Source organism: Flavobacterium anhuiense, from assembly GCF_900101855.1.
Classification (GTDB): Bacteria; Bacteroidota; Bacteroidia; order Flavobacteriales; family Flavobacteriaceae; genus Flavobacterium; species Flavobacterium anhuiense.
Window position 1 is genome coordinate 306,702 of the sequence record NZ_FMVC01000007.1, and the last position, 103,415, is coordinate 410,116.

A 103,415-nucleotide genomic window follows, 5' to 3' on the forward strand; every position below is an offset into this window, starting at 1 on the left:
GCTAAAATCAAAGCACCTTTCTTATTTAATCACAGTACTGGAAACTGGCCAAAACATGACGAAATTGACGAACCAATAATTTACGCCGATTATTATTTTCTGGAAGCACTTCTTAGAAGAAAGTAACAAAGGGACAAAGTTACAAAGGTGCAAAGGTTCTCTGCCTTTAAACCTAAAAAAGCCTTATTATGAATAAATTACACTTTAATACATTTTCAATTTTTGCACTTTTTGTTTTGTTTCAGATTTGTCTGAGCAGTTTTGCTCAGACAAAGATGAACATTAACGACAATTGGCTTTATTTAGAAAATGATACTCAAAAATTAAACGAAGCGCAAAAAGCTTCCAACTGGACTTCTTTAAATTTACCGCATACTTGGAATGCCGAAGATGCAACCGACTTAAATCCAGGTTACCGACGCGATGCAAGCTGGTATCAAAAAAAATTAAATATTCCGCAAATCGATAAAAACAGAGTTTACTCTTTATACTTTGAAGGCTCGAATGTAACCACAAAAGTATATGTCAACGGAAAAGAAGCGGGATCGCATATTGGCGGTTATATTGGTTTTTCTATTGATATTACGAATTTCATAAAAGAAGGAAACAACGATATTTTTGCTCGTGTGGATAATAGTTATGATATCGAAATTATTCCGTCTCAAAAAAGCGATTTCTTCATTTATGGAGGAATCACGCGCGACGTCTGGCTAGTTTCGAAATACAAAAATCATATCGAAAATATAAAAATTACAACTCCTGAAGTTTCTGCTAAAAAAGCTTCTCTACAAGTTGTTTCTTCTTTTGTAAATCCTGACAATTCAAAGGACTTATCTTTAACTGTAACGCTTAAAAATCCGAAAGGGAAAAAAGTAGCGAGCAAAACCGTTTTGGTTACAGATAGAACTTCAACAATCACTTTTGAAAACATCAAAAACCCCGAACTTTGGGATACTGAAAAACCAAATCTATACAGACTTTCTGCTGTTTTATCAGAAAAAAATCAGATTAAAGACAGTATTTCAGAAAAAGTTGGCTTCAGATGGTTTGAATTTAAAGATCATGGCCCTTTTTATTTGAATGGAAAACGTTTATTGATTCGCGGAACGCATCGACATGAGGAACAAGCTGGTGTTGGAGCCGCTATGAGCAACGAACAGCACTGGGCAGATATGAAATCGATCAAAGAAATGGGAGCCAATTTTGTTCGTTTAGCACATTATCCTCAAGATCCGGAAGTTTATAGAGCCTGTGACGAACTTGGACTTTTGGTGTGGGATGAATTGCCGTGGTGTCGCGGCGGAATTGGAAATGACGTTTGGAAAACCAATACCAAAAATATGCTGGCAGAAATTATCAATCAAAATTACAATCATCCAAGTATTATTATCTGGTCTTTAGGCAATGAAATCAATTGGCTTCCTGATTTTCCTGATGGCGATAACGATAAGAAAACGAATGAATTTTTAACGGAATTAAACGACATCGCCCATAAAATGGATCCAACCCGCAAAACCGCTATCAGAAAATATTACGAGGGCTCGCATATTGTAGATGTATTCTCTCCTTCTATCTGGTCTGGATGGTATTCTGGAAGCTATAAAAGCTACCAAAAAGCGATTGATGTTTATAAGAAAGAATACAAACATTTTATTCATGCTGAATATGGCGGAGATAGTCATGTTGGACGTCATAGCGAAAACCCAATTACAGGTGAAAATGTAATAAAAGCCGAAGGTTGGGAAGAAGCGATTGTTCAGACCAAAGTAGCTAACATTGCACAAATTGGCGATTGGAGCGAAAACTATATCGTTGATTTATTTGACTGGCATTTGCATATATCCGAGAATGACCCAACGTTTGTGGGAAATATTCAATGGGCATTTAAGGATTTTGCAACGCCTTTGAGACCAGAAGACGATATTCCGTACATGAACCAAAAAGGATTGACAGACCGAAACGGAATTCCGAAAGATGCGTATTATGTTTTTAAAAGCTATTGGGCGACAGCACCGTTTGCTTATATTGAATCACACACTTGGACTGAGCGCCAAGGTCCTGAAAACACACCGAGAACGATTAGCGTTTTCAGTAACTGCGAGAAAGTGACTTTTTTCCATAACGGGAAATCATTAGGAGAAAAACAAAAGAATCTTTCTCTGTATCCTGCGAATGGATTAACTTGGGATGTCAATTTTACGAAAGGAGAAAATATTTTAGTTGCCGTCGGAAAAACAAAAGAAGGAAAAACGGTTTCTGATACATTGAAAGTGAATTATCGTTTCAATAAAAATGATACGGCGATTTCGCTGCAATTATCATCAGAAAAACTAAAAAACGGCAATTATTTAGTTACCGCCATTGCAGTTGACAATAATAATTTACGCTGTCTGGATTATGAAGCGAGTGTTTATTTTCAATGTTTAAAAGGCGGAAAAACGCTAAAAAATCAAGGAACACCAACTGGAAGCGAATCGATAAGAATGGCAAACGGAAAGGCTTCTATCGAAGTAATTCCCGATGGTTCCGGTAATCCGATTGAAATGACGGCATTAAATCAGAGCTTTAAAGGAGAATACTTGAAGATTCCAATTAATTAACTTAACCGCGAAGAGCGCAAAGGAAAAGTTCGCAAGGCACGCAAAGCCTTGCGAACTTTGCGAAAACTTAGCGTCTGCGGTTAAAATATATTTCAGATTACAACAAAAATAATTTTACAAAATGAAAAAAATTCTAACACTATTATTCCTGACATCGTTCGCAATTGGACAATCGCAAGGTTTAATTTCTAACGTATCAAACCGAAACACTACTTCTTTAAACGGAGTTTGGAATTATATTATCGATCCTTATCAAACTGGTTTTTATAGCTTTCACTTGGATCAATACGACAAAAGTGAAAAACCGGCAAAAGGTGCTTTTTTTTCTAACTATCACGCTCAAAACAAACAGGAATTGGTAGAATATGACTTTGATAAATCCCCTACAATCAATATTCCTGGTGATTGGAATTCGCAGGTTGCGGAACTGAAATATTATGAAGGAAATGTTTGGTTCAAAAAGTCTTTTGATTACAATTTAACAGCTAATAAACATCTGTTTTTATATTTAGGTGCTATCAATTATAAAGCCGATGTTTATTTAAACGGAAAAAAACTTGGCACACATGAAGGCGGTTTCACTCCGTTTAATTATGAAGTAACTTCGATTGTAAAACCTACTGGAAATTATTTAGTAATTAAAGTTGATAATACACGTCATAAAGAAGATGTTCCAACCGTAAACACCGATTGGTGGAATTATGGCGGCATCACGCGCGATGTGAATTTAATTGAAGAAGAATCATCATTTGTGGAAGATTATACTATTCAGCTGAAAAAAGGCAATGCAAATATTATTTCAGGTTTTATTAAAATCAATAATTTAGATGCTTCGAAAAATAATATTTCGATTTCTATTCCTGAATTAAAAATCAATTTCAAAGGAAAAGCGGCTAGCAACGGAATTTTAAACTTTGAAATTCCTGCCAAAAAAATCTCGTATTGGTCGCCAGAAAATCCGAAATTATATAATGTTACTGTTGGCTTTAATGGAAAAAAATTAAACGATCAGATTGGTTTTAGAACCATCGAAACCAAAGAAGATAAAATTCTGCTAAACGGAAAAGAGATCTTTTTACGCGGAATTTCTATTCATGAAGAAAATGGAAAAGGCGGGCGTGCTAATTCTGTAGAAGATGCTTTACGTTTATTAAACTGGGCCAAAGAATTAGGCTGTAATTATGTTCGTCTGGCACATTATCCGCATAACGAAAATATTATTCGCGAAGCAGATAAAATGGGAATAATGGTTTGGGAGGAAATTCCTGTTTACTGGACAGTAGAATTTAAAAATGACAACACCTACAAAAACGCCGAAGATCAATTAACTGCTTCTATTACAAGAGATAAAAATAGAGCTAGTATTATTATTTGGTCAATGGCAAATGAAACTCCAATTTCTGATGCGAGAAATACTTTCATTAGAAATTTAGCATCGCACACCAGATCATTAGACAATACAAGATTAATTAGTGCTGCTTTATTAACCAAAAAAGAAACTATTGATGATCCTATTGGAGAAGTTTTAGATGTTGTGGCTTTCAATCAATATTTGGGCTGGTATGGCGGAAATTTGGAAGATGCTGAGAAAATAACCTGGAAATCTAAATACAATAAACCGATTGTTGTTTCTGAATTTGGTGGCGATGCAAAAGCCGGTTTCCACGGAGAGAAAAACGAGCGCTGGACAGAAGAATATCAGGAATATTTATACATTCAGAATTTAAAAATGATTGAAAAAATTCCACACTTGAGCGGAACAAGCCCTTGGATTTTAGTTGATTTTAGATCTCCAAAAAGATTGCTTCCAGGAATTCAGGATGGTTACAATCGCAAAGGTTTAATTTCAAATGATGGCGAAAAGAAAAAGGCTTTCTACATTATGCAGGATTGGTATGCTAAGAAGAAAAAAGAATATCAGAATTAATGCGTCATTACCAATTCATTAACAAAAAACAGGCGTCAAATTATATGATTTTTCTTCATTATTAATTTACTTTGTAGTTAATCTAAAAATTGTAAACCATGAAAAAATTCTATTTACTAGCAGTTACTTTGTTTGCTGCTTTTACAGTTCAAGCTCAAGACATAGTAAAATTTGCTCCGCTTGATGCAAGTCCGGTTGATATTTCGTATTTCCCAAACAAAGCGGTTAAATTCAAAAAAACAGATAATCCAAACCCAGTTATCAAAGTTCTTTATGCAAGACCTTCTGTAAAAGGAAGAACTATTTTTGGTGATGTGGTTAAGTTTGGAGAAGTTTGGAGAGTTGGCGCTAATGAAAACACAGAAATCAAATTCTACAAAGATGTAACAATCGGTGGTAAAAAAGTTCCTGCAGGATACTACAGCTTATTTGCTATTCCAGAAAAAGACAAATGGACTATCATTATCAACAAAGAACTAGATTTATGGGGCGGTTATGCTTACGACGAAAGCAAAGATGTTGTAAGAGTTTCAGTTCCTGTTAAACCAGTTTCTGATGTTATCGAAGCTTTGTCTATTGCATTTACAACTCAAGGTAATGTAGCAAATCTTGTTATTGGTTGGGATAAAACAACTGTTGAATTGCCAATTACGGTTAAATAAGTTTTAATGAGATATGCCACGAAGGCACAAAGTCGCAAAGTTTTTTTTAAGCTTTGCGATTTTTTTTTTGCAGCTCAAAAAAAGGATTTTCTGGTATGATGAGTTATTTTTATGCCACGAATTACACGAATTTCCACAAATTTAAATCATCAATTGGAAGAAAAAATTAGTGCAAATCCGTGTAATTCGTGGTTATAAAAAAATCATTTTGAATCCTCTTTAATCAGTGGTTAAAAATTTAAGAAACAGTTTCTATAATTTTATCCAATGTAATTGGTAAATCCCTAACACGTTTTCCCGTTGCATTAAAAACGGCATTTGCAATTGCAGGCGCCATTCCGACTAAGGCTGTTTCACCCAGACCTTTTGTTCCCATTGGATTACTGATTGGGTCTTTTTTATTCACGAAGAAAACTTCCTGTTTTTCTATATCCGCATTTACAGGAACATGATAATCAGCAAAATTGTTATTGATCGGACGCCCAAAACGATGATCGATTTCTAGTGCTTCCATCAATCCCATTCCGATTCCTCCTACTGCCCCGCCAAACATTTGCCCTGCAGATGTTTTCTGGTTGATTACTGTTCCAATATCAGCGCAAGAAACCACGTGAGCCAATCTTATTTTACCCAAATTCGGATTCACTAATACTTTCACAAAATGAACTGAAAACGAATAAATTGAATATTTCTTCGCTTCTTCAGCAGCTTTAGAAAGATTTTCTACTTCAAAATCTTCTAATTTATTGCTGCTTAAAAGTGCAGCTAACGTAACCGACTTCGACTTGTCTTTTTTAGAAGAAATCGTACCATTTTCAAAAGTTAAATCCGTAATAGCGATTCCTTTCAAAGCGGGACTTTTACTTCCCAATTCAATTATTTTATTCAATAATAAATTACAAGCGTCATGAACTGCAGAACCAACAGATGAAGTCGTTGCCGAACCGCCTTGAGTAGGCCCTTTCGGCAATCCGCTTTTCCCCATTTCAATGATTACATTTTCAGCTGGCAAACCTATTACTTCAGCTCCAATCGCCGTCATCATAGTTGCGGTTCCAGGTCCCATATCGTTTACACTGCATTGCAAAACCAAATCGCCATTGGCTAAGAATTTTGCTTTTACCGAAGTTGGGCTTCTGTAACAGCCGAAAGTTCCCGTTCCCATCCCGTAACCTACTAACCAATTTCCTTCTTTAACAGCACCTGGTTCGTTTTTACGGTTTTTCCAGCCAATTTTTTCCATTCCCGCTTCGTAGCATTCCAAAAGGTATTTACTGCTCCACGGTTTATTTTGTTCCTGATCTTTTTCGGCATAATTACGTTTTCTGAATTCAATCGGATCTAAGTTTAATTTATAAGCCAATTCGTCCATGGCACATTCTAAGGCAAAAGACCCTGTTGCTTCACCTGGACCACGCATCCAGATTGGCGTACAAGTATCAAGAGGCACAATTCTATAGCGTGTTGAAACGTTCGGACAATCATAAATAAATCTCGACATATTTACCGTTCCTTCCATGAAATCTTCATAACTCGAAGTCATCGCTACAGCTTCATGTGTTAAACCTGTCAATTTTCCATCTTTGGTTGCACCAAGGCCCATTTTCTGAATGGTGTAAGGTCTGAAACCAACATTGGTAAACATCTGTTCACGATGCAAAACTAATTTTACAGGACGATTTAATTTTTTCGCGCCAATTAAAGCTGCGATTTCGTAAGGCCAAGTGTGCAATCCCATTCCGAATGCACCTCCAAGATATTCAGCATGAACCTCGACATTTTCGGCGGGAACATCAAAAACGCCTGCTACACTTCTGCGCGTTCCCTCTACACCTTGACTTTTTGTATATAAAATTGGTTTGTTTCCGTCCCATTTGGCAATGATATTGGCCAATTCCATCGGGTTATGCACCTCGGTTGGAATTGTATATTCTGTTTCCAGAATTACCTCAGCATTTTTATAGCCGTCATGTTCACCGCGATGGTAGTCATTTCCTTTATCTGTTTCAACTTTCTTTTCTTTTTCTGCTGCTTTTTTAAGTTCTGTCGAATGTTCTTCTTTAAAATACTCAGCTTTAATTAGACTTGCCGCATATTGCATACGTTCAAAAGTATCTGCAATCACCAAAGCAATTGGCTGATCGTAATACAAAATCGAATCGTCTTTGAAAATCTGCAGCGGCTGACCAAAATTATGTTTGTCTTTGGCTTTCTGATAACCTGCAGGTTTATCTACATTCAAATGTGTGATAACCGCCAAAACTCCTGGCGCCCATTCTGCTTTTTTGGTGTCAATGGTTTTGATTCTTCCTTTTGCAATAGTACTTCCCACTAGGCAGGCATAAACCACACCAGATGTTTTATATTCAGCCGAATAAGTTGCAGAACCCGTTACTTTAGCAAATCCGTCAACTCTATTAATATTACTTGTCTTACTCATAATTTAATTATTTTGATGCTGCTATTGTAAGTGCTTCTGCTACTGCATTCTCTCCAAGCGTTAGTTTAAAATTATTATCGCCGTATCCTTTTGCTCCTTTCATAGACAAATGGCCAGCTTGTTTAAATAGATCTTCAGAAACTGTTTTTCCTTTCAGGAATTTTTCTGTTTCAGTTAATCTCCAAGGTTTATGTGCCACACCGCCCATAGCTAGTCTAACATCATTTATGGTGTTATTTTTTATGTCTAAAGCTACTGCAACAGAAACCAATGCAAAAGCATAACTTGTTCTGTCTCGAACTTTTAGATAATGTACATTTTTAGTAAAATTATTATCTGGAATTTCAATAGAAGTAATTAATTCTCTGTTGTCCAGCGTATTGTCTTTTTCTGGTGTATTTCCTGGAAGTCTATGAAAATCGGTAAAATTAATTTCTCGTTTTCCTTTTGGACCTTCCACCAAAACTGTTGCATCAAGCGCAGCCAAAGCCACACACATATCGCTTGGATGCACAGCAATACAACTTTCTGAAGCGCCAAAAACAGCATGCATTCGGTTAAAACCGCCAATGGCACCGCATCCGCTTTTTGGTGTTCTTTTGTTGCATGGCATATCCGTATTGTAATAATAAGAGCAACGTGTTTTTTGCAGCATATTCCCTCCCACTGTTGCCATGTGTCTAATTTGTTGAGAAGCTCCAGCAGCTAAAGCTAATGCAAGTAAAGGATGTTTTTCTTTTATCGAAGCATCTTCAGCCACTTGACTATTTTTTGCCAATGCACCAATCGAAACTTTTCCCTTCAAAAATTCGATTTTCTTTAAATCTAATCCGTTGATGTCCACTAATTTGTCTGGAGCTACAATATTCTTCTTCATTAAATCGACAAGATTTGTACCGCCCGCAATAAACATAGAAGAATCATCTTTGGCTTTTCCTGTAACTGCTGTCGAAGAAGAAAGCGCTTTAATTATCTGAAAATTTTTCATATCTCCTTTCCTCCTTCCTTCACTTCCGTTATAGCATCAACAATATTGTGGTAAGCGCCACATCTACAGATGTTCCCGCTCATGTATTCTCTAATTTCTTCTCTGCTATTGGCATGACCTTCTTTTATACAGGCAATTCCCGACATAATCTGACCAGGAGTACAATAGCCGCACTGAAAACCATCGTGTTTGATAAAAGCTTCCTGCATCGGATGTAGTTTTTTGCCTTTCGAAATTCCTTCAATTGTAGTTACTTGTGCATTTTGCTGCATCGTGGCCAAAGAAAGGCATGACAAAATTCGAGTTCCGTTTACGTGGACTGTACACGCACCACATTGTCCGTGATCACAGCCTTTTTTAGTTCCTGTAAGCTGTAATTGTTCGCGAAGTAAATCAAGCAGCGTAGTCCTCGGCTCTATGTTCAAGTTGTGTTTAGTGCCATTTACTTCAATAGAAAGCGGTACTGTTTCTAGATATTCCGCTATTTTTTCATCCCATTTCTTATCTGAAGCCATTACCAATGAGGGCGGCGTCAGGGCAAGAGCGGTAAAAAGTCCTGATTTCTTTATAAAGTCACGACGAGAATTAGCATCTTCCGACGTTACTTTATTCTGATTTGATTTTTTAGAAGCCATGCAATCTATTTGTTAAATTAGCAAATTCACTTTTGTCATTCTAACAAATTTAATCAACTTAAATCACAAAAAGTTATGAAATTCAAACATTCTCCTTATTTAGAATAATTACAATTTCGTTATTTTTTTTACCGCAGAGGCGCAATGTTTTCGCAAAGTTCGCAAAGTTATTTTTCTCTCGCAGATTTGGCAGATAATGCAGATTTTGAATACGATGGAAAGATTTGCCCAGATTCTTTATATAGAAATAAATAAAAATCTGTTTAGATCTGCAAAATCTGCGAGAAACAAAAAATTATACCCATTAAAACTGTGCGACCTTTGCGAAATTCCTTAGCGTACTTTGCGGTTAATTTCCCACCTATATTAACTCTTAAATTGTATTTTTACTGAAATAAGCTCAAATTATGTCACAGCAAAAAATCATTTACCTGGATAATAATGCCACAACCCGCGTTGATGAACGCGTTTTGGATGCGATGCTTCCCTATTTTACGGATTATTATGCCAATTCAACCAGTACACATTTGGCTGGATTAACAGTAAAAGAAGCTGTTGAAAATGCTGCTTGGCAAACAGCCGATTTGATAAATGCTAATGCTGATGAAATCGTTTTTACATCTGGAGCTACAGAAAGCATCAATCTTGCTATAAAAGGACTCGCAGATCAAGGCAAAAAGCATATTGTAACCATTCAGACCGAACACAAAGCCGTTCTTGAAACTTGCCACTTTATGGAAAGCATTGGTTTTGAAGTCACTTATCTTCCAACCGTTGCTGATGGACTTTTAGATATTCAACTTTTAGAAGAAATAATTAAAGATAAAACACTGGTTTTCATCGGAATGTTTTCTAATAATGAAACTGGCGTCATACAAAATATCAGCGCGATTTCTAAAACACTGAAAGCCAGAAATGTACTTTTTATGTGTGATGCAACTCAAGCTGCTGGTAAAATTCCGATTGATGTAAAAACTTTGGGAATCGATCTTTTAGCATTTTCAGCTCATAAATTTTATGGCCCAAAAGGAGTCGGCGCTTTGTATATTTCGGCGAAAGCCAAAGTAAAATTGAAACCTCAAACTCTTGGAGGCGGACAACAGAGAAAATTACGAAGCGGAACGCTAAATGTTCCTGGCATTATCGGTTTGGGGAAAGCTGCAGAAATTGCTTTGAAAGAGCAACAAGAAGATCAAAAACGAATTGAAGGCTTAAGAAATAAACTTGAAAGAGGATTATTGCAATTTGAAGGCTCTTTCGTTAACGGAAATACAGAAAACCGAATTTATAATACTTCAAACATTTGTTTTCCTGGCGTAAATTCAGAACAGCTGATTTTGGCCTTAGGAAATATTTCGGTTTCAAATGGAGCATCATGTTCTGCTGTTACTTCCGAACCTTCACATGTTTTAAAAGCAATGGGATTATCTGATGAAGAAGCTTTGAGTTCTATTCGTTTTAGTTTGGGGAGATTTACTACTTCTGAGGAAATTGATGTGGCTATTGAGCAGGTTTTGGAATTGGCTGGAAAGTTAAGTGGCTGATAATTTTTCACCGCAAAGGCGCAAAGTTCGCAAATTTTTTTTCTTTTTTAATCTCGCGAGGTCACAGAGACTCAAAGTTTTTTTGTCATCCTGACGAAGGAAGGGTGGCAAACTTTATCTGCATAATCTGCATAAAAAACTTTGTCCCTCTGTCACTTTGAACCTTTGTCAATTATCAAAAGAAATCAACTGAGTATAATCTTCCTCCGTATCAATATCAATATTTCCTTTTTCAAAAGGAACTGAAACGACATCATCAGTATATTTTTTAATGAGTTTTTTGGCTCCTTCTTTTCCTTTCAATTCAAGAAGTTCCTCAAAGTATTTTTGATGAAATAAAGCTGGCGTTCCTAAAGTTTCTGCATAAGCTGAAGCTGCAATTCCTTTTCCAGTTTTCTTAGATACGCTGATTAAATTCTCGAAAATTGAACTCGTTAGAAAAGGCTGGTCACAGACTGATATAATACATTGTTCGCAATCGGGATTTAGAAATAATAATTCCGTAATTCCTTTGACAATTGAAGAAGACATTCCTTTTTCCCATTCAGAATTGAATGAAAGTTTTATTTCAGGCAAATTAATCCCTTTTTCAATTATATCATGATTTGCACCTGTCACCACTATTAAAAAAGAATTCTGAATCTTTAAAGCTTCTAAAATCGTGTTTTTCAGAAGAGTTGATTCTTTATGCTTTAGTAACTGTTTGGGTCTGCCTAATCTAGACGAATTTCCAGCTGCAAGAATGATAATGCCACTTTTCTGATGATTTTTATTTTCCATAATGAATTTCATTATGAATTTTGCCTGGTTTATATTTCAACGATGTCCCAACACGCTCAGAGGCAATGGCTTTAATTTCAGAAACAATCGAAAGGGCGATTTCCTCTGAGGTTTCAGCTCCGATATCCAAACCTATGGGACTGTGAATTCGGCTTAACTGTTCTTCATTTACCGTAATTCCTTCAATTAAAAGATCATCCAGCATTCGGCTGAATTTAGATTTTGGACCTAGAATGCCAATGTAATGGCAATTGGTTTCTAATAATAATTTTAAAACTGCCAGATCATATTTGTAATTGTGGGTCATCAAAAGAAAATAAGTCTGATCATCAATGGTTATATTCTCCAGAAATTGCTCAGGTTTTACAACCGAAATCTCACTGGCTTTAGGAAACCGTTTTGCAGTCGCATGCGTTGCACGTCCTTCAGCAATATGAGTTCTCCATCCTAAAACAGCAGCCATTTTTACCAGTGGCTGGATATCGTTTCCTGCTCCGGCAATAACCAATGAAATAGATGGTTTTATGTATTCGATTAAAGCTTCTCTCCCGTTTTCTTCTTGAAGTTTTTTAACAACTGTAGTTTTATTTTCCAGTGCTTCTTTTACGTCTGAAATCAGACTTAAAGCTTCATTATCAAGAGTTAAAACTGGACTGTCTTTTCTGAAAAACAAAGTTGTCCCTATCTGAGAAGCATTTCTCTTTAAAGAAAAAACTGTCACTATTACTGCTTCTTTTCTTTCCAATTCGAGTTGCTGCAAAAGCTGAATCGGATTGTTTTCGACCTCCTCATCAATGTATTCAAAAAGAATATGAACAATTCCGTTGCATCCAAGCTGTAAACCAACTTCGGCATCATCCTCGTTACTAGTATTATAAGTAACAAGTTTATTTTGCTTTTGATTTATAGAAAGAAGAGCTTTTCGCAATGCATCTCCTTCTAAACATCCACCGCTTATTGCGCCGGTCAGCATGCCATCTTCGGTCACCAACATACGTGCTCCTGGCTGCCTGTATGACGAACCTTCGACTTTTACTACGGTTGCCAAAGCTGTTTTCTTTTCTTCTGCCTTAGCTTGTGAATATGCTTTAAGAATTTCGCTGATTTCTTTCATAGTTTAAAAATAAAAAAAATTACAAATACAACACACAGCAAGAGAGATTTATCTTGATACTATTACTTTACAAAAATTGTCTCTTTACACGAATACTATTATTTGTTTAAATCGGAAAAAGTCTTCTTAATTTAATTCCATAAATCAATTTATTATGATTATCGTAATGATTTTTTCAAATTGACGTATGATTTATATTACTAAGTTTTGTATTTTTATCAATAGCAAAATTTATATACCTAACTTTAAAAGTAAACTACATGGGAAAATTTGTAATCACTACTAGAGCCAACGGAGAGTTCCAATTCAATTTAAAAGCTGGTAACGGTCAGACTATTTTAACGAGTGAAGGATACTCGACAAAAGCAGCTTGCAATAATGGTATCGAATCTGTAAAAAACAATGCAGCAGACGATAACCGTTATGACAGAAAAGAATCTAGCAGCGGAAAACCATATTTCAATTTAAAAGCTGGAAATGGCCAAATTATTGGTGCAAGCGAAATGTATGAGAGCGTAGCAGCAAGAGAAAACGGAATTGAGTCTGTTAAAAAAAATGCTCCTGATGCAACTATAGACGATCAAACGGCGTAATTCAAACTTTTATAAAAATAAAAAAGCTGTTTCTATTCATTTAGAAACAGCTTTTTTTTATTTTTAAATAGATATCACTTTTTCAAAGCATCAACTCCACCATGAGTTGGAACAACTTGTTTGATCGTTCCATCTGCATTAAACTCTAGTTTATCAATGCAGACTTCACGATGAAAGCCTCCAGCATCTCCCATTTTGATTCCTGTTGGATATGAGAATCTATGATACGTAATATACCATTCATCTTTGTTAGGAATTTGTAAAACCGAATTGTGTCCCGTAGCATAAATTCCTTCTTCTGGTTTTCCTTGAATTACAATATTGCTTTTAGGAATTTCAATTGGTCCGGTTGGTGAATTTGAAATCCCGTATCTTACTTTGTAATTTGGACTTCTGGTGTCATCTTCGCTCCAAAAGAAATAATATTTTCCGTTTCTATAAATCACATAGGTTCCTTCACGGAAAGTACTGTCAACAGTAATTACATTTGTTGTTCCTTTTTTTATTGAAACCATATCCGGATTTAGCTCTGCAACGCCCATATACATATTTCCCCAATACAAATAACTTTTACCCGTTTTGGGATCTGTAAAAACATCAGGATCAATTTCCTGACCGTCTTTTATTCCTTCTGGTCTTGCAGCTACAATTGCTTTTCCGCTGTCTTTAAAAGGTCCTGTGGGATTATCAGAAACCGCAACTCCAACTTTTTGTGCTGCAGTAAAATAGTAAAAATACTTATATTTTCCTTTTATCTTTTTTTCTACGATACATGGTGCCCAAGCATTTCTGTTTGCCCAAGCCACGTCTTTTTTAAGATCTAAAATTACTCCTTCATCTTTCCAATCCACTAAATTATCTGACGAAAAAGTTTTGAAATAATAACCTGACCAGCCGGCAAATCCGTCGCTTGTTGGATAGATGTAATATTTTTTTGTTTTGTTTGAATATAAAATTTCAGGATCGGCATAATACCCTTCCAAAACTGGATTATGATTTACTTTTGGAAGTTTTGCTGGCATTCCCCATTTGTCTGTAATTCGCTTTAATTCAGAACGGGTTATTGGAAGAATTGTTCCATGACGCGGATTAAAATCCATTGAAATGTCATTGTCAATTACGCTGAAATTTTCTAAATCTTTCGTTTTTGTAAATTGATATCTTCCTTTAGTGTAAACGTCGTACATCAAAATATACTCGTCTGAATTGTTTAATTTGAAAACACTCGAACCTTCTACTCCATCTTTTGTCTGCTGCAAATAATGGTCATTTTCAATCCAGTTTCCAGAAGTCAAATCTTTTGTAACTGCCACCTTGATTCCAGGCGTATTAGTTTCTGTTTTGTAAAAAAGATGATATTCTCCATTTTTTTCAATTATGTCCCCGTCAATACAAGCATTTCCTGACTTTGGAACGAATAACAATTTAGGAGCGCTTTCTAAAGCCGTGAAATCTTTATTCGTGTAAGCGTAATAAATTTTATCCGGTCCTCCTGCATGCTGCATGCTAAAGTAAATCATGTATTTACCCGCTTTTGTATCGTAAATAGTTTGTGGCGCCCAAACACGTTTTAGGTTTTCGTTTCCTGGAAATGTAGTTTGAATATTGACAATACTACTTTTCCAGTTTACTAAATCGGTACTTTTTAATAAAACCATTGCACGATTGCTGTCCCAACCTTTTGAAGAAGTCATATCAGTCAAAACCATATAAAAAGTCTTGCCATCTTCGCCACGCAATATATGCGGATCACGAACTCCTCCTGTCGAGCTTATTTTCTTACTGTCTATAACAGGTTTGTTGTTATTAAGGGCATAATAATGATATCCATCAGTACTTACGGCATAATTAACGGCTTCTTCTTCTATTTTATTCCCAATAAAATAAACGAATAAATAAGCTGTTAGATCTTTTTCGGCAATGACGGGCGGAATTCCTTTTGCTATATTTTGGGCTTGTAAAGGATCAAAAAGGCTTAATAATGATATAAGGCAAAAAAATATTCTCTTCATTTATTTTTTACTTTTTAATTGATATAACACTGAAGCGTGAGGTCTTAAATCGGCTCCAATTTCTTTCGAATTTAATTTAGATTTTTCTCCTGTCCACATATTTAAAACTTCCGCAGTACCTGAAATTCCGAGATCTGAAAGATTTACGGATACTTTCTGCGAATCTTTATCTGAAATATTAAATAAAGCTAAATAAACACTCCCATCTTTTGCATTTTTTGAAGTGACTGCAATCTTTCCATCTTTCTGAAAAAGCTGTTTTACTGCAGTACTTTCGTTATGCATTTTTACTACTTCTTTATTCGTTAATAACGATAAGGTGAAAGCATCATTGCTTGGTAAATCTCCGCCAAAAAACAATGGTGATTTGAAGATATTGAAAAATGTAATTAAAGTATATTGTTCGTCTTTTGTTAAACGAGTCATTCTGTCGTTGCCACGTTCTCCTCTAATCGAAATACGCCCTAACGGAATCATATCGCAATCTGGCCATGCTCCCGGTGCGATGTACGGATACCATTTTTGAGCAACATCCATTAAATGTGTGATATGCGGCCAAGTATCCCAAACATCATCTACCATACGCCACATATTGGCATGTGCAGATACGTGTGGCGCTGCTGAAATTGGTGTTTCTCCTGGAGATGTGCTTAAAACAATTTTACGCCCACATTTATCAATAGCGTTTCTAATTAAATTAATTTCTCCTTCATGATACGGTCTTGATAAATCATCAATTTTAATAAAATCTACTCCCCATTGTGCGTACAATTCGAAAATAGAATTATAATATTCCTGTGCTCCTGGTTTATCCGCTACAACTGTATAGTTATCTCTCAGCCATTCGCATTGTAATGCTGTTGAATAAATCTGATCTGCTGTGATTCCGTTTGCTCCTTTAATTGGCATTTTTTCTTCAACAGCTTTTTTCGGAATGCCACGCATAATATGGATTCCGAATTTTAATCCTTTTTTATGGATATAATCGGCTAGTGGTTTAAAACCTTGTCCGTCTTTTGCTGAAGGAAATCGGTTAACAGCTGGAAGATATCTCCCGTATTGATCGATTACATAACGAGGATCTGTTTGATTGTAACCGCCTGCTTTATCATTTTCGACAAACCAACGAATGTCTACAACGACATATTCCCATCCAAATTTCTTGAGCTCTTTTGCCATATAATCGGCATTGGCTTTGACTTCGTGTTCTTCAACCGTTGGTCCGTAACAATCCCAGCTATTCCAACCCATGGGCGGAGTCTGAGCCCATTGTTTAAATTCTTCTTTTTGAAATGTGTTTTGAGCGTTAGTTGCGGCTGATAGAAAAAAGGCTCCTATAGCCATTGTAAGTGAGTTTGTAATTTTCATCTGTGTTTTTATGTGTGGTTTTTACACTTTAAATATAATGAAATTTTATTGTTACAGACAAAAACTAGACCTGACAGGTTTTAAAAACCTGCCAGGTCTTTTCTTGCTTTGTTATTTCACATTTACAGTAACCTCAACAGGTTTTAGCCACTGGCTTGTAAATTTTACTTTTATTGGCGCTGTCGAATCTCCATTTGCCTGAATATATGCTGCAATATGTCCGTGGAAAACACGCTGTACATTATCTGTGTAATCGGTCATATCGCTGTTGTTTCCTGCTTCCAAACCTAATAAAGTCGCTGCTCCATTGATGGTGCAAGTCACTTCGTTGTCTGAAAGCATTACTGGAAGTCCGTTTTGGTCTTTTACCTGAACCATAATTTTAGCAACGCCTTTATTTTTACTAATGGTGATATCATTATCGGCAATAGTTAACTCAAATGGCTGTTGAGTAGAAGTAATGGCATAACGGCTTACTTCCTTATCGCTTTTATCTAACCCAACTGCTTCTAATTTTCCTGAAGCAAACGGAATATCCCAATAGATTATTCCCGTTTTTTCATCGTAGGGTTTCGTTTCTCCCACTACTTTCCCGTTCAATTCCAGACGTGCTTTTGCTGCATTGGTATAACAAACCACACGGATTTTTTGACCGTTTTCGTAATTCCAGATTGCCCATGCGTCTTTAGAAACATCTTTTTCATTTACTAATGGATAAGTTCCCAAATACGCCATCGGCTTATCTGACCATAATGACTGGCGGAAATAGCCTCTTGGTTTGATAATTCCAGCAAAATCAACTAAACCTGAGTAAAATCCTCGTGAAGGCCATCTTCCTGATTCTCCCAAATAATCGATTCCTGTCCAAAGGAACTGGCCGAAAATATGTTTGTTGTTTTTTACTGCGAGCCAAGGTTCCATATCATGTACATTTTCACTTCCAAAAATCACTCGCTTTGGATATTTTTCGTGATCTGACTGATATTTGCTTTCTGTGTAATTATAGCCTGTAATGTCTAAAGCGCCTGGATATTCTGTTTCGTTAGACATGGCAACTCCAGCTAAACCTGCCGTTGTCGGGCGAGATTTGTCGTATTTCTTTACCGCAGCCACCAAACGTTTTGCAATTGCTCCAAGTCGCATGGCATCTGGAGCGTCTTTTTTATAGCCTCCGTAAGCAGCCTGTCCAAATCCGTTTTTTCCCTGATCTAAAACTGGGTGAGAATACGGATCGTTTGGATAATCCACTTCATTGCCAATGCTCCATCCAAAAACGGAAAGATGGTTTCTGTCACGGCGTACAAAATCTTCTAAATCTTTTTCTGCCCAATCAGCAAAAATATCAAACGAGCCTTCAAATCCAGGTGTTCCATAATTCCATCCTTCTAGCCATTTGCGTTTTGGAAACTCCCATTCGTCATAAGCTTCGTTTAAAACCAATAATCCCAATTCATCGCAAAGTTCATAGAAGTCTGGCGCTTGCGGGTTATGGCTAGTACGGATTGCGTTTACTCCAATTTCTTTCAGGGTTTTTAATCTAGTTACCCAAACTTCTCTTGGAACTGCAGATCCTAAAACTCCCGCATCATGGTGCAAGCAAACGCCTTTCATTTTCATCCATTTTCCGTTAAGGGCAAAACCATTATTTGGATCGAATGTAAAACTTCTAAAACCTGTTTGAGTTACCGCTTTGTCTATTTCTTTACCGTCTTGTAAAACGGTTGTTTTTAACTGATATAAATTTGGATTGTCTAAATCCCATAATTGTGGATTCTTAACGTTGATTTTGGCTGAAACTTTTCCGTTTTGATTTGCTGCCACTTCAACTTTAGAAGTTGTTTTTCCAACCGATTTTCCATCTTTTGAAAACAGTTCGTTTACAACAGTCAATGTAGATTTAGAAGCAGAACCATTTTCTACATCAACCTCAACGTTCAATGTTCCAGCACCTTTTTTCACTTCTGGATAAGCATATACACCCCATTGTGCAATGTGAACTGGGTTTGCATAAACCAACCAAACATTTCTGTAAATTCCTGAACCAGTGTACCATCTTGAATCGGCACTTTGACTATGGTCAACACGTACTGAAATGGTGTTTTCTCCTCCAAATTTCACAAAAGGTGTAGCATCATAAGCGAATGAAATATAGCCGTTTGGACGTTTTCCTAATGATTTTCCATTGATAAAAACTTCGCTTCTGTTGTAAACTCCCTCAAAATACAAATACACTTTTTCTCCCGCTTTGCTTTGCGGAATATTGATTGATTTTCTGTACCAGCCAATCCCTCCCGGAAGATAACCTGTACAGCTTGCCAGAGTTGGACTCAGCTGGCCTTTTACGCTCCAATCGTGCGGTACATTTACACTCTGCCATTTAGTATCATCAAAAACAACATTTTTTGCATCTGGAGTTTCTTGAAGATTGAATTTCCAGTTGTCATTTATTTTTTTAGAATCTCCAAATGATATCTGGCAAAATGCCGATACACACGAAAAGAGAAGGACGGGAATTAGAGTTTTCTTAGTTAACATGTTTTTAGTTATTTTTTGTTTCAGGTTTCAAGTTTCAAGTTAGGTTTGAACGTGAAACCTGAAACTTGAAACAATTTTTTAATATTGCAATTCTCCCACAAATGTCACTACTGACCTTGCAGGAATTTCTAAATTTCCATTTTTTTGGACTTCGGCTCTTTTTAAATTTGATGCGTCAGAAGTTACATAAGGTGTGAACTCATTGTTTTTTAAAGTTCCTTTTGATAAATCGAATTTGTATTTCTGAGCTTCTTTGCCACAGTTTACAGCAACAACAATCAGTTTTTTGTTTAGAATGTCTTTGTAAGCGGTCAGCATTACATCGTTTGCTTTATCCAATTCATTTTGGTTTGGAACATCAACTCGCTGCATTCCCGGACGTACAAAAAGCGAATAATTGCCTAAAGCCCAAAGCAGTTTTGAATCGTGAAATTCTCCATCATTTCTCACATAATCTGGGGCCGTTCCTCCGTTACTTTTTCCATCATCCAGATAAATTAAGCCGTCTTTGTAATCAACTCTTGTAATAGAAGTCCACCATTGCCATGATGCGGCATTAGCAACGGCAATATCATTATGAATTAAACGGGCTACAAACAAAGCAGTCTGCATTCCTAAATCTCTTCCGCCGCCAGAACCTCCCGGAATTTCAGCTTCTCCCGGATTTTCTAAAATGCAATATTCCGACTGCCAGTATTTTAATCCTGGTTTTTGTTTTACTTCTGCGGCAATCAATTTTCGACTTAAAACTTGTCTTTCAATTGGCCAAGTAGTAAAATAACTATGCCCGAGAATTACATTTTTTACGTTTGAAAATTTTGTCACATTGGTCTTAGTGTTTCCGAAGAAATAATCGATCTGATTGTCACGATTTTCGGCATTTACATTTTCATATAAATAATCGATTTGCGCTGCTTCTGCAATTACGATTTCGGTGTTCAGTTTTTTAGCTTTCAGTTTCTCTGAAAGTGATTTGGTCAAATCATATATTTCCTGATTGGTCGCTGGTGTTCCCTCTTGACTGTTGGTATCCCCATTTTTTGGCATCCATTCCCATTGCGGTTCGTTTATCGGACTTACATAATCGAATTTGATTCCTTCTTTTTTCTCCAATCCCTGAATACTTTGAACTAAGAAATCAGCAAATTTTGGAATTGCACCATCTTTTAGATTCAGTTTATTCTTTTGAGAAGCAAAAGACAATCCGTTGTTCGTCATATGCACTGGCGGACTATTGGTAAAAATCAGGAATTTTTCTACTCCGCGTTTTTTGGCTGCCTGCAGAAACCATCTTTGGCCTTCCTGTTTTGAAAAATCGTAAGTTCCATCGGCATTCAAAAAGCATTCACTTCTTCTCCATTCGTCCGAAACTTTACTGTTTTCTCCTTGCTCTGCGCTTCCAGCGCCTAGATTAAATCTCCAAATCGAAAGTCCAATTCCTTTTGGATTTCCCTGTGCATCGATTTCTTTGCTAAACAATAAATCTGCAATGGCATTTTTTTTCTGTTCTGGCCAGTTTTTACCCACAAACTGTGTTCTCCAAGCATCAGAACCTCCAAAACCGTCCATGGTTTGTACTACATTATCTGTGCTGATGGTAACGGTTCGCTGTGCAAAAGACAGCGAACTAATTACCAATAAAAGCGAGAGATATATTTTCCTCATTTATATTTTTGTTTTTTAACCGCAAAGACGCCGAGTCATCGCAAGGTTCGCTAAGCTTATTTTTAGCTTTGCTCCCGATAGCTATCGGATTACGTTTTTTGTTTGTGTCTTTGCGGTTAATTTTTTATTCTTATTTATACGTTCCTACGTAGGTTACTATAGATCTAGCTGGAATTTCAAAACCAGCAACATCAACCGCTGTTCCTTTTTTCAAACTCAATGTTTCAGAAGTAATGTAAGGCGTTAATTTATTATCGGTTACAGCTCCGCCTGAAAGATTTAATTTGTAGGCTTTCGCCGATTTGCTCATGTTAACAGCAACGATTACCAATTTTTTATTTGTCGCATCTTTATAAGCCGTAACCATAACATCATTCAAAGCAGTTGAATTGTCAACACTAGGAATTTGAACTCTTACCATTCCTGGTTTAACGAAGAACGAAAAGTTTCCTAAAGCCCAAAGCGTTTTAGAATCTCTGATGTATCCGTCATTTTTACAGTAATCGGCATTTCCAGCTCCGTTGCTTGCTCCATCATCTACGTGAATTAATCCATCTTTATAATCACCACGACTTACTGCCGTCCACCACTGCCAAGATGTGACACCTCCAACAGCAATGTCTGTGCTGATGATGCGTGCTGTCCAAAGCGCCAATGACATTCCTAAATCTCTACCTGCGCCTGATCCACCCGGAAGTTCAGCTGTTCCTGGGCTTTCTAATACACAATATTCAGATGACCAAAGACTAACTCCACCAACCGATTGAATTCTCGCAGCTGCTGACTGTCTGGAAGAAATCATTTCTTGCAACGGCCAAGCCTGCCAATAGCTATGTCCAGAAATTGTCTTTTTTACATTGCTTAAACCTCCAATATTTTTAGAAGAATTAGCGGCAAAAAAATAATCGATCTGATTGGATCTGCTTTCTTTTCCTGAAACAGTTTTGTATAAAGATTCATAAGACCCGGCTTCTCCCACTACAATTTTTGCATCTAAGCCTTTTGATTGTAATTTTGGCGAAAGGACATTTACAAAACTATAAATATTAGCATTGGTTGCTGGAGAACCTTCTTGTCCAGAACCATCCCATTCATATTGCGGTTCGTTAAACGGACTCACATAATCAATAGTCAAACCATGTTCTGTTTTTAACTTTTCTAAGGATGTTGCCCAGAAATCAGCCAAATCTGGCATTTTACCTTCTTTTAAATTGTAAAATTCTTTGATCGTCGCATGGGCTTTTCCATTTTGAGTCAAATAAACAGGTGCGCTGTTGGCAAAAGCTAAAAGTTTTTCTACACCACGTTCTTTCGCGGCTTTCATAAACCAAACCTGACCTGCTTGTTTTGACATATTGTACGAAACTCCATCAGCAGTAAAGCATTCCGTTCTTCTCCATTCGTCTGTAATATCACTTGCGTCACCTTGTTCTGCGCTTCCTGTCCCAAGATTGAAACGCCACAAAGACAATCCAATTCCTTTTGGATTTCCGTCAGCATCCATACCTTGGCTGAATAATAAATCGGCTATTTTATTTCTTTTATCAGTAGGCCAATTTTTTCCAATAAAATTACATTGCCAAGCATCCGAAGCTCCAAAACTTTCCATGGTTTGAAGATTCATGTCTAAACTCACATTTAATTCCGCAACAGCATTTTCTGAACCTGAATTTTCAGATTTTTCAGCATCACAGCTTACAAAAAGGAAACTTGCGAAAAGTAAGCCTGCAAACAGCAGACTCACTTTATTTTGATTATTAAACTTCATGTTAGTATCCAGGATTTTGTTTAATGACATTACCACTTAAATCGATTTCTACTTGCGGAATTGGCCACAATAAGTGTTTAGAAGGATCAAAATTGATTCCTTTGTCTTGCGGTTCTCTCAAGTTAGTTGTTTCATATGGATCTGTAGAACTTAAATTATATTTCACAAAAGTTCCGTTTGGTCCCATTAAAGATTCTATAACCGGTCTTCCTGTTGTTGGGTCTTTTTCGCGGCGGATATCAAATAAACGCAATCCTTCAAAAGCCAATTCTAAACGGCGTTCTTTGTAGATTTGTCTCAATAAAGTTGGTCCCGAAATTCCTGTTTTTGGATCCAATTTCACACGTGCTCTAATGATGTTGATATCTGCTAAAGCATCACCACCTAAATGATAATTTGCTTCTGCTCTTGTCAAATACATTTCCGCCAAACGAATTAATGGAATGTTTAGCGGTAAGTGTCCGTCTTTTTTATCTAAAGAACGACGAGTTGCAATCGGAATATAATATTTACGGCAAATACGTCCTGATTTATTATCGTTTAAGCTAAACTTATGTGTTGGGTTTAAAACTTCATCTCCATAAGCTGCTTCTCCCCATTTTGTGATAGTACTTCTACGACGAATCACATCATTTTCAGAAAGATAAGCATTTTCTAAGTCACTTGTTGGCATACACCATCCCCATCCGTCTAAAACATCAGCAGCATCATTACTTGGAAAATTCTTCTTGTCTTCTCCTCTTGCTCCAGATAAAGTTGGCAATGCCGCGCCTAAATCTCTGTTTTGAATAGAAGAAGACTGCGCTTCTAAAATAGATTCTACTCCGTTATGATTGTTTACATTCCAAATATTTAAGAAATCTGCCTCTAACTGAAAAGGTCCTTCTGTGATAACTTTGTTCGAATAGGTTTTTGCCTCAGCCCATTTTTCTTGAAATAAAGAAACACGTGCCAATAAAGCATAAGCCGCCCATTTGTTTATTCTGCCGTCTCTATTTACAGGAGCACTTTCTAATTTAGCCGCCGCATCTTTAAGATCAGTTTCAATTTGCGCATATACTTCTGCAGCAGAACTTCTCTGTAAAGTTAAATCTCCTGTTCCTAATGATTTTGTATATAAAGGAACACCTCCAAAGAGATTTACCAATTCGTAGTAGCAATATGCACGCACAAATAAAGATTCTCCCATATATTGGTTTTTCTGGGCATCTGTAATTGGCGATTGAACCATTCTTTCTAAACCAATGTTTGCAGATTGAATGGTATAATAATGGGCTGTATAAATACTATTCATATCTCCCATATTATCTGGAGTAATAATGTATTGCGAACATGGTCTATGGGCTCCGCTGTCTTGTCCTGTATTTCCCATCCAAGCGTCATCTGTAGACATTTCGTTGGTCACTCTTGGAGCTGTTAGTGTCCACCAATCTTTGGCCAGCAGCAATCGCTGTGTTAACTCATTAGCATAATTTTCGCATTCTTGCGCGGTTTGAAAATAATTTTCTAAAGTCTGTGTTCCTCTTTGTTCTTTTTCAATAAAATCGCTGCAAGAAACTGCTAATAGAGAAAAAGCTATTATTGATACTATTATTTTTTTCATGATCGTTTTGATTAAAATGCAACATTAAGTCCCATCAAGATTGTTGGCTGTACTGGATAATTCCATCCTCCAAAACCTGATCCTTTTACTCTATCTCCCTGATTAGGATCTCCTCCAGCAACCTCAGGATCAACTCCTGTATACTTTGTCCATGTCCATAAATTCTGGCCCGATAATGAAACTCTTAATTTATCCAATCCGAATTTGTTATAGAAAGAATATCCTACTTGTAAATTTTTCATACGCACATAAGAGCCATCTTCTACATAAAGAGAAGAGAATTTGGTAAAGTTTTCGTTGTTATCGTCTTTAGACAAACGAGGGATATAGTTTGAAGTCCCTTCGCCATGCCAAGCCATCTGCTCCAATCCACTTACTTTGTTAGTTAAACTTGCACCATTGTATAAATCCGATATGTTCTGGTTAACGATTTCATTTCCGATACTTGAATAGAAATTGGCCACTAAATCAAATCCTTTGTAAGCAAAATTTAAATTCAAACCAATGTTGTAATCAGCCCACGGAGAACCTATTTTTGTTCTGTCTTTTTCATCTATTTTTCCATCGCCGTTTAAATCTTTAAAGCGAACGTCTCCTACTTGTGCATACGGCTGTAATTTCGTTCCGTGCTCATCTGTATGCGAGTTTAATTCCGTTTGGTTTTGGAACAATCCATCTGCCACATATCCGTAGAAATACCCAGGAACGTCACCTTTAACAGTTAAGGTTCTGTTTCCTGATCCGTATAATCTTTCTCCATCAGAAGAAAGCGATACCATATCTACATTCACTGTTGTAAAAGTTACGTCTACCCCATAAGAGAAATCACCTTTTTTATCTTTATAAGAAACAAGCAAATCGATACCGCTGGACTGCATAGAACCAACATTGGTCCACATTCTTGAATAATCTGGAAATCCGCTATACGTTGGAAACTGTTTTAAGAACAGCATGTCATTGGTTTTCTTTTTATAATATTCCAAAGAGCCTGAAAGTTTGTTTTTCCAGAAACCGAAATCCAAACCAAAACTCATATCTTCTACCGTTTCCCATTTAATGTCTTTATTTGCCATTGAAGAAGGAAAAGAAGTATCAACAACCCCTCCGCCAATTACATAATATCCTTGCCCAATATTTGATTGATAAACCGCATCTGGCAAACCTTGATTTCCTACTTTACCCCATCCTGCTCTTAATCTTAAGTCGCTAACGAAATCTTTGGCAGATTCCATAAAGCCTTCGTTTAAAATTCTCCAGGAAACCGATGCAGAAGGGAAATTTGCCCATTTGTTATTGGTCATAAATTTTGAAGAGCCATCACGTCTAAATGTTCCAGTGAAATAATACTTTTCATCATAATTATAAGAAAAACGAGAGATATAAGACATTAAGGAACTTGACCAGCTGTTTCCTTTACTGTCTTTATTTTTGGTTGCCGCATTTAACTCTCTCATAGAATCTGAGTTGTTTGGCACCCCTTCTCCATATCCCCAAAGATCATTGCCGTTATACTCTTCCATGGTATTACCCACCATTAAAGAAGCATGGTGTTTTTCTGCAAATTTTCTAGAGTACGTAATCGTATTCTGCCAAGTCCAATCTACATTTGTAGTATTCCATTTTTCAACAGTATTAATTTCTTGTTTTTCGTGAGCTGCGTCAATTACAAAATCTGGAACGAATTTATTTCTCACTTTGTCTCCAACCTCAACAGATGCTTGTGTACGAATCACTAAACCTTTTATTGGCTCGTACTGTAAATATCCGTTTGTGTTTAAATTGTACTGATCGGTATAGTCGTCATATCTTTTTACAGCTGCAACCGGATTCCATACATAAGATGGAGATCTTGCATAAATGCTGTATTCATTTTCTGTTCCGTTCAACTGATCTACTGGTTTGTAAATTGGCGTAATGGGATCAATTTTATCGAAGTCAGCCCAGTTTCCAGGTGCTCCCCAAGTTTCATAACGCGGATTTAATGTAATTCCTGCTGACAGCTTTTTTGAGAATTTAAAATCGTTGGCAATTCTCATTGTTATTCTTTCCCATCCGCCTATACCGTAAATAGATTCCGAATTATAATAATTCAGACTTATTCCGTAAGTATGTTTGTCAGAGCCTCCTGAAATTCCTAAAGAAGCATTGGTAACGGGTGTTCCTTTTCTAATTCCTTCCTTCCACCAATCTGTCGTTTTTCCTCTGTATTGGGACGGATTTGGCAGATAATCAGCATAACCTGAATTATTGTTGGCCGTATTCATTATTCGGGCGTAAGTTTCTGCATCAGCCATATCGTATGGATTATTCATAATCTGCATACCAGAGCTTAAATCGAAAGTAAATCTGGTTTTGCCTTCTTTACCTTTTTTAGTGGTGATCAAAATAACTCCGTTAGACGCGCGAGAACCGTAAATAGCACTTGCAGAAGCATCTTTTAAAACTTCCATAGATTCTATTTCGTTGTTGCTTAAGAAATTGATGCTTGTTCCCATCGGAATTCCGTCTACTACATACAATGGATCTGTGTTTAAATTTAAAGTCGAAATACCACGAATTAAAACTCTTGGCTGCGCTCCTGGACCTCCTTGTCCCGTAACCTGCACTCCAGAAACTTTTCCTTGAAGCGATTCTGCTACGTTACCAACAGTCATAGTTTGCAATTCTTTTCCTTTTACAGAAGAAATCGAACTCGTAACGTCGCTCTTTTTTACGGCCGCATAACCTACTACCACTATCTCATCTAATGCCTGACTTGATTCCTGCATTACTACACTAATTTCTGTTTTATCTCCAACTGATACAAGCTGGGAAGTAAAACCTACAAACGAGAATTCGATTTGTGCATTTTTGTTTGGAACACTGATAGTATAATTTCCATCAAAATCAGTTGCTGCCGATGTCGAAGTTCCTTTTACTATTACATTTACTCCTGGAATCGGCACATTGGCTTTATCCTTAACAGTACCTTTTATTTTTATTTGTCCAAAAGATACAGCAGTACACAAAAGGGCAATAAAAAATCCTATATATTTAAATTTCATATCAAGCTGTTTTATTTGTTTAATGTTACAACTACGTTATAACCAACTATTTTTTTGTTATAAATACTCTTTCCAATTCGGTATCTAAGACTACTTTGTAAACACCTGGAGCGGCAGGATATTTGGCATTTCCATTTTCTCCTGGCGACATGGTTGCAATTCCATTTTTGATTAGTCTCCAAGAAGGATCCCACCATTGGCCTGTGAAAGTTGCTTCTATAGTTCCCGTTAAAGTGTATTCTCCAACCAATTGATATGGATTGGCAGGATTATTAGTTAAGTGTAAACTTTTTTGAGTCCAAGCATCCCAAGTATCCCAAGTTGCTCCTTGAATTCCGCCGCCGCAAACACTTACAAATGGTTTTCTTAACGCAGCATCATCATGCCATAAACCATTTGCAATATCTGCCCAAACTTTACTTGTTGGAGTATATTTCTCAGCAGTATATTTTAAAGTATTTGGATTTACTTTTATTTTATAATATCCTTTTGTTGGCAAAATAATTGGCGTTGAAGCAACATCATCTACTAATTCTCCAGAAGCATTTAAACCAAAGCAATGAGGGGCAAAATCAGATTCCTGACCTAAGAAATATACTTCTTTGTTGTCTTTATCGGCGTAATACTTGAATTCGAAATCCTGTCCGCTTTTTTCATGGAAATACATCGGAACTCCAACTGCATCTGTAGTCAGATTGGTCCCTTTTGGCTGATCGCATAAATAGATAGCTGGATATTCATTAGTAGCCACAATATTTACGTTTAGTGCTCCTGAATTTGGAATCGCAAATTTATCTTTAGCAGTAATTGTTAAAACATAATTAGCAGCAGTTACTGGCAATTTATATGTTTTGTTGAATGTATATGACTGCGGAGATCCTGACAACTGAATCATTTCATCGATTCCTAAAGCTTCACATTTTACTTGTACATAATCGATTCCTGAATCATCGTTTACTACAAAATTTACTGGCATTTCATTACTTGTAGACAACAAAATCACCGCCCCTTCTTTTGGCGTAACCATTGTTATGCTGGGAGCCGCAAACTCACCATCTAAACGCAGATTAATCTCTTCGTTGACAACATTGCCTGAAACGTCTGTAATAGCTAGTTTAATTTTGAAAGATTCCGACGTTCCTCGATCTGCAGGAATTTCAAAAAAATAACTTAAATCATACGATTTTAAAAGCGGATCTGTTCCAAAAGAAATTACTTTATCCAGAGATAATTCTGGAATCTGAATTTGTACGCTTTTTAATCCTAAATCGTCTGCAAGCGCAGCTTTAATTTCAAATTTTCTACTCGGAGCTCCATAGATCTCTTTTGTAGAAACTACCACCGTAGGATTATCAGAACTTGGAAATCCTGATTCATTATTTTGGCATCCTGTTACGAGAAGGCCAAAAAGAGCAAGAAAAAATAAAAATACATTTTTTTTCATTTCTTTAATTTTTGAGGTTAGGTTAGTTAGTTTTTTTTCTAAAAGTCAAAGTTTGTTTTTTAAATCTCGTAGGTTATTCGAGGTAATGCTTTTTTTATGTGAGGCGGTAAAAAAAGTAAACCGATTATTATGTGGTCATTTTCATATTATTTGAGTTTGGTTACATGGTTAGATATTTCTTTTTTATTTCCTTTTAAGTTTATAATAAGTGCCTTTTTTAAGTAACCCAGCAGCTTAAATTAACTGCTGGATTGATAAGTAATGAAAAACAACCACTACTGATCTTAAAGTTTAAAGAGTGCTCAGTTCTTTAAACAGATAACTAACTATCTTAATTAACACTTATGACTAACAGCAAAACCTATTTGTTGATTGCTATTACTGCAAAGAAATGTTTAAATAACACTTCTGATGAGGGGTAAATTGGAAAAAAAAGGAGGTCAAAATTGTAATTAACCATTATTTTGAATTAAATTTTAAAGAGTATTTAAAATCATGTGGGATTTTTTACAAAATATATAATTATTGAATAAAATGCAGTTTTTAAGCTAAAACGTTTGAGCTGGATAAAAAAATTCAAGCTTTCACTAAAAAAAACAGCTGATTCTGCAACAGTAAAAATGAATGTAGCACCTATTTAATGATATTCAAGTCAGAATTGAATGACGTTTTATACTTTTTGATATATTCTGAAGGAGTCATTCCAAAAAGTTTTACAAACTGTTGTCTAAAATATTTCGGATCTTCAAATCCAACCTCGGTACTCGCCTGAGTAATATTCATATCTTCAGTCAGCATCAGCATCGCTGCTCTTCTGATTCGCAAAGAACGAATAAAAGCATTTAAGGTTTGACCAGAAATAATTTTGATCTTAGTATAAAGCGTTCTGTGGCTCATTCCCATTTCAAGGGCAAAAGTTCGAATCGTGAAATCTTTTTTATGAATATTAGCTTCAACAATTTCTATGCATTTTTTTAATATCTCTTGATATTCAACAGGAACTTTCTGGGTATTTTCTTTTAATGTTATACTATCCAAGAAATAGGTTCGCAAGTTATGGCGATTTCGCAATAGAGAATCGACTCTTGCTGTGAGAATATCATCATCAAATGGTTTTGTGATATAGTCATCTGCGCCCTCATTAATTCCTTGCAAATGAGTTTCTGGATTTTTAGATGCTGTCAATAAAATAACGGGAATATGTGATAGAGCGTTATCTTCTTTAATTCTTCGGCACAGCTCTAAACCATCCATAGCTTCCATTGTAATATCGCTAATGACAAGATCTGGCATATGTTTTTTGGTCATTTTTAAACCTTCTTCGCCATTTTCAGCACTGTAGACTATATAATTATCAGCAAATAACTTAATAAGGTACGCTCTAATTTCTGCATTATCATCAATAATCAAAACGGTTCGCTTATCGCTTAACATAGTCTTCTTAAAATCACTGTCTGCTATTGAAGTCATTGCTGCAGGAATCGGCTCTTCGATTTCATCTGGAATCAATTCATCAAATAATTGGCTTCGCTGTGGTTTTTCATTGGTAATTTCTATATCCTCAAAATGACTGTTTCCTTTTAAAAATGCCAATTTAAATGTACTTCCCTTTCCTTTCTCACTGCTGCAGAGTACAGATCCTTTATGTTTGTCAACGAAATATTTAACAATATAAAGTCCAATGCCAAAACCAGTTCCAACTGAAACTTTCGAATTAATTTGTCTGAATTTTTCAAAAATAACATCAATATCTTTTTTATCAATTCCATCTCCGCTATCACTTATTTCAAGAAAAACTTCATCATCATTTTCAGTTACTGTCAAATTGATTTCGCCTCGAATTGGCGTGTATTTAAAAGCATTTGACATTAAATTAAACAGTGAAATTTCAATCTTTTCATAATCCCCAATAATGGTAATTTCGTGTTCTGGAATAATGAAATTATAACTAATCTGTTTTTCCTTTGCCTGATTGACGAAGCATTGATACACTTCATTCGAAAGATTATTTACATCTATTGGAGACAAACGCAAAGAATCGGCATCATTTTCTGCTTTTCTTAGTAAAAGTAATTGATCTACCAAACTTAAAAGTCTTCTGGCATTTCGATGAGCAATTGCCAAATCACTTCCAGAAGAGCCCTTTTCGACAATTTCTTTTTGAACTGCTTTTTTCAGCGGATTAATAATCAGCGAAAGCGGTGTTCTAAATTCATGCGAAATATAAGTAAACATAGACGACTGCTTTTCGGCAATCTCTTTTTCTTTCTTGCTTTCAAGCTCTGCGATTTTAACCTTATACTTTAATTTTTCTTTGTTTTTGTTATAATCCAAATATAAAAATAGTATTCCCCCAATTGCTAAAAGATATAAGGCATAAGCCCACCAAGTTCTATACCAAGGCGGTAAAACTGTTATAGAAACCAGACTTACTTCTTTATTCCATCCGCCTTGAAAATTGGTTGTCTTTACTTTAAAGGTGTATTTCCCCTCTGGAAGTCGCGAATAATTTGCTTTTCTGGTTTGGCCCACATAGTTCCACTGCTGATCCCAACCTTCCAAAAAATAGGCATAATTTATCTTATCTGCATTATTGTAGTCTAGCGCCACAAATTCTAATGACAAAGTGGTTTGATCGTATTCCAAGCTAACTTCTTTGATTTTATTAGAACTCACATCAACCTCAGCTTTACTTTCTTCAATAAGCTGATTATTGACGTAAAAATCTGTTAGCAAGACATTATTTTTTTGGATAAAGCCTTTTATTGTATGGGGATAAAAAACATTAAAACCGTTTATGCCTCCAAAAAGAAATTCCCCAGATGATAGTTTTATTCCAGCATTAAAACTAAACTGATTGCTTTGAAGTCCGTCATTTACAGAAAAATTACGGAATGTTTTAGTCTTTTTATCGTATCGGCAGATTCCATTATAAGTACTCATCCACAAGTTTCCTTCTTGATCTTCCAAAAGCCTTAGAATGGAATTTGAAGGCAGACCATCGTCTATTGTTAATCTTTTAAAAGTATTGGTCTTTCGGTCAAATAAAAGCAGACCTCCTTCTTGCGTTCCAACCCAAAGATTTTTATCCTTGTCTTCATGAATACATCTGATAGGATTTCCAATTACTTTTTTAGTGATTTTGCGAGTATTTTTGTCAATAGATAAAAGCGAAGTATAATTTCCTGCCCATAACTTTCCATCAGAAGTTTCGATCATGCATTGCAGGTTATCGATTCTTTTATCGAAAGGTTCAAAGACATCTTTTTTTCGATTTAAAAGATACAGTGTACCTTCATTTGTCGAACTTGCCCAAATATTTGCTTTTGAATCTTTAAAGACAAACCAGATATTTTTCTCAATTTGTTTGGTATAAGGATTATAGCAAGAATATTTTTTAACGTTATTCGTACTCTTGTTTATTTTATTGATTCCTCCAGCCCAAGTTGAAATCCAGATATCGTTAGTATTATCACGAACTATTCCTGTTATAAAAGGACTAGACAGCGAATTTCCATAATTTGTATAATTGTTGTTTTTTCTATCCCAATATTTTAAGCCTGCACCGTCTGTACCGACCCAAACATTCTTATTTTCATCTTCGCAAAAAGATAAAATAAAATTGTCTGCTGGATCTGTGGCATTATAACGAACACTTTTAAAATACTTTGGTGTATCACTCAGCATACTGATTCCTCCACGAAGTGAGCCAAACCATTTATTGCCTGATTGGTCTTCGTATAAACTCCAAACCGAATTGCTTTTGGCTAATTGTTCGTTATAAGAAAGAAGCTTTTTAGTATTCGGATTAATGTAGAAAATGCCACAACCATCTGTTGTAACCCAAATTTTTCCTTTTTTATCTACTAGAACATCTGTAACGCTGCATTTATTGGTGAAATAATTTTCTGAAACAGAACCTGTTTTGGTATTCATTAAAAACAAACCTTCGTCTGTTCCTAACAGAAGATTTCCATCAGAAGAAAGTTTAATGGCTTTTACTCCTATTGAAAGTGGAAAAACAATTTTTAAGTCTTTAGCCTTATAATTATAAGAGCAAATTCCAACATTACGAACATACACCCAACATCCTGATTTTTCTTTATTTTCCTGAATTGCAATAGCATCATAATTAGAAATGGTAATCTTATTTCCTAATGCGTTGAGCGGGATATGTTTTCCTGTGAAAGAACCATTTTCAAAAGCCAATAATCCTAATTTCTGCGAAGCAACCAAAACCAAATTATCTGACACGGAGCGCATCTGATGTATAATATCTTGTAGCACTTTGGGCTTATCATCCCACAGCGTATATTGAACCGTATGAAATGATGCTTTTGTTTTATCGTAAATACAAATTCCGCTAGTTCCTCCGACCCAGATATTATTTCTAGAGTCACCCTCTATATTATAAATGGTATTGAATAAAAGAGATTTTTTATCGTTGATTCGGTTTCTAAAAACTTTAAAATTATATCCGTCATATCGATTTAAACCGTCATAGGTTCCAAACCACATATAGCCTTCCTTATCCTGATAAATTGTGGTAATGGAATTGTTAGACAAACCGTCTGATATGTCAAGAAATTTGATGGGATAATCCTGCGAATATCCTACCAAAGAAAATCCAATTAACAGTAGAAGATGTAGAACTAAACGCTTCAAAATGTACATTATTATATTCGTGTAAAGAGTACAATTATAAGCTAATTTTAGGAAAATTTTAAAAAAAGAATGCAGAAATGGCAAACATTCCTGCATTCTATGTTTAGTCTTTTCTTTTTAATAAACTATTCCCTACTGAGCTTTATTTCTATGCGAATATTTTCACCTTGCAATAAGATGAAAAAACCTAATCCAATAAAAACACAATTAATCCTCTAGCACCGTGAGCGCCAAGAACGAGAGATTGCTCAATATCTGCTGTTTTTGACGGACCTGCAATAAAAGTTCCAAAACCATATTCCATGTTTCCAATTCTTTGATACGCTTGCTGCATTGTTGGCACAAGATCTTTTTTATGAACTATAATAGCCAAATATTGCGCAATGAAAGGAGCAACACGCTGTCCTAAAATATCATCAGTAACCCAAAGTCCGCTGTTTTCTGCTACTCCAAAATGTGCTTTTACAACCGTTAATTCAACATCCTGAAGTGAATGTGGATCTACTGTTTTCCAGTCTAAAGAAGCAATCTCTGAAAGTTCTGGAAGGGTTGTAATCAGCCTTTTCTCAAGATTATAATTGGATTTGATGTAATTGATGATTTCATTATAATCTGCAACTTCTACAGGATCACCTCCAATGCCTTTCAGAACCGTTTTATACGTTTCTAACACATCAAATTGTTCTGAACCTAAAACTGTAAGATCTGGCAGTTCTGAAACCAAATCGGGTTGATTCAGTTTTATTCTTTTTAAAATTTCACCTTTACTACTCATCTCCTTTTGCTTTAGATTCTCTCGAATTTTTCTTGAACCATTCTCTAAAAGATTCTTCTGGAACATCTGGCATTTCTCGCTGATCATACCATTTGTTCATTTTATTATTGACCATTCCTGGAATATTCTTCATTACAAATCGCCCTGATTTACCGGCAATATTAAAAACGGTCGGATTTGCCAAAACGGTCGCCATTGTTTTCATCGCAATGGTTTTGGCTTTTGGCGTATGCCCTTCTTTTACCAAAACCTGACGCCATTTGTACAATTGATCATGAATATCAATTTTTACTGGACAAACATTGGTACACGAACCGCAAAGCGTACTAGCAAAAGGCAGATCGGCATTTTTGCTCATATCTAAATTTGGCGCCAAAATAGAACCAATTGGTCCTGCAACTGCATTGTGATAACTGTGTCCGCCGCTTCGTCTATAAACGGGACAAGTGTTCATGCACGCACCACAACGAATGCATTTTAGCGAATTTCTAAAATCTTCTCTTCCTAATTGCGTGCTTCTTCCGTTATCCACAATTACGATATGCATTTCTTTTCCGTCTCTTGGCTTCTTGAAATGGCTTGAAAAAGTCGTAATTGGCTGTCCTGTTGCGCTTCTTGCCAATAATCTCAGAAAAACACCTAAATGCTCTCTTTTCGGAATTAGTTTTTCAAATCCCATGCAGGCAATATGAACATCTGCTAAATGCGCGCCCATGTCGGCATTTCCTTCATTGGTGCAAACCACAAATTCTCCTGTTTCTGCAACAGCAAAATTGACTCCTGTTAAAGCTACTTTTCTAGTCAAAAAAGTATTTCTCAAACTCTGGCGAGCTGATTCTGTCAAATATTGCGGATTGAAATTTCCTTTTTCTGTACCTAAATGTTCGTGAAAAGTCTCGCTTACATCTTCTTTCTTTAAGTGAATCGCAGGAAGTACAATATGACTTGGCGGTTCTTTACGAAGCTGTACAATATATTCTCCTAAATCTGAATCAATTACTTCTATTCCCTTTTCGGCTAAGTAATCATTTAAATGGCATTCTTCTGTAAGCATCGATTTGGATTTTACCATCTGCTTTACATCATGTTTCGCCAAGATCGAATGTACAATTTCGTTGTGTTCTTTTGCATCAGCAGCCCAATGCACAATTATTCCGTTTCGTTGGGCATTCGCTTCAAATTCGACTAAATAATCGTGAATATTAGAAAGCACATTAAATTTAATTTGAGAAGCCGTTTCACGAAGTAGTTCCCAATCTGCTATTTGGTGCGCTGATTTATCTCTTTTAGCACGCACAAACCAAAGCGTTTCATCGTGCCAATTGACACGCTCTACGTCTTTATTGAACTTTGCTGCGGCTTCGCTGTGCGGTATTGTTTTTTCTGATGACATCTTATAAAAGTTGTTTTTACCATTAAGATATTAAGTAAATTAAGCTAAACTTTATGAACTTAATTTCTTTATGATTAAAAGAAAATTAAGTTTTTTAAAATCTCTTAAATCTCTTATTTTTTACTAAGAAATATTTAACCAAGCTTTATGAACTTAATTTCTTAATGGTAGAAAAAATTAATTTTCGAGTGAATTTAATATTTCAGCAATGTGAATGGTTTTAATTCTGCTTTTCTGCCTTTTTAGAATTCCGTCCAAATGCATTAGGCAAGACATATCACCTCCTGTAATATAATCCACATCATGACTTTCGTGATCTTTAATACGATCTTGCCCCATTTTTACCGAAACGGCTTCTTCAGTCACACAGAAAGTTCCTCCAAAACCACAGCATTCATCTTTTCTGGTTAGAGCAACCAAATCAAGGTCTTTTATACTGTGTAGTAGTTGTTCTGGTTTAGAGAAAAATGGTGCGTTTAATTCAGACATTTGCGAAAGCTTTAATCCACGCTGACCGTGACAGCTTACGTGCATTCCTACTTTATAAGGAAATCTTCCGTCAATGTGATCGATTTTTAAAACGTCGGTAATAAATTCGGTAAGTTCGTAAACTGTATTTCGAATTGCTGTCGCTTTCTCTTCTTGTTTTTCGTCATGCAAATGGTCTTTCACATGCAAAACACAACTTCCAGAAGGACAGACGATGTAATCAAATCCAGAAAAATTGGCAATAAAATTGGCATCGCATCCTTTTGTCAAATGTGCGTAACCGCTATTTGCCATTGGCTGTCCGCAGCAGGTTTGTCCCATCGGAAATTCGACATCACAACCTAATTTTTGGAGTAATTCGTAGGTTGCAATTCCTACTTTTGGGTAAAATTGGTCGACATAACAAGGTATAAAAAGTCCAATTTTCATATTGTAGTATTTAGTGTGTTGTTCATTAGGCGTGTACTGTAAATGTAAAAAATACGTTTCTCAGCAAATTTACAACATACAGACCGTTTTAACCTAATGTTTATAGAATTTCAAGTCAATTAAATCGTTCTGAATTGGTTTTGGATTCCAGTTTTGATGAATGGATAATGCTGCTCCCAATGCACTTGCCTGTGCCATCGAAGCCGCATAAACCTCAACATCTGGAAAAGCTTCTGCCAATAAATTCATATAAATCGAATTTTTACTGAAACCCCCATCCACAAAAATCTTTTTTACCGGACTGTTATGAATTACCAAATTGGTAGAAAAAACTTGTTGTTCTACCAAATCCAGCATCAATTGATGATAGGCTGTTTCGTAATCTTTGTAATATGAAAGCTCTCTTTTTTGAAAAGGACATTCTTTTAGAATATCAAAATCGTATTTTTTAGGATAGATAATCTGATAATTAAGAGCTCTTAAATTGGCTACAATTTTCTTATCAAAATAAACTTCTTTGTATGTATCAACTGGAACATTAAAATGCTTTGCCAAACGTTTGGTCTGTACTTCATGTTCGTTTCCTGCAAACAAACGCGCCGCTTTTACTGGCTTGTTTGTGTATTGCATATAGCAAAGGCAATCGTTTTGCAATTCGTCAAAAGTTAACGGTTTAGTATTGAAAGGATTTAGAGAAATACTCCAAGTTCCTGTTGACAATAAAACGAAGGGTTCTGTAAAATTGATTGTGTACGGAATAATTGCAGATGAACTATCGTGAAGTCCAACGCCAATGGCAAGATTATCAGCATTCTTGATAACGTCTTTACCATAATGTATCGGCGGAATTTTATCTAAAATACCTTCTTCTTTCAGCCATTTATGATATTTCATTTTTTTGAAATTCCATAAATTGGTATGACAGCCAATACTTGTAATATCAGCGTATGCCTCATTCGTTAAAAGAAAACTTAAAAACTGCGGCAGATGCAGGCAGTATTTCACTTTTTCGAAGATTTCTGGCTTTTCTTCTTTTAATCGGTAAATCTGCATTCCCGAATTTAAACTGCCCAAAACTGGAGAAGCTGTTTTTACAGCAAACTTTTTTTCTCCTTTGTATTTTTTATAAAAATCAGATTTTAAATCCTCTGGATAATCTTTCAGATAATTATACAGAGGAGTTAAAACTTTTCCGTTTTTGTCTATATAAACAAAACTGGCTCCGTAAGTGCTGAAATTGATGGCTTTTAAAACATAATCTGTGAGCTCTTTTATTTCAGATAATCGATCTAAAATCCAGTTTTTCAGTACTTCGATATCTTCGCAAGGAAAACCATCTTCATCTGTGGTTTCATCAAGATTAACCGATTTCTCCCAGACAATTTTGTAATTTTCGTTAAATAAAAAAACCTTTTTGTTTGTTTTGCCAATATCAAAAATCGCAACTACATTCATTTTTTTTTAATTGTAAATTGTTAATTATCAATTGTCAATTGATAATTGATAATTATAAGCCCGTTGCTACTGTTTTTAAACCTCTTTCGTCAATTAGATTTTCCCTAACTTGAAGCGAACGATATAATGCTACTGGATTTAATGCTGCGCCAGAACGAAGACGAGCTTCAGCTACCAATGCGCGAACATCTGTACGGAAAGCATTCTGAAGAATTTCCTGCGCTTTTACCACGTCATTTTCTTCTTGAGCTTGTTCTAATGCTTTTCTATCAACAGAAAGTGCTTGTGCGTAAGCAATCATAATCGCTTCAACAGATTGCAATAAATCTTCTAATGGATCTTTGATATTGTGAGAAGCATCAATCATCCAGCCTAAATCTTTAGCATGATTCATTCCTCTTGCGTCCATTCCTTCTACCAATTCATTAAAAATCAAGAATAATTGATATGGTTTTAATGCGCCTGCTGTTAAATCGTCGTCTCCATATTTTGAATCATTAAAATGGAAACCTCCTAATTTGTTTTCCATCAATAATAAAGAAACAATCTGCTCGATATTGGCATTTGGTAAATGATGTCCTAAGTCTACCAAAGTCTGCGCTTTGTCTCCTAATTTTTTCACATACGAATAAGATTGTCCCCAATCTGCAACAGTTGTTGAATAAAAGTTAGGTTCAGCACATTTGTATTCTAAGAATAATTTCCAATTTGAAGGTAATGCATCGTAGATTTCCTCTAAACTTTCTAAGGTATTTTGATACGCTTTTCTAAAATTTAATTGTCCTGGAAAATTAGAACCGTCTGCCAGCCAAACTGTCAAAGACTCTGATCCTAATTCGATTCCGTGTTTAATTACTTCTATGTTGTGAGCAATTGCCTGTTTGCGGACTGCTTTATTCACGTTTTGTAAAGAACCGTATTTATAAGTATGCTCAGCGTTTGCTTGATCTTGAAATGTGTTCGAATTCATCGCATCAAATTTCAATCCGTGCTGTGCCGCTAATGTTTTTATTTCATTATAATTTGTTGGAATATCCCACGGAATGTGAAGTGAAATTGCGCCAGAGGCACTGTTAAGTTTATGAAGCAAACCAACATCTTCAATTTTCTCTTCTAATGAACGAGGCTCTCCACCACCAGCGAAACGTCCAAAACGTGTTCCTCCAGTTCCTAAGGCCCAAGATGGAATTGCAATTTGAAAATCGATTAATTTTTGAATAATCGCTTCTGTATCATTTATTTCTGATGCCGTAAAAATTAGCTTATTTTCGTGTTTTTTAATTAAATCCCCGTTATGAGAATCGATGTGGTTTGATGAGATTAACATAGTTATTTATCTTTTTATAGAGTTTACAATATATAAATTTTATACGTTTAGTATATTTTTTTAACACGTAGTGCCGAAATTTCGGACACGGATTTTACGGATTCGCCTTCTAAATCTTAGTGTATATTAAATATTTTTTGAACTTATAAATTTCACAGTAGCCAAACTCTGGTTGTACTTCACTTTTTTGTTAAGTTTTGTTTGTTAAAGCGAATTGTTATATGCTAAAAAAATCTAACGTTCGAAAGAATTCGAACGCTAGACCACAAAAAACCACTTTTGCTTAAACAAACTTATATAAAAACCTAAACAATCTTTATCTATAAAAGCCCATTGCAACGCCGCCGTCTACGTTTAAGGCGTTTCCTGTAGATTTATTTAGGAAACCTCCAACAAAAGCGAAACAAGCATTTGCGATATCATCAGGCAATATGATTTCATTTAATAACGTACGTTTTGCATAGTAAGCCGGAAGTTCTTCAACTGTAATTCCGTATGCTTTTGCACGACCTTCTGCCCATCCTCCAGACCAAATGTTTGAATCTGAAATTACAGCATCAGGATTTACTGTATTCACACGAATTTTGTCAGCTCCAAGTTCTGCAGCCATTAAACGTGTTAAGTGCGCTTGAGCCGCTTTTGCTGAACCATAACCAGGATTGTTCGGACCAGCCACAACAGCATTTTTAGAAACAATATTTACGATATCACCTCCAAAACCTTGCTTGCGCATTACTTCGATTCCGGCTTTAGAAACAATAAATTGTCCTTTAACCAAAATATCGTATAATCTATCCCACTCTTCAAGAGTATGTTCTGCGATAGATTTAGAAATGCTGATTCCAGCATTATTCACCACAATATCAACACCTCCAAAAGCTAAACAAGCTTCGTCCAATGCTTTTTCTGTGCTTACTTCGTCCGTAACATTCAATAAAGTGCTAGAAACTGCATCTTTTCCGAATGCTTTTACAAACTCTGCAGATGCACCTTGTAAACGCTCTTCATTGATATCGTTAATTACCACACAAGCTCCTTCTTGAGCAAATTTTTTCGCAATAGCTTTACCAATTCCGCCCGCAGAACCAGTTATAAGAGCTACTCTTCCAGACAATGCTTTTGGTTTTGGCATACGCTGTAATTTTGCTTCTTCCAATAACCAATATTCAATATCAAAAGCTTCTTGGTGTGGCAATGACGTATATTCTGAAACGGCTTCAGCGCCTTTCATTACGTTTACCGCATTGATATAATATTCAGATGCTAAACGCGCCATTGTTTTATCTTTAGCAAATGTAAACATACCCACTCCCGGATATAAAATAACCACTGGGTTTGGGTCACGCATTGCTGGTGAATTTGATTTTTTACATGCATTGTAATAGTCTTTGTACATCGCACGGTATGCTTCGAATGCTGGCTGTAATTTTGCTTTTACAGCTGCAACATCAGATAAATCTTCGTTTGGATCTAATTCTAAAACCAAAGGACTTATTTTAGTTCTCAAGAAGTGATCTGGACAAGAAGTTCCTAATGGAGCTAATTTTGAAAGATCATTAGAATTAATGAATTCTAAAACTCTTGCATCGTCTGTATAATGACCAATCATTTGGCGCTCTGATGAACAGAAACCTCTTAAAATCGGAGCTACTTTTGCTGCTTTCAATTTACGATCTGCCTCTGGAAGACTGTCAATTTTCTTTCCTCCAAAAACTGGACGCGTTTTTCCATAATTATCTTCTAAGTAAGAAGCACATTTCTCGATTACTTCCAGCGTATTGATATAACTATCAAACGCAGTATCTCCCCAAGTAAATAAACCATGAGAACCTAACATGATGCCGCGTAGTTTTTTACCTTTTTTTTCTGCTTCTTCTAAACAAGCTCTCAACTGAAGACCAAGATCAAATCCTGGGCGCTGCCAGCCTACCCAGCCAATTTCTCCGTTGAATAATTCTTCTGTGATTTTCTTTCCATCTTTTGCAGCAGCGATTGCAATTGCCGCGTCTGGATGTAAGTGATCAATATGTTTGAATGGAAGAAAACCATGTAAAGGCGTATCGATAGAAGGCGCTTTTGACGCTAAATCGAAAATACAGTGGTTGAATAATTCTACCATTTCATCTTCAAACTCAATACCTCTGTAAACATTTTCAAGATTACGAAGTCTGTCCAAATACAAAGCTGCACAACCTGATTTTGTCAACGTTCCAATGTCACCGCCAGAACCTTTAATCCACATTACTTCAGAAGATTCTCCAGTAAGAGGATCTTTGTCTGTAATTTTTACAGAAGTGTTTCCACCACCATAGTTGGTCAATCTTAAATCAGCCCCTAGCAAGTTAGAACGATAAATAAAAAGCGCTACTTCATCACCTGCTAATGCTGCTGCCTTAGCCTCATCCCAAAGGTAGCTTACATGCTTAAAATTCATATTATTAATTGTGTTTGTATTCGACATATAGTATTTTAAATTATTTCTTGTATTTATAATGAGTTACCAATTCCTACCAAAACGATTGCAAGCATAATAAGCCCAATTCCCCAGAAAAAAGTTCTTAATGTTTTTTTAGAAACTCCTTTCCATTCTTTCAAATAAAATCCCCAAAAATTTGCCGTTAAAATGATGGTTGCCATATGAAGAATCCATGAACTGGCACCATTTCCAAGTTTGCTTTCTCCCATTCCGTAAAAGAAAAACTGTAAAAACCACATGGTTCCAGCAAGAGCAGAAAACAAAACGTTTTTTGTTATTGGAGTAGATTTGTCGGTATAATTTTTAATTGATTTGTTTTTAAAATTCAAATAAAGACACCAGATAAAGTTGGTTGTAAGTCCTCCCCAAAGCAGCACAACATAAGTCACATTGTTTTGAAATAATGGATTTGCACCATTTATTACAGCATGTTCTGCCATTGATTTTCCTGCCTCAATTCCATAATTGAAGAATGAGCTTAAAATTCCTGAAATCACGGCTACAATAAGACCTTTTACTAAATTGAAGTCTTTGTCCTTATCTTCATGGCCAGTGGCAAAATCTTTCTCTTTCAGCATTCCTGCTTTTCCTGAGATTGCAATTCCAATCAGATACACTACAACTCCTATTAAAACCAGCTGTCCGCCAGAATTAGAAAGCATATGAGAGAATGATATTTTCCCTTCAGTCGGAACGATATCATAATAAATTGACGGAACTAAAGCTCCAAATGCAGAACAAAATCCTAAAGTAATGGAGTTTCCCAAAGACATTCCTAAGTAGCGAACGCCCAAACCATAAGTTAAACCGCCTATTCCCCAGATTAAACCCATTGTAAAAGTGAAAGTTTTTATTGATGGAGAAGCTGCTGCAATAATTTCAGTAAAATTTGGAATCGTTAAGTAAGCTGCAATTGGCGGAACAATCAGCCAAGAGAAAAATCCGCCCACAAGCCAATAGCTTTCCCAAGCCCAATCTTTCACCTTTTTAAAAGGCATATAAAAACTACCCGAAGAAAATCCTCCGATAGAATGAAAAATGATTCCTAATAATGATTCCATATTATTGTTTTTGGTTTAGGTTAGGTTTGTTAGTATTTGGTTTTGTAAAATAAGAGAATGTCAAAAAGAAAACTGTCCTGTACTATCCTTTACGGATTTCATATTTTTTGTTAAAACTAAAGATTATTAGAAATAAGGGCTTGCAATTATTGGGTAAATAAATTTAAAATGGCTATTTTAGCAATCGATTTCGTAATTATTAATTCTTCATTTGGGTTAAAATTCAGAAATCATAAAAAAAAGATTACAAGCCTTGTCAATTTCTCTTTTTCATTATGAAAATGATTCTGCTTAACAGATTCTTTTTATAGAAGAGATTTTTTTAAATTATTTAGAATTAAAAAAGAGTCACGTTGAAATACGAGACAGATTTCCTGAAAAATGAACATGATTAAACTTATTAAAATAGATGAAGATTCTCGAGTTCCTAAATACAAACAGATTGTTGACTCTATACTTCAAAACATCGCTAACGGAAATTTAAAAATCAATCAAAAAATTCCTTCTATAAATAGTTTCAGCGAAGAGTTTTATATGTCTCGTGATACTGTTGAGAAAGCTTATAACATTTTAAAAGAAAGAAAAATCATTTCTTCGATTAGAGGAAAAGGCTATTATATTACCCGAACAAAATTAGAATCTAAAGTCAATATTTTGTTTTTGACCAACAAATTGAGTTCTTACAAAATGAAAACCTATAGTTCATTTATTGATACTCTAGGAGCCAACGCTCATGTTGATCTTCAAATTTACCACTGCGACGAAACTTTATTTTTGAATATCTTAGATAAGTTTGAAGGAGCTTACGATTATTATGTAATTACAACGCACTTTAAGACAGACGAATTAAGGCATTTAAGTTTTACTGATGATGTGGTAAGCGCCATAAAAAAAATTCCGCAAGAAAAACTGGTTATTTTAGATAATATCAAATTAGGAACTGGAGATGACGTTATTAAGATTTATCAGGATTTTGAAAATGATATTTATAATGCCTTAAAAGAAGGTCTTTCTAAAATAACCAAATACAAACGTTTAATTCTCGTGTACCCTGACAAAGCCGTTTATCCTTATCCAAGACGAATTTTACACGGATTTAGAAAATTCTGTGTCGAGCACGAAATTAATTTTGAAATTCTAAGTGAGGTTTATGATGATATGATTCTTAAAAAAGGAGATTTATTTATCACCATTGAAGAGTCTGATCTAGTAAATTTAATGAAGCAGATTCGTGATGAAGAATTTGTTTTGGGAAAAGAGATTGGCGTCATTTCTTATAACGACACTCCGCTAAAAGAATTATTGGGTATAACCGTAATGTCTACCGATTTTAATATTATGGGAGAAACGGCGGCGAGAATGATTCTGAACAAAGAAAAAGCACAGGTAAAAGTTCCTTTTAATTTTATTGACAGGAATTCGATTTAAGATACTAAGATGTTAAGTTTTTTAATCTTAGAGTCTCAGAAACTTAGAGTCTCAGAACCTTAGCATCTTATTTTTTATCATACGGAATGTACTGATCCCATTCCCATGGCGTATAAGTGTCTTTTATTCCTGTTTCCAGTAAATATTTCATTATTTCACCTGTTTTATAGCTGTTAGACATAATCAGCATACCGATGCCTTTGTCTGAAAATACAATACTATAATTTTGGAACCCTGATCCCTGACCTTCTTTAAAGGCACCATATCCATAAGGTGATTTTACTATCCCCCAGCCTAGGCCATACGAAAGCTCTGTTTTATCATTCCAATTTCCGTCTTCTAACGCTCCTGGTCCAAACTGATTTTTGGAACGAATACGAATCTGCGGACTGAACATTTCTTTATATGACTTAGCGCTAAGTATTTTTTTGTTTAAAACAGCCGTTATAAACTTACTATAATCCTCAATCGTAGTTTCTAGCGTTCCCGCTCCTCTTGGCGCGTTGTCTTTGTCTTTTTCCTGGATCTTTCCATCATTATCATATCCATAGGCAAAATCTTTTTCGAATTTTTCTTGCCAGCGATAACTTGAATTAGTCATTCCCAACGGTTTGAATACTTTTTCTTGAGCCAAATCTTCTAAAGTTCTTCCGGTAATTTTTTCTAATACCACCTGAAGATAAGTAAGTCCTTCTCCCGAATAACTATAGCGGGTTCCAGGCTCAAACTTAATTTTCAGTTTTTCATCCGGCTCAAACCATCGCCAATTCGGCAATCCCGATGTATGGTCTAGACACATTCTGGCAGTAATCTTTTTATATTCGGGATACGATTTCAATTCCTTAAAATCTTCATGCCATACTTTAAAATCATAATCGTATATAGGTTTAGGAAGATAATCCTGAAGCGGTTTATCTAAACTTATTACCCCTTCGTCAACCAATTTCAAAACCAAAACAGCAAATACTGCTTTGCTCAAAGAAGCTCCATAAAGATTGGTCTGCAGTTCTAATTTCTTTTTAGCCTCGACGTTACCAAAACCAAAAGTTTTGGTGTATATAGGTTTTTTAGAATTAAAAACTGATATGGCTAATCCTTTTACGTCGGCTTTAGCCATAAGATTTTCAATTGTGGCTGTCAAACTATCCGACGAAATTGTGCTCCCATCGAGTCTTTTTATTGTGGAATTCTGTCCTTGAACAGAAATGATAGTCATAAAAGAAATAGTTAAAAAAAGATTTTTCATGATTTGGTTCAGTATTAAGAATTACTTCTGCTTTACATCAAACTCTATTGAACGGCATTTTTATGCAAAAGGGCTTGATAATAAGTCGAATAAAATGATTAGGAATTTTATGATTAGTTTAAATACCATTTTTTATTATATTTCAGTCCTATAATCCCACAAATATATTCGCCATAAAAGCATAAGACAATACTGATAAATAACCATTTTTATGAAAAACATAAAAGATGATTTAAGCAAACAGCTTTTAGAGCAAAAAAACTCGGGCACTTTGCCTATGCAGGATTTAAAAGCATTTCAGGAAATTGCACAGAAATTTGCTGATTTAGAAAACGGGATTGCTGTCCTAAGCGATTTGTATAATAACAAAAGTTATATTTATTCTGGAAAAATTTCCGAAGAACTTGGTATTTTTAAAAAAGATCAGGTACAGGAAATTGAGAGTATTTGGGAAGAAGAACTTTTTGGCAAACTAAATGCTGATGACGTATTGCAAAAATATCTTTTAGAACTTCATTTTTTTCAGTTTATAAAAACCATTCCTGTGGAGGAGCGAAAAGATTTTTGCGTAATCAGCAGATTAAGAATGAATGATAAAACGTCTGGGAAATCTTTGCAGCACAAAATGTTTTATTTTTCAAATGATTATGAAGATGTAGAATTAGCGCTTTGCCTTTATAATTTTGATTTTTCTTTAGCTTTACAATACGAAGGTGCGATTCTAAATACGGCGAATGGAAATATCGTAAAACAAAACGAAAAAGAGAATGAATTTTTTCTTTCTGCAAGAGAAAAAGAAATCCTTAAAATGCTTCAGGCAGGAAAGCAAAGCAAAGAAATAGCTGCTCTACTTTTTATTAGCATCAATACTGTGAGTCGCCATAGGCAAAATATTCTGGAAAAAATGAAAGTTAACAATACGGCAGAGGCATGCTCAATTGCTACGAAACTAAAGTGGATATGATTTTTTTAAGTCGCTAACTTGCTAAGGTTTTAAGATGCTAAGTTTTTTTTCCTTCCTTCATTATGAGTTATAAAAAAACCCCGCTTTATAGCGGGGTTTAGTTGTATTATTTTTTTGATTCTTCGATAGAAACTTTTCTAAACTCTTTTAAAAGTTTTTCAATTTCCAAAGTCGATTTACGTGCTCTTGGTCCAGCAGCTTTAATTCCTTTTTCAGTCAAAGATTCAGCTTCAGCTTTGAATGTTTCAATTTCGGCGTTGATTTTTACTAATAAATCTTTCATGCTTATATATTGTTAAATTAAGCCACAAAAATAAAAGTTTGTGTGATAGTTACAACAATTTTGCTGTTAAATTTAATGCAGTTTTTCATTCATTTTCTTTACAATAAATTGACTTCCTTTTTTTCTAAAATGCCAGCAAACACAACGCATTAACAATCAAATACTTACTCTAAAAGTGTTTTTATAACAACTGTTTTAGTACTCCGTAGAAAGTATAAAATTAAAAGTAACTTTATTCAAAAAGATGGCCTATACCTCTTCTATTTGTTAATTTTTGGAGCGTAAAAAATCCTCAAAAAAGGAAAATTTACTCAATAAGAGTTTTATTGAGGTACATATTCTTTAAAACAAATACGTCAATAATGCTTTTATTAATCTTAGTTTTTATAGATTCAGATTTTCAAAATCTAAAATTGCTTAATCACACTTTTACATCTTATCTGCAAGATCTAAAAATGTGTTTTTAAAATTAATACTTTTAGTAAACCAGTTATTATTTGAAAATACTTTATTTCAACATTTAGTTTTGCAGAAAGCTGTTTTTCTAAGAATTAATCAAAAAATGAAAAAGCAGGATAAAAACAACATTTTATCCCGCTTTGAAAGTACCATTTCTATTAAATGTACGAGTGAAAAAATATAAAAAATAAAATAAATTACATCAAAAAGTACATTGCCTTGTAATATTCCTGAAACTTTCGGTAAGAAACATTTGGCGGTAATAAACTTTTTTTAATTGTATTAGAATCCAATTTATTATCAAAAAAGGCCTTTAATTCCTTTAAAATTTCAGTTCTAGTTTTTGATTCATCAAACAAAATAAAATTATTTGTTCCTTCCAAAAACGATAAACTTCTATAGAACTGTAAATTAAATAAGCAAACTAAAACGTTGGATCCTCTTTTCTCCTGCGACAGAAAATTAAGCAATTCGTTATGATTATGTATTACAAAAACAATCCGATCAGATTCTGTGGTTACCGTTTTGTCAAAAAAAGAATTTTCCACAAAATCGAACTCTTCTTTAAACCTTCTTTTGAACATCCTTAAGAAAATCCCCTTGCTGTCAAATACTAAAACTTTTTCCTTCTGCATCTCTCCTATTTTTAAAAATATTACAAACTTACATCGGTAAAAAATTAGTAATAACCCTAATATGCCATAAAACTGACACTATAAGGTTAATTTTAAACTTTTATGATGTGTATGACATTCTGTTCAACAAAAGTCAACAGCTCTTCCATTTTTCTACAATCTTTTCTGGAAATAGAAATAATATAATTGTTTTGCTCTTTTATGTATAAAAACAAAAAGTTTTTAGTCAGAATTGCTTTTTCAATTGTCGCCCATTTATGCGTTAATCTTCCTAAAGGAAATCTAATGCAGAGCTTAGAATTAGTAAATACAAACTTATATCTGCTATTTAGATTCTTAAATCTCAATAATCGCTTTGCTATCTGAAAAGTAATTCCTGAAACGGCATCTACAAAGGAATTTTCGAAAACGACAAAAAAAACAATTATGCCCAGACTTCTTATCAACCAGAGAAAAAAGTCATCTTCGAAATTAATATTGATGAAATCAGAAAAAATGAGAAGTAGTAAAATCAATATTGATATAAAAATAACACGTTGCTTAAACAAATGCTCGAAATACATCTTGTTCAATTTCCTTATTTCAGAAAAATTTAGAGGAAACTCTAAAAAAAAGTTTGTGGTATTCATGATTTTGTCTCAGATTAGTCTGAACACAAAATTATCTTTAAGATTTTCTCTTGAGTAGACCTAAAAGTTTTTAAAATATCATAATAAGACTTTTTAATTTTTACTTTGTAAAACCACTTTTTGAAAGCAAACAAAAAGTACGATTTTTCTATATATAATTTTATTATCAATCAATGCTCCAATAAGACATAAAAACAACAAAATAAGACATAAAAAAGATATCTATTTATTTTGTTTTCAAATAGTTAACATTAATCAAGCTTTTATTTATTGGTTAAGATTATTTAATTATTTTTGAAATTAATTTAAAATTATTATAAATAATTTCTTACAATGCATTTACAGTCAACTGAGGAGAATTTAAGAGAAAAAATAAAAGAGCTTACTTGTCTATATGATATTTCTAAAACCATCTCTAAATCGAATTCAATAAATATTCAAACATTTTACGACATAATTGTAAGTACAAAAAATGCATGGCGTTATAGTACAGAATGTGTGGTCGAACTTCATATTAAAGATTATCATTTGTCGACATCTGAGATTATGGAACTATCCGTGTTTCAGTCCAGCACTATCATTGTAAATAAAACAAACTATGGCCATATTAAAGTGCATTATCCATCAAAAAAATATAATTTAAGTGATTTTAGTGATGATGAACAAAAGCTTCTTGATACTATTGCAATAGAAATAGGAAATTATGTTGACAAGTATCAAACCTTAGAAAGAAAAGCTGCATTGCGGCAAACTATAGAACGCATGGAGCGCCTTTCTTTATTAGGCGAAATGACTGCAGGAATAGCTCATGAACTGAATACGCCGTTGGGCAATATTCTAGGTTTTGCAGAACTGATAAAGGAACAAAATTCAGATCCTGAAATTGGTGCTGATATTTCTATAATTATCAATTCCGTTATTTACTCCCGCGAAATTGTCAAAAAACTAATGTTCTTTTCTTGTGAAATGCCACAAAAATTAGAATTGCAGGAGCTAAAACCAATCATCGTTTTTGCTCTTTCCTTCCTAAAATCCAATTTTCAGAAAAAATCAATCAGGCATGAATTAGTTTTCAAGAACGATAATATTATGGCGAAAGTAGATTCTGTTCAAATTACCCAAGTTCTCTTTAATCTTCTTATAAATGCCATTTATGCATCACCTGAAAAGAGCATTATTAAAATAATAGTTGATGATGATGATGCTAATTTGTATTTAAAAATTGAAGACAACGGAACAGGGGTTCCTGACTCCATAAAAGAAAAAATATTCGAACCTTTTTTTTCGACCAAACCTGTCAATTATGGATGCGGTCTTGGTTTGAGTGTAGTTCATGGCATCATTAAAAATCATAACGGAGAGATTACGCTCCAAAACAATTTTCCAAGCGGATCGATTTTTACCATTCGAATCCCCGTTATCGTTCCTGCCACATACTCCATGCCCGCGGGCAATGCCAGCGAAAATGTTGCTCCGTTCAATGGTGTTGCATTATTGTTTATAATGTCGACCTTGTAAGTGCCGGGGGCACCGCCCTGACTGAGACTTACAGGCTGATAGGATGAAGGGGCATTAATCTGCACCTGCGCAAACGCGCTTCCTCCCATCATAAACAACAATAACAACAAAACGAATGTAATTTTTGTTTTCATAAATCGTTTTTTTAATTAAAAAAAATACAACAACTCACACAGAATCAAATTGCTAAATAAATAAGTGCTCGTATTGTACCTTTTTTAACTGTTGGTTTTACATAAATTGATACTAGAAAATATTAGTGCAAAATTCCTGCTATTAAGAAGTTTATTTTGCCTGTAAAAGGTTTTAGAATAATAGATTAAGACATATTTGTTTCAAATTTGAAACGAAATGGTTTAAAAAACACGCTCAACACCATCTATTCCTATATAAATCAATGCATTACCCAAACAAAAGACTGGTCTGGACTATTTGAACCAGCAGAAAAAAAATAAAATATCACTATACAGGCGTAAAACAAAATATATTTAAAAGTCATTTATTTTGGATCTTACTCTTGTCAATTCAACATTATCGAGATAAAAAGATTTAGAAACTTGCTTCAGGCAGTTCTTCGAGCCGCTCTCAACTGCCAAAAAAATTAAAAAAATTAGCGTGTATTTTTACTTAAGGGCTTTTAGTAGAAATAAGTATTTATTCGCAAATGAAGAGTATAAACTTTCTAGGCTATTGTGTAAGTCTAAAGGCGCAGAGAGATTTTTTTATTAGTATAAAATTAATTTTTTTCCTTTACACATACCATTGATAAACAGTTGATTAGGTTTCATTTTATAATATGAAACCTTTTATTTTGCAACATGTTATAAAATATATAATAAAATACTTACCTATTTGATTTAAGGGTGCATTATGCTCTTAAAATTGCCATTTTTACAGTAAACATCTGTATAAATGATAATTGCATAAAAAAAGGAGAAAATAAGAAATTTTCTCCTTCTGCGTTATGGCTTGTAAAAAATGTAAAAAATCACCTGAGAATTTCACAACCAGATTATTATTTTACAGTTGCAAATATCTTCTAATCGGAATATCTAAATTGCTCTTAGAAGTTTTTATAATTGTATTTTAGGACAAAAGTTTTTTTTAGTTATGAATTATGAGTTGATAATTGATAATTGATAATTGATAATTGTTGATGGTTGATGGTTGATGGTTGATGGTTTATAGTTAATAGTTAATAGTTAATAGTTAATAGTTACTATTTGGTAGTTGGTAGTTGTTAATTTTTAATTTTTAATTGAAGGTTGGTTTTTGGATTGTTACTGCCTATTGCTTAACCATAAACTATCAACAATAAACTATCAACAATAAACTATCAACAATAAACTATCAACAATAAACTATCAACAATAAACTATCAACAATAAACTACCAACAATTAACCATAAACCATCAACCTAAAATTTGTTTCAAGTTATAATTTGCAACCAAAATGTAAAGGCACTGAGAGACTATTATCGCTAATTTAGTATGGATAACTTGATTCTAATTAAGTTTTCAGGTATTCTCAAAAAGTAAAATTCTTTTTACTGATCTCTGAACATATAATTTGATACATCCCTTAATCACTAAATCTAGTAGTATGAAAAATCTCTTTTATGTATTCCTTCTTGTTGCTGCTGTTTTTGTATCGTGCAAAAAGCAGGACAAAACAGCAGCTGCAGCTGCATCAGATTCGACAGCTGTTGCGGCAGATACTTCAAAGTTACCTGGCTTACCTGTTCCGAATACTATCATGTCAGAAGCTTATGTAAAAAATCTTACCACCACAGTGTATGGCTGGGCGTGGCCTCTTATTAATATTCATAATCGTGTAGAAGCGTTTAGAAGTCTTTCTGAGCCTATTTATGGCGAAGGCGTGCTGCCTCTTGCACCGCCGAATCACCTTTGCATGCTTACCGATTATGTACAGCCACAGGAAAGAGCTGTTGCCTGTCCAAATCAGAATGTGGTGTATGGTTTGGCTCCTTTAGACTTAGATCAAGGCCCTGTAGTGGTTCAGGTTCCTGATTTTGGGGACCGTTTTTGGGTGTATCAGGTATGTGACCAGCGTACAGACGGATTTGCGAGTTTAGGAAAAATGTACGGTACAAAGCCTGGATTTTATCTATTGGCATCAAAAGACTGGAAAGGGACAGTGCCCGATGGCATTACTGCTGTTTTTAGAAGCACTACTAGCCGAGGGATCGTGATTCCGCGTGTTTTTCAAACCGATGATCCAGCCGATAAAAAAGCGGTTCAGCCTTTGATTAACCAGATTGGTTTGTATCCGTTAAGCGAATATAACGGAAAGGCCAAAACAACAGAATGGGCAAAAACCAAATCGACTCCACCAGCCGCAAAGGGAGAAAAAGCGGAAACCCAATGGGTAAAACCTGAAGTCTTTTTTGAACAGCTGGCAGATATTCTAAAAGAGGTGCCGCCAATGAAAGGTGAAGAAGGTTTTTATGCGCAGATACATGCTCTGCTGGATGCTGTAAAAAAAGACCCTAAACTAAAAGCTGCTGGAACCAATGCCGCAATCGAGGCAGAGAAAAACTATGTTACGCCATTGTTTCAGTTTCAGAATGTTGGATATCCTATAAAATACAATTGGACCACACAGCGCAATGGAGCTCAGTTTGGCTATGATTATCTAACAAGACTTTCTTGTGCCAAAGCCAATATTTTTGTAAACAAACCCAACGAAACGCGCTATTTCTATCAGGATCGTGACGAGAACGGTGCACGACTAAATGGTTCTAACAAATATACGGTAACTTTCGCAAGCGGTGAGATTCCGCCCGTAAAAGGATTCTGGTCTCTAACTTTATATAATGAAGATCATTTTTTTGCTCCAAACAGTTTAAATCGCTATTCTTTGGGGACAAAAAATAAAAACTTAAAGAAAAATGCTGATGGCTCGTTAACGCTTTATGTACAAAGCACGCCGCCATCTGAGGATAAAATGAGCAACTGGCTTCCGGCTCCAAATGCGGTTTTCTCTCTGTATATAAGATGCTACTGGCCAGAAGATGTGGTTCTGAAAGATGGATGGAATCCACCTGCTGTGGTTAAAATTTAATTTTTTTACTTAATTCCGTTTTTTAGATTCTTTAACGAAGGGTCTTTCGAGAGCTTAATTTGGTTAATTACAATTTCAGCAATTTTATTGGCTCCTAATAATGAAAGGTGCGTATCATCAGCTTTATCTTTATCGTAAAAAGCATTTTCTCCCGCTTTGAAATGAAGATGAAGCTGTTTCGATTTTTCTGGGCCGTAAGATTGTTCCAATAGTTCGGTATAATATTCTAAATCTATAAAAGGCACATTATATTCCTGGGCAACCAATCGGGTTTCTAAAGGGTAATCGCCATGTGTTGGGACTAAAACACCTTTTTCGTTAAAGTTGCGTCTGCTAATTGAGGTTAATAATACTGGAATTGCGCCTTTTTCTCTGCTTTCTTTTACAAAACGAATCAAGTTGTATCTGTAAGCTGTATGCGGGTTTGTATAACGTGCAGAATCTTCTATTTTCTGGTCGTTGTGCCCGAATTCGATAAAGACATAATCTCCTTTTTTCAGCTTATTGTAAATAGAATCCCAGCGTTTTTCGTTGATGAAGCTTCTGGTGCTTCGTCCGTTTACGGCTTTGTTGATTACGGTTACGTTTTCCTTGAAAAAGGGCTGCAATACCTGCGCCCAGCCGTGTTCTGGATTTTTTTCTGGGTCTTTTTTATTGGCCATTGTGGAGTCGCCAATACAATACAGGGATGTTTTTTGTGCGAAACAAACTGTGGTGATGAGGAATGTTAGGATGATGTATTTTTTCATTTTTTTTGTTGTTTATTGCTACATTTTTTACTACACAGTTTTTTCTACCGTGAAGTTTTTTTCTAACGCAAAGTGCGCTAAGGATACGCAAAGTGCACAAAGGTTTAATAAAGAAGGCAAAGAAACAAAGCTTTGTGCCCTCTTTGGCAAAGCACATAATGAATAAAAAAACTTTGCGAACTTTGCGTTTTCTTTGTGTGCTTTGCGGTAAAAATCAACTGCAAAGTAAACGCACTGCGGTACGTCTCTACGTGAAAATCTTTGCACTAAAAACTTTGTCTCTTTGTTACTTTGTAACTTTGTCTCTAATTTTTCGAAACTGCTGTCGGCACTGTTGCTCTTTTGCCTATAAACACATCTGTCATCAAGACGTTTTCTGCATTTTCGTTTGACAGTGCATTTTTAGCTTCTTTTATTTCTATATTTTTTAATGCTATATTCTTTATTTTTTTGTCTGCAAATCCTTGAATTACGATTCCTGATTCTGATGCTTTGTTACAGGTGATATTTGAGAAATATACATTTGATATATCCGATTGATAGCCTTTTCCTTCTCCGTGATAGTTTGCTGTAATGTAAAGGCAGTCTTCTACTTGGTCTAATTGAATATTTCTAACAAATATATTTTTGATATATCCGCCACGATCTGCATTGGTTTTTAAATAAATGCCTCTTTTTAAATATCCCACTGTTTTGCAGTTTTCTACAAAAACATTCTGCACGCCAGCTGACATTTCGCTGCCGATTACGACGCCGTGCAGTCCTTTAAAATTGCAGTTTCTAATGACAATATTTTGGCTTGGCGTTGCTGTATTGGCTCTTCCTTCGTGGTCTCTTCCCGCTTTTATGGCAACATTATCGTCTCCGTTATCAAAAGTGACATTTTCGATTAAAACGTCTTTTGCGTATTCGGGATCGATTCCGTCGTTGTTATGATTTAAAGATTTATAGCTTATGCCGCGAATGGTTATGCTTTCTGATTTTAAAAGGTGCAGACACCAGAATGGCGAGTTTTCGATTCTGATATTTTCGACTAAAATGTTTTTGCAGTTTAAAAACTGAATCATCTGCGGTCTTAAAAAGTAGCCTTCTCCAAATTTTCTTTCGTTTAATGGAGTGTTGTTATGATTCATGTCACGGCTTCTTTTTTTGCCTTCGTTTTCTTTTGCCTTAAAGGTTTTCCATGTCTTTCCTCCTTCTCCATCAATAGTTCCTTCGCCAGAAATGGCAATATTGGTGCAGTTGTTAGCATAAATAAGCGGACTGTAATTGTACAGCATTGTGCCTTCCCAACTTGTTAAAACCATTGGCAGATAGTCTTCTGGATTGTCGCTGAATTTTATTTTGGCTCCTTTTTCCAGCTTAAGATTCAGATTGCTTACCAAATGAATCGGTCCGTTTATTTTATAGTTTCCTTTTGGAACAATAATAGTTCCGCCGTGGTTCTTTTTACACAATGCCATCGCTTTATCAAAAGCCTTTTTATTGTCTGAAACAGAATCTCCCTTTGCTCCTAATTTTAAGATATTGATTTGAAAAGAAGGAATTTCTGGAAGCTTTATGTTCTTTACAATAGAATCGACTTTTGCTGACGGAAAATCTGCGTTTTGTGCAAAACAGGTGCTAGTAATAAGTATTAAGAGAAGATATTTTAAATTCATTTTTTAAATATTATTTTTTTGTTTCACGCAGATTTTGCTGATTTTAGCAAATAGACGCAGATTTAATTCTAAATAATCTTTTTAATCTGCTTTGATCTTTTTTATCCCGATAGCCATCGGGAGCGTGAAAATTTTACTCTCGCAGATTTAGCAGATTATGCAGATTTATTTTTTCTTTTCTTATACCGCAAAGGTCGCTAAGTTTTTTTCTTTATTTACTTTGTCAAAGGACACAGAGTTTTGTCGATATGCTTTGTGTCCTTTGTCTTCTTTATCAAATCTTTGTGAACTTTGCGTATTCTTTGTGTACTTTGTGTTAAAATAAAATTTTGCAGTAAAAAATCGCGTCTCTACGTGAAAATCTTTGCGAACTTTGTCTCCTTTACAAAAACTTTGTGTTCTTTGCGTATTCTTTGTGTGCTTTGCGGTAAAATTAACCGCATAGTATTGCAGTTTGCGCTGTAAACTGAGACTGTGAATGACACTGTAAACTGAGACCGCGACTGAATACTAAAAATACCACGCTCCTGCCTTATCCTTAAGAATGTTCTCAATAGAATATTGCGCCGCTTCTTTTTTAGAAAGCTGATGTGACCATTTTACTCTTTTTGCTGGCTGAAAACCTTCGCCTGTGCAATTATATTCGGCATAAAAGGCATTTTTTTCTGCTTCGGGTTTAGACCAGTTTTCCCAGCCTTGTGGTTTAATTTGTGCGCCCATTTCGCAGTTTATAAAAACTGTTTTGGCATAAATGCGCCATGGTCTTCCTAAATAAACGTCTTTTGCTTCTGGATTTGCTGTGAGTTTACAATTCTTAAAAACGAATCCAAACGGCGTTCCTTCTGGAGTTGAAGCAGCTGTGATATACGAACTTTTGATGCTGTGAATGGTACAATTCTCAAACAAAACTGTTGCGCCTCCAAAAATAAAATCGGTTGTGCCTTCGATATAACAGTCTTTAAAATATTGTTTGGCCTCTTTTCCTGATAAGTATAAAGTGTCTTGATTACCTAAAAGATTACAGTTTGTTATTTTGGCGCGATTTGCCGTAACCGACAATGCTATAGCCTGTCCGCGTTCTCCCGAAGTATTTTTTATGGTTAGGTTTGATGCCGAAAAATCGTCGCCTTCAACCAAAAGCGTGTAGGTATAAAAGGTGCTGTTTCTTCCCAGTGCAATTTTCGAAAAATTATCATCAAAGGTAATGATGGTGTTTTCTTTGCTTTCGCCTTGCAAAATCACGTTGGTATTCCATTCTGGAATTCGGACTTTCTCGTTATAGGTTCCGTTTTTTACAAATATTGTCACTTTCTCATACGGAAAAGCAGGAGTTGCATAAACGGCATCCTGAATTTTGGTGTAATCGCCTGAACCGTCTTGTGCTACGGTAATATAGTTTACATTTTTCTTTTCGGAAACGCCTACTTTAGTGCCGTTTTTAACTGCCCATTCTGGAAATTTTTTCAATACTTCCTGCGGTGCGTCTGTATACCAAGAATAGCCATTTCTTCTTTCTGCTCCTATTTGATCCAATGATTTTTTCTTGATTCCGTCGCGGTCGCAAAAGAAAGGTTCATTGGTTTCCAGATCCATAAACCTTGCCCAAATGGGTTTGGCATTGGCTGTTGGAATCATTTTTTTATCTACAATTTTTCCAGCGTCATTTAGGACTCTTTTTTCTTCTAAATTGGTGATTTTAGTCTTTTCAAACCACTCCACAGCACTTTTTACAGCGGTTACCATTTCTCTTGAAGGCTTATCAATCGACATTAAAAGCAGGACTATTTTTGCCGATTCGTAACCGCTAAGCGAAGCCAATTCAAAAGCTCTAGCATTTGCGGGAGCCAATGTAACTTCGTCATGCTGAGCGCACCATGCGGTTAAAACTCCGTTTTGTTTGTATTGTGTTTTTAAGATGCAGTCGATTCCTTTATCAAATGCTTTTTTGCACTTTTCTACAACTTCTTTTGATGGTTTTATACTGTAATAATCCGATTCGTCTGCTACAGCTTTTATGACATTCATAATATTAACCATAGAATCGTCATTGTAGGTAATGTGCGTATAATAGCCTTTTTTTAATGGATAAAACTGTGGCCAGCCTCCATTTGCATATTGCGCTTCAAGCAAATAATTCAATCCTTTTAAGAAAGATTCTCGGTAGCGTTCGTCTTTTACCTGCGCATACATTCTAGACATAAAAAGCATTTCCTGACAAGTTGCTCCGTTGTCTGTTGTCGTTTCTACGGCCGTTTTTTTGAGTGCAATTAAATCCTTTTTCTGCTTTTCGGTCAGTTCATCCTGCATCTGAATATTCTTTGGCCAGCCTCCAATATCTCTTTGGTAGAGCAATACGTTTTCGGCTATTCTTTTTGCATCAGCTGTTGCAAACCAAGCGACATCACTCTTACGAATAATGTCAGGCCATCTTTTGTAGGTGGTTTGAGCATAAATTCCAATGCTTAAAAATAGAATAAGCATTAAAGCTGTTTTTTTTAATTGCATCATTTAATGTTTTTTAATGCTTTGTTGTAAGAAACTATTTTATCTTCTAAAAAGTGAAAAATTAGGCTTATTTTAAACACAATTGTAAGAAAAATCATTTAAACACATATTTTAGAAGCCTTTTTCTTACGAAATGTGTTTTGATATTGCTTTTTAATTTTCGTTCAGCAGAATCAAATTATGAAAGCCGTTTTTTTTGAAAAAAATTAAAAATTCCCCTTTTTCTTCCTTTTTTACACTTTTTTTATTTCGTGATTCGAAACCAATCTACTTCGACATTTCCAGAATCATTTTTTATTTCTTCACCTAAAGCAAAAAGTCCGACTTTGGCACCAATCCATTTTCCTTCTCTAGATTTGAAATCATTTCCGATAGACTGATAATTTTTATCGTCTAAGCTGTAAAAGAAACTGCACATTCCATCTTTCTTTATTTGAACTCTAAGGTAAATCGTATTGCTTTCTATTAAAATTGGTTTTGTTCCCGTTTCTGAAACCGTTTTATCAAAAGTTCCCGTTTTCTGATTCAAGTATAGTTTTCCATCAACATTTTTAAAACATAGAAAACTGTAATCTAATCCCATTACAATCAAACCTGTTGATTCGCCTTTCAGTCTAGAATTAAAAGTCAGTTTTGTTGTAGCGGTAAATTCTTCTGCTGGAAATTTTTGCAGCAATACATTTGGCGCATTAAAAATGTTTGAAGTTGTCGTGTTGCAAAACAAATTTAGATATCCTAAACTTGTCGGGAATCCAAAATTGGTTTGTTTATTGGCCTGCCATTGCCATTGCAGTCCCAGTTTAGGTTCATTAAATTCATCTGAAGTTGCCGGAACTTCTATAGGATATTTTTTGCCAACATTTGGCTTTCTGTAAGTTGTTACGGGTTCGCCAATTCCGTTTTTATCAAAATCTTCTCCCATAACCGGCCAGTCGTTTACCCATTTCATTGGCTGAAGATGAACTATACGTCCGTAAGCGCCTTTATCTTGAAAATGGAAAAACCAATCTTCTCCTGTCTGTGTCGTAACCCAAGCACCTTGATGCGGACCATTTATAGCGGTCGAACCTTGTTCTAGAACCTTCTTTTTTTCATAAGGTCCGAAAACATTTTTCGATCTTAAAACCGTCTGCCATCCTGTTGAAACGCCACCAGCGGGAGCAAAAATGTAATAATATCCATTTCGCTTGTAGAATTTTGGGCCTTCAATAGTTTCTTCGCCTTTATGTCCATCAATCACCATTACTTCGTCATTATTCACAACGGTTCCTTCTGGATTCATGGTGCAAACCACTAACAAACTTTTAATTTGCGCTCGGCTTCCTGCAAAGGCATGAGTCAGATATGCTTTTCCATCCGTATCCCAAAGCGGACTAGGATCAATCAATCCTTTTCCTTCTTTAACCAAAAGCGGTTCAGACCAAGGCCCTTCTGCTTTTTTGGCTTTTATCATATAGATTCCGAAATCGGGATCTGGGTAATAAATGTAAAATTCGTTTTTATGAAAAGTAATGCTTGGCGCCCAAACTCCGTTTCCGTGCTGTACGCTATCGTACGTTTCAAATGGCGGCTGTTTTACCAAAGCATGCCCAATAATTTTCCAGTTTACCAAGTCTTTTGAATGTAAAATTGGCAAGCCCGGAATACAGTTAAAAGATGAAGCTGTCATATAATAATCATCGCCTACGCGAACAACATCCGGATCTGAATAATCGGCATGAATAACAGGATTGGTGTAGGTTCCGTCTCCATTATCTGGCGTCCAGACTTGTGCTGTATTCTTTTGAAAAGGAATAATGCAGAAAAGGAATAAGATGATTTTGATGTTTTTCATTTTTAACTATACTTTTTTATTTAAAGCCGACAGGTTCTAAAAACCTGTCGGGTTCTAAATTTGCTTTTCTTTGAGGAGTTACTTTGCGATGCTTCGACTCCGCTCAGCAAGACAAGGCATTGCAATTGATAATTAACAATTGACAATTATCAATTATCAATTATCAATTATCATTTTCAATTATCAATTATCTGTTCAACTCAATAGCAGCCAAAATAAAAGGCCCTGTTGCTTTAGGATCGTTGTCTTTTTTTCTTTCGTTTACGTAATATTCGTAAGATCCGTCACGGTAAGGATTTCCTCCTAAACCTGCCACTTGACAGCAGTTGGTTAAAGTGATTCCGCCATCTTCGTCTACTTTTTTGATTAAAACTGTAGTTAATCCGTCAAAAGCTTTGTTGGCTGCTTTTTTAAATTTAGCTGGCAAATAGCCTTTGTTTACTCCTTTTGCATATGCATACGCAAACATAGCCGAACCAGAAGCTTCTAAATAATTATCTTTTTGACCGCCTTTGTCTGTAACCTGATACCACAAACCTGATTTGCTGTCTTGAAATTTAAGAATCGCTTCAGAAGCATTGTTTAAATATTTGATCAAGTCTTTTCTTTTTGGATGGTCTTTTGGCATATAATCTAAAACATCAACCAAAGCCATTACGTACCAGCCTAAAGATCTAGACCAAAAATTTGGAGAGTTTCCTGTTTCTTTATCTGCCCAAGGCATTTGCTTGCTTTCGTCCCAACCATGGTACAATAATCCAGTTTTTGGATCTGTAGCTTTAAGCTGAATTACTTCAAATTGTTTTGCGATATCATCAAAACTTTTTCCGTTTTCAAATTTAGCTGTGTATTCTGCGTAGAATGGCTCTCCCATGTATAAGCCATCTAACCACATTTGGTTTGGATAGATTTGTTTGTGCCAGAATCCGCCGCTTTGAGTTCTTGGCTGCTCTGCAAGCTGTTTGCGAATTAGCTGTAATGCTTTTAAGTATTTTTCATCTTTTGAAGTTTCATATACATCAAAAAGAAGGCGTCCCGGCAATACTAAATCAATATTGTATTTATCAAACTCATACGTAGTAATGCTTCCGTCTGTTTGCACAAACTGATCCACATAACTTCTTACGTAATTTTTGTATCTCGCATCAGGATTTTTTTTGTACAATTCTTCTATTGAATGCAGCACTAAAGCATGAACGTAATCCCACTTTGGCTTTTTAGCATCGTCAATCATATACGATTCTGGATGGCGTTTCATCAAGGTCAAAGCCATTTTATCAGACCATTTCGCATTTTTTCCAATTACGATATCTTTTGCAGGTTCCTGTGAGGTTACTTTACAACTCGTAATAGTCATAACACAGACCATCAGAGCCGACATGAAGTAATTGTGCTTTCTACTATTTTTCATTTCAACATATATTTAAATTCAACTATTTTTTTTAAAAACACATAGACACATAGTTTAGAATACTTAATAAAAGGTGTTTCACTTGCAATAAAAAACATAGTATGCTATGTGTAAGAAGCGAGCTTCTTTTGATACTCTTTTAAAATACAATAAATTCTATGTTTCTATGTGTTAGAATTATTCTCACGCAGATTCGGCAGATTGAGCAGATTTTTAAATCATTTTAATCTTCTATTCCGATAATATCGGGAGTGCCAAAAAACAATTTACATTTTGCCTTTTTTGTTCAGCACTTCCAATTGTTTATCTAAATATTGAGCAAATTCTTCTTTTGTTTTGATTCCGTTTACCTCTTGTTCCCAAGCTCCCAAAAGGTAAAAAGTCACCGCTTTTGTAGTTGGTTTAAAAACTAAAAGATAATCTAAGTCTGTATCTGCTATGTTTTCGATAGTACTAATTTCATAAAAAATTGCCATTCCTAACTTATCTGGAACCAAAGATTGTTCTCCGTAAGTTGCCAAATAGGCCCATTTTTTGTTTTTGCTTTCTTTCTTAAGCAATTCGGCTGTTTTTTGTTTTACGATTCCAGTACAGATTCCTTTGATTGCTTGTGATGCTTTAATCGTATGTTGCGTATACAATTGATCTGGTTTAATGGTCAATTCTGAAACAAAATCGATTTTATCTGAAGCTGTTTTCCATCCATAATAATTTACTTTTACTGTAGACTCCTTAGCTTTATTAGCCACTGTTGCAATGGTTGAATCAACTTCACGAAAGTGTAATTTTTCATTGTTTAAATAACGGTCGATAGAACCAATTCCGATTCCTTTTCCTGCTTTTAAAATGTCTGCTCCCCAATCGCTCATTTCATGGTACGAATCGAAACCGTCCTGCCCTACTTTTGGCAGAATATTTTCTGATGTCTTTTTTCCGAAGATATCAATAGCATTTCTCCAATCCAAATACAAACGGTATCCAATTCTGTTGTTTTCCCAGCCCGGTCCTTCATAACGAATGTCAAAAGAATGGTCAGTATGCTCTGGAGCCAACTTTAATCGGTCCACATTTTTAAACACCGTACCGCCTTTGTACTTTCTTCCTTCCCATTTTCCATCTGTTTTTGCAGATATTTCGGCATACGTTTTATTGGTTTTGATATCATATTTCTGCGCATTTATGGCTGTTAGACCTGCGAAAAATAAAACTGCTGTGGTGATTTTTGCTTTCATTTGTATTCTAAATTATTTAAAAAATTTATCTAAAAATCGTACGCTGTACGAGATTGTCTGTGTAAACCAAGGCTCATAAAACCAAAATGAATGTGGCGAATCTGGAATAGTCTGCACTTCATTATAGATTTTATATTGGTTCAAAATCTGAATCATGTCGTCTCTTCCTGCATGAAATCTCGGAATACTGCTGCAGATGTATAATACCGGCGGTGTATTTTTGTCCGTATGACTCAGTGCTGAAGCATTTTTCCAATTTTCAGGAATCTCATCTGATTTTCCTCCCAGCCAAAATGCTGCCATATCTCCTTCTGAAGATTCTGGATGTTTGAATGCCAAGACTCCATCTACATCAATTATGGCATGAACTTTTGAAGAAGAACGGCTTTTAAAATTTTTATCTTCAAAAAGCGGATTAGTATTTGTTGCACCAATCAAAGCTGCCATTTGCCCTCCCGAAGAACAGCCTAAAACCGCAATTTTGTTTGGATCTACATTAAATTTCGCCGCATTGTCTTTGATAAATTTTATCGCGTTCTTAACGTCAACAACTCCTGTTGGATATTTTGCTTCTAATGATAATCTGTATTCGATCGAAAAACAAGAATAGCCTTTTGCTGCAATTCCTTTTCCGATAAACTGCATTTGATTTTTATTTCCCGATCTCCATCCTCCGCCATGAATCATAATTACAGCAGGATTTTTTTTCTTTTTGGTATTAACAAAAGCATCTAAATGTAAAACGCGATCTTGTTCTTGATTGTAAACCAAATCAAATGTTTCTTTAACGTCTGGGTTTGCTTTTATTTCTGGAATTGTGATAAACGGATATTTCTTAATTAATTTAGCATAAGTGCTTTTAATGGTATACGACGTGTCGACCTTGTACTGCTGGCTTTGCATTACAATTGCATTAAAAAACAACACTAATATTAATTTCAATTTTCGCATTTCTACTCTTTACTTTTTAGTTAAGAAAGGAGTTCGACCTATAGTCAAACTCCCTTTTAACTACTTCAAAAAACATAGTTCTCAAAAAACTAACAAATTACTAATAACCAGGATTTTGAGGGAAATCTTTATTTTGATTTAAATCTAAAGCAGATTGTGGTATTGGTCTTAATATTTTAAGCTTACCGTCAACACCCACAAAATTTGCTTCTTTAATTTTATAATTATGAGCTGAAGCTCTTGCTACCAAAGTTCCTGTACGTTTTAAGTCGAACCAGCGTTTGTATTCGCCTAATAGTTCTCTTCCTCTTTCGTCTAAGATATAATCGATATTAAACTGAGCTAAAGTGGCATTAGCAACTCCTGCTCTTCTTCTTACCTCGTTTAAACGCTCTAATCCTGTTCCTGGGTTTCCAGCTTTTAAATATGCTTCTGCCGCAATTAAATACGTTTCTCCAAGTCTTGAAACAATAATATCTCTTGTGCTTACAGGCCCTGTACTTGAAGGCGTAGTCGGATTTGCATCATCAAATTTCTTAACTGGAATTGTGTAACAGTCTAAGTTTTTAATTAACGTATGTGCTGCAGAATATTCTCCCCAAGGATGATATACAAATGTAGAAGCTAGTCTAGAAGCGTTAGCGGTCATCCATGCTGTTTTATCTGCAGGTGTAAACCATTTTGGCTCATAAAAATGTCTTACTTTTAAAGAAGCTGGGGTTGAACTTCTATAGTACGGATAATATAAAACCGTTTTTGTAACTCCGTTTGTTGTTTCTGGCCCTTCTACAATTTCAGTCATAAAAGTCGCGTTCCATCTCGCATCGCCTTTTTCGTATAAACCTAAAGCGTAATCTGTAGGACACAAATTGTAGCTTCTTAATGGCGCTCCGGTTTCTGCTCCTCCTAAATACGAACTGAAATAGTAAAACTGATTGTTTCCTAATGTTGTAGGACTTGTACTTGTTGAAGCCTTGTCATACTGAACGGAGAAAATAGTTTCTGCATTTAAATCGTTATCCGTACCGTCTGCCTTTGTAACAAATAGCTGATTGAAAGGAAGGCTTAATGCCTGTCCCCCAATTGCAGCATCTGCATAAACTGCAGCTTTAGAAAAATCATCAGGTTTTGCAAAAGTTTCGTATCCTCTTGTCAAGTACACTTTTGCCAATAAATCGTTTACAGCTCTTTTGTTTACTTTTCCAGATGTACTATAAGCAGCAGTTCCTACATTGGCTAAAGCAAAATCGAGATCTGCAATGATTTGTGCATACACTTCTTCTGCGCTGTTTCTTGTAAAAGATAAAACTGGTGTTGTAATATTTTCACTTACAATTGGCACACCTCCATAGGTCTGAACTAATAAGAAATAGGCTTGAGCTCTTAAAAATCTAGCTTCTCCTAATAGCATATTCAAATTGGCAGTTTGTTCTGTTACACTTGAATAATAAATTGCTTTATTCACAGATTGAATTAACTGATAACAAGGTCTGTACAAATCGGCAACATTGTCTGAAGACGGAATTAAAAGCGTATACTGGCTTAGACCTGCAGGCTCTGGAGTTCTTCCTTCGGCGTACATGTCTGTTCCTGCCTCAAAAAGCCACGGATTTCCGCCATAAATGCTTTTAAGCCAAGCATAATTTGTGTTTATTAATAATTGAAAACCAGCAGCTGTTTTATAAGTTCCGTCAGCAGGAACATTTGACAAACTTTCCTCTTCTATATAATTACTGCAAGAACTTAAAGTTCCCACAATGATTCCTAATAATATGATGAATTTTTTCATTTGATATCTTTATTAAAATTTAACACTTAATCCCAATTGCGTAGTCACTGATGCTGGACGGTTTACTCCAAAAGCAGCACCAGCCCATTCAGGATCATATCCATCAAAATCTGTAAATACAAATGGGTCTAAAACATTCACATAAATTCTCAGATTACTGATTTTAAGCCTTTTCAATAATTCAGAATCCAATGTGTATCCTAAAGATATATTTTTAATTTTCACGTAAGAAACGTCTCTGTAATACCCAAATAAAGAAGTCCAATAAGCTCCTGCTCCAGTAGCCACAGGGCCTGGTCTTGGGTGTTCATTATTTGCATTAGCCGCGATTCCTGTTCCGTTTGTTGGAATAAAATAATCCATTGCCAATTTCTGACGTCCTCTATCACTTACATCAGCAAAATTTTGGTGGAAAGTACTCAAAACCGTTTGCCCTTGGCTTGTTAAAACTGAAAAATTGAAATCAAAATTGCCAACTGTCAATTTAGAATATAAACTTCCCTGCCAGTCTGGATTTGCGTTTCCGATTACAGTTCTATCATCTTGGTTGAATTTCCCGTCATTGTTCAAATCCTTTGGTCTTGCCTGTCCAGGAGCCATTCCGTAAGATGCTGCCTGCGCCGCTTCGCTTTCTTGCCAAACTCCATCATAAACATAATTGTAGTTTGGATTTAATTCAGATCCTAAGATTAATTTATTACCAATATCACTTACTTTATCCTGATTGTAAATTGACTCTAATTTGTTTACGTTTTTAGTAAACGTAAAAGTAGTTTCCCAATTTACATTTTTGCTTTTAATATTTTTTGTAGTTAACAAAACCTCTACTCCTTTATTGCTAACAGATCCAACATTAGCAAATGTGTTTTTATAACCTGTTTCAAGAGGCAATTCTTGTTTATAAATTAATTTATCTGAAAGTCTGTCATAAACGTCTACGCTACCTGTAATTCTGTTGTTTAAGAATCCGTAATCAAGACCAAAGTTTAACTCTCGTGTTTTTTCCCAAGTTAAATTTTGATTCGCTAAATTTTCAGACTGCCAGCCCGAAACCACATTGGCTCCGTTTGCATAAAAAGTCTGCTGATTTAATAAAGCCTGAGAAGTATAAGGCGCAACGTTGTCATTTCCTGTATATCCTAAACTCGCACGAAGTTTTAAATCTGAAACTACTGAACTGTTTGCTAAGAAAGATTCTTTGCTAATTTTCCATCCTAAAGCTACAGAAGGGAAACTTTGCCATTTATTGCCTTCAGATAAAACAGAAGAACCATCCCATCTTGTAGAAGCTGTCAATAAATATTTGTCTTTAAAAGTATAATTTAAACGAACCGCATAAGAACTTAAAGTATTCTTTTGATAGCCTGAACTTATGTTATAACTCGTCTGAACTCCAGATCCCATATTATTTGATCCAACATCAAAAGGCTGATTGTTAGAATATAAATAAGACGTTTCATCAACATTTGAGTACAAACTCTGCAATAATAAAACACTAAAATCATGCACTTCATTAAACGTGTGTTTCAAGTCTATCTGGTTATCCCAAGTATAATTAAAGTTGTTGAAGTTTTTAATTGATGCTGAGTTTTTTCCATTTAAGGTAACACCTGCATTGGTTTGCGCTTTATAAGAAGCACTGGTAACAGTATTTTCGATACCGGCTGCAAATGTTGTTTTGAACGAAAGCCATTTTAACGGCTGATATTGGAAGAAAACATTTCCAACAGTTTGCCATGTTTTTTCTGTCTGAGAAGAATTGGCAATTTCCATTAAAGGGTTTACGGTACTTGTTTTATTAATTGCCCATGAACCGTCAGGATAAGTTAATTTCCCTGGAAGGAAAAATAGCGTTCCCACTTTTTCATTTCCTTGTGCATCAACAGCCCAAGGCGACATTAGCGGACTTAATCTGAAAGCATCCTGCATTGCTAGATCACTGCCTAATTGCGTATCAAGACGTGCAACCGTAATATTGGCGCCTGTCGTAAATTTATCATTGATTTTATGATTCAATCCTAACTTAAAAGAATATTTATCTGTCGAATCATTTTCGATAAGCCCTTCATCGCTTTGAACGCCAAATCCTAAGTTATAGCTCAAACCAGAATCTGAACGTCCTGTAACATTCAAATAATTGTTTTGTGTCATACCCGGTTTAAGAACAGCATCTGTCCAGTCAAAATTATAACCGTTGTTGGCACGAGAAACCAATAAAGGACTCTGATTTCCTGCTAAAGCGGCTAATTGCGCTGGCGTTTGTGTTTGAGGTGTTGCACTCATATACGCAACCTGATGGAATTTCCACCACTCTTCTCCAGTCATCATTTTTGGCATTCTAGCGGCAGTTTTAGTTCCGTAAGAAGTATCAAAAGTTACGTTAATTCCAGATTTAACATTAGCACCACTTTTTGTAGTTACGATAATAACACCACTCGCTCCTCTAGAACCATAAATTGCAGCCGAAGAAGCATCTTTTAAAACGTCCATTCTAGAAATATCCTGCGGGTTCAAAAAGTCAATATTATCAACTGGAACGCCGTCTACGATATATAAAGGCGATGACCCCACTAATGAGTTGTTCCCTCTGATTACCACTTTGTATCCGTCTCCTGCACGTCCTGAAGCAGATGAAATCTGAACTCCTGGCGTACTTCCTTGAATTGCCTCTAACGGACTTGTAGTATTTCTTTCTGTAATCGTTGCTGCACTAATGGTACTAACAGATCCGGTAAGATCGGTCTTTTTTACAGAGCCGTATCCGACCACAACAACTTCATTTAATGAATTGGATTGCTCAGCAAGTGTCACATTGATTTTTGATTTTCCAGCAACGCTTACTTCTTGTGTCTGAAATCCTAAATAGCTTATTATTAAAATAGCTTTACTGTTTGATACATTAATCTTAAAACTTCCTTCAAAATCTGTTGAAGTTCCGTTTTTTGTCCCTTTCTCATTAATGTTTACCCCTGGCAGTGACATACCAGTAGCGTCGGTAATCTTCCCTTCTATTGTGGTTGTCTGCGCATATATAGAACTGCACAGTAAGAAATTCAGGAAAAAGAAAAATACAAAGTACTTGTCTTTTTTCTTAGATAATTGTTTAATACTCATGTGGTTTAAAGTTTGGTTAATTGATAGTGTTTAGTTTGTAATAGATTCTACTTTTTTCTCATTGATGTAGGTATTTATAAAATTTATGTTTTTTACGTTTTTTAATAAATAGAGGGAATCAACCTTTTGAATCTTTACATTTTTCAAAGTAATATTCTCAACTGGAGATTCTGCGTAACCTTCTGCCCAAACGCTGTATTTACCACCGTTTTTTACAGTCACATTTTCTAAGCTTACATTTCTAATGGTTGGAATAAAATTCCCTGTCTGAGATCCGTATACATTATAAAACATGTTTAATTTCAAGACGCATTCTTTTACCGTTCCCACTTCAAGGTTTCGCACATAGATATTCTCAATGATTCCGCCTCTCCTTGAATTGGTTTTTATACGAATGGCACGATCCAAATTCGGACTGTCCATCACACAGTTTTCTACAAAAACATTATTTACTCCTGCAGAAATTTCGCTTCCAATTACAACACCACCATGACCGTCAATCATTTTGCAGTTTTGCACAATGATGTTTTTACTTGGTATAGCTACTCTTCTTCCGTCACCATCGCGCCCTGCTTTAATCGCAATACAATCATCACCTGTATTGAAAGTGCAGTTTCTGATTACGATATTTTGCGAATATTCTGGATCACAACCATCATTATTCGGGCCATGGCTATTAACCGTTACGCCATCAATAATCATGTTGTTTGTTTTAATTGGATGCAAAATCCAAAATGGAGAATTGATAATTATAATATCTTTTACTAAAGCAGTATTACATTCAAAAAACTCAATAAAATTTGGTCTTAAATAACGTCCATCGCCAAAAACTCTTTCTGATACCGGCACTCCTCTTTCTGCCATATCTACCAAAACTTCACGGTTTGTTGGATCATTTTGAGACGGAATTCCTTTTTTCCAGCCATAGTTTTTTCCTCCAGACCAAATCCACCAGTTGGTACTATCAGCTTGACCGTTTAGCGTGCCTTTTCCTGTTACCGCAATATTGGTTTTGTTTTTTGCATAAATAAGCGGAGAATAATTCATCACTTCTGTACCTTCCCACGAAGTATGAACAATAGGATAATCTTTCGGATTTAAACTAAAAAGAATTTCAGCATGATCTTCTAAGTGCAGATTAACATTGCTTTCCAAATGAATTGCGCCTGTCAAATATTTTCCGTTTGGAACTAAAACTCGACCACCTCCATTTGCAGCACATTCTTGTATTGCTTTTTGAAAAGCTAAAGTGTTTAATGTTTTTCCATCTGCAACAGCTCCAAAATCATTTATGTTATAAATTTTATCTGAAAAATGAACTTGAGGAATACTTCTTATAACCAAATCCATTTTTTGCCATGGATTCTCTGAGGAAACAGGAGAAGAATGTCTTGCACATGATGACACTAAAAGTCCTAAAAAGGCTAAAAAAAGAATCTTTTTTGTTGCGACTATCTTATTTGTAATCATTTGCACAGATTTTTCTTGTTTGAATATCAAAAACTTCATGTTTTATGTAATCGATTACACGAAAGTAGAAAAATTGTTCTAAGAGACCAAATTAATTTAGAAAAAAATTATATATTTAATTTTTATTACAAATTTTAATTACATTTAATGCAAAAAATTAGATAATTTATTATCATTGTAGAATCTAAAACGTTTGAGTTTTTAATTATGGTAATCGATAACAATATTCATTGCATAATGAAAAAAAATGTACTTTTGTTTAAAAATAATTCGATAAACTTTTTTTGAATGAGTGAAAAAGTAACTATTTACGATATTGCTGAAAAATTAAACATCACAGCTGCAACAGTTTCCAGAGCGTTAAACAATAATCCTAAAATAAAGGAGGCGACGCGTGAGCTAGTTATCAAGACTGCTGCTGCGATGAATTATAAGCAAAATAAACTGGCGCTGGCTTTAAAGAGTGGCCGAAGTAATAATATCGGAGTTATTGTTCCGCGTATTGACAGTAATTTTTTCGCATCGGTTATCCGAGGAATCGAAGAAGAGCTTTATCCTCACGGTTATCAGGTTATTATCTGTCAGACTCACGAAAGCATAAAAAGGGAGAATGAAAACCTTCATACACTTGTAGATGCTCAAGTTGACGGGATCATGATGTCTGTAACGGGTATTTCAGATGAAAATGATAGCGCTTTTAGAAATGTATTGGAGAAAAATGTTCCGCTAATATTTTTTGATAGAAGCAAACACATCGATGGCGTGAGTTCTGTAACTATTAATGACTTTAAAGGCGGTTATTTGGCTACAAAACATTTAATTGATGAAGGTTGCAGAAATATTGCTCATTTCTCTGGAGATCAATCGTTAGACATCTTTAAAAACAGGTTTTTAGGATACAAACAAGCCTTATTAGACAGCGGACTTGATTTTAAAGAAGAATACGTTATTTATACCAAAAGTAGCGTTGACGCAGGTAAAGATGCTGTTGATAAACTCCTTCAATTAGAAACTCCTCCTGACGCGATATTTTCGTCAAGTGATTTTGCCGCATTGGGTGCAATTCAGGAACTGAAAGAACGTAATATCAGCATTCCGAGTGAGTTTTGCGTAGCTGGTTTCAGTAACGAACCTTTTACTAAATTCATGGAATTATCAATCACTTCTGTAGATCAGTCACCACTTGAAATGGGAAGAATGTCTGCTCGCGTTTTCTTAGAGCAGGTCGACAAAACAGATACTATTAAAATCGAAAAAAAGGTAGTGCTTGCACCAGAATTACACATTCGTAAATCTTCTACAAGAACTAATTTTTAATTTTTTTTCACCATATAAGTTATATAAGCTCATTTTTAGAATGGGCTTTTTTTTTTGCAAGCTCCTCTGGAGCTTTATGTTATAGCCGTTAACCTTTTGCTATAAATATTTCGCTTCTCCGAAGCTTTCTCTAAAAACAAGAGACAAACTACTGTACATCTCTATAGATAAACCTAACACAAAAAAAAGACGCACTATATTGTGCGTCTCCTATATAAACTTTGTCACTTTGTCCCTTAGAACCTTAGCACCTAAAAAACTACAATGACACCCCTCTTTTCCAAGGAATAAAATCATTCTGATTCAAAATAGCTGCCTTTGTTTTAATGTTACCACTGGCAACGTCAATAATGAATTCTAACATTTCGTCAGCCATTTCATCAATAGTTTTTTCACCTGTAATAATTCCACCAGTATCAATATCGATAATATCAGACATTTTGTTTGCTAACTGTGTGTTTGATGAAATCTTTACAACTGGAGCAATCGGGTTTCCTGTTGGAGTTCCTAAACCTGTTGTAAACAATACCATATTGGCTCCAGAACCTACCATTGCAGTAGTACATTCTACGTCATTTCCTGGTGTACATAATAGCGTAAAGCCTGGTTCGCTAATATATTCTCCGTAATCGTAAACGCCTGTAATTGGTGATGTTCCACCTTTTTTAGCAGCACCAGCCGATTTCATAGCATCTGTAATCAAACCGTCTTTAATGTTACCCGGAGACGGATTCATATCAAATCCTGAACCTGCATCCACAACTGTTTTTTCGTACCATTGCATTAAATCTAAGAAACGTTTTCCGTCCTTATCATCTATACAACGATTTACTAATTCCTGTTCTACTCCACATAATTCAGGAAATTCAGAAAGAATTGTAGTTCCTCCCAAAGCAACTAAATGATCTGATAACACTCCCAATGTTGGGTTTGCAGAAATTCCAGAGAATCCGTCAGATCCACCGCACTCTAAACCAATTCTTAGTTTAGATAATGGGGCTGGCTCTCTCTTAATTTCGTTTGCTTTTTTAATCGCTTCGAAAGTGTCTTTTACCACACTGCTTAACATCGTTTCAATTGTCCCGATAGACTGCTGATCGTAAATTAAAACAGGTTTTTTACTGTTTGGATTAATCGCATCTAAAGCTTCTTTGAAAATTGAAATCTGAAGATTTTGGCATCCTAAACTCAACACAGTTGCGCCAGCCACGTTTGGATTATTTACATAACCAGCCAAAAGTTTAGCTAAACTATGAGAATCCTGACGAATTCCACCGCATCCGCCTTGGTGTGTAATGAATTTAACTTCAATATTATTGAACAAGTTTGCATCGTTTGAAGCTTCTTGATTTCCCGCTCCACCTGTTTCTGATTTTACCAAAGAACGCAACAATAATTGGTAATCGTTTTCTTTTGGTTTCATCAACTCTTTCTCAAAAATATCTTTTAAGATTTCGATGTTTCTGTTTTCACAAAAAACTAATGGAAAAAACAGCCATACATTTTCTGTTCCAACCTGTCCATCTTCTCTATGATAGCCCTGCCACGTTCTGTCTTTCCATTTATCAACATTAGGAGCTGTCCAGCCAATGGTTTCCGTTTTACCAGTAACTTTATCACTTTCGTGTTTTACGTTAGCAGTAGAAAGCAATCCGCCTTTTTCAATTCTTGCACTTGCTTTTCCAACCAAAACACCGTACATAATGATTCTATCCCCTACATTAAAAGGAACCATTGCAATCTTATGTTTCATTTTTACATCAGACTCTACTGTAATTGATTGTCCTTCAAAATCAATCACTTCGCCTGCAGTAAGATCCACCAAAGCAACCGCAACATTGTCGGTCGGGTGAACTTTTATTAATTTTTTCTGCGTTGCCATAATTAACCTTTGTTCTTTGTTCTTTTTTTTGTGTTTTCTTATTTTATTCTTTCTTGAAACTTAGCAAAACCAGCTTCAATTCCGTTTGAATCTATTTCTTCCAAAGCAATTGTGATTGCTCTTGTTAAACCAGGAATTTCTGTTAAATCCTCATCCCAGAAATTTTTGTTTTGCAATGTTAAACGAGCAATTTTTTCGTAATCGTCAGACTTCCAAAGTCCGTTGAAGAATGTTGTAATGTCTTCGCTATCGTTAACCGGTAAATCTTGTCCGTTCCAAGTTCCTTTGTAGAAACGAATTAAAGCTGCAAAAGCAAAAGTCAAATGAACCGGAAGTTTTCCGTGAACATCTACATATCCTGTTAAACTTGGCAATACGCGAACTTTAAATTTAGAAATCGAGTTTAAAGCGATTGAAGACAATAAATGTTTGATGAATGGATTTCTGAAACGGTCTAAAATCTCTTCTGAGAAACTCGCCAATTCTGCTTTATCCATGTTTAAAGTTTCATTGATTTCTTCAAACAAAGCTTTATTGATAAAATCTCCTGTAAACGGATTATCTACAGTTTCTTTTACTGTTTCGTTTCCGTAAAGCAACGAGAATGGCACCATTGCAGTATGTGCTCCGTTAAGGATTCTCACTTTACGAGTTCTGTACGGCTGCATATCAGAAATGATTTTTACATCTAAATCTGTTTTGTCAAACGGCAATTTTGCTTTCAATTTATCATCACCTTCAATAACCCATAAAAAGAAAGTTTCTGCACTTACAATCAAATCATCTTTGTAATCTAATTGTGCATTGTATTCTTCAATTTGATCTTTTGGATAACCTGGAACAATTCTGTCTACCAATGTATTATGCCAAGAACAGCTGTTGGTTAACCAAGCCTCAAATTCTGCTCCTAATTTCCAGTCAGCACTATATTTGAAAACAATTTCTTTTAAAGTATCAGAGTTGTAATTGATTAATTCGCAAGGAATAATGGTCAATCCTTTATCTGCAGCACCATTAAAATGTTTGAATCTTTCGTGAAGTAAAACAGTTAGTTTTGCAGGGAAAGAAACCGGTGGCTGCATGGTTGGCAAATCTGAAGCGATATATTCGATACCCGCTTCAGTTGTATTAGAAATAATAAAAGCTAACTCTTCTTCTTTAGCCAAAGCTAAATAATCTTGAAAAGAAGCATACGGATCAATTGCTTTTACAATATTAGTAATCAATTCTTTTTCCTGAATTTCCTCACCTTTTTTAACTCCTTTCATAAACAAAGTATACAATCCGTCCTGCGCATTGATCATGTTTACCAAACCTTTGTCAATTGGCTGCACCACTGCAATACCAGCATTAAAATCAGCATTTTGATTCAATTTCTGAATGGCATATTCAACAAAAGCTCTCAAGAAGTTTCCTTCTCCAAATTGCACGATTTTAATTGGAAGTTTTTCTGTAAGTCCTGCGTTTGATCTGTTTATTTTTTCCATTTTGATTTACTTCTTTAATCTGTTATAAATAACCATTTATAACCTTAACTCTCTATTTCTGCCTTTAAAATTGCAAAAGAAACATTACACCCGATTGGATAAAATAAAGCCGGCTGTGAGGAATGGCTAGCTAAATTTTTCAAGCGTAATGTTCAATTACAATCTCTAAAAATCTAAAAAACTTATAAAATAAGGAGTCAGGCATGATTACCCCTTAATCTATTTTCTAATATCTTTTATAATGTCAAGAACCTGTTTTACTTTTGCAGTTAAACCATCGAAGTCTTTCTGGTCTAATATATCTTTTGAAATTAATTGCGAACCTAAACCAACACAGGTTGCTCCTGCATTCAGCCATGAACTTAAACTTTCTTTTGTTGGGTAAACCCCTCCTGTCGGCATAATATTCGTCCAAGGACACGGACCTTTTATCGCTTTAATAAATTCTGGTCCGTAAGTATCAGCTGGAAATAATTTCACAATTTCGCAACCTAATTCTTCTGCTCTTGCTATTTCTGTCAAAGTACCGCAACCTGGCGACCAAAGCACTTTTCTGCGATTACAAGCTATAGCTATATCTTCTCTAAAAACTGGAGTCACAATAAAATTTGCTCCTAAACTCATATACAATGAAGCCGATGCTGCATCTGTAACAGAACCCACTCCTAAAATCATTCCTGGAAGTTCTGCTAAAGCATATTTATTTAAAGCACCGAAAACTTCATGAGCAAAATCGCCTCTACTCGTAAATTCCATTAATCTGGAACCTCCATCATAACACGCTTTTAAAACTTTTTTACTTAGTTCGATATCAGAATGAAAAAACAACGGAACCATCCCGTTTTCTTTCATGGTCTGAGCTACTTCAATTCGTGAATATTTTGCCATTTTTATATTTCTTATCTTGATACTAATGCAGAACCATCACCATCAATCATATTTTCAACTTCTTTTAAGGTAACCAAGTTGTAATCTCCAGCAATTGTATGTTTTAAACAACAAGCTGCAACTGCAAAATCTAAAGCTCTTTGGTTATTATTGTATTCCAACAAACCGTAGATTAATCCGCCCATAAAGGCATCTCCACTTCCAACGCGGTCTACAACTGGCGTAACTTCTTTAACTGCTGCACTGTAAATCGCTTTTCCGTCATATAAAATTCCGCCAATTCTTTGATGCGAAGCGCTAACAGAATAACGCAGTGTTGTTGCTGCCACTTTCAGACTCGGAATCAATTCGAACAATTTATCATATACCGCCGGAAGCGATTTTTCGTCCTGATAATTCGGATTCACTTTTGGAATTCCCAACATAAAATACGCTGTATCAATATCTCCTAAAATTACATTGCTATATTTCAGCATTTCCGGCATAACCTCGCTCGGAGTTTTTCCATATTGCCAAAGTTTTGATCTATAGTTTAAATCGCATGAAATTTTAATTCCTTTTTTGTGAGCGACTTTAATTGCTTCTAAACAAGCTTCGCCCGCACTTTCTGAAATTGCTGGCGTAATGCCGCTCCAGTGAAACCATTCTGCACCTTCCAAAACCTTTTCCCAGTCCACCTGCCCTTTTTGTATAGTCGACATGGCGCTGTGAGCACGATCATATACTACATTGCTTCCGCGCGTTCCTGCACCTGTTTCTAAGAAATAAATTCCTAAACGTTCTCCTCCATAAACAATGTTTTTAGATTCAACATTCATTTTTCTGATTTCTTTCAATGCAGAAAAACCAATTTCATTTTCAGGCAGTCTGGTAACAAATTCAGCATTTACACCATAATTTGCCAAAGAAACGCATACGTTAAATTCACCGCCACCATAAGTAGCACCAAATGCTGTAGATTGCGAAAAACGCAAATGTCTTTCTGTCGATAAACGCAGCATGATTTCTCCAAATGCAACTACTCTACTCATACTATCTTTTTTATATTTTACCATTAAGAGATTAAGAAAATTAAGCTTAACTTATCTTTATTATTTAAGTAACTACTTATTAGAGCAAAAACTTAATTTTCTTAATGTCTGAATGGTTAGAAAAATTAAAACTTAAAATATTCTTTAGCGTTGTTGTATGAAATATCAGCAACTAATTTTCCGATCCATTCCATATCGTTTGGAAGCTCACCTCTTTTGATTTCGTCACCCAAAAGATTACACAAAATACGTCTGAAATATTCGTGTCTTGGGAACGATAAGAAACTTCTTGAATCCGTCAGCATTCCAACAAAACAGCTAATTAAGCCCATGTTTGAAAGCGCATTCAATTGTTTTGTCATTCCATCTTTCTGATCCAAGAACCACCATCCTGAACCGAATTGCACTTTTCCGCGAACGCTTCCGTCGTTGAAATTTCCAATCATCGTTGCCATAACTTCGTTATCAGCAGGATTTAGGTTATAGATAATCGTTTTGGTCAATTTATCTTTACTGTCTAAAGCATTTAAGAAAGCAGATAATTTTTGTGCTTGAGGGTAATCTCCAATAGAATCCCACCCTGTATCTGGGCCTAAGATTCTGTGCATACGAGCGTTGTTGTTACGCAATGCACCTAAGTGAAATTGCTGTACCCATCCAAACTCATGATAGGTTTCTGATAAGAAAACTAAAATAGCACTATGGAATTTTAAAACCTCTTCTTGAGACAACTCTTCATTTTCTCTTTTCTTTTTGAAAATCGCATTGATTTCACTTTCTGTAAAGTTTTCAAAATCAATTTGATTCAATCCATGATCGCTTAATTTACATCCGTTTGCATTAAAGAATTCGATTCTTTTTCGTAAAGCAGACTGTAAATCAGCATACGTGTTAATTGCAATACCGGACACATCCCCTAATGTGTCCAGATATGCATTATAACCATCATTAGCAATTAAGATGGCTTTATCAGGTCTGAAAGCCGTACTCATTTTAATTCCAGTCGAATTATTTGCGAATTTTTGGTGAAATTCTAAAGAGTCGATTGGATCTTCTGTAGTACAAACCAATTCAGCGTTTACTTTTTTAAGAAGATTTTGCGTGCTGTACGCCTGAGAATTTATTTTCTCAGAAGTTTCTATATAAATTTTCTCAGCCGACTTTTCATTCAATAAATCATAAATATCAAAATAACGAGCCAATTCTAAATGTGTCCAGTGGTACAACGGATTACGCATAGTGTACGGAACAGTTTTTCCCCAGTTTAAGAATTTATCTTTATCTGAACCATTTCCTGTTACAAACTGCTCGTTGATTCCCAAAGTACGCATTGCACGCCATTTGTAGTGGTCACCATTGATCCAAACTTGAGTAATATTTTCAAAGATTTTATCTTCGGCAATAAACTGCGGATTTAAGTGATTGTGGTAGTCAATAATAGGCTGATTCTTAGAGTAATTGTGGTATAACTCTTCAGCATATTTATTTTCTAATAAAAAATTATCGTTAATGAAAGTCTGGCTCATATCTTTTTAAATATAATTTGAAAATTATTCTTCGTTTGAAGGTTTTCCGATTGTGGCAAGGATTCCACCATCTACATATAAAATGTGACCGTTTACAAAATCACTTGCTTTGGAAGATAAAAATATTGCTGCTCCGGCCAAATCGCTTGGATCTCCCCATTTTGCTGCAGGAGTTCTGCTAATGATAAAATCATTAAACGGATGACCGTCAACTCTAATAGGTTTGGTTTGCTCTGTAGCAAAATATCCAGGACCAATTCCGTTGATCTGAACATTGTATTTTGCCCATTCTGTTGCCATGTTTTTCGTCAGCATTTTCAAGCCTCCTTTTGCAGCAGCGTAAGCAGAAACCGTATTTCTTCCTAATTCGCTCATCATAGAGCAAATGTTAATGATTTTTCCTTGTCTTCTTTCAATCATTTCTTTTGCTACATGCTTAGAAACAATAAACGGACTTACAAGATCAATATCGACTACTTCTCTGAAATCTGAAACTTCCATATCCAGAAGCGGAATTCTTTTAATAATTCCAGCGTTATTGATCAAGATATCGATTGGCCCAACTTCGCTTTGAATTTTAGCAACAGCTTCTTTTACTTCTTGTTCTTCTGTTACATTAAATTTATAGCCTACCGCATTGATTCCTTCGCCTTTTAATTCTGCTACTGCATGATCAATTTTTTCCTGAGAAGAATTTCCGTTTACCACAATTGTAGCACCTGCCTGACCTAATCCTTTTGCCATTGCCATTCCCAGTCCGTGCGTGCTTCCTGTGATAAGGGCAACTTTTCCTTTTATATCAAATAAATTTGTCATTTTATCTTAAATCAGTGATTTTACAAACATCCATATCTCCGTAATCTAAGTTTTCACCGGCCATTCCCCAGATAAATGTATAGTTGCTAGTACCAGAACCTGAGTGAATAGACCAAGGTGGGGAAATTACTGCCTGATGATTGTTCATCCAGATGTGTCTTGTTTCTTGCGGTTGTCCCATAAAGTGGCAAACTGCCTGATCTTGTGGAATATCTAGATAGAAATACACTTCCATTCTACGATCATGTACGTGAGCAGGCATTGTATTCCAAACACTTCCTGGTTTCAATTCTGTCATTCCCATTTGCAATTGGCAAGTTGTTACCACGCTTCCAATAATCATTTGGTTTACAGTACGGTGATTTGCCGTTTCCATTGTTCCCAATTGCAATTTATTAGCTTCAGCTAAGCTTACTTTTTTGGTTGGATAACTCGTGTGCGCTGGTGCAGAGTTTAAATAGAACTTCGCAGGATTGTTTTTGTCATCGCTTTTAAAAACTACTTCTTTATTTCCTGCTCCGATGTATAGAGCATCTTTAAAACCTAACTCATAAGCTGTTCCTTCTACTACCACAGAACCGCTTCCGCCAACATTGATAATTCCTAATTCTCTACGCTCCAAAAAATATGGCGCTTTTAAAGGATCGATTGTTTCTAAAACTAAATCTCCTTTTACCGGAACTGCAGAACCTGCAATGTATCTGTCATAATGCGAATAAACCAAAACCACTTCATCTTCCTGCATTAAATCATCAATTAAGAATTCTTCTCTCAATTGCTGCGTATCATATTTTTTTACAGCTTCTGGGCTTGACGCGTATCTTGAACTATATTTTGTCATAATTTAAATAATGTAATCGATTGCACAAAATTAATTTTTTAAATGGAATAACCATAATTGAAATGAAAAAAATATTTCAATTTTGTGTGTTTCTCTTTATAAATCAGTTATTGGACTATATTTAGGAACCAAAGTTTTCATAACAATCCAACCTGTTAAGTAGCAAACAGCACAAATAGAGAAAATAATCATATATCCAGAGTTTATACCATCAACAACCGTCTCCCCAGATTTTGATAATAATTTCAAAAACTCGGCTAAATTCGCAACACCTCTCTCTTTTAAAAATGCTTTCTCAGTTTCTGGATTTAAAAATTGTGGATATTTTGCTAATAAAGATTGCCCGTCTACCAAGCTCCAGTTTCGTTGGGTAAAATCAAACAAAACACCTGATCCCTTATTAATTATAGTTGAACCAACTCCACCTGCTAAACCTCCGATTCCTGTAATGGTTGCGATTGCTTTTTTGGGAAACATATCTCCTACTGTTGTAAAGATGTTTGCCGACCAAGATTGGTGAGCCGCACCTGCAATTCCGATAATAATTACTGGAACCCAGTAACTAATATATCCTAATGGCTGCGCTATTAAAGCTAACAATGGGAAAAAAGCAAAAATTAACATCGCTCTCATTCTTCCTTCATACGGATTCATTCCTTTTTTCTCTACGAAATAAGTCGGCAGCCATCCTCCAATAATAGACAATAAGGTAATCATATACAGCACAAACAATGGCAATGCCGCTTCTGTTGAATCCATTCCGTAAACCGAACTTAAATACGCTGGAGTCCAGAATAAGAAAAACCACCACACACCGTCTGTCATAAATTTACCAAATGCAAAAGCCCAAGTTTGTTTGTATTTAAAACAATCTGCTAAAGACACTTTACCTCCAGCTTCTGGTTTAAAACCGATTTTACTGTCTTCAATATCATCTTGCTGAATATAAGCCAATTCTTCTGGTGTAACTTTCGAATGTCTTTCTGGTTTATCGTACATAAACATCCAGAATCCCATCCATACAAATCCCAAAGCTCCAATAATGATAAATGACATTTCCCAACCGAAGTATTTTGCAATAAAAGGAATTGTAACCGGAGCCGCCAAAGCTCCTACTGTAGCACCTGCATTAAAAATACTGGTTGCAAAAGCTCTGTCTTTTTTAGGAAAATATTCTGCAGTTGTTTTAATTGCTGCAGGGAAATTTCCTGCTTCTCCCACTGCTAAAACGAAACGCGCAAAAATAAATAAAGCCACACTTACATTGATTACCAATGCTGTATCGCTTATTGTACTGATTATCTCTTTTGAACCATGAAAACTCACAAACCATTCTCCCGCAATAATTCCTGAAGTTGCAATTCCGCAGAAAGCGTGAAGACAAGCTCCAACAGACCAAATTCCAATTGCCCAAAGAAATCCTTTTTTAGTATCTAACCAATCTACAAATCTGCCTGCAAATAATAATGAAACTGCATAGAAAATAGAAAATAAAGCAGTGATATTTCCATAATCGTTATTGGTCCAGTGAAACTCTGGCGCAATAAAATCACTCCAGGTTAAAGAAAGTACTTGTCTGTCCAAATAATTAATTGTAGTTGCAAAAAATAATAATGCACAAATACTCCAACGGTATTTCCCTGTGGTTTTGAGACTCTGATTTACTGCAACGGTTTCGGTTTGATTCATAGTAAGTGGGTATTATAGTTTTATAATTTTGGCAATCTTAAAAGACTATATTTACTGCTTTCTAAAAATAGCATAATCAATAAATTAACACCTTAAAAGAAAACAAATGTAATCGATTGCACAAATATAGTTTTTAATCTGTACAATCCAAATAATATTGTGTAAAAAAATAATTTAGTTCGTTAAAATAAACATATTATATAAAAAAAGGAATACAAAATTACACATTAAACAATATATTTGTTAAAAGCCAATAGGTAAAATTTATACTTTTGTTGGGGTAAAATTGTCCCAAAAGCCAACCTTAAGCAAACCAATTTTATGTATTTTTAAATTCTTCTGTTTATCGGTTGCATTTTCAAATACAAAAAACATAAATATTTACAAAACAAATAATTACAATTTAAAGTGAAACACACCAAAACACAATCTTTAAGAACAATTACCTTGAGTTTTCTCCTTTTTTCTGGATTATTTTCGATAAGGGCCCAAAATCAAACTATACCGCTTTGGAACAAAATCCCTGATGAAATAAAAGCAACCGATTACAAAGAAAAAGAAATCTTAAAAGACGGAAAATTGCAGAGTACGAGCCAAGTTTCTGTACCCACTTTGAGTATTTTTATTCCGAAAGAAGTAAAGCCAAATCAAACTGCTGTTGTAATTTGTCCGGGAGGCGGTTACACGCATTTAGCATTTGAAAAAGAAGGAACAAAAGTGGCAGAATGGTTCAATAGTATTGGAATTGCCGCTTTTGTTTTGAAATATAGAATGCCAACTGATCTCACTATGAAAAATAAAAGTGTAGGACCACTGCAAGATGCTCAGGAGGCTATTCGTTACGTGAGACAAAATGTAGCAAAATGGAATATTGATCCCAACAAAATTGGAATTTTAGGTTTTTCCGCGGGAGGTCATTTGGCTTCGACTGCTTCAACTCATTATGATGATAAAGTGTATGAATCGGCATACAAAGTAAGTGCGCGTCCTGATTTTTCTCTTTTGATTTATCCTGTAATCTCAATGGAAAACGAAATCACGCATAAAGGCTCTCAAACCAATTTGCTTGGAAATAATCCTTCAAAAGAGTTAATAGATTCTTTTTCGAACGAAAAGAAAGTCACTTCTAAAACCCCGCCCACTCTCTTAATTCATGCTACAGATGATACAGTCGTAATTCCAGAAAACAGTATCAATTATTATTTGGCATTAAAGAAAAATGGCGTTTCAGCCGAGATGCATGTATATGAAAAAGGTGGCCACGGATTTGGATTGGGAGTTGCTGATACTAGTAAATTTTGGACTAGAGATTGCGAAGAATGGCTTAAATCAAACGGATATAATTAAAAAAATAAAGGCAAAACTTTTACAAGTTTTGCCTTTTATCAAAAAAAAAACAAAAAGGAATTAAAAAACTAATTTTAATATGTTTAAACAGCAACTTCTTGTTCTGTTGTATTTTTCAATTTAGGAACGGAAATTGCTTTAGTTGCCACTTTTGATTTTGCAGCAGGTTTCTTTTTGCCAAATTTCTGTTTTCCCCACCAGATAATAAATCCTGTAATAGGCAAACTGGCAGAAATCAGACTAGCCAAAAATGCAATAATTTTCCCTGTAAGTCCAAGAACACTTCCTACGTGAATGTCATAATTCATACGTCTGATTTTGTCTGGAATATTGGCTTCAATATATTTTCCTGAAAAAGGGGTTTTAATCGAAATTTCTTTCAAAGTCTGCTGATCAAAACTATATCGGTCCATATTATAAAAGGTATGTCTCTGTTTATAAACAAAAGCACCGATCGGATCTGCAGGTTTCGCAGGAATACTGATCATAATTCCGGCTGCCTGAGGATTTTCTTTTTTTAGATTCATTAAAACTCTATCGGCTGTTGTAATATTAAATGCTGTTACGTGGGTGGTATCAGATTTTGGAGATTCACGATTCTCAACCAAAGGTTTTCCTCCAGATGTTACCCAATATAAAGATTTGCTCCACCATCCGAAACTCCAAACTAAGCCTGTTACGGCAATAAAAAACAGAAAAATGCAGCTGTAAAAACCAAATACATTGTGCATGTCATAATTGACACGTTTAAAGCTGGCATCCCATTTTATTTTAAAACTTTTGTCAATAATGGACTTAATCCATTTTGTGGGCCACCATAAAACAATACCTGAGATCAGCAAAACAACAAAGATTAAAACTGCAACTCCTACAATGGGTCTCCCAATATCGTAAGGAAGCCATAAAGCACGATGTCCGTTTAAAATCCATCTGAAAAAATCTGGCGATTCTCCTCTAGTAAAAGTTTTTACATGTAATATATCTCCCGTATACGGATTCATGTAAACACTTATAAAAGTTCCTTGCCTTCTTCCGCCTTTACGCTTTTCGTCCTTTCCTTTTCCTTTTTCTTTTTCGTTGGACTGAGCTTTTAATTCTGATTTTACTTTTGCATTTTGATTATTAGCAACATCTTTTCTTGCTTTTTTATGCTCTCCTTTTTCCCCACGATTTCCCTTTTCACTCTCTTCTTTTTTCTCCACAAAATAACCAACAATAGCCGCTTCATCTTTTCCGCCAAAAGTCACGCTGGTTGCTTTTTTGTCTTTCATTTTTTTATCAGCAATCGAGACTAATTGCGAAGGCAGTAAAAATGCTTCTTCCTGAGGTTTTACAAAACGCCAATCTTCAATACAATCTTTTATTTCATTTTCAAAAACATAAATACAGCCTGTAAGACTGACAATGACCACAATGATTCCAGATGCTAGACCAAGCCACAAATGCAGCCAAGCCATAATACGCTTAAAAAGCGACTTTTTACTTTTTTTCTTATTATTTGGTTTTGAAGAAGAAAACATAATTGGATAGATAAATAGGATAAATAAAAAAACCGCAAGTACTCATAAAAAAGCACTTACGGTAAAAAAATATTAGTATTTTAATTTTTGGATTGCAGTAATTTGTCCGCCTTCAACTTTCATACCTTTTGTCGCAACGGCAGTTGTACCGTTGATTGAGTAAATCCAGTTTCCGTCAGGAGTATTGATACCTACAATTGCAGAACTTCCATCTTCTGAAGTAATATTATAACGGCTAGTTACAGAAGTCAATGTTGCAGGCGCATTAGTCACCCATGTAAAAGTTTGGTTGTAAACATCGGCAATTGCCATTTTAACTGCACCATTGTTTTTACCCACATTTCCATACATTAACAATAAGAATTTACCTTTCGAAATATAAGTGGTAGAAGAAATTTTATATCCACCAGATTTTTCCTGAACGTTAAAGAAATAAGATTTGTCAAATTCTGTAGTTCCTTTTTTGATTCTCACAATCGCAGAAGGTTTTGTAGAAGTCATCACAGCGTTGCTAGTAGCAATTGCTCCAGAGAAACCGTAGGCATCTCCATTTTCGTCTTGGAATAATCCGTTTGTGAAATAAGCCCCTAAATAACTGGTACGGTTATCTTTGATTACTTTTTCTAATTTCAATTCTGGATAATTGTAAACCGCAACCCATGTACTATCTGGATTTGCAGTACCAAAATTGTCTACTCCGTCTCCTTTGATACTCATATAAGGCATATACACTTTATCTCCCACCTGCGTCGCCCAAGTAAAGAAAGCTCTTTCTCCGTTTCCAGCCAATTTTTTAGTGTCTTGCTGTGCTTCGCCAGTAATAAGCGATTTTTCAGCATCGATTTTGTACATAGAAGCGATAGAGGCACCACTCCTTGGAACTTTAATAGTCAAGATATCTTTGTTTACAGCAGCAAATACGTGTACTGTTTCTGCTTGGAAATCAGATTTTTTAACCAATTTTCCTTCAGCATTTAAATTATAAGTTGTTACAGCTCCAGGATTTCCTTGCCCGTAAAGCAAACTAAAGAAGTTATTTTGCGCTGTAATGTAATAACGATATGTTCCATCCTGCTCCAATCCGTTTCCTGTGGTGGTAATAGAACCTGTAGACACATCATCTGCAGTTAATAAATAATCTGCAATTCCCGCTGCTCCAGTTGTTGCAGTAATAATATATTTCGTTTTTCCTGTATCAGTTCCGCCGCCAGTTTCTCCTCCTGATTCATCTGAATCACTGCTGCAAGAAAAAGCTGTAAAGGCTAAAACCGCTGATAATAAAGCTAATGTTGTACTTTTTTTCATTGTATTATGGTGTTTGTATTAAAAATTTAATTATTTGATTTGCTGAAATAATATCTCAACTTTATGTAAAAAGCTCTACTTGGCTTTTGTAATGAGAAATTGTCATAAAGCTTGTTGTCAAGAAAGTTTTTGCATTCAAAAGCAATATTGTATTTCCCATTTGCCATGGTATAAACAGCATTTAAATCGTGGCTGAACTGCTGCGGAATTTCTAGTTTACTGTCCTTACTTCCCATACTTGGCCAAGACAAATAATACGTATGGACATAAAGCAGATTATAGCCAACAGACAGATTATTTCCTTTTTTCCAAACATTATTAAAGAACACTGTCGCATCTGCATTTCCAAAAAGGTATGGCATGTTTGGAATTCGGTCATTATAAAAAGGAGACACATAATTTTGATTTGGCTCGTACATTGTTTTGTTTCTAATATTCTGGTACGTTGCATTGAAACCAGCCGTAAAACGACTTCCATACGAGTATCTAATCTCACCATCGATACCATAATTGGTCACTTTTCCCTGATTGACATTTGTAGTCATCGTCTGATTATTATTCAATGTCGGACGAATAAAATCGACTGCATTTCGATGCAAAAGATTGACATCAAATGATAAAGCATTCTTTTCGTGGAAACTCGTCTGATAACTTGCTCCAATATTGTAGTTGTTACTAGATTCTGGTTTTAAAGAAAGGTTTCCTTCTAAATTATCATTTACATTACCAAATATTTCCTCTGGAGTTGGCAATCTATAAGTCTTTTCATAAGAAGCCTTTATCTGCAGATTACGTCTCAAGTAATAACTCGTAGCTGCACCGTAACCCGTTGTAGAAGTATGGTCTACATATTTCTGATAGGCAATATCTCCAGCGTTTCCAGACGGATTATAACTTCTTGAATAGGTAGTTTTTAATGAATAATCTTTTAAGAATACAGAAGTGCTCCATTTATCATTATAATCTAATTTATACCCCAACCCTAAAACATTTTTTTGTGTTTTTTTAGGCTGTTTATAAACCAAAGATTCTGGAACCAACTCGTCACTTTCTTTACGATCGAACGTATTAAACGTGTTATTGACCATAAAAGAATGTCTCTCGTTAAGTGAATAAGTTGCATTGGCCGTTGCAATACCATTGTTGTTATAGAACTTACGAAGCGTACGGCTTCTTTCTCCCCCAGCCCCTTCATACTGTTTGTAATCGCCAAACCAATTGTATCTTCTAAAAACGGTATCGATATTCTGTTCGTAACCAAAATTGTAATTCCCCGTTACATTAACATTCAGTCCTTTAGTAAATAAATCTTTAACCTGATATTTTAAAGTTGGCATTACAATGCTACCTTTTCTATAAATCTGTCCGAACACGCTAACCATTCTCGCACCTGTTTGTATATCGGCTTTATTTTCCCCTCCCGTAAAACCAATCATCAATTTATCGGCATATTTTTTCCCAGTTATTCCGACATTTAAAATCACTGTTTCGTTGCGGTATTTATCATGAAAACGTCGTACTCTCTGATTCGGAAAATAAGCTCCCGTATTTAAATCGGCCACATCAACATTTACCCAATAATCATTGTCAGAGTAGTTCTGAAAGGCATTAATTTCTGTAGTAAAACCACTCTTAGCAGTATAACCAGCGTTGATGCTTGAACGATGCGTATTAAAAGATCCGAAAGAATACGAAGCATCTACAAAAGTTCTTGGTTTGCTGTTGGTTACAATATTTATGGCACCTCCAAGGGCATCACCACCAAGCCAGATTGGCACAACACCTTTGTACACTTCTACACGATCGGCTAGATTGATCGGAATGTTATTCATTTGAAAAGAGGATCCAAAATTATCCATCGGAACTCCGTCAATAAAAACCTTAATCTGATTTCCTGAGAATCCGTTGATAGAAAGCTCTGATCTTGAACCCACTCCGCCCGCTTCACGGTTGCGAACACCAGAAACACGGTCTAAAGCATGCGATAAATCTAGAGTTGAATTATGAAGTTTTTTAGCATCAATAGCTGTTACACTGTAAGCTTGTTTATTTACCTTGTCAGTTTGCGATCTTCCTAGAACTGTTACACTTTCTAACTCCTGCAATTCGCTATCCATTGTAATTGAAACCTCTAAATTACCTGAGACTTCAATTTGTTTTTTCTGAACCGCAAATCCCATTGCAGAGATTTTCAGCGTATGTTTTCCTGATGGTACATTTTTTAAAATATAGTTTCCGTTTTCATCCGAAATAACACTCAAACCAGTTTTTTCGATAATGACTGTTGCAAACGGTATTGTTTCTCCAGAATTTTCGACCACCTTGCCAGTTACCGTAAAACCTTGATTTTGCTGGGAAAATAATAAGAACGTAGTTAGAAAAAATAAAGTGGCAAATAAAAATTTTTGAGTTGACATATATTTAATTAGACTAATTATAAATAACTTTGCTGCAAAAATACCATCTACATCTTGAAAAAAGATAGGGAAAAACGGATTATTATTTTGTAAAAACGGATTATATTTTGAAAATCAAAGCCACACTTCTAACCTCTGAAACGCCAATCATTAAAATTCAAATTGGAGATAAATATTATCCAAAAAGTATTTTAAAAGAAGAAAACATCAACATTCAAAATGGAAATTCTGAAAAAATTATAAGCTGTCATCTCATCACCGAAGGATTAGTTCTCCTTGATACTCAGATGTATTATTCAACTCCTAGAACCGTAATGTTTGAAATCGATGAAGAATCGGTTGTGATGAATTTTATTTATAGCAGTAATGTTGAAACTCATATTGATCAATTGGAAAGTGAAAAGTATTCTAAAAAAAACACGCATAATATTTTTTATACCAATAATTTTAAAGGTTTCTTTACAATACCGGCTCTCACAAACATCAATTACATGTCTATTATTCTTTCCAAAGAATTTTATTATAATATAATTAATGAAGATTGGCAGCTTCATGAGAAATTTTCAAAAAAAATACTCAATAAACAATCTACTTATTTAACCTCAAAATACCTTCCTTTTACACCTGCAATTCAGTGGGTAACATCCGAAATAAAAAATTGTTCTCGCGAAGGCTTATTAAAAAGAATTTATATCGAAAGTAAAATTAAGGAACTTCTTATTCATCAACTTGAGGCTCTAACTATTAAACCTTTGCAAACCGAAAATATAAACCAAGAAGAATACGGCAAACTTTTGGAAGCTAAAAAAATATTAGAAAACGATTATAGAAATACACCTACTCTACCTGAACTTTCCAGACTTATTTCGTTAAACGAATTCAAGCTCAAAAAAGGTTTTAAAGTTTGTTTTGGCACAACTGTCAAAAGCTATATCATAAAATTGAGAATGGAACATGCCAAAGAATTGTTTCAAAGCAAAACCGCTACGGTAAGCGAAGCGGCCTATAAATGCGGCTACAAAGACGTTTCGCATTTTTCGGCAGCATTTAAAAGCTATTACGGTTTCTCGCCTCAAAAGTTCAAAATCAATGCCGATAGTATTCAATTTTGGCTAATTGGCTTTTCATTATTGTGGTAAAAAAAAAGGGTCTTAAAATTACGTCCGTCGACTTAATCTTAAAACCCTAAAAAAATTAGACATTAATGTATATTGCAAACTTATATACAAATACCCACGATCAAATGAATATGTCAAAATTTCAATGTAAAAACGTTTCTCCAAAAACAGTTTTTTATAGAAATTAAATGATCCCCAAAAAGGTAAAGGCCATCACCGTTTTCAAATTTCTACAAACCAAAATTAAAATTCGCAAAATAGATAACCTTACGGTTTTCCTCATTGTGTGAAAAAATTAACATTCTTAACTTTAACTTAAAAGCTTAAGTTACTGTACCGCAAAACATTGACAAAATTCTATTTAACGTAAATTTGTCAAATAAAATACTAGTTTCTAAACTAGATGGCCTCTAAAATTATATTTCTTATTCTAGATTAAGAGCTCTCTTTGTCTTCATCGCATACATTTGCAATGTAGATTAGAAGTTCTATTAAAAACTGAAATCGAAAACAAGAAAAACTTAGTATCTGAGCATCTTAGAACTTAAAAAAAACTTTCTTATTCTAGATTAAGTTGAAGCAAAATGGGAACTAATACATTTGCAATATATATTACAAGTTCTTTCAAAAACTGAAATCAAAAACAAGAAGAAAATTCAGTATCTGAGCATCTTAGCATCTTAGAAACTTAGAAACAAAAATGGGAACTAATACATTTGCAATATAAATTACAAGTTCTGTCAAAAACTGAAATCAAAAACAAGAAGAAAATTCAGTATCTGAGCATCTTAGCATCTTGGAAACTTAAAAAAATCTTTTCTTATTCTAGATTAAGTTGAAGCAAAATGGGAACTAATACATTTGCAATATAAATTACAAGTTCTGTCAAAAACTGAAATCAAAAACAAGAAGAAAACTTAGTATCTGAACATCTTAGCATCTTAGAAACTTAAAAAAAATCTTTTCTTGTTCTAGATTAAGTTGAAGCAATAATGAAAGCAATAAATTTGTAAAGTAAAATCGCAAGGTCTGCGAAACTGAAATTCTAAAATAAAAAAACTTAGAATCTTAGCACCTCAGAACCTCAGAAACTAAAAAGAAAATGAAAACACTTGAATTCTTATTACTTGGAAAAAACGAAGCGATTCTGGCCATTTTACTTCGCCTTGTAAATGCTTATGAAGACTGGAATGCAGTCGCATTTAGCAACGAAATAGAAGCTCAGGACTATTTTCAGAATCACAAAATCGATGTTGTGCTATTGAGCTCCGGAATCGAAGACCATGTCGAAAAAGAATTTACTTTATTTTGCTTACAACAACAGCCAGACGTAGAAGTAATTGAACATTTTGGCGGAGGAAGCGGATTATTAAAGTCCGAAATCCTTCACCGATTACATCTAAAAGGAAAAATTTAGGTACCGCATTTTTCTCTTTTAAAAATTCATTAAAAGCTTAACGAATATCATTTAACGAATATCCAATTTTTAATAACGATATATCGCTAGGATCACTATCGCCTTTTCTGAAAAACCTTTTAAAATCAATACATTACAAACAAGGCATTTATTTTGAATGCAAGACACTGAAAATCAAATACAAAATATTTAAAACCTTTATTTAACAACAAAATCAAATTATCATGAAAAAATTAATCCTTACAGCAGTTTTATCTTTAGTAACTTTTATCGGATTCGCTCAAAAACCAAGTCCGTCACTTTTAGACCCTACAAATCACAGTCTAGTTTTAATAGATTACGAAAGCCAGATGGCATTTGCAGTAAGCAACATTCCAATTGACCAATTGCGCAACAACACGGCTCTAGTAGCTGGGGCTTCAAAAATATTCAAAGTACCGACTATCGTTACAACTGTTGCCGAAAAATCTTTTAGCGGACCTGTTTTTAGAGAAATTGAAGAATTCTACCCACAAAAAACTTCAAACTATATTGATCGTACCACAATGAATACTTGGGAAGACGCTCCTGCGCGCAAAGCAATCATTGCAACTGGTAAAAAGAAAATCGTATTTGGCGGTTTATGGACAAGTGTTTGTATTGTTGGACCAGTTTTATCAGCTATCAACGAAGGATATGATGTTTATGTAATTACAGATGCAAGTGGTGACGTTTCTAAAGAAGCTCATGAAATGGCTGTAACTCGTATGGTTCAAGCTGGTGCACATCCTATAACTTCATTACAATATTTATTAGAATTACAGCGTGACTGGGCTCGTCAGGAAACTTATGTGCCTGTAACCGATTTAGTTAAAAAATACGGCGGAGCTTATGGTGTAGGTGTTCAATATGCACACGAAATGTTGAAACACTAATAATTTCAGAAATTAAAAAATTGAGAATTAAAAATTAAAAAATCTTCTAGATCCGCTAAACCTGCGTGAAAAACTAAAAGTTTGAATCTCTTTTTTAAAGATATTTTACTTAACCTTTAATTTTTAATTCTCAATTTTTAATTAAATCTACCAAACCAAAAATACCACAATCATGAAACTCTCTTTCAAACTAATAGCCTTTCTTTTAATCATTTCCCTCCCTGTTTTTGGACAAAATAAAAAAGCTACACTCATTGTTCATAATGCCATAATTCATACTCTGGACAATAAAAATACAGTTGTTGAAGCTATGGCTGTTGCAGATGGAAAAATCCTAAAAACGGGCAAAAGCAGTGAAATCTTAAAATTAAAAGACAAAAAAACAACAATAATCGATGCCAAAGGAAGAACGATTATTCCTGGCATATTCGATTCTCATATGCATATTATCCGAGGCGGAAGATTTTACAATACAGAATTGCGTTGGGATGGTGTTCGTTCTCTAAAAAGAGCTTTAGCTATGTTAAAAGAACAGGCACAAAGAACGCCAAAAGGACAATGGGTGCGTGTTGTGGGCGGGTGGAATGCTTATCAATTTGAAGAAAAAAGACTTCCAACTTTAGCAGAAATCAATGACGCAACGGGTGAGGTTCCAACATTTATTCTTCATTTATATGGACATGCTTATTTGAACAAAGCAGGTTTAGAAGCTTTGAAAATTGATTCCAACACGCCAAATCCAAATGCAGGATTGATTGAAAAAGATCCAAACGGAAATCCAACAGGATTATTGGTGGCAGAACCAAATGCTTTCATTCTATATTCGACTCTTGCGAAACTTCCCGAATTGACTCAAGAAGAAAAATTCAATTCGACTAAACAATTTATGACCGAAATGAATCGTCTTGGCGTAACTGCAATTATGGATGCTGGAGGCGGATTTCAAAATTTTCCTGATGATTATGGTGTAACCAATGGTTTATGCAAAGACAGCGATTTAACCGTTAGAATGCCTTATTATTTGTTTGCGCAAAAAGCAGGGACAGAGTTAAACGATTACACCAAATGGATGCAAACCGTTGAAATTGGCGAAGGCTGTGATGACGATCATCATTCGGATAAAGTAGAATATCACGTTCAGGGTGCTGGAGAAAATTTGGTAATGAGCGCAGGAGATTTTGAAAACTTCGACAAACCAAGACCGGAATTAAGTCCAGCGATGGAAGGACAATTAAAAGAAGTATTATCTTTATTAGTGAAAAATAGATGGCCTTTCAGAATTCACGCTACTTACAATGAAAGCATCACTAGATTTTTAAACGTAATAGAAGACATCAACAAAGAAACACCTTTAAACGGGCTTTTATGGTTCTTTGATCATGCTGAAACGGTATCTACAGAAAATTTAAAACGAATTAAAGCTTTAAATGGCGGAATCGCAATCCAGCATAGGATGGCGTATCAAGGAGAAAGTTTCATTAAAAGATATGGAAAAACAGCTGCTTCAAACACAGTTCCATTAAAGAAAATGTTCGAGCTAGGAATTAAAGTCGGAATGGGAACTGACGGAACACGCGTAGCAAGCTACAATCCTTGGGTTGGTTTATATTGGCTCACAACAGGAAAAACTTTGGGCGGCTTAAAATATATGAATGATGAAAATATTGTTGACAGAAACACTGCTTTAAAACTATTCACATACGGAAGCGCCCAATTAATCAATATTGAAAAAGATCGAGGAATGCTGGCATCTGGAAAATTGGCCGATTTCGCTATTCTTTCTGACGATTACTTCTCGACTTCTGAAGAAAAAATCTTAAATATCGAATCAAAACTTACAGTAGTAAACGGAAAAGTAGTTTACGCTGATAATGACTTTAGAACCTTTGCCAACGAAAAACCAAAAGCAATTCCAGACTGGAGTCCGGTAAATTACTTTGGAGGTTATCAAAAAAACTAATTCAAATGAAAAACACATTCTTCTTATTGTTGCTTTTGGGAATCATTTTTTCTGCAAATGCACAACAAAAACCAGTTTTCCAAAGGCTGCGATATGAGGATGATTTCACTTATCTAAAAGCAGATTCGATCAAAACTTTATACGAGAGAATCAAATATATTCCGTTAGGAAAAAACGATAAATATTATGCCTCAATTGGCGGTGAAGCAAGGCTTCAGTACACTTATACCGTCAATAACAAATGGGGAGACGAAGCTGATGACGATGGCTATTTACTTTCCCGATATCTGTTTCATGCAAATGTTCAATTAGGAGTTTTCAGAACCTTTTTTGAATTGCAAAGCAGTTTAGCAAATGGCAAAACAGATCCCAGTCCAGTTGACGAAAATCAGCTAGACATTCATCAGGCTTTTCTCGATATTGATTTTATTAAAGAAGAAAATGAGCAATTGACATTGCGTTCTGGAAGACAAGAAATGATGTACGGTTCACAGCGTTTAATTGCAGTGCGTGAAGGTCCAAACAGTCGACTTGCTTTTGATGCAGTAAAACTATTTTATAAAAAAAACAACTGGCAATCAGACGCATTTTTCACGCATCCTATTGTCAATAAACAAGGAACTTTTAATGATAGTTTTAATGAAAACGCTAAATTTTGGGGAAGTTATACTGTAATTCACAAAGTGCCTTTCATTCAGAACATCGATCTGTATTATTTAGGTTTATGGAAAAGCCGATCTGTTTTTGATGATGCCATTGGTGAAGAAAACAGACAATCTATTGGAACCCGAATCTGGAAAAATAAAGGAACATGGAAATACGATTTTGAAGGCGTTTACCAATTTGGAAACATCAATCAAAAAACAATTTCAGGCTGGACACTTTCATCTTTTGCCTGTTATACTTTCGAAAACATAAAATATACGCCTGAAATCGGGTTGAAAACAGAAATCATTTCTGGCGATAAAAATTCGGGAGATGCTCACTTACAAACTTTTAATCCGTTATATCCAAGAGGCGCTTATTTTGGATTAGTTGCCTTAATTGGCCCTTCTAATTTAATAGATGTTCATCCTTCAATTAATTTTAGTTTATCGGAAAAATGGACACTTGGAATTGATTACGATATTTTCTGGAGACAAACCTTGAGTGACGGTATATATGCCCCTAACATGCAGCTTTTATATTCTGGAAAAGACACAACGGAACGTTTTATTGGTTCGCAATTAATTTCGAATGTAAACTACGACATGAATAATCATTTAGGATTTACACTAGAAACGGGTTGGTTTAATGCGGGCAGCTTTTTAAAAGAAGTGGGGTCTGGAAAAGATTATTTTTACGCCGCATTGACAGCACAATTTAAATTTTAAATTTGTGTAATTCAAAATCCTAAAAATGGAAAAAACATATTCGGTTGTATTTTATTCAAAAGATTTAGTTGAACCCGTTAAAAAGCTGAAAGATTTTTTAAGAAGCAAAATTGATTGGTACAACAGCTGCAATTCTGAAGCTCATATTACGATTTGTGAATTTACAATCGACGAATCTGAGTTCGATTCAATTAAACAAAAGCTTTCTAAAATTTCAGATACTTTTTTCCCTTTCCCCGTATCATTAAATCATTTTGATGCTTTCCAAAATAGCGGCGCTTTTTTTATAGGTGTAACCGAAGATTCAAAAAATAATCTAGTGCCTATCATGAAAAAGATTCATGAAGCCTTTAAGTTTTTAAAACTCAAAAAAAGTGATAATCCGCACTTGTCAATCGGAAGAAGATTAACACCCGAAAACCTTAAAATAGCTTCTGAGCTTTTTACCACAATTGATCTTGAATTTGAATGCAATGAAATTGTTTTAAGGGAATTCGATCCCAAAGTAAAACAGTTTTTTGTAATTGATGCTTTTCCTTTCGGAAGCAATCCTAAGCCAGAGTTCGTACAGGGGAGTTTGTTTTAACCGCAAAGAGCGCAAAGTTTTTTCGCGAGGTTCGCAAATATTTTACACAAACCTTTGCGAACTTTGCGTTTTTATAGACTGTCTAAATCAAAAAAAACTTGCACCCTTTGCGGTTAAACTCACAAAGCTTATTTTTTCGTATATTTGAATTTCGCAATTCATCACAATATGAAATCCCTAGATTCATTTTACCACGATATTACCGAAGGTTCTACAGTTGATCCTACTTCATTATTGCCAAACGACATCCAGAAAGAAATCGGACACTTTAATGTCTTTGATATAAAAGAACTTCTCGAACGCATGAAAGGAAAGCCTGGAATGCCTTATGACAGAAGAGCCTACTACAAAATAAGTTTGATAAAAGGCCATAATAGAGCCGAATACGCCGATAAAGTAATCGAAATAGAAAAACAGGGATTGTTATTTGCAACACCAAAAATTCCGTATAACTATTTACCGCAAGACACCAATCAAGGCGGTCATTTTTGTGTTTTTACAAGCGAGTTTTTATCTAAAAGCAAAAGCGGAATCGATCTCGATGAACTTCCGATTTTTGCCTCAGCTGGTTATCCTATTTTTCAGCTTTCAGACGAAGAAGTTTCCGAAGTAGAATTGATTTTCAATAAAATACAAAAAGAAATCAACTCTGATTATATCTACAAATACGATTTAATTCGAAATTATGTTGCAGAGTTAATTCACTTCGGACAAAAACTACAGCCTATTACCGCGTTATATTCCAAACACAATTCGGCAGCAAGAGTTTCTTCTTTATTTGCTGAATTGTTAGAAAGACAATTCCCGATAGAATCGCCAAATCAAAGATTAGAATTGAGAACAGCAAAAGATTTTGCAGAGCGATTATCTGTTCATGTAAATCATTTAAATAAAGTTTTAAAGGAAAGCACCGGAAAAACCACAACAGAATTAATCAGTAACCGATTAACAAACGAAGCCAAAATCCTTTTAAAACAAACCGATTGGAATATTTCTGAAATTGCCTATTCTCTTGGTTTTGAAGAATTAGCGCATTTTTCTAATTTCTTTAAAAAACAAACGTCCTTTACGCCGTTGGCTTTTAGGAGTTAGATATTTTAGATTTTAGATTGCTGATTTTAGATTTTAGATTTTAGATTGTTGCCAATAGTGACCCTTAGACTCCGCTCAGGAAGACAAAAAATGCGAACCAGAATCTTTAATTATCAATTTTTAATTTTTAATTTTTAATTTTTAATTTTTAATTAATCTATCTGATTTGAATTTCGCAAACATCGGTTTGATATTTACAACTACCCAAGTCTACTTCGCTCCTACCTTTGTCTTATCAAATTAAAAGAACGAAAAGATGAATTTATCAGACAACAAAATTTTAATAACTGGCGGTGCAAGCGGTATCGGACTTGGACTTGCCGAACGATTTATTCAGGAAAACAATACCGTAATTATCTGCGGAAGAAGAGCTTCTCTTCTAGAAGAAGTAAAAGCTAAATTTCCGTCGATTATTACTAAAGTATGCGATTTGTCTATAGAAGAGGAACGCATTGCGCTTTATCAATGGATTGCAGCAAATCATCCTGATTTAAATGTTTTAGTCAATAATGCTGGAATTCAAAACTGGATGAACATAACAGATGCTGACTTTTACAATAACATGAAAAATGAGCTTGCCACAAACATCGAAGCTCCTTTGCATTTAACTTCGCTATTTATTCAGTTGTCCTCGCTAAAAACAGTGATGAATGTAACTTCTGGACTGGCATTTTCTCCTTTTGCAAAAGTCCCGGTTTATTCGGCTACAAAAGCATTTTTCAGATCATTTACACTTTCGCTTCGTCATTTATTAAGAGAAAAAAATATTGAAGTGGTAGAAATTATTCCACCCGCATTAAACACAGATTTAGGCGGAATTGGTCTTCACGACGCACATCCAAGCGTAAGCAGTTTTATCGAATCTATTTTCGAACAATTGAAAGTAGGAAAACAAGAACTAACTTTCGGAACCAGCGAAACGAGATTAAATGCAAGCGCAGAAGATTTGAGAAATCATTTTAATGCAATGCATTCTTAATTTTTAATTAAACACATAGAAACATAGATTTTTGTAGTGAATAAAAGGCGTTTCACTTTTAATAAAACACATAGGCTTTGTGTTAGAAACTAGTTTCTTTATATAATCTTCTAAAGAAAAACAAAATCTATGTTTCTATGTGTTAAAAAAATAAACACAACTATTTGTCTTCATGAGCGTAGCCAAAGGACATTCTGACTATAAAGGTCTTCGACTCCGCTCAGACTGACAACAAACAACAAACAACAAACAACAAACAATAAACAATAAACAATAAACAATAAACAATAAACAATAAACAATAAACAATAAACAATAAACAATAAACAGTATATAAGATGGCAGTAAATACAAAAATAGCTCTAGTTACAGGCGGTAGCAGAGGTTTAGGAAAAAATATGGCAATTGCGATTGCAAAAAAAGGATTGGACGTAATTATTACGTACAACAGCAAAAAAGAAGAAGCTGATTTGGTGGTAAAAGAAATCGAAAACTTAGGTCAAAAAGCGGCTGCATTACAATTAAACGTTGCAGAATCAGGAACTTTTGATGCTTTCTTCGATCAAGTAAAAACAGTTTTGAAAGATACTTTTAAAACAGACAAATTTGATTTTTTAGTGAATAATGCCGGAATCGGAATTCATAATTCGTTCATTGGAACAACTGAAGCTGAATTTGATCAATTGACTAATATTCAGTTTAAAGGACCATTTTTCTTAACGCAAAAAGGACTTAACGTAATGAATGACGGCGGCGGAATCGTAAACATCTCAACTGGTTTGGCGAGATTCTCTTTCCCAGGTTATGCAGCTTATGCTTCTATGAAAGGCGCAATGGAAACTTTGACAAAATATCAGGCAAAAGAATTGGGTGCAAGAAAAATTAGAGCTAATATAGTGGCGCCTGGCGCTATCGAAACTGATTTTGGAGGCGGAGTCGTTCGTGACAACGAGCAAATGAACCAGCAGATTGCTTCTGTAACAGCTTTAGGAAGAGTTGGTCTTCCTGATGATATTGGCGGTGTGGTTGCCTTTTTATGCACTGAAGACGCCCGCTGGATAAATGCTCAAAGAATTGAAGCTTCTGGAGGAATGATGCTTTAATTTAGTTGATGGTTGATGGTTTATAGTTGATGGTTAGCGGTACTTCATAACTCATAACTCATAACCATAACTCATAACTCATAACTCATTATAAAAAACAAAACCCGATAAGCATTAAAAACTTATCGGGTTTGTCATTTCAAATAATATTTGAATTAGTAAAGCTGTTTAATTTTTTTCGACAGAGACTTCAAAATCTCCTTCTGCGTCAAAAACTATATCATAAAATTTAGTATCTTTTGTTACGCCTACTTCGTAGGTTGTTTTTTTCTTATCGTCTACCACCATTGCAATTTCTTGAATGGCTTTTGCTTTGTAATTCTTTTTTAGATAAGACTGTGCTTTTATCGGAAGTTGTTTAAACGGAATCTGCAGCTCATATGCTTTCATGTTTCCCAGATTATCGTAAATCGCCACCGCTTTGGTTCTATCGTCTACATTATATCGCGCTTCAAATCGAATTTCATCTGCATCATCTCCCACATATTCTTCAGACCAGACTGGCACTTTTCCAGGATATTCTCTCTCAAAAGCAAATCGAACCTTTTCTGGTGGTGTAATTACCTTTTTCATATTGGTTCCCTCTTGAGCTATTAAAAAACTACTGCATAAAAAAGTAAAAGATAAAAACACGTTTTTCATAGTTTCATTTTTTAAAATTAAACTTTAATAACGTATTAAAAGTACTACTTTTTTATTAAGATAACATGAAGATTTTAACATTTTTTTCAAGCACAAAAATCGCTCTAAAATCAATGGTTGCAATTACAATTCGAGCTTTTTTAGTCTATCGGTCAACTCTCTTTTGTACGTAATTCCGATTGGAATTCTTTCGTTTTTGATGACTACAAAATCTTTTTCGGTTGCATCGATTTTATCCAACGCCACGATATACGATTTGTGAATGCGCATAAAACTCTTTTCTGGAAGGCATTTCTCAAATTCTGTCGTAGTTATCGAAGCCAGATACGTTCTTTTTGTCGTATGAAGTTTTACATAATTGCCAAAACTCTGTGCATATAAAAGCTGGTCTAATTCAATATCCATTAAATAGCCATCTACTTTTACGCTAACCGAATTTACCGTTTCTTCCGCCTTTTGTTTTACACTTTCGGTTGCAAAAAATCGGTCAATTGCTTTTAGAAATCTTGGGAAATAAATGGGCTTCAGCAAATAATCAATTACACCGTAATCGTAGCTTTCTAGAGCAAATTCAGAATACGCTGTAGTCAAAATGGTTTTAGGATGTGTCGGAAGAATTTTAAGCAGTTCCATTCCAGAAATCTCAGGCATATTAATATCCAAAAACATTAAATCGACTGGATTCTCTCTGAGATAATTCATCGCTTCAATGCCGTTGTATCCTTGAAAAACCAATTCTAACTGCGGATTCTGTTTGATATAATTGGCCAGAACATAATGCGCGGCAGGTTCATCGTCTACAATAATACATCTTTTCGTTTCTTTCATCCTACAAACTTTTTAAGCTGTATTTCCAAATCTACAATATAAGTCTGTTTATCGTCTTTTATATCTAATTTATAGTCTTTTCCATAAATTAAATTCAGACGTTCAATAGTATTTTTTAAACCAATTTTGGTAGAAACCACATCATTTTTCTTCGGAATTGAATTGGCAACATGAAGATGCAGCAATCCGTTTTCTACAGAAATGGTAATTGTCACAAAACATTTTTCAATAGCGCAGGTTCCGTGTTTAAAAGCATTTTCAATAAATGCAATTAGAAGCATCGGAGAAATTTTATAGGTGTATTCGTTATCTACTTTATTTTCAAAAGTAATATCACATCTATAGCCAACACGTTCTTTTTCAAGCTGAACATAGCTATTTATAAACTCCAGTTCGTCTTCTAAAGATACACATTGTTTGCTATTGCTTTCCAATTGATAGCGCATTAATTGCGAAACCTTCATAATCAAATCGGGCGTTCTGTCTGGAAACTGAAGGCTGATGCCGTAAAGTGTATTAAAAGTATTAAACAAAAAATGCGGATTTAATTGTCCTTTCAATGAATTTAATTGCATTTGATTGAACAATAAAGCCGCATCGGTTTGTTTTCTGTGAATACGATAAAATTTAAAAACAATAATCGGACTGAGAATGCAGACCAAAGTTCCTAAAACACTTGCCAATTGGTACACATAACTTCTCTGATGCGAATTTTGGTACAAATGACATTTGGCAAACATATCCAGCATGGTAATTTCATACAAAATGACCGAGAATACAAAAACACCAAAAAGCGTCAGGATAATATAAGTGAAAGGTTTATTGGCTTTGAATAAAATTGGAAGTAAAAAAAAGCGGTTAAACTGCGCATGCATGTATAAAATGCAATAAAAAAATATCCCCATCAAAATAGAAACGAAGGAGCTAAAAAGCATCCAGTCATTCTTAAGGGTATAAATTGTAAATGAAAAAAGGACAACGGCAACCTCCTGCCACCATTTGTTATCCAATATGTTATCAATTTTTTTGTTCATTCTTAATTGTGAAATAGTTTACAAAGTACGCACAAATATTTAATTATTTTTTTCAAAAAATGACCAATTCAATTCGTCATTTACTAGTGCAGTACATCACTTAACCTGACTTTTATCAGTGTAAGAGAAATAAATTTGTTGCATCAAAAATATTCTATATCACACTTGAGTTTATGTATTTCAAAAAAATTACCTTATTATTTTTGTTGATTTTTGCCTCAGCCGGCTACGCTCAAACCCTGTCTTTAAAAGAAGCCATAAAGATAGGACTTGAAAACTACGGTTCTATCCGAGCAAAAAACAATTACACCAATGCATCAAAAGAGACTCTAAAACAATCTCGCCGTGATTATCTGCCAAACTTGAATTTATCGGCTCAGCAGGATTACGGAACTGTAAACGGACAAAACGGACCGCTTTATGGTTTTGGAGGTTTAGGAGTTGCTTCATCAGGACTTCCGTTGCCAGAACAAAACTGGAATTCGGCATTTGGTGCGCTTTATTTAGTCAATATGAACTGGGATTTTTTCACTTTCGGAAAAACACAGGAAAAAATCAATTTATCTAAAATTGATGTTCAGGCTAAAGAAAAAGATTTAGCACAGGAAAAATTCCAGCAGGAAATCAAAATCTCAGCGGCTTATTTAAATTTATTGGCGAGCCAAAGATTACTGATTTCACAAGAAAAAAACCTTTCTCGTGCAGAAGTTTTTAAGAAAACAGCCGTTGCGAGAGTTAAAAACGGATTATTGGCCGGAGTCGATTCTACCTTGGCTACAGCCGAAGTTTCTAAAGCAAAAATGGCTTTAAACCTAGCTAAAAATTTCGTTAAGGAACAAAACAACAAATTAGTCGATTTAATGGGCGTTGCACCGCAGGATTTTGTTGCCGATACTCTTTTTGTAACTCAGATTCCGAAAGAATTGGTAACCAAAGAAACGGCTACAGACAGTCTTCACCCATTGTTACAATTCTATAAGACGAAAATCGATTACAGCAATCAGCAGGTTAAATTGTACAAACGATTCTATTATCCAACCATGAGTGCATTTGGCGTTTTACAGACCAGAGCCTCGGGATTTGATTCTTCTTATGCCACCAATCAAAACGCTTTTACTAGAAATTATTGGGATGGCGTAAATCCAGACCGCACGAACTATTTAGTTGGTGTTGGAATTACGTGGAATTTAACCACACCTTTCCGTTCAAGCAAACAAGTAAGCGCTCAGAAATTTGTATCTCAAGCTCTGCAGGAAGAATACAATCAGGCTGATAGAGAACTGAAATCTCAGCTGGCTTTCGCCGAAGATAAAATCAAAATCACTTTGGAAAATTATGCCGAAGCGCCAATTCAGGTTGATGCCGCACAAAGAGCTTACATTCAGAAATCGGCATTATATAAAAATGGTTTAACCGATCTAACCGATTTAACACAAACCATTTACACGCTGAACCGTGCTGAAATCGATCGAGATATTGTCAATAATAATGTGTGGCAGTCGTACTTATTGAAAGTCGCTGCAACAGGAAATTTTGACTTATTTATAAATGAATTTTAATTATAAATCCTAATGAATTTAATACGTTTTGCACTCCGCAAACCCATTTCCATTTTAGTACTGGTTGCGGGTCTATTTTTCTTCGGAATTGGTGCCATCAAAGACATTAAGGTAGATATTTTACCAAAAATGAATTTGCCGGTTATCTACATTGCGCACCCGTTTGGAGGTTATACGCCAGACCAGATGGAAGCTTATTTTGCCAAAAACTACGTAAACGTTTTACCTTTCTCAAACGGTATCAAATCGGTAGAAACTAAAAATATTCAGGGGTTAATGATTATGAAATTAACCTATTATGAAGGAACCAATATGGCGCAGGCAGCTGCCGAGTTAAGTGCGCTTTCAAACAGAATCCAAGCGGTTTTCCCTCCAGGGACACAACCTCCTTTTATCATTCGTTTTGATGCTTCTTCACTTCCAATCGGACAGTTGGTTTTGAGCAGTAAAATCAGATCCAACAACGAATTGCAGGATTTGGCCAACGTTTATGTTCGTGCTTCTTTTACTTCAATTCCTGGTTTGTTATCTCCAGCACCATTTGGAGGAAGCCCAAGAACTATTGAGATCAACGTAGATCCAGATTTACTGCGTTCGCACAATATGACGCCAGATCAAATCGTAGAAGCGATTCGTTTGAACAACCAGACGGCTCCATCAGGAAACGTTCGTATGGGCTGTAAAAGTTACTTATTTCGGTAACGGATTTATCATTTCGATTGGCTTTTTTCCATCAATTCCCTGATGCGGTCTTTCATGATTGTAATAATATAAATATTGCAGCAATTCCTCTTTTAACTCTTCTTGAGAATCAAAATCAGTATCTCGCAATAAATCCTCTTCCAGAGTTCTCCAAAACCTCTCCACCTTGCCGTTTGTCTGTGGGCGGTAAGGTCTGGTGTATCTGTGTACGATCCCGAGCTCCATCAGCATTCTTTCGAAAGGATGCTGATTTTTTACCTTGCTGGTTTTAATTCCAAATTCAGCTC

Annotated in this window: 71 protein-coding genes and 2 pseudogenes (1 of these 73 only partly in view); 23 read left to right on the forward strand and 50 right to left on the reverse strand. The window is 35.1% G+C overall.

The features are described from left to right. The 4 genes from BLP44_RS18890 to BLP44_RS18905 form a co-directional block, all read left to right on the forward strand. Positions 1-126, forward strand: the end of a protein-coding gene (locus BLP44_RS18890) for a glycoside hydrolase family 88 protein (protein WP_091135180.1). The gene continues 1,047 nt to the left of window position 1, outside the view; only the last 126 of its 1,173 coding nucleotides appear in the window; its start codon lies off the left edge, out of view; its stop codon occupies positions 124-126. A 62-nt stretch (positions 127-188) separates the two neighbouring features. Continuing rightward, a complete protein-coding gene (locus BLP44_RS18895; protein WP_091135182.1) occupies positions 189-2,600 on the forward strand; it encodes a glycoside hydrolase family 2 protein in 2,412 nt (803 codons plus the stop codon). Between the two features lie 121 nt (positions 2,601-2,721). Then, positions 2,722-4,527 carry a glycoside hydrolase family 2 protein gene (locus BLP44_RS18900; RefSeq protein ID WP_091135184.1) on the forward strand — a complete coding sequence of 602 codons (1,806 nt, stop codon included), beginning with the start codon at positions 2,722-2,724 and terminating at the stop codon, positions 4,525-4,527. Positions 4,528-4,625: 98 nt separating this feature from the next. Next, on the forward strand, positions 4,626-5,189 hold the full coding sequence (locus BLP44_RS18905; RefSeq protein WP_066034266.1) for a DUF2911 domain-containing protein: 564 nt from the start codon (positions 4,626-4,628) through the stop codon (positions 5,187-5,189). Between the two features lie 238 nt (positions 5,190-5,427). On the opposite strand, the gene BLP44_RS18910 is transcribed toward BLP44_RS18905, so the two are convergent. The 3 genes from BLP44_RS18910 to BLP44_RS18920 are packed head-to-tail and all read right to left on the reverse strand — an operon-like array spanning position 5,428 to position 9,252. Continuing rightward, complete coding sequence (locus BLP44_RS18910) at positions 5,428-7,629, reverse strand: xanthine dehydrogenase family protein molybdopterin-binding subunit (RefSeq protein WP_091135186.1); 2,202 nt, start codon at positions 7,627-7,629, stop codon at positions 5,428-5,430. Positions 7,630-7,636: 7 nt separating this feature from the next. Beyond that, positions 7,637-8,617, reverse strand: coding sequence for an FAD binding domain-containing protein (locus tag BLP44_RS18915; RefSeq protein ID WP_066034264.1), 981 nt, complete (start codon positions 8,615-8,617; stop codon positions 7,637-7,639). Next, positions 8,614-9,252 carry a 2Fe-2S iron-sulfur cluster-binding protein gene (locus tag BLP44_RS18920; RefSeq protein WP_091135188.1) on the reverse strand — a complete coding sequence of 213 codons (639 nt, stop codon included), beginning with the start codon at positions 9,250-9,252 and terminating at the stop codon, positions 8,614-8,616. Before BLP44_RS18920 ends, BLP44_RS18915 begins: the two co-directional genes overlap by 4 nt. 407 nt (positions 9,253-9,659) lie before the next feature. Between BLP44_RS18920 and BLP44_RS18925 the strand changes: the two genes are divergently transcribed. Beyond that, the gene (locus BLP44_RS18925; protein WP_091135190.1) at positions 9,660-10,796 is read left to right on the forward strand and encodes a cysteine desulfurase family protein; all 1,137 of its coding nucleotides are present in this window, start codon (positions 9,660-9,662) and stop codon (positions 10,794-10,796) included. 168 nt (positions 10,797-10,964) lie between these two features. Here BLP44_RS18925 and BLP44_RS18930 read toward each other — a convergent pair whose 3' ends face one another. Both BLP44_RS18930 and BLP44_RS18935 read right to left on the reverse strand, forming a co-directional pair. Further along, the gene (locus BLP44_RS18930; RefSeq protein WP_244511818.1) at positions 10,965-11,576 is read right to left on the reverse strand and encodes a nucleotidyltransferase family protein; all 612 of its coding nucleotides are present in this window, start codon (positions 11,574-11,576) and stop codon (positions 10,965-10,967) included. After that, positions 11,566-12,690, reverse strand: coding sequence for an XdhC family protein (locus tag BLP44_RS18935; protein WP_091135194.1), 1,125 nt, complete (start codon positions 12,688-12,690; stop codon positions 11,566-11,568). The genes BLP44_RS18930 and BLP44_RS18935 overlap by 11 nt, the downstream gene beginning before the upstream one ends. 260 nt (positions 12,691-12,950) lie before the next feature. On the opposite strand from BLP44_RS18935, the gene BLP44_RS18940 reads away from it, so the two are divergent. Then, positions 12,951-13,283: a YegP family protein gene (locus BLP44_RS18940; RefSeq protein ID WP_066034261.1), complete on the forward strand. Its 333-nt coding sequence runs from the start codon at positions 12,951-12,953 to the stop codon at positions 13,281-13,283. A 74-nt stretch (positions 13,284-13,357) separates the two neighbouring features. Here BLP44_RS18940 and BLP44_RS18945 read toward each other — a convergent pair whose 3' ends face one another. The 16 genes from BLP44_RS18945 to rhaT form a co-directional block, all read right to left on the reverse strand. Continuing rightward, complete coding sequence (locus BLP44_RS18945; RefSeq protein WP_091135196.1) at positions 13,358-15,295, reverse strand: glycoside hydrolase family 43 protein; 1,938 nt, start codon at positions 15,293-15,295, stop codon at positions 13,358-13,360. Further along, positions 15,296-16,663 carry a glycoside hydrolase family 27 protein gene (locus tag BLP44_RS18950; RefSeq protein ID WP_091135197.1) on the reverse strand — a complete coding sequence of 456 codons (1,368 nt, stop codon included), beginning with the start codon at positions 16,661-16,663 and terminating at the stop codon, positions 15,296-15,298. It lies immediately after the preceding gene. 111 nt (positions 16,664-16,774) lie between these two features. Beyond that, entirely contained in the window at positions 16,775-19,198 is a 2,424-nt protein-coding gene (locus tag BLP44_RS18955) for a glycoside hydrolase family 2 TIM barrel-domain containing protein (protein WP_091135199.1), read from the reverse strand. A gap of 78 nt (positions 19,199-19,276) precedes the next feature. Further along, positions 19,277-20,863 (reverse strand): glycoside hydrolase, encoded by a 1,587-nt coding sequence (locus BLP44_RS18960; RefSeq protein WP_091135201.1) that lies wholly within the window; start codon positions 20,861-20,863, stop codon positions 19,277-19,279. Between the two features lie 130 nt (positions 20,864-20,993). Next, positions 20,994-22,631 (reverse strand): glycoside hydrolase, encoded by a 1,638-nt coding sequence (locus BLP44_RS18965; RefSeq protein ID WP_244511819.1) that lies wholly within the window; start codon positions 22,629-22,631, stop codon positions 20,994-20,996. Position 22,632: 1 nt separating this feature from the next. Next, complete coding sequence (locus tag BLP44_RS18970) at positions 22,633-24,234, reverse strand: RagB/SusD family nutrient uptake outer membrane protein (protein WP_091135204.1); 1,602 nt, start codon at positions 24,232-24,234, stop codon at positions 22,633-22,635. Positions 24,235-24,245: 11 nt separating this feature from the next. Continuing rightward, positions 24,246-27,278 carry a SusC/RagA family TonB-linked outer membrane protein gene (locus BLP44_RS18975; RefSeq protein ID WP_091135206.1) on the reverse strand — a complete coding sequence of 1,011 codons (3,033 nt, stop codon included), beginning with the start codon at positions 27,276-27,278 and terminating at the stop codon, positions 24,246-24,248. A 46-nt stretch (positions 27,279-27,324) separates the two neighbouring features. Beyond that, complete coding sequence (locus BLP44_RS18980; RefSeq protein ID WP_091135207.1) at positions 27,325-28,722, reverse strand: hypothetical protein; 1,398 nt, start codon at positions 28,720-28,722, stop codon at positions 27,325-27,327. 633 nt (positions 28,723-29,355) lie between these two features. Continuing rightward, entirely contained in the window at positions 29,356-33,396 is a 4,041-nt protein-coding gene (locus BLP44_RS18985; protein ID WP_244511820.1) for a hybrid sensor histidine kinase/response regulator transcription factor, read from the reverse strand. A 178-nt stretch (positions 33,397-33,574) separates the two neighbouring features. After that, complete coding sequence (locus BLP44_RS18990; RefSeq protein ID WP_091135211.1) at positions 33,575-34,162, reverse strand: LutC/YkgG family protein; 588 nt, start codon at positions 34,160-34,162, stop codon at positions 33,575-33,577. Then, the gene (locus BLP44_RS18995; protein ID WP_091135213.1) at positions 34,155-35,555 is read right to left on the reverse strand and encodes a lactate utilization protein B; all 1,401 of its coding nucleotides are present in this window, start codon (positions 35,553-35,555) and stop codon (positions 34,155-34,157) included. The genes BLP44_RS18990 and BLP44_RS18995 overlap by 8 nt, the downstream gene beginning before the upstream one ends. A 177-nt stretch (positions 35,556-35,732) precedes the next feature. Next, complete coding sequence (locus BLP44_RS19000; protein WP_008467628.1) at positions 35,733-36,473, reverse strand: (Fe-S)-binding protein; 741 nt, start codon at positions 36,471-36,473, stop codon at positions 35,733-35,735. A 93-nt stretch (positions 36,474-36,566) separates the two neighbouring features. Then, entirely contained in the window at positions 36,567-37,928 is a 1,362-nt protein-coding gene (locus tag BLP44_RS19005) for an FGGY-family carbohydrate kinase (RefSeq protein ID WP_091135215.1), read from the reverse strand. Positions 37,929-37,980: 52 nt separating this feature from the next. Then, the gene (locus tag BLP44_RS19010) at positions 37,981-39,255 is read right to left on the reverse strand and encodes a sugar isomerase (RefSeq protein WP_008467630.1); all 1,275 of its coding nucleotides are present in this window, start codon (positions 39,253-39,255) and stop codon (positions 37,981-37,983) included. A gap of 316 nt (positions 39,256-39,571) precedes the next feature. Further along, positions 39,572-41,716, reverse strand: a complete 2,145-nt coding sequence (locus BLP44_RS19015; RefSeq protein ID WP_091135216.1) for a bifunctional aldolase/short-chain dehydrogenase — start codon at positions 41,714-41,716, stop codon at positions 39,572-39,574. A 26-nt stretch (positions 41,717-41,742) separates the two neighbouring features. Next, the gene (gene rhaT / locus BLP44_RS19020; RefSeq protein WP_008467632.1) at positions 41,743-42,792 is read right to left on the reverse strand and encodes an L-rhamnose/proton symporter RhaT; all 1,050 of its coding nucleotides are present in this window, start codon (positions 42,790-42,792) and stop codon (positions 41,743-41,745) included. 387 nt (positions 42,793-43,179) lie between these two features. Here rhaT and BLP44_RS19025 point away from each other — a divergent pair, with 387 nt between their 5' ends. Continuing rightward, complete coding sequence (locus tag BLP44_RS19025) at positions 43,180-44,220, forward strand: GntR family transcriptional regulator (protein WP_091135316.1); 1,041 nt, start codon at positions 43,180-43,182, stop codon at positions 44,218-44,220. A 67-nt stretch (positions 44,221-44,287) separates the two neighbouring features. On the opposite strand, the gene BLP44_RS19030 is transcribed toward BLP44_RS19025, so the two are convergent. Beyond that, positions 44,288-45,466, reverse strand: coding sequence for a serine hydrolase domain-containing protein (locus BLP44_RS19030; protein ID WP_091135218.1), 1,179 nt, complete (start codon positions 45,464-45,466; stop codon positions 44,288-44,290). Positions 45,467-45,677: 211 nt separating this feature from the next. Here BLP44_RS19030 and BLP44_RS19035 point away from each other — a divergent pair, with 211 nt between their 5' ends. Beyond that, positions 45,678-46,430 carry a response regulator transcription factor gene (locus BLP44_RS19035; RefSeq protein WP_008467638.1) on the forward strand — a complete coding sequence of 251 codons (753 nt, stop codon included), beginning with the start codon at positions 45,678-45,680 and terminating at the stop codon, positions 46,428-46,430. Between the two features lie 106 nt (positions 46,431-46,536). On the opposite strand, the gene BLP44_RS19040 is transcribed toward BLP44_RS19035, so the two are convergent. Both BLP44_RS19040 and BLP44_RS19045 read right to left on the reverse strand, forming a co-directional pair. After that, positions 46,537-46,713: a histone H1 gene (locus tag BLP44_RS19040; RefSeq protein ID WP_008467640.1), complete on the reverse strand. Its 177-nt coding sequence runs from the start codon at positions 46,711-46,713 to the stop codon at positions 46,537-46,539. 656 nt (positions 46,714-47,369) lie between these two features. Next, the gene (locus BLP44_RS19045) at positions 47,370-47,807 is read right to left on the reverse strand and encodes a hypothetical protein (RefSeq protein ID WP_008467641.1); all 438 of its coding nucleotides are present in this window, start codon (positions 47,805-47,807) and stop codon (positions 47,370-47,372) included. A 962-nt stretch (positions 47,808-48,769) separates the two neighbouring features. Between BLP44_RS19045 and BLP44_RS19055 the strand changes: the two genes are divergently transcribed. Both BLP44_RS19055 and BLP44_RS19065 read left to right on the forward strand, forming a co-directional pair. Continuing rightward, the gene (locus tag BLP44_RS19055) at positions 48,770-49,954 is read left to right on the forward strand and encodes a sensor histidine kinase (protein ID WP_091135222.1); all 1,185 of its coding nucleotides are present in this window, start codon (positions 48,770-48,772) and stop codon (positions 49,952-49,954) included. A 1,603-nt stretch (positions 49,955-51,557) separates the two neighbouring features. Then, positions 51,558-53,039: a DUF1254 domain-containing protein gene (locus tag BLP44_RS19065; protein ID WP_091135227.1), complete on the forward strand. Its 1,482-nt coding sequence runs from the start codon at positions 51,558-51,560 to the stop codon at positions 53,037-53,039. 5 nt (positions 53,040-53,044) lie between these two features. Here BLP44_RS19065 and BLP44_RS19070 read toward each other — a convergent pair whose 3' ends face one another. From BLP44_RS19070 to BLP44_RS19120, 10 genes are all read right to left on the reverse strand, one after another. Continuing rightward, positions 53,045-53,788 carry a rhamnogalacturonan acetylesterase gene (locus tag BLP44_RS19070; RefSeq protein WP_091135229.1) on the reverse strand — a complete coding sequence of 248 codons (744 nt, stop codon included), beginning with the start codon at positions 53,786-53,788 and terminating at the stop codon, positions 53,045-53,047. 305 nt (positions 53,789-54,093) lie between these two features. Then, positions 54,094-55,449, reverse strand: a complete 1,356-nt coding sequence (locus BLP44_RS19080; protein WP_091135233.1) for a glycoside hydrolase family 28 protein — start codon at positions 55,447-55,449, stop codon at positions 54,094-54,096. Positions 55,450-55,959: 510 nt separating this feature from the next. Next, on the reverse strand, positions 55,960-57,957 hold the full coding sequence (gene pelA / locus BLP44_RS19085) for a pectate lyase (RefSeq protein ID WP_091135235.1): 1,998 nt from the start codon (positions 57,955-57,957) through the stop codon (positions 55,960-55,962). A gap of 241 nt (positions 57,958-58,198) precedes the next feature. After that, the gene (locus BLP44_RS19090) at positions 58,199-59,788 is read right to left on the reverse strand and encodes a glycoside hydrolase family 43 protein (protein ID WP_091135237.1); all 1,590 of its coding nucleotides are present in this window, start codon (positions 59,786-59,788) and stop codon (positions 58,199-58,201) included. 187 nt (positions 59,789-59,975) lie between these two features. After that, the gene (locus BLP44_RS19095) at positions 59,976-61,199 is read right to left on the reverse strand and encodes a glycoside hydrolase family 88/105 protein (protein ID WP_091135239.1); all 1,224 of its coding nucleotides are present in this window, start codon (positions 61,197-61,199) and stop codon (positions 59,976-59,978) included. Between the two features lie 266 nt (positions 61,200-61,465). After that, complete coding sequence (locus BLP44_RS19100; RefSeq protein ID WP_091135241.1) at positions 61,466-62,431, reverse strand: DUF4861 family protein; 966 nt, start codon at positions 62,429-62,431, stop codon at positions 61,466-61,468. A 12-nt stretch (positions 62,432-62,443) separates the two neighbouring features. Next, positions 62,444-63,382 carry an alpha/beta hydrolase gene (locus BLP44_RS19105; RefSeq protein ID WP_091135243.1) on the reverse strand — a complete coding sequence of 313 codons (939 nt, stop codon included), beginning with the start codon at positions 63,380-63,382 and terminating at the stop codon, positions 62,444-62,446. A 100-nt stretch (positions 63,383-63,482) separates the two neighbouring features. Then, positions 63,483-65,171: a RagB/SusD family nutrient uptake outer membrane protein gene (locus BLP44_RS19110; protein WP_091135244.1), complete on the reverse strand. Its 1,689-nt coding sequence runs from the start codon at positions 65,169-65,171 to the stop codon at positions 63,483-63,485. A 12-nt stretch (positions 65,172-65,183) separates the two neighbouring features. Beyond that, complete coding sequence (locus tag BLP44_RS19115; RefSeq protein WP_091135246.1) at positions 65,184-68,285, reverse strand: SusC/RagA family TonB-linked outer membrane protein; 3,102 nt, start codon at positions 68,283-68,285, stop codon at positions 65,184-65,186. 30 nt (positions 68,286-68,315) lie between these two features. Next, complete coding sequence (locus BLP44_RS19120; protein WP_091135318.1) at positions 68,316-69,755, reverse strand: glycoside hydrolase family 28 protein; 1,440 nt, start codon at positions 69,753-69,755, stop codon at positions 68,316-68,318. 288 nt (positions 69,756-70,043) lie between these two features. Here BLP44_RS19120 and BLP44_RS19125 point away from each other — a divergent pair, with 288 nt between their 5' ends. Further along, positions 70,044-71,072, forward strand: coding sequence for a LacI family DNA-binding transcriptional regulator (locus BLP44_RS19125; protein ID WP_091135248.1), 1,029 nt, complete (start codon positions 70,044-70,046; stop codon positions 71,070-71,072). 259 nt (positions 71,073-71,331) lie between these two features. On the opposite strand, the gene BLP44_RS19130 is transcribed toward BLP44_RS19125, so the two are convergent. The 8 genes from BLP44_RS19130 to BLP44_RS19165 all read right to left on the reverse strand — a co-directional run bounded on the left by BLP44_RS19130 (position 71,332) and on the right by BLP44_RS19165 (position 81,232). After that, on the reverse strand, positions 71,332-72,954 hold the full coding sequence (locus tag BLP44_RS19130) for a UxaA family hydrolase (protein WP_008467667.1): 1,623 nt from the start codon (positions 72,952-72,954) through the stop codon (positions 71,332-71,334). Between the two features lie 38 nt (positions 72,955-72,992). Continuing rightward, positions 72,993-74,441, reverse strand: coding sequence for a tagaturonate reductase (locus BLP44_RS19135; RefSeq protein WP_066034235.1), 1,449 nt, complete (start codon positions 74,439-74,441; stop codon positions 72,993-72,995). A 219-nt stretch (positions 74,442-74,660) separates the two neighbouring features. Then, positions 74,661-75,329: a bifunctional 4-hydroxy-2-oxoglutarate aldolase/2-dehydro-3-deoxy-phosphogluconate aldolase gene (locus BLP44_RS19140; protein WP_008467672.1), complete on the reverse strand. Its 669-nt coding sequence runs from the start codon at positions 75,327-75,329 to the stop codon at positions 74,661-74,663. An 11-nt stretch (positions 75,330-75,340) separates the two neighbouring features. Continuing rightward, positions 75,341-76,360 carry a sugar kinase gene (locus BLP44_RS19145; RefSeq protein WP_008467674.1) on the reverse strand — a complete coding sequence of 340 codons (1,020 nt, stop codon included), beginning with the start codon at positions 76,358-76,360 and terminating at the stop codon, positions 75,341-75,343. A 125-nt stretch (positions 76,361-76,485) separates the two neighbouring features. Further along, positions 76,486-77,886, reverse strand: a complete 1,401-nt coding sequence (gene uxaC / locus BLP44_RS19150; RefSeq protein WP_091135250.1) for a glucuronate isomerase — start codon at positions 77,884-77,886, stop codon at positions 76,486-76,488. A gap of 24 nt (positions 77,887-77,910) precedes the next feature. After that, positions 77,911-78,702, reverse strand: a complete 792-nt coding sequence (locus BLP44_RS19155; RefSeq protein WP_091135253.1) for a gluconate 5-dehydrogenase — start codon at positions 78,700-78,702, stop codon at positions 77,911-77,913. 1 nt (position 78,703) lies between these two features. Then, entirely contained in the window at positions 78,704-79,543 is an 840-nt protein-coding gene (kduI, locus tag BLP44_RS19160) for a 5-dehydro-4-deoxy-D-glucuronate isomerase (RefSeq protein ID WP_091135256.1), read from the reverse strand. A gap of 96 nt (positions 79,544-79,639) precedes the next feature. After that, positions 79,640-81,232 (reverse strand): MFS transporter, encoded by a 1,593-nt coding sequence (locus BLP44_RS19165; protein ID WP_066034231.1) that lies wholly within the window; start codon positions 81,230-81,232, stop codon positions 79,640-79,642. Positions 81,233-81,640: 408 nt separating this feature from the next. Between BLP44_RS19165 and BLP44_RS19170 the strand changes: the two genes are divergently transcribed. Continuing rightward, positions 81,641-82,579: an alpha/beta hydrolase gene (locus BLP44_RS19170; protein WP_091135258.1), complete on the forward strand. Its 939-nt coding sequence runs from the start codon at positions 81,641-81,643 to the stop codon at positions 82,577-82,579. Positions 82,580-82,662: 83 nt separating this feature from the next. Here BLP44_RS19170 and BLP44_RS19175 read toward each other — a convergent pair whose 3' ends face one another. From BLP44_RS19175 to BLP44_RS19185, 3 genes are all read right to left on the reverse strand, one after another. Next, positions 82,663-84,099, reverse strand: coding sequence for a PepSY-associated TM helix domain-containing protein (locus tag BLP44_RS19175; RefSeq protein WP_211516894.1), 1,437 nt, complete (start codon positions 84,097-84,099; stop codon positions 82,663-82,665). A 72-nt stretch (positions 84,100-84,171) separates the two neighbouring features. Beyond that, entirely contained in the window at positions 84,172-85,404 is a 1,233-nt protein-coding gene (locus tag BLP44_RS19180) for a DUF4374 domain-containing protein (protein WP_091135260.1), read from the reverse strand. A gap of 26 nt (positions 85,405-85,430) precedes the next feature. Next, on the reverse strand, positions 85,431-87,821 hold the full coding sequence (locus BLP44_RS19185; RefSeq protein WP_091135262.1) for a TonB-dependent receptor: 2,391 nt from the start codon (positions 87,819-87,821) through the stop codon (positions 85,431-85,433). A gap of 107 nt (positions 87,822-87,928) precedes the next feature. On the opposite strand from BLP44_RS19185, the gene BLP44_RS19190 reads away from it, so the two are divergent. The 9 genes from BLP44_RS19190 (at position 87,929) to BLP44_RS19230 (ending at position 98,363) form a co-directional block, all read left to right on the forward strand. Continuing rightward, positions 87,929-88,960 carry a helix-turn-helix domain-containing protein gene (locus BLP44_RS19190; protein ID WP_091135264.1) on the forward strand — a complete coding sequence of 344 codons (1,032 nt, stop codon included), beginning with the start codon at positions 87,929-87,931 and terminating at the stop codon, positions 88,958-88,960. A gap of 1,081 nt (positions 88,961-90,041) precedes the next feature. Continuing rightward, entirely contained in the window at positions 90,042-90,356 is a 315-nt protein-coding gene (locus BLP44_RS19195; RefSeq protein ID WP_008467688.1) for a hypothetical protein, read from the forward strand. A 224-nt stretch (positions 90,357-90,580) separates the two neighbouring features. Then, on the forward strand, positions 90,581-91,270 hold the full coding sequence (locus tag BLP44_RS19200) for a hydrolase (protein ID WP_008467690.1): 690 nt from the start codon (positions 90,581-90,583) through the stop codon (positions 91,268-91,270). 172 nt (positions 91,271-91,442) lie between these two features. Further along, a complete protein-coding gene (locus BLP44_RS19205) occupies positions 91,443-93,230 on the forward strand; it encodes an amidohydrolase (protein ID WP_091135266.1) in 1,788 nt (595 codons plus the stop codon). A gap of 5 nt (positions 93,231-93,235) precedes the next feature. Continuing rightward, entirely contained in the window at positions 93,236-94,603 is a 1,368-nt protein-coding gene (locus tag BLP44_RS19210) for an alginate export family protein (protein ID WP_091135267.1), read from the forward strand. A 25-nt stretch (positions 94,604-94,628) separates the two neighbouring features. Then, a complete protein-coding gene (locus BLP44_RS19215; RefSeq protein ID WP_008467693.1) occupies positions 94,629-95,189 on the forward strand; it encodes a 2'-5' RNA ligase family protein in 561 nt (186 codons plus the stop codon). 168 nt (positions 95,190-95,357) lie between these two features. Continuing rightward, positions 95,358-96,281: a helix-turn-helix domain-containing protein gene (locus BLP44_RS19220; protein WP_091135269.1), complete on the forward strand. Its 924-nt coding sequence runs from the start codon at positions 95,358-95,360 to the stop codon at positions 96,279-96,281. Between the two features lie 256 nt (positions 96,282-96,537). After that, positions 96,538-97,260: an SDR family oxidoreductase gene (locus BLP44_RS19225; protein WP_091135271.1), complete on the forward strand. Its 723-nt coding sequence runs from the start codon at positions 96,538-96,540 to the stop codon at positions 97,258-97,260. Between the two features lie 338 nt (positions 97,261-97,598). Further along, positions 97,599-98,363 (forward strand): SDR family oxidoreductase, encoded by a 765-nt coding sequence (locus BLP44_RS19230; protein ID WP_091135274.1) that lies wholly within the window; start codon positions 97,599-97,601, stop codon positions 98,361-98,363. Between the two features lie 168 nt (positions 98,364-98,531). Here the strand turns inward: BLP44_RS19230 and BLP44_RS19235 are convergent, their stop codons facing one another. The 3 genes from BLP44_RS19235 to BLP44_RS19245 form a co-directional block, all read right to left on the reverse strand. Beyond that, entirely contained in the window at positions 98,532-99,005 is a 474-nt protein-coding gene (locus BLP44_RS19235) for a hypothetical protein (protein ID WP_091135276.1), read from the reverse strand. Between the two features lie 123 nt (positions 99,006-99,128). Beyond that, entirely contained in the window at positions 99,129-99,833 is a 705-nt protein-coding gene (locus BLP44_RS19240) for a LytR/AlgR family response regulator transcription factor (protein WP_091135279.1), read from the reverse strand. Continuing rightward, positions 99,830-100,867 (reverse strand): sensor histidine kinase, encoded by a 1,038-nt coding sequence (locus tag BLP44_RS19245; RefSeq protein ID WP_066034217.1) that lies wholly within the window; start codon positions 100,865-100,867, stop codon positions 99,830-99,832. The genes BLP44_RS19240 and BLP44_RS19245 overlap by 4 nt, the downstream gene beginning before the upstream one ends. 173 nt (positions 100,868-101,040) lie before the next feature. Here BLP44_RS19245 and BLP44_RS19250 point away from each other — a divergent pair, with 173 nt between their 5' ends. Then, a complete protein-coding gene (locus tag BLP44_RS19250) occupies positions 101,041-102,426 on the forward strand; it encodes a TolC family protein (protein WP_091135281.1) in 1,386 nt (461 codons plus the stop codon). Positions 102,427-102,438: 12 nt separating this feature from the next. Further along, positions 102,439-103,119, forward strand: a pseudogene (locus BLP44_RS19255) (efflux RND transporter permease subunit); the annotation flags it as partial. Here BLP44_RS19255 and BLP44_RS23280 read toward each other — a convergent pair. Both BLP44_RS23280 and BLP44_RS23285 read right to left on the reverse strand, forming a co-directional pair. Next, positions 103,117-103,293 (reverse strand): integrase core domain-containing protein, encoded by a 177-nt coding sequence (locus BLP44_RS23280; protein WP_394363691.1) that lies wholly within the window; start codon positions 103,291-103,293, stop codon positions 103,117-103,119. The pseudogene BLP44_RS19255 and the gene BLP44_RS23280 overlap by 3 nt on opposite strands. Then, positions 103,266-103,341: pseudogene (locus BLP44_RS23285) on the reverse strand (integrase core domain-containing protein); the annotation flags it as partial. The pseudogene BLP44_RS23285 and the gene BLP44_RS23280, both read right to left, overlap by 28 nt. Positions 103,342-103,415: the final 74 nt, after the last annotated feature.

Excerpts from the sequence above, each read along its gene's own strand:
- BLP44_RS18895 (WP_091135182.1), top strand. The coding sequence starts at position 189 with ATGAATAAATTACACTTTAATACATTTTCAATTTTTGCACTTTTTGTT.
- BLP44_RS18900 (WP_091135184.1), top strand. The coding sequence starts at position 2,722 with ATGAAAAAAATTCTAACACTATTATTCCTGACATCGTTCGCAATTGGA.
- BLP44_RS18905 (WP_066034266.1), top strand. The coding sequence starts at position 4,626 with ATGAAAAAATTCTATTTACTAGCAGTTACTTTGTTTGCTGCTTTTACA.
- BLP44_RS18910 (WP_091135186.1), bottom strand. The coding sequence starts at position 7,629 with ATGAGTAAGACAAGTAATATTAATAGAGTTGACGGATTTGCTAAAGTA.
- BLP44_RS18915 (WP_066034264.1), bottom strand. The coding sequence starts at position 8,617 with ATGAAAAATTTTCAGATAATTAAAGCGCTTTCTTCTTCGACAGCAGTT.
- BLP44_RS18920 (WP_091135188.1), bottom strand. The coding sequence starts at position 9,252 with ATGGCTTCTAAAAAATCAAATCAGAATAAAGTAACGTCGGAAGATGCT.
- BLP44_RS18925 (WP_091135190.1), top strand. The coding sequence starts at position 9,660 with ATGTCACAGCAAAAAATCATTTACCTGGATAATAATGCCACAACCCGC.
- BLP44_RS18930 (WP_244511818.1), bottom strand. The coding sequence starts at position 11,576 with ATGGAAAATAAAAATCATCAGAAAAGTGGCATTATCATTCTTGCAGCT.
- BLP44_RS18935 (WP_091135194.1), bottom strand. The coding sequence starts at position 12,690 with ATGAAAGAAATCAGCGAAATTCTTAAAGCATATTCACAAGCTAAGGCA.
- BLP44_RS18940 (WP_066034261.1), top strand. The coding sequence starts at position 12,951 with ATGGGAAAATTTGTAATCACTACTAGAGCCAACGGAGAGTTCCAATTC.
- BLP44_RS18945 (WP_091135196.1), bottom strand. The coding sequence starts at position 15,295 with ATGAAGAGAATATTTTTTTGCCTTATATCATTATTAAGCCTTTTTGAT.
- BLP44_RS18950 (WP_091135197.1), bottom strand. The coding sequence starts at position 16,663 with ATGAAAATTACAAACTCACTTACAATGGCTATAGGAGCCTTTTTTCTA.
- BLP44_RS18955 (WP_091135199.1), bottom strand. The coding sequence starts at position 19,198 with ATGTTAACTAAGAAAACTCTAATTCCCGTCCTTCTCTTTTCGTGTGTA.
- BLP44_RS18960 (WP_091135201.1), bottom strand. The coding sequence starts at position 20,863 with ATGAGGAAAATATATCTCTCGCTTTTATTGGTAATTAGTTCGCTGTCT.
- BLP44_RS18965 (WP_244511819.1), bottom strand. The coding sequence starts at position 22,631 with ATGAAGTTTAATAATCAAAATAAAGTGAGTCTGCTGTTTGCAGGCTTA.
- BLP44_RS18970 (WP_091135204.1), bottom strand. The coding sequence starts at position 24,234 with ATGAAAAAAATAATAGTATCAATAATAGCTTTTTCTCTATTAGCAGTT.
- BLP44_RS18975 (WP_091135206.1), bottom strand. The coding sequence starts at position 27,278 with ATGAAATTTAAATATATAGGATTTTTTATTGCCCTTTTGTGTACTGCT.
- BLP44_RS18980 (WP_091135207.1), bottom strand. The coding sequence starts at position 28,722 with ATGAAAAAAAATGTATTTTTATTTTTTCTTGCTCTTTTTGGCCTTCTC.
- BLP44_RS18985 (WP_244511820.1), bottom strand. The coding sequence starts at position 33,396 with ATGTACATTTTGAAGCGTTTAGTTCTACATCTTCTACTGTTAATTGGA.
- BLP44_RS18990 (WP_091135211.1), bottom strand. The coding sequence starts at position 34,162 with ATGAGTAGTAAAGGTGAAATTTTAAAAAGAATAAAACTGAATCAACCC.
- BLP44_RS18995 (WP_091135213.1), bottom strand. The coding sequence starts at position 35,555 with ATGTCATCAGAAAAAACAATACCGCACAGCGAAGCCGCAGCAAAGTTC.
- BLP44_RS19000 (WP_008467628.1), bottom strand. The coding sequence starts at position 36,473 with ATGAAAATTGGACTTTTTATACCTTGTTATGTCGACCAATTTTACCCA.
- BLP44_RS19005 (WP_091135215.1), bottom strand. The coding sequence starts at position 37,928 with ATGAATGTAGTTGCGATTTTTGATATTGGCAAAACAAACAAAAAGGTT.
- BLP44_RS19010 (WP_008467630.1), bottom strand. The coding sequence starts at position 39,255 with ATGTTAATCTCATCAAACCACATCGATTCTCATAACGGGGATTTAATT.
- BLP44_RS19015 (WP_091135216.1), bottom strand. The coding sequence starts at position 41,716 with ATGTCGAATACAAACACAATTAATAATATGAATTTTAAGCATGTAAGC.
- rhaT (WP_008467632.1), bottom strand. The coding sequence starts at position 42,792 with ATGGAATCATTATTAGGAATCATTTTTCATTCTATCGGAGGATTTTCT.
- BLP44_RS19025 (WP_091135316.1), top strand. The coding sequence starts at position 43,180 with ATGATTAAACTTATTAAAATAGATGAAGATTCTCGAGTTCCTAAATAC.
- BLP44_RS19030 (WP_091135218.1), bottom strand. The coding sequence starts at position 45,466 with ATGAAAAATCTTTTTTTAACTATTTCTTTTATGACTATCATTTCTGTT.
- BLP44_RS19035 (WP_008467638.1), top strand. The coding sequence starts at position 45,678 with ATGAAAAACATAAAAGATGATTTAAGCAAACAGCTTTTAGAGCAAAAA.
- BLP44_RS19040 (WP_008467640.1), bottom strand. The coding sequence starts at position 46,713 with ATGAAAGATTTATTAGTAAAAATCAACGCCGAAATTGAAACATTCAAA.
- BLP44_RS19045 (WP_008467641.1), bottom strand. The coding sequence starts at position 47,807 with ATGCAGAAGGAAAAAGTTTTAGTATTTGACAGCAAGGGGATTTTCTTA.
- BLP44_RS19055 (WP_091135222.1), top strand. The coding sequence starts at position 48,770 with ATGCATTTACAGTCAACTGAGGAGAATTTAAGAGAAAAAATAAAAGAG.
- BLP44_RS19065 (WP_091135227.1), top strand. The coding sequence starts at position 51,558 with ATGAAAAATCTCTTTTATGTATTCCTTCTTGTTGCTGCTGTTTTTGTA.
- BLP44_RS19070 (WP_091135229.1), bottom strand. The coding sequence starts at position 53,788 with ATGAAAAAATACATCATCCTAACATTCCTCATCACCACAGTTTGTTTC.
- BLP44_RS19080 (WP_091135233.1), bottom strand. The coding sequence starts at position 55,449 with ATGAATTTAAAATATCTTCTCTTAATACTTATTACTAGCACCTGTTTT.
- pelA (WP_091135235.1), bottom strand. The coding sequence starts at position 57,957 with ATGATGCAATTAAAAAAAACAGCTTTAATGCTTATTCTATTTTTAAGC.
- BLP44_RS19090 (WP_091135237.1), bottom strand. The coding sequence starts at position 59,788 with ATGAAAAACATCAAAATCATCTTATTCCTTTTCTGCATTATTCCTTTT.
- BLP44_RS19095 (WP_091135239.1), bottom strand. The coding sequence starts at position 61,199 with ATGAAAAATAGTAGAAAGCACAATTACTTCATGTCGGCTCTGATGGTC.
- BLP44_RS19100 (WP_091135241.1), bottom strand. The coding sequence starts at position 62,431 with ATGAAAGCAAAAATCACCACAGCAGTTTTATTTTTCGCAGGTCTAACA.
- BLP44_RS19105 (WP_091135243.1), bottom strand. The coding sequence starts at position 63,382 with ATGCGAAAATTGAAATTAATATTAGTGTTGTTTTTTAATGCAATTGTA.
- BLP44_RS19110 (WP_091135244.1), bottom strand. The coding sequence starts at position 65,171 with ATGAAAAAATTCATCATATTATTAGGAATCATTGTGGGAACTTTAAGT.
- BLP44_RS19115 (WP_091135246.1), bottom strand. The coding sequence starts at position 68,285 with ATGAGTATTAAACAATTATCTAAGAAAAAAGACAAGTACTTTGTATTT.
- BLP44_RS19120 (WP_091135318.1), bottom strand. The coding sequence starts at position 69,755 with ATGATTACAAATAAGATAGTCGCAACAAAAAAGATTCTTTTTTTAGCC.
- BLP44_RS19125 (WP_091135248.1), top strand. The coding sequence starts at position 70,044 with ATGAGTGAAAAAGTAACTATTTACGATATTGCTGAAAAATTAAACATC.
- BLP44_RS19130 (WP_008467667.1), bottom strand. The coding sequence starts at position 72,954 with ATGGCAACGCAGAAAAAATTAATAAAAGTTCACCCGACCGACAATGTT.
- BLP44_RS19135 (WP_066034235.1), bottom strand. The coding sequence starts at position 74,441 with ATGGAAAAAATAAACAGATCAAACGCAGGACTTACAGAAAAACTTCCA.
- BLP44_RS19140 (WP_008467672.1), bottom strand. The coding sequence starts at position 75,329 with ATGGCAAAATATTCACGAATTGAAGTAGCTCAGACCATGAAAGAAAAC.
- BLP44_RS19145 (WP_008467674.1), bottom strand. The coding sequence starts at position 76,360 with ATGAGTAGAGTAGTTGCATTTGGAGAAATCATGCTGCGTTTATCGACA.
- uxaC (WP_091135250.1), bottom strand. The coding sequence starts at position 77,886 with ATGAGCCAGACTTTCATTAACGATAATTTTTTATTAGAAAATAAATAT.
- BLP44_RS19155 (WP_091135253.1), bottom strand. The coding sequence starts at position 78,702 with ATGACAAATTTATTTGATATAAAAGGAAAAGTTGCCCTTATCACAGGA.
- kduI (WP_091135256.1), bottom strand. The coding sequence starts at position 79,543 with ATGACAAAATATAGTTCAAGATACGCGTCAAGCCCAGAAGCTGTAAAA.
- BLP44_RS19165 (WP_066034231.1), bottom strand. The coding sequence starts at position 81,232 with ATGAATCAAACCGAAACCGTTGCAGTAAATCAGAGTCTCAAAACCACA.
- BLP44_RS19175 (WP_211516894.1), bottom strand. The coding sequence starts at position 84,099 with ATGTTTTCTTCTTCAAAACCAAATAATAAGAAAAAAAGTAAAAAGTCG.
- BLP44_RS19180 (WP_091135260.1), bottom strand. The coding sequence starts at position 85,404 with ATGAAAAAAAGTACAACATTAGCTTTATTATCAGCGGTTTTAGCCTTT.
- BLP44_RS19185 (WP_091135262.1), bottom strand. The coding sequence starts at position 87,821 with ATGTCAACTCAAAAATTTTTATTTGCCACTTTATTTTTTCTAACTACG.
- BLP44_RS19195 (WP_008467688.1), top strand. The coding sequence starts at position 90,042 with ATGAAAACACTTGAATTCTTATTACTTGGAAAAAACGAAGCGATTCTG.
- BLP44_RS19200 (WP_008467690.1), top strand. The coding sequence starts at position 90,581 with ATGAAAAAATTAATCCTTACAGCAGTTTTATCTTTAGTAACTTTTATC.
- BLP44_RS19205 (WP_091135266.1), top strand. The coding sequence starts at position 91,443 with ATGAAACTCTCTTTCAAACTAATAGCCTTTCTTTTAATCATTTCCCTC.
- BLP44_RS19210 (WP_091135267.1), top strand. The coding sequence starts at position 93,236 with ATGAAAAACACATTCTTCTTATTGTTGCTTTTGGGAATCATTTTTTCT.
- BLP44_RS19215 (WP_008467693.1), top strand. The coding sequence starts at position 94,629 with ATGGAAAAAACATATTCGGTTGTATTTTATTCAAAAGATTTAGTTGAA.
- BLP44_RS19220 (WP_091135269.1), top strand. The coding sequence starts at position 95,358 with ATGAAATCCCTAGATTCATTTTACCACGATATTACCGAAGGTTCTACA.
- BLP44_RS19225 (WP_091135271.1), top strand. The coding sequence starts at position 96,538 with ATGAATTTATCAGACAACAAAATTTTAATAACTGGCGGTGCAAGCGGT.
- BLP44_RS19230 (WP_091135274.1), top strand. The coding sequence starts at position 97,599 with ATGGCAGTAAATACAAAAATAGCTCTAGTTACAGGCGGTAGCAGAGGT.
- BLP44_RS19235 (WP_091135276.1), bottom strand. The coding sequence starts at position 99,005 with ATGAAAAACGTGTTTTTATCTTTTACTTTTTTATGCAGTAGTTTTTTA.
- BLP44_RS19240 (WP_091135279.1), bottom strand. The coding sequence starts at position 99,833 with ATGAAAGAAACGAAAAGATGTATTATTGTAGACGATGAACCTGCCGCG.
- BLP44_RS19245 (WP_066034217.1), bottom strand. The coding sequence starts at position 100,867 with ATGAACAAAAAAATTGATAACATATTGGATAACAAATGGTGGCAGGAG.
- BLP44_RS19250 (WP_091135281.1), top strand. The coding sequence starts at position 101,041 with ATGTATTTCAAAAAAATTACCTTATTATTTTTGTTGATTTTTGCCTCA.